The organism is Enterobacter sp. 301B (assembly GCF_003850715.1).
In the GTDB taxonomy this organism is placed as follows: domain Bacteria; phylum Pseudomonadota; class Gammaproteobacteria; order Enterobacterales; family Enterobacteriaceae; genus Enterobacter; species Enterobacter intestinihominis.
Map to the genome: position 1 here is coordinate 56,182 of NZ_PQTC01000009.1, position 115,343 is coordinate 171,524.

Annotated in this window: 103 protein-coding genes and 3 tRNA genes (2 of these 106 only partly in view); 68 read left to right on the forward strand and 38 right to left on the reverse strand. The window is 57.2% G+C overall.

What is annotated here, in order from left to right; translation table 11 throughout:
• The 9 genes from thyA to recD all read left to right on the forward strand — a co-directional run.
• On the forward strand, positions 1–723 hold the 3' portion of the coding sequence (thyA, locus tag C3451_RS11975) for a thymidylate synthase (RefSeq protein ID WP_006811817.1). Its footprint begins 72 nt before the window's first position; only the last 723 of its 795 coding nucleotides appear in the window; its start codon lies beyond the left edge, outside the window; its stop codon occupies positions 721–723.
• Positions 724–907: 184 nt separating this feature from the next.
• The gene (locus C3451_RS11980; protein ID WP_032626041.1) at positions 908–1,372 is read left to right on the forward strand and encodes a prepilin peptidase-dependent protein; all 465 of its coding nucleotides are present in this window, start codon (positions 908–910) and stop codon (positions 1,370–1,372) included.
• Positions 1,363–1,923 carry a prepilin peptidase-dependent protein gene (locus C3451_RS11985; protein ID WP_032626039.1) on the forward strand — a complete coding sequence of 187 codons (561 nt, stop codon included), beginning with the start codon at positions 1,363–1,365 and terminating at the stop codon, positions 1,921–1,923. Before C3451_RS11980 ends, C3451_RS11985 begins: the two co-directional genes overlap by 10 nt.
• Positions 1,920–2,318 carry a DUF2509 family protein gene (locus C3451_RS11990; protein WP_032626037.1) on the forward strand — a complete coding sequence of 133 codons (399 nt, stop codon included), beginning with the start codon at positions 1,920–1,922 and terminating at the stop codon, positions 2,316–2,318. Before C3451_RS11985 ends, C3451_RS11990 begins: the two co-directional genes overlap by 4 nt.
• A complete protein-coding gene (locus C3451_RS11995; protein WP_023298509.1) occupies positions 2,303–2,626 on the forward strand; it encodes a prepilin-type N-terminal cleavage/methylation domain-containing protein in 324 nt (107 codons plus the stop codon). Before C3451_RS11990 ends, C3451_RS11995 begins: the two co-directional genes overlap by 16 nt.
• A gap of 12 nt (positions 2,627–2,638) precedes the next feature.
• The gene (gene recC, locus C3451_RS12000) at positions 2,639–6,013 is read left to right on the forward strand and encodes an exodeoxyribonuclease V subunit gamma (RefSeq protein ID WP_032626033.1); all 3,375 of its coding nucleotides are present in this window, start codon (positions 2,639–2,641) and stop codon (positions 6,011–6,013) included.
• Positions 6,014–6,152: 139 nt separating this feature from the next.
• Positions 6,153–9,035: a pitrilysin gene (ptrA, locus tag C3451_RS12005; protein ID WP_032626031.1), complete on the forward strand. Its 2,883-nt coding sequence runs from the start codon at positions 6,153–6,155 to the stop codon at positions 9,033–9,035.
• Complete coding sequence (recB, locus tag C3451_RS12010; RefSeq protein ID WP_063139183.1) at positions 9,032–12,574, forward strand: exodeoxyribonuclease V subunit beta; 3,543 nt, start codon at positions 9,032–9,034, stop codon at positions 12,572–12,574. Before ptrA ends, recB begins: the two co-directional genes overlap by 4 nt.
• Entirely contained in the window at positions 12,571–14,391 is a 1,821-nt protein-coding gene (recD, locus tag C3451_RS12015) for an exodeoxyribonuclease V subunit alpha (protein ID WP_045620846.1), read from the forward strand. The genes recB and recD overlap by 4 nt, the downstream gene beginning before the upstream one ends.
• Before the next feature lie 33 nt (positions 14,392–14,424).
• On the opposite strand, the gene argA is transcribed toward recD, so the two are convergent.
• Entirely contained in the window at positions 14,425–15,756 is a 1,332-nt protein-coding gene (argA, locus tag C3451_RS12020) for an amino-acid N-acetyltransferase (RefSeq protein ID WP_063139182.1), read from the reverse strand.
• A gap of 227 nt (positions 15,757–15,983) precedes the next feature.
• Here argA and amiC point away from each other — a divergent pair, with 227 nt between their 5' ends.
• A complete protein-coding gene (gene amiC, locus C3451_RS12025; RefSeq protein ID WP_022649226.1) occupies positions 15,984–17,237 on the forward strand; it encodes an N-acetylmuramoyl-L-alanine amidase AmiC in 1,254 nt (417 codons plus the stop codon).
• 89 nt (positions 17,238–17,326) lie between these two features.
• Here the strand turns inward: amiC and C3451_RS12030 are convergent.
• The 3 genes from C3451_RS12030 to C3451_RS12040 form a co-directional block, all read right to left on the reverse strand.
• A tRNA-Met gene (locus tag C3451_RS12030) sits at positions 17,327–17,403 on the reverse strand.
• A 44-nt stretch (positions 17,404–17,447) separates the two neighbouring features.
• Positions 17,448–17,524 (reverse strand) — tRNA-Met (locus C3451_RS12035).
• 44 nt (positions 17,525–17,568) lie between these two features.
• Positions 17,569–17,645 (reverse strand) — tRNA-Met (locus tag C3451_RS12040).
• A gap of 208 nt (positions 17,646–17,853) precedes the next feature.
• Here C3451_RS12040 and mltA point away from each other — a divergent pair.
• A complete protein-coding gene (gene mltA / locus C3451_RS12045; RefSeq protein WP_045620848.1) occupies positions 17,854–18,951 on the forward strand; it encodes a murein transglycosylase A in 1,098 nt (365 codons plus the stop codon).
• Positions 18,952–19,026: 75 nt separating this feature from the next.
• The gene (tcdA, locus tag C3451_RS12050; protein WP_006811804.1) at positions 19,027–19,833 is read left to right on the forward strand and encodes a tRNA cyclic N6-threonylcarbamoyladenosine(37) synthase TcdA; all 807 of its coding nucleotides are present in this window, start codon (positions 19,027–19,029) and stop codon (positions 19,831–19,833) included.
• On the opposite strand, the gene csdE is transcribed toward tcdA, so the two are convergent.
• Both csdE and csdA read right to left on the reverse strand, forming a co-directional pair.
• On the reverse strand, positions 19,824–20,270 hold the full coding sequence (gene csdE, locus C3451_RS12055) for a cysteine desulfurase sulfur acceptor subunit CsdE (RefSeq protein WP_045620849.1): 447 nt from the start codon (positions 20,268–20,270) through the stop codon (positions 19,824–19,826). The two genes, tcdA and csdE, sit on opposite strands and share 10 nt — an antisense overlap.
• Entirely contained in the window at positions 20,270–21,475 is a 1,206-nt protein-coding gene (gene csdA / locus C3451_RS12060) for a cysteine desulfurase CsdA (RefSeq protein ID WP_045620850.1), read from the reverse strand. Before csdA ends, csdE begins: the two co-directional genes overlap by 1 nt.
• A gap of 192 nt (positions 21,476–21,667) precedes the next feature.
• On the opposite strand from csdA, the gene C3451_RS12065 reads away from it, so the two are divergent.
• The 4 genes from C3451_RS12065 (at position 21,668) to rlmM (ending at position 24,691) form a co-directional block, all read left to right on the forward strand.
• Positions 21,668–21,895 carry a YgdI/YgdR family lipoprotein gene (locus C3451_RS12065; RefSeq protein ID WP_015571738.1) on the forward strand — a complete coding sequence of 76 codons (228 nt, stop codon included), beginning with the start codon at positions 21,668–21,670 and terminating at the stop codon, positions 21,893–21,895.
• Positions 21,896–22,245: 350 nt separating this feature from the next.
• Positions 22,246–23,163 (forward strand): glycine cleavage system transcriptional regulator GcvA, encoded by a 918-nt coding sequence (gene gcvA, locus C3451_RS12070; protein ID WP_022649222.1) that lies wholly within the window; start codon positions 22,246–22,248, stop codon positions 23,161–23,163.
• A 39-nt stretch (positions 23,164–23,202) separates the two neighbouring features.
• Positions 23,203–23,598, forward strand: coding sequence for a DUF423 domain-containing protein (locus tag C3451_RS12075; protein WP_003862756.1), 396 nt, complete (start codon positions 23,203–23,205; stop codon positions 23,596–23,598).
• Positions 23,591–24,691: a 23S rRNA (cytidine(2498)-2'-O)-methyltransferase RlmM gene (rlmM, locus tag C3451_RS12080; RefSeq protein ID WP_022649221.1), complete on the forward strand. Its 1,101-nt coding sequence runs from the start codon at positions 23,591–23,593 to the stop codon at positions 24,689–24,691. The genes C3451_RS12075 and rlmM overlap by 8 nt, the downstream gene beginning before the upstream one ends.
• 57 nt (positions 24,692–24,748) lie before the next feature.
• Here rlmM and xni read toward each other — a convergent pair whose 3' ends face one another.
• From xni to queF, 5 genes are all read right to left on the reverse strand, one after another.
• Positions 24,749–25,504 carry a flap endonuclease Xni gene (xni, locus tag C3451_RS12085; RefSeq protein WP_032626021.1) on the reverse strand — a complete coding sequence of 252 codons (756 nt, stop codon included), beginning with the start codon at positions 25,502–25,504 and terminating at the stop codon, positions 24,749–24,751.
• Positions 25,505–25,616: 112 nt separating this feature from the next.
• Complete coding sequence (locus C3451_RS12090; RefSeq protein ID WP_022649219.1) at positions 25,617–26,984, reverse strand: L-serine ammonia-lyase; 1,368 nt, start codon at positions 26,982–26,984, stop codon at positions 25,617–25,619.
• Between the two features lie 62 nt (positions 26,985–27,046).
• Entirely contained in the window at positions 27,047–28,336 is a 1,290-nt protein-coding gene (locus tag C3451_RS12095) for an HAAAP family serine/threonine permease (protein ID WP_022649218.1), read from the reverse strand.
• Between the two features lie 504 nt (positions 28,337–28,840).
• Positions 28,841–30,205, reverse strand: coding sequence for a nucleotide 5'-monophosphate nucleosidase PpnN (gene ppnN, locus C3451_RS12100; RefSeq protein WP_023298502.1), 1,365 nt, complete (start codon positions 30,203–30,205; stop codon positions 28,841–28,843).
• A 116-nt stretch (positions 30,206–30,321) separates the two neighbouring features.
• Entirely contained in the window at positions 30,322–31,164 is an 843-nt protein-coding gene (gene queF, locus C3451_RS12105) for an NADPH-dependent 7-cyano-7-deazaguanine reductase QueF (protein ID WP_045620851.1), read from the reverse strand.
• Between the two features lie 69 nt (positions 31,165–31,233).
• Here queF and syd point away from each other — a divergent pair, with 69 nt between their 5' ends.
• From syd to C3451_RS12150, 8 genes are all read left to right on the forward strand, one after another.
• Positions 31,234–31,779: a SecY-interacting protein gene (syd, locus tag C3451_RS12110; RefSeq protein WP_124304316.1), complete on the forward strand. Its 546-nt coding sequence runs from the start codon at positions 31,234–31,236 to the stop codon at positions 31,777–31,779.
• A gap of 632 nt (positions 31,780–32,411) precedes the next feature.
• Positions 32,412–32,741 carry a YqcC family protein gene (locus C3451_RS12115; RefSeq protein ID WP_032626018.1) on the forward strand — a complete coding sequence of 110 codons (330 nt, stop codon included), beginning with the start codon at positions 32,412–32,414 and terminating at the stop codon, positions 32,739–32,741.
• Entirely contained in the window at positions 32,738–33,523 is a 786-nt protein-coding gene (gene truC, locus C3451_RS12120) for a tRNA pseudouridine(65) synthase TruC (protein ID WP_023298500.1), read from the forward strand. Before C3451_RS12115 ends, truC begins: the two co-directional genes overlap by 4 nt.
• 15 nt (positions 33,524–33,538) lie before the next feature.
• Positions 33,539–33,988: a flavodoxin gene (locus C3451_RS12125; protein WP_022649212.1), complete on the forward strand. Its 450-nt coding sequence runs from the start codon at positions 33,539–33,541 to the stop codon at positions 33,986–33,988.
• 308 nt (positions 33,989–34,296) lie between these two features.
• Positions 34,297–35,652 (forward strand): galactarate/glucarate/glycerate transporter GudP, encoded by a 1,356-nt coding sequence (gene gudP, locus C3451_RS12135; RefSeq protein WP_003862734.1) that lies wholly within the window; start codon positions 34,297–34,299, stop codon positions 35,650–35,652.
• Complete coding sequence (locus C3451_RS12140; RefSeq protein WP_023298498.1) at positions 35,652–36,992, forward strand: enolase C-terminal domain-like protein; 1,341 nt, start codon at positions 35,652–35,654, stop codon at positions 36,990–36,992. The genes gudP and C3451_RS12140 overlap by 1 nt, the downstream gene beginning before the upstream one ends.
• Positions 36,993–37,007: 15 nt before the next feature.
• Positions 37,008–38,345 carry a glucarate dehydratase gene (gudD, locus tag C3451_RS12145; protein ID WP_006811788.1) on the forward strand — a complete coding sequence of 446 codons (1,338 nt, stop codon included), beginning with the start codon at positions 37,008–37,010 and terminating at the stop codon, positions 38,343–38,345.
• Positions 38,346–38,422: 77 nt separating this feature from the next.
• A complete protein-coding gene (locus C3451_RS12150) occupies positions 38,423–39,568 on the forward strand; it encodes a glycerate kinase (RefSeq protein ID WP_124304317.1) in 1,146 nt (381 codons plus the stop codon).
• Between the two features lie 49 nt (positions 39,569–39,617).
• Here C3451_RS12150 and barA read toward each other — a convergent pair whose 3' ends face one another.
• Positions 39,618–42,377 (reverse strand): two-component sensor histidine kinase BarA, encoded by a 2,760-nt coding sequence (gene barA, locus C3451_RS12155; protein ID WP_022649206.1) that lies wholly within the window; start codon positions 42,375–42,377, stop codon positions 39,618–39,620.
• A 57-nt stretch (positions 42,378–42,434) separates the two neighbouring features.
• Here barA and rlmD point away from each other — a divergent pair, with 57 nt between their 5' ends.
• The 5 genes from rlmD (at position 42,435) to eno (ending at position 50,116) form a co-directional block, all read left to right on the forward strand.
• Positions 42,435–43,733, forward strand: a complete 1,299-nt coding sequence (gene rlmD / locus C3451_RS12160; RefSeq protein ID WP_022649205.1) for a 23S rRNA (uracil(1939)-C(5))-methyltransferase RlmD — start codon at positions 42,435–42,437, stop codon at positions 43,731–43,733.
• Between the two features lie 51 nt (positions 43,734–43,784).
• Positions 43,785–46,016: a GTP diphosphokinase gene (gene relA / locus C3451_RS12165; RefSeq protein ID WP_022649204.1), complete on the forward strand. Its 2,232-nt coding sequence runs from the start codon at positions 43,785–43,787 to the stop codon at positions 46,014–46,016.
• A gap of 66 nt (positions 46,017–46,082) precedes the next feature.
• Positions 46,083–46,874 (forward strand): nucleoside triphosphate pyrophosphohydrolase, encoded by a 792-nt coding sequence (gene mazG / locus C3451_RS12170; RefSeq protein ID WP_022649203.1) that lies wholly within the window; start codon positions 46,083–46,085, stop codon positions 46,872–46,874.
• A gap of 223 nt (positions 46,875–47,097) precedes the next feature.
• Positions 47,098–48,735 (forward strand): CTP synthase (glutamine hydrolyzing), encoded by a 1,638-nt coding sequence (gene pyrG, locus C3451_RS12175; protein WP_022649202.1) that lies wholly within the window; start codon positions 47,098–47,100, stop codon positions 48,733–48,735.
• 82 nt (positions 48,736–48,817) lie between these two features.
• Positions 48,818–50,116 (forward strand): phosphopyruvate hydratase, encoded by a 1,299-nt coding sequence (gene eno / locus C3451_RS12180; protein ID WP_022649201.1) that lies wholly within the window; start codon positions 48,818–48,820, stop codon positions 50,114–50,116.
• 52 nt (positions 50,117–50,168) lie between these two features.
• Here the strand turns inward: eno and C3451_RS12185 are convergent, their stop codons facing one another.
• On the reverse strand, positions 50,169–50,993 hold the full coding sequence (locus C3451_RS12185) for a MurR/RpiR family transcriptional regulator (protein WP_015571725.1): 825 nt from the start codon (positions 50,991–50,993) through the stop codon (positions 50,169–50,171).
• A gap of 166 nt (positions 50,994–51,159) precedes the next feature.
• Between C3451_RS12185 and C3451_RS12190 the strand changes: the two genes are divergently transcribed.
• Genes C3451_RS12190 through queE form a run of 3 tightly spaced genes read left to right on the forward strand, consistent with a single transcriptional unit; the run spans position 51,160 to position 54,152 of the window.
• Positions 51,160–52,719 carry a maltose/glucose-specific PTS transporter subunit IIC gene (locus C3451_RS12190; RefSeq protein WP_023306839.1) on the forward strand — a complete coding sequence of 520 codons (1,560 nt, stop codon included), beginning with the start codon at positions 51,160–51,162 and terminating at the stop codon, positions 52,717–52,719.
• The gene (locus C3451_RS12195) at positions 52,719–53,426 is read left to right on the forward strand and encodes an N-acetylmannosamine-6-phosphate 2-epimerase (RefSeq protein ID WP_023298492.1); all 708 of its coding nucleotides are present in this window, start codon (positions 52,719–52,721) and stop codon (positions 53,424–53,426) included. Before C3451_RS12190 ends, C3451_RS12195 begins: the two co-directional genes overlap by 1 nt.
• A 54-nt stretch (positions 53,427–53,480) precedes the next feature.
• Positions 53,481–54,152 carry a 7-carboxy-7-deazaguanine synthase QueE gene (queE, locus tag C3451_RS12200; RefSeq protein WP_006811780.1) on the forward strand — a complete coding sequence of 224 codons (672 nt, stop codon included), beginning with the start codon at positions 53,481–53,483 and terminating at the stop codon, positions 54,150–54,152.
• A gap of 17 nt (positions 54,153–54,169) precedes the next feature.
• Here queE and C3451_RS12205 read toward each other — a convergent pair whose 3' ends face one another.
• Complete coding sequence (locus tag C3451_RS12205; RefSeq protein WP_032626005.1) at positions 54,170–55,567, reverse strand: MFS transporter; 1,398 nt, start codon at positions 55,565–55,567, stop codon at positions 54,170–54,172.
• A 27-nt stretch (positions 55,568–55,594) separates the two neighbouring features.
• Positions 55,595–56,764 (reverse strand): M20 aminoacylase family protein, encoded by a 1,170-nt coding sequence (locus tag C3451_RS12210; protein ID WP_045620853.1) that lies wholly within the window; start codon positions 56,762–56,764, stop codon positions 55,595–55,597.
• A gap of 171 nt (positions 56,765–56,935) precedes the next feature.
• On the opposite strand from C3451_RS12210, the gene C3451_RS12215 reads away from it, so the two are divergent.
• Positions 56,936–59,290, forward strand: coding sequence for a helix-turn-helix domain-containing protein (locus tag C3451_RS12215; RefSeq protein ID WP_045620854.1), 2,355 nt, complete (start codon positions 56,936–56,938; stop codon positions 59,288–59,290).
• Here the strand turns inward: C3451_RS12215 and queD are convergent.
• Positions 59,275–59,640 carry a 6-carboxytetrahydropterin synthase QueD gene (gene queD / locus C3451_RS12220; RefSeq protein WP_006811776.1) on the reverse strand — a complete coding sequence of 122 codons (366 nt, stop codon included), beginning with the start codon at positions 59,638–59,640 and terminating at the stop codon, positions 59,275–59,277. The two genes, C3451_RS12215 and queD, sit on opposite strands and share 16 nt — an antisense overlap.
• A gap of 303 nt (positions 59,641–59,943) precedes the next feature.
• Between queD and cysJ the strand changes: the two genes are divergently transcribed.
• The 3 genes from cysJ (at position 59,944) to cysH (ending at position 64,295) form a co-directional block, all read left to right on the forward strand.
• Positions 59,944–61,749 (forward strand): NADPH-dependent assimilatory sulfite reductase flavoprotein subunit, encoded by a 1,806-nt coding sequence (gene cysJ / locus C3451_RS12225; protein WP_045620855.1) that lies wholly within the window; start codon positions 59,944–59,946, stop codon positions 61,747–61,749.
• On the forward strand, positions 61,749–63,461 hold the full coding sequence (cysI, locus tag C3451_RS12230) for an assimilatory sulfite reductase (NADPH) hemoprotein subunit (protein ID WP_023298486.1): 1,713 nt from the start codon (positions 61,749–61,751) through the stop codon (positions 63,459–63,461). The genes cysJ and cysI overlap by 1 nt, the downstream gene beginning before the upstream one ends.
• A 99-nt stretch (positions 63,462–63,560) precedes the next feature.
• Complete coding sequence (gene cysH, locus C3451_RS12240; protein ID WP_023298485.1) at positions 63,561–64,295, forward strand: phosphoadenosine phosphosulfate reductase; 735 nt, start codon at positions 63,561–63,563, stop codon at positions 64,293–64,295.
• A gap of 93 nt (positions 64,296–64,388) precedes the next feature.
• On the opposite strand, the gene C3451_RS12245 is transcribed toward cysH, so the two are convergent.
• Entirely contained in the window at positions 64,389–65,432 is a 1,044-nt protein-coding gene (locus C3451_RS12245; protein ID WP_023298484.1) for an aminopeptidase, read from the reverse strand.
• Between the two features lie 237 nt (positions 65,433–65,669).
• Between C3451_RS12245 and cysG the strand changes: the two genes are divergently transcribed.
• The 11 genes from cysG to C3451_RS12300 all read left to right on the forward strand — a co-directional run bounded on the left by cysG (position 65,670) and on the right by C3451_RS12300 (position 74,378).
• On the forward strand, positions 65,670–67,028 hold the full coding sequence (gene cysG / locus C3451_RS12250; protein ID WP_023306832.1) for a siroheme synthase CysG: 1,359 nt from the start codon (positions 65,670–65,672) through the stop codon (positions 67,026–67,028).
• 9 nt (positions 67,029–67,037) lie between these two features.
• On the forward strand, positions 67,038–67,946 hold the full coding sequence (gene cysD / locus C3451_RS12255) for a sulfate adenylyltransferase subunit CysD (RefSeq protein WP_006811770.1): 909 nt from the start codon (positions 67,038–67,040) through the stop codon (positions 67,944–67,946).
• A gap of 9 nt (positions 67,947–67,955) precedes the next feature.
• The gene (cysN, locus tag C3451_RS12260) at positions 67,956–69,380 is read left to right on the forward strand and encodes a sulfate adenylyltransferase subunit CysN (protein WP_045620856.1); all 1,425 of its coding nucleotides are present in this window, start codon (positions 67,956–67,958) and stop codon (positions 69,378–69,380) included.
• Positions 69,380–69,985, forward strand: a complete 606-nt coding sequence (gene cysC, locus C3451_RS12265; RefSeq protein WP_022649188.1) for an adenylyl-sulfate kinase — start codon at positions 69,380–69,382, stop codon at positions 69,983–69,985. The genes cysN and cysC overlap by 1 nt, the downstream gene beginning before the upstream one ends.
• Before the next feature lie 58 nt (positions 69,986–70,043).
• The gene (locus C3451_RS12270; RefSeq protein ID WP_006811767.1) at positions 70,044–70,370 is read left to right on the forward strand and encodes a DUF3561 family protein; all 327 of its coding nucleotides are present in this window, start codon (positions 70,044–70,046) and stop codon (positions 70,368–70,370) included.
• 79 nt (positions 70,371–70,449) lie between these two features.
• Positions 70,450–70,761 (forward strand): cell division protein FtsB, encoded by a 312-nt coding sequence (gene ftsB, locus C3451_RS12275; RefSeq protein ID WP_003862095.1) that lies wholly within the window; start codon positions 70,450–70,452, stop codon positions 70,759–70,761.
• Positions 70,762–70,780: 19 nt separating this feature from the next.
• Positions 70,781–71,491, forward strand: a complete 711-nt coding sequence (gene ispD, locus C3451_RS12280) for a 2-C-methyl-D-erythritol 4-phosphate cytidylyltransferase (RefSeq protein WP_023298482.1) — start codon at positions 70,781–70,783, stop codon at positions 71,489–71,491.
• Positions 71,491–71,970, forward strand: a complete 480-nt coding sequence (gene ispF / locus C3451_RS12285; RefSeq protein ID WP_045620857.1) for a 2-C-methyl-D-erythritol 2,4-cyclodiphosphate synthase — start codon at positions 71,491–71,493, stop codon at positions 71,968–71,970. The genes ispD and ispF overlap by 1 nt, the downstream gene beginning before the upstream one ends.
• On the forward strand, positions 71,967–73,016 hold the full coding sequence (truD, locus tag C3451_RS12290) for a tRNA pseudouridine(13) synthase TruD (protein WP_023298481.1): 1,050 nt from the start codon (positions 71,967–71,969) through the stop codon (positions 73,014–73,016). The genes ispF and truD overlap by 4 nt, the downstream gene beginning before the upstream one ends.
• On the forward strand, positions 72,997–73,758 hold the full coding sequence (gene surE / locus C3451_RS12295; RefSeq protein ID WP_017382816.1) for a 5'/3'-nucleotidase SurE: 762 nt from the start codon (positions 72,997–72,999) through the stop codon (positions 73,756–73,758). Before truD ends, surE begins: the two co-directional genes overlap by 20 nt.
• A complete protein-coding gene (locus C3451_RS12300) occupies positions 73,752–74,378 on the forward strand; it encodes a protein-L-isoaspartate(D-aspartate) O-methyltransferase (protein ID WP_022649184.1) in 627 nt (208 codons plus the stop codon). The genes surE and C3451_RS12300 overlap by 7 nt, the downstream gene beginning before the upstream one ends.
• A gap of 94 nt (positions 74,379–74,472) precedes the next feature.
• Here the strand turns inward: C3451_RS12300 and C3451_RS24755 are convergent, their stop codons facing one another.
• Positions 74,473–74,604: a peptidase gene (locus C3451_RS24755; protein ID WP_306173474.1), complete on the reverse strand. Its 132-nt coding sequence runs from the start codon at positions 74,602–74,604 to the stop codon at positions 74,473–74,475.
• Between C3451_RS24755 and nlpD the strand changes: the two genes are divergently transcribed.
• Entirely contained in the window at positions 74,546–75,619 is a 1,074-nt protein-coding gene (gene nlpD / locus C3451_RS12305; RefSeq protein WP_306307778.1) for a murein hydrolase activator NlpD, read from the forward strand. The genes C3451_RS24755 and nlpD overlap by 59 nt on opposite strands.
• 60 nt (positions 75,620–75,679) lie before the next feature.
• A complete protein-coding gene (gene rpoS / locus C3451_RS12310; protein WP_022649182.1) occupies positions 75,680–76,672 on the forward strand; it encodes an RNA polymerase sigma factor RpoS in 993 nt (330 codons plus the stop codon).
• A 50-nt stretch (positions 76,673–76,722) separates the two neighbouring features.
• Here rpoS and C3451_RS12315 read toward each other — a convergent pair whose 3' ends face one another.
• Together C3451_RS12315 and C3451_RS12320 are read right to left on the reverse strand one after the other, a co-directional pair.
• Complete coding sequence (locus C3451_RS12315; RefSeq protein WP_045620858.1) at positions 76,723–77,100, reverse strand: DUF4440 domain-containing protein; 378 nt, start codon at positions 77,098–77,100, stop codon at positions 76,723–76,725.
• Complete coding sequence (locus C3451_RS12320; RefSeq protein ID WP_045620859.1) at positions 77,097–78,299, reverse strand: MFS transporter; 1,203 nt, start codon at positions 78,297–78,299, stop codon at positions 77,097–77,099. Before C3451_RS12320 ends, C3451_RS12315 begins: the two co-directional genes overlap by 4 nt.
• Positions 78,300–78,408: 109 nt before the next feature.
• Here C3451_RS12320 and C3451_RS12325 point away from each other — a divergent pair, with 109 nt between their 5' ends.
• Positions 78,409–79,296, forward strand: a complete 888-nt coding sequence (locus tag C3451_RS12325) for a LysR family transcriptional regulator (RefSeq protein WP_023298477.1) — start codon at positions 78,409–78,411, stop codon at positions 79,294–79,296.
• On the opposite strand, the gene C3451_RS12330 is transcribed toward C3451_RS12325, so the two are convergent.
• Complete coding sequence (locus tag C3451_RS12330; RefSeq protein WP_022651767.1) at positions 79,293–79,700, reverse strand: MarR family transcriptional regulator; 408 nt, start codon at positions 79,698–79,700, stop codon at positions 79,293–79,295. The two genes, C3451_RS12325 and C3451_RS12330, sit on opposite strands and share 4 nt — an antisense overlap.
• Positions 79,701–79,872: 172 nt before the next feature.
• On the opposite strand from C3451_RS12330, the gene C3451_RS12335 reads away from it, so the two are divergent.
• The 3 genes from C3451_RS12335 to C3451_RS12345 are packed head-to-tail and all read left to right on the forward strand — an operon-like array spanning position 79,873 to position 82,124.
• Positions 79,873–80,475 (forward strand): non-oxidative hydroxyarylic acid decarboxylases subunit B, encoded by a 603-nt coding sequence (locus C3451_RS12335; protein WP_003862111.1) that lies wholly within the window; start codon positions 79,873–79,875, stop codon positions 80,473–80,475.
• Positions 80,465–81,892 carry a non-oxidative hydroxyarylic acid decarboxylases subunit C gene (locus tag C3451_RS12340; RefSeq protein WP_023298476.1) on the forward strand — a complete coding sequence of 476 codons (1,428 nt, stop codon included), beginning with the start codon at positions 80,465–80,467 and terminating at the stop codon, positions 81,890–81,892. The genes C3451_RS12335 and C3451_RS12340 overlap by 11 nt, the downstream gene beginning before the upstream one ends.
• 10 nt (positions 81,893–81,902) lie before the next feature.
• Positions 81,903–82,124 carry a non-oxidative hydroxyarylic acid decarboxylases subunit D gene (locus tag C3451_RS12345; RefSeq protein WP_003862116.1) on the forward strand — a complete coding sequence of 74 codons (222 nt, stop codon included), beginning with the start codon at positions 81,903–81,905 and terminating at the stop codon, positions 82,122–82,124.
• A gap of 140 nt (positions 82,125–82,264) precedes the next feature.
• On the opposite strand, the gene mutS is transcribed toward C3451_RS12345, so the two are convergent.
• Positions 82,265–84,826, reverse strand: coding sequence for a DNA mismatch repair protein MutS (gene mutS / locus C3451_RS12355; RefSeq protein ID WP_022649176.1), 2,562 nt, complete (start codon positions 84,824–84,826; stop codon positions 82,265–82,267).
• Positions 84,827–84,939: 113 nt separating this feature from the next.
• A complete protein-coding gene (locus tag C3451_RS12360; protein WP_022649175.1) occupies positions 84,940–85,170 on the reverse strand; it encodes a SymE family type I addiction module toxin in 231 nt (76 codons plus the stop codon).
• 165 nt (positions 85,171–85,335) lie between these two features.
• On the opposite strand from C3451_RS12360, the gene C3451_RS12365 reads away from it, so the two are divergent.
• A complete protein-coding gene (locus C3451_RS12365; RefSeq protein WP_022649174.1) occupies positions 85,336–85,680 on the forward strand; it encodes a nitrous oxide-stimulated promoter family protein in 345 nt (114 codons plus the stop codon).
• 134 nt (positions 85,681–85,814) lie between these two features.
• Here the strand turns inward: C3451_RS12365 and flhA are convergent, their stop codons facing one another.
• From flhA to hypA, 6 genes are all read right to left on the reverse strand, one after another.
• Positions 85,815–87,887 (reverse strand): formate hydrogenlyase transcriptional activator FlhA, encoded by a 2,073-nt coding sequence (gene flhA, locus C3451_RS12370; protein ID WP_023330179.1) that lies wholly within the window; start codon positions 87,885–87,887, stop codon positions 85,815–85,817.
• 63 nt (positions 87,888–87,950) lie between these two features.
• Entirely contained in the window at positions 87,951–88,961 is a 1,011-nt protein-coding gene (hypE, locus tag C3451_RS12375) for a hydrogenase expression/formation protein HypE (protein WP_023306824.1), read from the reverse strand.
• Positions 88,958–90,079 (reverse strand): hydrogenase formation protein HypD, encoded by a 1,122-nt coding sequence (gene hypD, locus C3451_RS12380; protein WP_045620860.1) that lies wholly within the window; start codon positions 90,077–90,079, stop codon positions 88,958–88,960. The genes hypE and hypD overlap by 4 nt, the downstream gene beginning before the upstream one ends.
• Before the next feature lie 3 nt (positions 90,080–90,082).
• Complete coding sequence (locus C3451_RS12385) at positions 90,083–90,355, reverse strand: HypC/HybG/HupF family hydrogenase formation chaperone (RefSeq protein ID WP_003862132.1); 273 nt, start codon at positions 90,353–90,355, stop codon at positions 90,083–90,085.
• Positions 90,346–91,209: a hydrogenase nickel incorporation protein HypB gene (hypB, locus tag C3451_RS12390; protein WP_023306822.1), complete on the reverse strand. Its 864-nt coding sequence runs from the start codon at positions 91,207–91,209 to the stop codon at positions 90,346–90,348. The genes C3451_RS12385 and hypB overlap by 10 nt, the downstream gene beginning before the upstream one ends.
• A gap of 3 nt (positions 91,210–91,212) precedes the next feature.
• Entirely contained in the window at positions 91,213–91,563 is a 351-nt protein-coding gene (gene hypA, locus C3451_RS12395; RefSeq protein ID WP_045620861.1) for a hydrogenase maturation nickel metallochaperone HypA, read from the reverse strand.
• A 210-nt stretch (positions 91,564–91,773) separates the two neighbouring features.
• On the opposite strand from hypA, the gene hycA reads away from it, so the two are divergent.
• The 9 genes from hycA (at position 91,774) to hycI (ending at position 99,584) form a co-directional block, all read left to right on the forward strand.
• A complete protein-coding gene (hycA, locus tag C3451_RS12405) occupies positions 91,774–92,238 on the forward strand; it encodes a formate hydrogenlyase regulator HycA (RefSeq protein WP_022649167.1) in 465 nt (154 codons plus the stop codon).
• A 72-nt stretch (positions 92,239–92,310) separates the two neighbouring features.
• Positions 92,311–92,919: a 4Fe-4S dicluster domain-containing protein gene (locus C3451_RS12410; protein ID WP_022649166.1), complete on the forward strand. Its 609-nt coding sequence runs from the start codon at positions 92,311–92,313 to the stop codon at positions 92,917–92,919.
• On the forward strand, positions 92,916–94,730 hold the full coding sequence (hycC, locus tag C3451_RS12415; RefSeq protein WP_045620862.1) for a formate hydrogenlyase subunit 3: 1,815 nt from the start codon (positions 92,916–92,918) through the stop codon (positions 94,728–94,730). Before C3451_RS12410 ends, hycC begins: the two co-directional genes overlap by 4 nt.
• A 1-nt stretch (position 94,731) precedes the next feature.
• Positions 94,732–95,655 (forward strand): respiratory chain complex I subunit 1 family protein, encoded by a 924-nt coding sequence (locus C3451_RS12420; protein ID WP_032625965.1) that lies wholly within the window; start codon positions 94,732–94,734, stop codon positions 95,653–95,655.
• Positions 95,656–95,670: 15 nt separating this feature from the next.
• Positions 95,671–97,380 carry a formate hydrogenlyase subunit HycE gene (gene hycE, locus C3451_RS12425; RefSeq protein WP_124304318.1) on the forward strand — a complete coding sequence of 570 codons (1,710 nt, stop codon included), beginning with the start codon at positions 95,671–95,673 and terminating at the stop codon, positions 97,378–97,380.
• A gap of 9 nt (positions 97,381–97,389) precedes the next feature.
• Complete coding sequence (locus C3451_RS12430) at positions 97,390–97,932, forward strand: formate hydrogenlyase complex iron-sulfur subunit (RefSeq protein WP_022649162.1); 543 nt, start codon at positions 97,390–97,392, stop codon at positions 97,930–97,932.
• A complete protein-coding gene (locus tag C3451_RS12435) occupies positions 97,932–98,699 on the forward strand; it encodes an NADH-quinone oxidoreductase subunit B family protein (RefSeq protein ID WP_022649161.1) in 768 nt (255 codons plus the stop codon). The genes C3451_RS12430 and C3451_RS12435 overlap by 1 nt, the downstream gene beginning before the upstream one ends.
• A complete protein-coding gene (locus C3451_RS12440) occupies positions 98,696–99,106 on the forward strand; it encodes a formate hydrogenlyase maturation HycH family protein (protein WP_045620863.1) in 411 nt (136 codons plus the stop codon). The genes C3451_RS12435 and C3451_RS12440 overlap by 4 nt, the downstream gene beginning before the upstream one ends.
• A complete protein-coding gene (gene hycI / locus C3451_RS12445) occupies positions 99,099–99,584 on the forward strand; it encodes a hydrogenase maturation peptidase HycI (protein ID WP_022649159.1) in 486 nt (161 codons plus the stop codon). Before C3451_RS12440 ends, hycI begins: the two co-directional genes overlap by 8 nt.
• A gap of 59 nt (positions 99,585–99,643) precedes the next feature.
• Here the strand turns inward: hycI and C3451_RS12450 are convergent, their stop codons facing one another.
• Complete coding sequence (locus C3451_RS12450) at positions 99,644–101,068, reverse strand: 6-phospho-beta-glucosidase (RefSeq protein ID WP_023298466.1); 1,425 nt, start codon at positions 101,066–101,068, stop codon at positions 99,644–99,646.
• Between the two features lie 18 nt (positions 101,069–101,086).
• Positions 101,087–102,538 (reverse strand): PTS cellobiose/arbutin/salicin transporter subunit IIBC, encoded by a 1,452-nt coding sequence (gene ascF, locus C3451_RS12455; RefSeq protein WP_022649157.1) that lies wholly within the window; start codon positions 102,536–102,538, stop codon positions 101,087–101,089.
• Positions 102,539–102,752: 214 nt separating this feature from the next.
• On the opposite strand from ascF, the gene C3451_RS12460 reads away from it, so the two are divergent.
• From C3451_RS12460 to C3451_RS12475, 4 genes are all read left to right on the forward strand, one after another.
• Positions 102,753–103,766, forward strand: a complete 1,014-nt coding sequence (locus C3451_RS12460; RefSeq protein ID WP_045621617.1) for a LacI family DNA-binding transcriptional regulator — start codon at positions 102,753–102,755, stop codon at positions 103,764–103,766.
• Between the two features lie 133 nt (positions 103,767–103,899).
• Positions 103,900–104,445, forward strand: coding sequence for an electron transport protein HydN (gene hydN, locus C3451_RS12465; RefSeq protein ID WP_017382793.1), 546 nt, complete (start codon positions 103,900–103,902; stop codon positions 104,443–104,445).
• 6 nt (positions 104,446–104,451) lie between these two features.
• Positions 104,452–106,668, forward strand: coding sequence for a carbamoyltransferase HypF (gene hypF / locus C3451_RS12470; RefSeq protein ID WP_045621620.1), 2,217 nt, complete (start codon positions 104,452–104,454; stop codon positions 106,666–106,668).
• 1 nt (position 106,669) lies between these two features.
• A complete protein-coding gene (locus C3451_RS12475) occupies positions 106,670–107,692 on the forward strand; it encodes a HoxN/HupN/NixA family nickel/cobalt transporter (RefSeq protein ID WP_045308758.1) in 1,023 nt (340 codons plus the stop codon).
• A 113-nt stretch (positions 107,693–107,805) separates the two neighbouring features.
• Here the strand turns inward: C3451_RS12475 and norW are convergent, their stop codons facing one another.
• Positions 107,806–108,939, reverse strand: coding sequence for an NADH:flavorubredoxin reductase NorW (norW, locus tag C3451_RS12480; protein WP_045621622.1), 1,134 nt, complete (start codon positions 108,937–108,939; stop codon positions 107,806–107,808).
• Positions 108,936–110,384: an anaerobic nitric oxide reductase flavorubredoxin gene (gene norV, locus C3451_RS12485; RefSeq protein WP_022649152.1), complete on the reverse strand. Its 1,449-nt coding sequence runs from the start codon at positions 110,382–110,384 to the stop codon at positions 108,936–108,938. The genes norW and norV overlap by 4 nt, the downstream gene beginning before the upstream one ends.
• Positions 110,385–110,571: 187 nt before the next feature.
• On the opposite strand from norV, the gene norR reads away from it, so the two are divergent.
• Positions 110,572–112,086: a nitric oxide reductase transcriptional regulator NorR gene (gene norR / locus C3451_RS12490; RefSeq protein WP_023298459.1), complete on the forward strand. Its 1,515-nt coding sequence runs from the start codon at positions 110,572–110,574 to the stop codon at positions 112,084–112,086.
• On the opposite strand, the gene gutQ is transcribed toward norR, so the two are convergent.
• The 5 genes from gutQ to srlB form a co-directional block, all read right to left on the reverse strand.
• Positions 112,083–113,048, reverse strand: coding sequence for an arabinose-5-phosphate isomerase GutQ (gene gutQ / locus C3451_RS12495; protein ID WP_023298458.1), 966 nt, complete (start codon positions 113,046–113,048; stop codon positions 112,083–112,085). The two genes, norR and gutQ, sit on opposite strands and share 4 nt — an antisense overlap.
• On the reverse strand, positions 113,041–113,814 hold the full coding sequence (locus tag C3451_RS12500) for a DNA-binding transcriptional repressor (RefSeq protein ID WP_015571676.1): 774 nt from the start codon (positions 113,812–113,814) through the stop codon (positions 113,041–113,043). The genes gutQ and C3451_RS12500 overlap by 8 nt, the downstream gene beginning before the upstream one ends.
• A gap of 63 nt (positions 113,815–113,877) precedes the next feature.
• Positions 113,878–114,237, reverse strand: coding sequence for a transcriptional regulator GutM (gutM, locus tag C3451_RS12505; protein WP_045308760.1), 360 nt, complete (start codon positions 114,235–114,237; stop codon positions 113,878–113,880).
• A gap of 91 nt (positions 114,238–114,328) precedes the next feature.
• On the reverse strand, positions 114,329–115,108 hold the full coding sequence (gene srlD / locus C3451_RS12510) for a sorbitol-6-phosphate dehydrogenase (protein ID WP_023306810.1): 780 nt from the start codon (positions 115,106–115,108) through the stop codon (positions 114,329–114,331).
• Between the two features lie 14 nt (positions 115,109–115,122).
• Positions 115,123–115,343, reverse strand: partial view of a PTS glucitol/sorbitol transporter subunit IIA gene (gene srlB, locus C3451_RS12515; RefSeq protein ID WP_022649147.1) — the 3' portion only. Its footprint extends 142 nt past the window's final position; 221 of the gene's 363 nt are visible here — the last part of the coding sequence; its start codon lies beyond the right edge, outside the window — the gene reads right to left on this strand; it ends in the stop codon at positions 115,123–115,125.

Sequence of the window (115,343 nt, forward strand, 5' to 3'; positions counted from 1 at the left end):
GGTACGCTCTCCATTTTTGGCCACCAGATGCGCTTCAATCTGCAAGAAGGCTTCCCTCTGGTGACGACGAAGCGCTGCCATCTGCGCTCGATCATTCATGAACTGCTCTGGTTCCTGCAAGGCGATACCAACGTTGCTTATCTGCATGAAAACAATGTCTCCATCTGGGACGAGTGGGCAGATGAGAACGGCGACCTGGGGCCGGTTTACGGCAAGCAATGGCGCGCGTGGCCTACCCCGGACGGCCGCCATATCGACCAGATCACGACCGTCATGAACCAGCTGAAAAATGACCCGGACTCGCGCCGTATCATTGTTTCTGCCTGGAACGTGGGTGAACTGGATAAAATGGCGCTGGCGCCTTGCCACGCGTTTTTCCAGTTCTACGTGGCGGACGGCAAACTCTCCTGCCAGCTGTATCAACGCTCCTGCGACGTGTTCCTCGGCCTGCCGTTTAACATCGCCAGCTACGCGCTGTTAGTGCACATGATGGCGCAGCAGTGCGATCTTGAAGTGGGCGATTTTGTCTGGACGGGCGGTGATACCCACCTCTACAGCAATCATATGGAACAGACGCATCTCCAGCTGACGCGCGAACCGCGTGCATTGCCGAAGCTTGTGATCAAACGCAAACCGGACTCGATCTTCGATTACCGTTTTGATGACTTCGAGATTGAAGGCTACGACCCGCATCCTGGCATCAAAGCCCCTGTCGCCATCTGATACGGCGAATCCTGACACAACCGGTGCTCTTTAGCGCCGGTTTTTTTTCGCGCTCGTTTTGTTCTTCGAGCCTGTTTCCAGAGACGATGTAACGCGTTGCAACGGGTGAAAATCTCCGGAAAGCGGCTCGTAATGTTCTGGTTTAACGCTCGCGCCTTTTCTGCCATTCCGCCACACTTCCGCCATGAAAAACGAACATGGCTTTACGCTTATCGAAACCCTTTTCGCCATCTCGCTGGTTGTGATCCTCAGCGCGACGGGTCTTTATGGCTGGGACAGCTGGCAACAGCGGCAGCGGCTCTGGCAGACAGCCTGTCAGGTGCGGGATTACCTGGCGTTCTTGCGAAACGACGCAAATCGTCACAACAGCGAGCACAGGATCGCGCTTCACGCTGACGGGAATCAGGCCTGCCTTGTCAGCGCTGTGGTCCCGGGCTGCGACAGCGGCGACCCGTTCGTGATGAAACCGTTATGGCCGGAGGTCACGCTGAGCGACGTAACGCCTGCGCTGGGATTTTACGGCTTAAGGGATACCGCATGGGCCGGACATATTCGCGTGCAGAGCCGCGCCGGTGCGTGGTGGGTTATTGTCTCAAATGGCGGACGTATCAGGCTGTGTAATGCCGCAGGAGAAAGTCTATGCCAGTAAAACAAAAAGGGTTTTCCCTGCTGGAGGTCCTGATTGCGATGACGATAAGCAGTATTCTGTTACTCAGCACGTCACGTTTTTTACCGGGGCTACAGCGGGGTGTTTTACTGCAATCCGGGCAACGGGAGCTGGAAGATGAGGTGTGGCAACGCCTGCTTGCGATGGGTAAACAGCTCCAGCGAGCAGGATACTGTGCAGGGCATTGTCAGGGGCAAGGGTTAATTATCGGCAGGCAAGGGCGATGTGCAATTGTGCAATGGGATGCAAACAGCAACGGCCAGTGGGATAGCACCGCGTCAGAAAATGACAGCACGGGATTCCGGCTTGAGTCCGGAACGCTCGAAACGCTGCGGGGCGCGACATCCTGTGAAGGTAAGGGATGGGATAAGCTCACTGACCCGGATCGGGTCCTGATAGAGCAGTTTATGGTCACTAAAACCGATCGTGCTGGCTTTGCGCCGGTCATCAGTATCGAGCTGCGTGCCCGCCGCAAAGGTGAACTGACTGCACCCTTTTCGGCTCGCCACACCGTAACGGGGTTTAATCTGTGAATCGTCAGCGGGGCATGTCATCGCTGGCGCTGGTCTTGCTATTGCTGGTGCTCGGCACGCTGATCCTCACCGGATTAAACCAGCAGTTGCAAACCTTTAGTACGTTGGTGAATGGCGAGAGTTTGTCTGTTCGCCAGCAGGCTGCCTTGCAATCTGCACTGGAGTGGGGACGCGTTCAGGACTGGGCTTTACAGCCAGAGGTTCAGTGCAAGCAGACACAAGGTCTGCGGGTCTGTGTAAGGCTGTTTGAGGAGCGTGTTTTGCTTATTGCCGGAAATGACGATCTGTTGCTATGGCGAGGCGGGGATATCGCGGAAGGACAAATACGCTTTTCTGCCCACGGCTGGAGCGACTTCTGCCCCCTTAAGGAAAGTGCGCTATGTCAGTTACCCTGAGCAGACAAAAAGGATTTAGCATGGTTGAGGTTTTGCTGGCAATGATGTTGCTGGTTGTAGTTGTGACGGCGTTATCCGGATATCATCGCGCGCTGGCAGCCCGGTATGCGGCGCTTAGCCAGTATCGCCAGCTATGGCATCATGCGTGGAATCAGTCGCAGATCTCAACATTAACGCTCCCGCCGGGCTGGCAGGTCAGTCGGGGGCAGACAACACAGTCCGGATGTGTCAGCATCACGGTCACACTTATTTCTCCTCTGGGGCGGCAGGGCGCGTTGACGCGTCTGCATTGCCCGGTTAGCCGCTAGTCGGGAGCGTTTATGCTAAGGGTTTACCACTCAAATCGTCTGGATGTGCTGGAAGCACTGATGGAGTATATCGTTGAGCAAGAGCGTCTTGACGATCCGTTTGAGCCAGAAATGGTGCTGGTGCAGAGCACCGGTATGGCGCAGTGGCTACAAATGTCCCTTTCGCAGAAGTTTGGCATTGCGGCGAATATCGATTTTCCGCTGCCCGCGAGCTTTATCTGGGAGATGTTTGTTCGCGTCCTGCCGGATATTCCTGAGCAGAGTGCCTTCAACAAACAAAGCATGGCCTGGAAACTGATGACGCTGCTGCCGGACATGCTGGCGCATGATGAGTTCGCCATGCTGCGCCACTATCTGAATGACGACACCGACAAGCGCAAACTTTTTCAGCTGGCCTCACGCACTGCTGACCTCTATGACCAGTATCTGGTTTACCGCGCAGAATGGCTGATTCGCTGGGAAGCGGGAGAATTAGTCGATGGGTTACCGGAAGCGCAAATCTGGCAGGCGCCGCTCTGGAAAGCGCTGGTCGAGCATACCGGGCAGCTCGGTCAGCCTAAATGGCACCGTGCTAACTTGTACGATCGCTTTATCTCAACACTTGAGAACACCGCAGAACGGCCAGCCCGTTTGCCGTCACGCGTGTTCATTTGCGGTATCTCCGCGCTGCCGCCTGTCTACCTGAACGCGCTAAAAGCGCTCGGTAAGCACATTGATATCCATATCCTCTTTACCAACCCATGTCGGCACTATTGGGGAGATATTCAGGATCCGCGCTGGCTTTCACGGCTGGTCACCCGCCAGCGTAAACGCCTCTTTGAGGAACGCGCCGTGCCGCTGTTTAAAGACAGTGAAAACGCGGCGCAGCTTTTCGATGAAGAGGGGATTCAGAACCTGCCGAACCCGCTACTTGCCTCGTGGGGCAAGCTGGGGCGCGACTATATTTATCTGCTTTCAGATATCACCTCCTCGGGAGAGGGGGACGTGGACGCGTTTGCGGATATTACGCCGGACAGCCTGCTGCACAATATTCAGCTTGATATTCTGGATTTAGAAAACCGTGCCGTGGCCGGGATCACTGCCGAGGAGTTTGCGCGAAGCGATAAGAAGCGAAAACTGGATCCTGACGATCGCAGTATCGCGATCCACGTTTGCCACAGCCCACAGCGTGAAGTTGAAATTCTTCATGACCGCCTGTTGGCCATGTTGCAGGACGACCCAACCCTGACACCCCGCGATATCGTGGTGATGGTGGCGGATATCGACAGCTACAGCCCGTTTATTCAGGCTGTATTTGGCAGCGCAACGGGCGACCGCTATCTTCCCTACGCGATCTCTGACCGCCGTGCTCGTCAGTCACACCCGGCGCTACAGGCCTTTATCAGCCTGCTTTCGCTGCCTGATAGCCGGTTTATCTCTGAGGATGTGCTGGCATTACTGGATGTGCCTGTTCTGGCCGCACGCTTCAGCATTAACGAAGAGGGCTTGCGCTACCTGCGCCAGTGGGTCAACGAATCCGGCGTCCGCTGGGGAATCGACGATGATAACGTCCAGGAGTTTGAGCTGCCCGCGACTGGCCAGCATACCTGGCAGTTTGGCCTGACGCGTATGCTGCTGGGGTATGCGATGGAGAGCATCCACGGCGAATGGAATGACGTGCTGCCGTACGATGAGTCCAGTGGGTTAATTGCGGAACTGGTTGGTCACTTAGCCTCGCTGCTGATGCAGCTCAACCGCTGGCGCCGTGCATTGATGCAGCCCCGTCCACTCGAAGAGTGGCTGCCGATTTGCCGCGAAATGCTAAATGACTTCTTCCTGCCGGACAGCGAAACGGAAGCCGCCATGGCGCTTATCGAGAAGCAGTGGCAGGCCATCGTTGATGAGGGGGTTAATTCGCACTATCACGAGGCGGTTCCCCTTTCGCTTCTGCGTGATGAGCTGACGCAACGTCTCGATCAGGAGCGCATCAGCCAGCGCTTCCTTGCTGGGCCGGTGAATATCTGCACCCTGATGCCGATGCGTTCAATCCCGTTCAAAGTAGTCTGTCTGCTTGGCATGAACGACGGTATTTATCCACGTGCGCTGCCACCCCTTGGCTTTGATCTCATGAGCGCACAGCCGAAGCGGGGCGACCGCAGCCGCCGCGATGATGACCGTTATCTCTTCCTTGAGGCGCTGATGTCTGCGCAAAGCAGGCTTTATATCAGCTATATCGGCCGTTCAATTCAGGACAACAGCGAGCGTTTCCCGTCCGTGCTGCTGCAGGAGCTGGTGGACTACATCGGGCAGAGTCACTATCTGCCGGGCGATGAGGCCTGTAACTGCGACGAAAGCGAACGTCGGGTGAAAGCGCATATTACCTGTCACCATAGCCGTATGCCGTTTGATCCTGTCAATTACGTTCCTGATGAACTGCAAAGCTACGCCCGCGAGTGGCTTCCCGCTGCGAAGAACGCGGGCACACCGCAAACCGATTTCATTCAGGCGCTCGAACCGCGCGCCATAGACACCCTTACGTTTGAGCAGCTGCAGCGCTTTTGGGCCCATCCGGTTCGGGCTTTTTTCCAGCAACGCTTGCAGGTGAACTTCCGCTCGGAAGAGAGCGAAATCCCTGATGCGGAACCGTTTATTCTTGATGGACTGGAGCGTTTTAAGCTTAATTCCCAGCTTTTGAATGCGCTGGTTGACGAAGAAGACGCCAGTAAACTGTTCCGACGTTACAGGGCGTCGGGATTACTGCCGTATGGTGCGTTCGGCGAAATCGTCTGGGATGCCCAGTGTGAGGAGATGCAAGCGCTTGCTGACCGGGTTATCGCGTGTCGGCAACCGGCGAGCAGCATTGAAATTGATCTCGATTGTAACGGTATGCACCTCAGCGGCTGGCTCACGCACGTGCAGTCTGACGGGCTGCTACGCTGGCGCCCATCTATGCTCAGCGTTTCACATGGCCTGCAACTCTGGCTCGAACATCTTGTCTACAGTGCGAGTGGTCACGAAGGCGAAAGCCGGTTGTTTGTACGTAAGGACGGCGAGTGGCGCTTCCCGCCGATGGAGCCTGAGCAGGCGTTGACGTATCTGTCGCTTTATATTGAAGGTTATCGTCAGGGCATGAACAAGCCTCTGCTTTTGCTGCCTGAAAGTGGGGGGGCATGGATAAAAGCCTGTTACGACGCGCAGAATGATGCCATGTTAACGGATGAGGCTTCGCTCCAGAAAGCGCGCAGCAAGTTTTTGCAGGCCTACGAAGGGAACATGATGGTACGTGGCGAGGGCGACGATGTCTGGTATCAACGTTTATGGCGAACGCTGGAGCCAGAATATTTCGACATTATCACGGAAGAGGCGCAACGCTACCTGTTACCGTTGTTCAAATTTAAGCAGTCCTGAGTGCTGTATAAAAATTGCACAGCACGGGGTGTTCATTTATGATGCACCTCTTATCACGGACTGATGTACCCAAAGAAAGAGATGCTGGCGTGTCCAGCACGCACGTTGTTAATGATGTAGCCGTGATAAAGAGGTCGTAATGCCAGGCAGCACCTTGTTCAAAGCGTTTGTTTTGTTTATCGCCCTTTGGGCTCCCGTCACTCAGGCCGATTCCGGTTGGCAACCTGTCCAGGAAACAATCCGTAAGAGCGATAAGGACACCCGTCAGTATCAGGCGATTCGTCTTGATAACGGGATGACCGTGCTGCTGGTTTCCGATCCTCAGGCGGTTAAATCGCTCTCCGCACTGGTTGTGCCGGTCGGATCGCTGGAAGATCCTGATGACCATCCGGGACTGGCGCACTACCTTGAGCACATGACGCTGATGGGGTCTAAAAAATACCCACAGCCTGACAGCCTGTCCGAATTTCTGAAAATGCATGGCGGCAGCCACAACGCCAGCACTGCGCCGTATCGTACCGCGTTTTACCTGGAAGTGGAAAATGATGCGCTTGACGGGGCGGTGGACCGTCTGGCGGATGCCATCGCCGCACCGCTGCTGGATAAAAAATATGCTGACCGGGAACGCAACGCCGTAAACGCCGAACTGACGATGGCGCGCACGCGAGACGGTATGCGCATGGCGCAGGTTAGCGCTGAAACCATCAATCCGGCGCATCCGGGTTCGCGCTTCTCAGGCGGCAACCTTGAAACGCTGAGCGACAAGCCGGGTAGCCCGGTGCTCGATGCGCTGCATGCGTTTCGTGAAAAATACTATTCCGCCAATCTGATGAAAGCGGTTATCTACAGCAATAAACCGTTGCCGACGCTGGCAAACATGGCTGCGCAGACCTATGGCAGGGTGCCAAATAAAAATATCGATCTGCCGCAGATTAACGTGCCGGTTGTCACGGACGCGCAAAAAGGCATTGTTATTCACTATGTGCCGGCCTTGCCGCGTAAGGTGTTACGCGTAGAATTCCGTATTGATAACAACACGGCTCAGTTCCGCAGCAAAACTGACGAGCTGGTGACCTATCTTATCGGCAACCGCAGCCCGGGTACGCTCTCCGACTGGCTGCAAAAGCAGGGGCTGGTGGAAGGTATTCGCGCTGACTCCGATCCCGTCGTAAACGGGAATAGCGGCGTGCTGGCCATCTCCGCGACGCTGACCGATAAAGGGCTGGCTCACCGTGACGACGTCGTTGCGGCCATTTTCAGTTACCTCTCTCTGCTGCGCGACAAAGGCGTCGATAAACGCTACTTCGACGAGCTGGCGCACGTGCTGGATCTCGATTTCCGCTATCCCTCTATTACGCGTGATATGGACTACGTCGAGTGGCTGGCAGATACCATGATCCGCGTGCCGGTGGAACATACGCTGGATGCGGTAAATATTGCCGATCAGTATGACGCCGGGGCGCTCAAAGCGCGTCTGGCGATGATGACTCCGCAGAATGCCCGCGTCTGGTATATCAGCCCGAACGAACCGCATAACAAAATGGCCTACTTCGTTGATGCCCCGTATCAGGTTGAAAAAATCAGCGAACAGACCTTCGCGGGCTGGCAGAAAAAGGCGGGGGAAATTGCGCTGAAGTTACCGGAGCTTAACCCCTACATCCCGGACGATTTCTCGCTGATCAAACCTGCAAAGGCCTATCCGCATCCGGAGCTGATTGTTGATGAGCCGACGCTGCGCGTGGTCTACACCCCAAGCCGCTATTTCGGCGACGAGCCAAAAGCGGATGTCAGCGTAGTGCTGCGTAATCCTAAAGCAATGGACAGCGCCAGAAACCAGGTGCTGTTTGCGCTTAACGATTATCTGGCCGGTATTGCCCTCGATCAGCTCAGCAACCAGGCTGCCGTTGGCGGTATCAGTTTCTCCACCAATGCCAATAACGGCCTGATGGTGAATGCCAACGGCTATACCCAGCGTTTGCCGCAGCTGTTCCAGGCGCTGCTGGACGGTTATTTCAGCTATACGCCTACGGAAGAACAGCTCGAGCAGGCTAAGTCCTGGTATGCCCAGATGATGGATTCTGCCGAGAAGGGTAAAGCCTACGATCAGGCGATTATGCCAGCACAGATGTTGTCCCAAATTCCTTATTTCCAGCGCGAAGATCGCCGCGCGTTATTGCCCTCAGTCACCTTAAAAGAGGTGCTGGCTTACCGTGATTCGCTGAAAACCAATACTCGTCCGGAGTTCCTGGTTGTAGGGAACATGAGCGAAGATCAGGCTAAAACGCTGGCACAAAACGTGCGTGCGCAACTGGGTTCAAAAGGCGATGAGTGGTGCCGTAACCAGGATGTGCTGGTAGAGAAAAAGCAGAATGCGATCTTCGAAAAAGCGGGAAGCAGCACGGATTCCGCGCTGGCCGCGGTGTTTGTCCCTGTCGGATATGACGAATTTACCAGCTCTGCCCAGAGTGCGGTGCTCGGTCAAATTATTCAGCCGTGGTTTTACAACCAGCTGCGCACCGAAGAGCAGCTGGGTTATGCGGTATTCGCTTTCTCGATGAATGTGGGCCGTCAGTGGGGGTTGGGCTTCCTTCTGCAAAGCAGCGACAAGCAACCCGCTTACCTGTGGCAACGTTATCAGGCATTCTTCCCGCAGGCGGAAGCAAAACTGCGCGCCATGAAGCCGGAAGAGTTTGCCCAGATCCAGCAGGCGGTTATCGCCCAGGTGATGCAACCGCCGCAGACGCTGGGTGAAGAGGCCTCGCAGCTGAGCAAAGATTTTGATCGCGGTAATATGAAATTTGATTCGCGTGATAAAATAGTGGCCGAAATAAAACAGCTGACGCCACAAAAAGTTGCCGATTTCTTCCATCAGGCGGTAGTAAAACCGCAGGGTATGGCCATCCTGTCTCAGGTTTCTGGCAGCCAGAACGGGAAAACGGACTACGTAAAATCAAAAGAGTGGACCGTCTGGAAGAGCGTCAGCGCGCTGCAACAAACTATGCCCTGGAGTAAGAAAGAATGACCCATACCGCTGAGCCGCTTGATCCCCTAAGTTTACCTCTACAGGGTGAGCGACTGATTGAAGCCTCAGCGGGAACGGGAAAAACCTATACCATCGCCGCGCTCTATCTGCGTCTGCTGTTGGGGCTCGGCGGCAACGCCGCTTTTTCGCGCCCGTTAAGCGTGGAAGAGCTGCTGGTGGTAACTTTCACCGAAGCGGCCACTGCCGAGCTGCGTGGCCGTATTCGCAGCAACATTCATGAGCTGCGCATCGCCTGTCTGCGTCAGACGACGGATAACCCCCTCTACGCGAGCCTGCTGGACGAGATTGCGGATAAGCAACAGGCTGCGCAATGGCTGCTGCTGGCCGAACGGCAAATGGATGAAGCGTCCGTCTTCACCATTCACGGTTTTTGTCAGCGCATGCTGAGCCTGAATGCGTTTGAATCCGGCATGCTCTTTGAGCAGCAGCTTATTGAAGATGAATCCGAGCTTCGCTATCAGGCCTGTGCGGATTTCTGGCGTCGTCACTGTTATCCGTTGCAGCGCGACATTGCTGAAGCGGTTCACGCCCTGTGGAAAGGTCCGGAAGAGCTTCTTCGCGCCATCGACCGTTACCTGCAAGGCGAAGCGCCGGTCATTAAATCTCCTCCGCCTGCCGATGAAACGCTGGCCTCGCGCCATGAAAAGATCGTCGCCAAAATTACCGCGCTTAAGCAGAAGTGGAATGAGTCGGTTGGTGAAATTGATGCAATCATCGAAAACTCAGGCATCGACAGACGCAAGTTCAACCGTGGGAACCAGGGGAAGTGGATCGAAAAGATCAGCGCCTGGGCCCAGGAGGAGACGCGGGGTTACCAGCTTCCGGACGCACTGGAAAAATTTTCGCAGCGCTTTTTGACCGAGCGAACCAAAGCCGACGGTATTGTGCCTGAGCATCCCCTGTTTGTGGCGATTGAAGCGCTGCTTGCGGAGCCATTAACGCTCAATGACCTGATGATCACCCGCGCCATGACGGAGATCCGCCAGGCCGTCGCGCGCGAAAAACGTCGCCGGGGCGAGCTGGGGTTTGATGACATGCTGAGCCGCCTGGACGAAGCCCTGTCCAGCGAGAATGGTGAAGCGCTCGCCAGCGCGATCCGTACCCGTTTTCCGGTGGCGATGATTGACGAATTTCAGGACACCGACCCCCAGCAGTACCGCATTTTTCGCCGCATCTGGCGACAGCAGCCCGACACTGCCCTGCTGCTGATAGGCGACCCTAAACAGGCCATTTACGCCTTCCGTGGGGCAGATATCTTCACCTATATGAAAGCCCGTAGTGAGGTGGTCGCGCATTACACGTTAGATACCAACTGGCGCTCCGCTCCGGGGATGGTTGAGAGCGTCAATGCGCTGTTCAGCCGTATGGAGACGGCGTTTATGTTCAATGAAATCCCTTTCCTGCCGGTGAAATCCGCCCCAAAAAACGCATCCCTGCGCTACGAAGTCAGCGGTGCGGTACAACCCGCCATGACCTTCTGGCTGCTTGAGGGGGAAGGCTATGGCGTTGCCGATTATCAGGCGGCGATGGCCCAGCACTGCGCCGCGCAAATCCGTGACTGGCTAAGCGCAGGCGCGCGCGGCGAGGCACTACTGTGGAAGGGGGAACAGGCATATCCTGTAAAGGCCTCTGATATTACCGTGCTGGTGCGCAGTCGTCAGGAAGCGGCGTTAATCCGCGATGCGCTAACGTTGCTGGATATTCCGTCAGTGTATCTCTCTAACCGCGACAGCGTGTTCGACACGCTGGAAGCCCAGGAAATGCTCTGGTTGCTTCAGGCGGTGCTGGCGCCGGAGCGCGAAAATACGCTTCGAAGCGCGCTGGCCAGTTCTATGCTGGGGTTGAACGCACGGGATATTGATGAACTCAACCATGACGAAAACGCATGGGATGCGGTGGTAGAAGAGTTTGTCCATTACCGTGAACGCTGGCAAAAGCGCGGCGTCATGGCGATGCTGCGCGAGCTGATGACACGGCGTCAGATTGCCGAAAATATGCTGGCGACATCCGGCGGTGAAAGGCGTCTGACCGATATTTTACACATCAGCGAACTGTTACAGGAAGCGGGTACCCAGCTTGAAAGTGAACATGCCCTTGTGCGCTGGCTGGCGCAGCAAATCGCGGATCCAAACAGTAACTCTTCAAGCCAGCAGATGCGTCTTGAGAGCGATAAGCATCTGGTGCAAATCGTCACCATTCACAAATCCAAAGGTCTCGAATATCCGCTGGTCTGGCTGCCTTTCATCGCGAACTACCGGGTTCAGGATCAGGCCTTTTACCATGACCGCGAGACTTTCGATGCGGTGCTCGATCTCAGCAAGGCGGAGACCAGCGTTGAACTGGCAGAAGCGGAGCGTCTGGCGGAGGATTTGCGCCTGCTTTACGTGGCGCTGACCCGTTCTGTCTGGCATTGCAGCCTGGGCGTCGCCCCGGTTTTCCGCCGTCGCGGGGAGAAAACAGGGGAAAGCGATTTCCATTTAAGCGCGTTAGGGCGGCTTATTCAGCGTGGCGAGCCGAAAGATGCGGCGGGGTTGCGCCTCTGCATTGAGTCGCTCTGCGGTGACGATATCGCACTGCATATCCCGTCTCTGCCAGACAATAGCCGCTGGCAAATGGCGCAAGAGCCCGCGACCGACCTTAATGCGCGCCAGATCACGCGGGTGCTTGCCGACGACTGGCGCGTCACCAGCTATTCTGGCCTGCAACAGCACGGGCAAAGTATTGCGCTGGATCTCATGCCGAAGCTGGACGTGGATGCCGCAGGGGTGGGTGATATTCCGGTTGAACCGACGTTAACTCCGCATCAGTTCCCACGCGGCGCGTCGCCGGGCACCTTTTTGCACAGCCTCTTTGAAGAGCTTGATTTTACTCAGCCTGTCAGTGAGGAGTGGGTGCTGAAGATGTTACAGAGCGGGGGCTATGACGCGCACTGGCAGCCCGTTCTCACTGACTGGATCAACGCCATTTTACAGGCACCGCTGACTGAGCAGGGCTTCGCTCTTCGTCAGCTAACGGCCAGAAATAAACAGGTTGAGATGGAGTTTTATCTGCCTGTCGCAGGCCCGCTTAAGGCCGACGCGCTCGATGCGCTTATCCGTCAGTACGATCCGCTCTCAGCCGGTTGCCCGCCGCTGAACTTCCGTCAGGTGCAGGGCATGCTGAAAGGTTTTATCGACCTGGTCTTCCGTCACGAAGGACGGTACTACCTGCTGGATTACAAATCGAACTGGCTGGGCGAGAACAGCGAAGCCTATACCCAGCAGGCGATGGCGGCAGCCATGCAAATGCATCGCTACGATCTGCAATATCAGCTCTACACGCTAGCGCTGCACCGCTATTTGCGCCACCGTATTGCGGATTACCGCTACGACGATCATTTTGGTGGCGTCATCTACCTCTTCTTGCGCGGGGTCGACGCTGCCGATCCGCGCTCCGGGATCTTCAGCACCCGTCCGGATGCGGAATTGATTAATAAAATGGATAACCTGTTTGCAGCAAACACGGAGGAGATGGCATGACGATGCAGGATTTATTGCTGGAAGCGGTAGAGCAACGCGTGCTGCGTCAGCTGGATGTGCAGTTTGCCATGATGATTGCCGCTGACCAGCCCGCCGTGATGCTTGCCGCTGCCCTATTGAGTAAAGACGCCGGAGAGGGGCATGTGTGTCTGCCGCTCTCGCGTCTGGTTGTTGACGAGAAAATGCCGCCTGTCCTCCAGTCCTGCTTTGCGCTGCTGGGGGAGAGGGTGGACTGGCAGAAAATTTTGCGCGAATCGTCGGCCGTCGGGCCGGGAGAAAACCAGGCGCCGCTGATCCTGACGGGGGAGCGCTTATATCTGAACCGTCTGTGGCGAAACGAACTGACGGTAGCGCGTTTCTTTAGTGAGACCAACGCGCCGCTTCCCTGCGACGAAGCGCAGCTTCGCCAGACACTGGACAGGCTGTTTGACTCCGGTGAGCCTACAGACTGGCAGAAAGTGGCGGCGGCCGTCGCCCTGACGCGGCGGATTTCGGTGATTTCAGGTGGCCCGGGGACCGGGAAAACCACGACCGTCGCAAAGCTGCTGGCAGCCCTGATCCAGCTATCAGGCGAGCAGCGATGCCGTATTCGTCTGGCGGCACCCACCGGGAAAGCAGCGGCGCGACTGACCGAATCACTGGGCGGTGCGATGCAACAGCTGCCGCTCACTCAGGAGCAGCTTGCGCTTTTCCCGGGTGAAGCGAGTACCCTGCACCGTCTGCTCGGCGCGCAGCCGGGTAGTCAGCGGCTGCGCTACCATGCGGGTAATCCGCTGCATCTGGACGTGCTGGTGGTGGATGAAGCCTCCATGATTGACCTGACCATGATGTCGCGCCTGATCGATGCTCTGCCGCCGCATGCGCGCGTGGTTTTCCTGGGCGATCGCGACCAGCTCGCCTCCGTGGAAGCCGGGGCGGTACTGGGGGATATCTGTACCTACGCCAGCTACGGTTATACCGCCGCGCGGGCGCAGGAGCTTGCCCGCCTGACCGGCTGCTCGCTTGAACCCGATCACTCGCCGGTCGCAGGCGCACTGCGTGACAGCCTGTGCCTGCTGCAAAAAAGCTACCGTTTCGGTAGCGACTCCGGCATCGGCCAGCTGGCTGCGGCGGTCAACCGTGGCGATCGGCATGCCACGCGCACGGTGTTTGACGGCTCTTTCACTGACATTGAAAAGAAATCGCTGCAAAGCGGGGAAGAGTATCAGGCTATGCTTGAGGAGGCTCTCCATGGATACCAGCGTTTTCTGAGCTGCGTGCAGCAGCGCAGTCAGCCCGGGCAGGTCATTGCCGCATTTGGCGAATACCAGCTTCTGTGCGCATTGCGGGAAGGGCCGTTCGGCGTTGCGGGGCTGAATGACAGGCTGGAGCAGCTGCTGGTGCAGAAACGCAAAATTAACCGTCAGCAGCATTCGCGATGGTATGAAGGCCGGCCAGTGATGATCTCCCGCAACGACAGTGCGCTGGGGCTGTTCAACGGGGATATCGGTATTGCGCTCGATCGCGGTAACGGTTTGCGCGTCTGGTTCCAGCTACCGGACGGCAGCGTGAAGTCCGTCCAGCCCAGCCGTCTGCCAGAGCATGAAACGGCATGGGCGATGACGGTACACAAGTCTCAGGGCTCAGAGTTCAACCATGCGGCGCTGATCCTGCCGACACAGCTTTCGCCGGTCGTAACCCGTGAGTTGGTCTACACCGCCGTTACCCGTGCGCGCCAGCGTCTGTCGCTGTATGCGGATGAGCGCGTGCTGGGTCAGGCGATTGCCACTCGCACCGAGCGCAGAAGCGGATTAAGCGCGATTTTTGAATCTGTCTGAGTAATCACCCTCTCCGACAGGAGAGGGTGATTGTTATCCCAGGTCCGCCATTAACACCTTCGAGCGGCGCTGGTAGTTGTACATCTCTTTCTTACTTTCCGGCAGAGAATCAATATCCACTGGCGTGAAGCCGCGCTCCTGGAACCAGTGAATGCTGCGCGTGGTGAGCACGAACAGCTTGCTCAGACCCATCTGGCGCGCCTGTGCCGCCACGCGTTCAAGCAGCAGTTCCCCCCGCGAGGAGCTACGGTAATCCGGGTGCACGGCAACGCACGCCATTTCGCCAATTTGTTCTTCCGGGAACGGATAAAGCGCCGCACAGGCAATGGTCAGGTTATCTCGCTGGATGATGGTGAACTTGTCGATCTCCATCTCCAGCTGCTCGCGGGAGCGGCGAACCAGAATGCCCTGTTGTTCCAGCGGACGGATCAGCTCCAGAATACCGCCGATATCGTTGATGGTGGCACGGCGGATCTGCTCGGCGCTCTCCATTACGATCTGCGTACCGATCCCGTCCCGGGAGAACAGTTCCTGCAACAGCGCGCCGTCTTCCTGATAGCTGATCAGGTGGCTGCGGCGTACCCCGCTGCGGCACGCTTTGACGGCGCCGCGCAGAAAACGCACGGTACCGGAATAGTAATCGCCTTGTGCTTCCAGCGCTTCGACGCGCGCCTGGGCTTCATTCGGAAAAAGTTCTGGCACAATCACGCCCTCATCGTTCACGACACCCTGTGAGGAGCAAAAGCCGATCATTTTTTCCGCTTTAAGCTTGATGGCCAGCTGGGTGGCAATCTCTTCTGAGGTCAGATTAAAACTTTCACCCGTTACGGAAACGGCAACGGGTCCCATCAGGACGATCGCGCCATTGTCTAACTGGCGGTGAATGGCTTCTTCATCAATGCGCCGGATGCGGCCGCTGTGGCAGTAATCCACGCCATCGTCCACGCCGAGCGGCTGAGCGATGATAAAGTTGCCGCTCACCACGTTGATGTGCGCGCCCTGCAGCGGCGTATTACTCAGGCTCATCGACAGGCGGGCGGTGATATCGAGCTGCAACAGACCCGCCGCCTGTTTGACCAGTTCGAGGGTTTTCGCATCCGTCACGCGGGTATGTTTGTGGTAGATCGGCTCATGGTGATGGGCGGCCAGGTTGGCTTCGATTTGCGGACGTGCGCCATACACCACCACCAGACGGATGCCGAGGCTGTGCAGCAGGCCGATATCATTGACGATACTGGAAAAGTTATCATGCTCAATGGCTTCACCGCCAAGCATGATGACAAAGGTTTTGCCCCGATGGGTGTTGATATAGGGAACAGAATGGCGGAATCCCTGGACCAGTTCGGTTCTGCGTTCCTTAACCATGACACAACCCTTAATGAATGTTTATTCGTTATTTATGTATTTTTATTCGATTGTGGCCGCGTGTGCAAGCCAAAATTTTCTGCGACCCACAGAAAATAATAAGTAATCCGTGCGTTAACGTATGATTGTTTACCCTTTTATAGATGACAGTTTATGCGTCATTCGTTAAAGTTTTCGGTCAATTTGGGCGTTTTGTTCATCAATCAGATTTCTTGCTCGGGAGAAGCATGTCGGGATCCAATTCAGCAATAAGCCGCCGCCGCCTGTTAAAAGGGGCCGGGGCGATGTGGTTGCTTAGCGTCAGCCAGGTGGGTCTTGCCGCCACAAGCCAGGTAGTCGCGGTGCGCGTCTGGCCGTCGTCGACCTATACGCGCGTGACGGTCGAGTCTAACCGCGTGCTGAAATACAAACAATTTGCCCTCAGCAATCCTGAACGTGTGGTGGTTGATCTCGAAGGTGTGAATCTCAACTCCGTGCTTAAAGGCATGGCGGCGCAGATCCGTGGCGACGATCCTTTTATCAAATCGGCGCGCGTCGGGCAGTTCGATCCGCAAACCGTGCGCATGGTGTTTGAGCTGAAGCAGAACGTGAAACCGCAGCTCTTTGCCCTTGCGCCTGTTGCTGCCTTTAAGGAGCGCCTGGTAATGGATCTCTATCCGGCGAATGCAACGGATATTCAGGATCCGCTCCTGGCGTTACTTGAAGATTACAACAAAGGCGATCTCCAGCGGCAGGTCCCACCTGCGCAAAGTGGTCCTAAGCCTGGCAGGGCGGGGCGCGATCGTCCGATTGTGATCATGCTCGATCCTGGCCACGGCGGAGAAGATTCCGGCGCCGTTGGGAAATATCACACCCGCGAAAAAGATGTGGTGCTGCAAATTGCCCGTCGTCTGAAGGCGTTAATCGACAAAGAGGGCAATATGCGCGCCTACATGACGCGCAACGAAGATGTCTTTATCCCGCTGAAGGTCCGCGTGGCGAAAGCGCAGAAGCAGCGCGCGGATCTGTTTGTCTCTATTCATGCGGATGCCTTCACCAGCCGCCAGCCGAGCGGATCGTCGGTGTTTGCCCTGTCAACGAAAGGGGCGACCAGTACCGCCGCGAGATACCTGGCGGACACGCAGAACGCCTCGGATTTAATCGGTGGCGTGAGTAAAAGCGGGGATCGTTACGTCGACCATACGCTGTTTGATATGGTGCAGTCGCTGACCATTACCGACAGTCTGAAGTTTGGTAAAGCGGTGCTGGGCAAACTGGGCCGGGTCAACAAGCTGCACAAAAACAGCGTCGAGCAGGCCGGATTTGCAGTACTAAAAGCGCCAGATATTCCGTCCATTCTGGTCGAAACCGCGTTTATCAGTAACGTGCAAGAGGAACGCAAGCTCAAGACGGCTAAATTCCAGCAGGAAGTGGCGGAGTCGATTCTGGCGGGTATTCGGGCCTATTTCTCAGACGGGGAAACGCTGGCGCGGCGGGGATAGGGTATTACGCCGGGTATCTCGCCCGGCACTTTCACAAACGGCAGATACAAAAAAACACCCTTAAGGGTGTTTATTGTTTTAAGAAGTGTTGGTTGCGGGGGCCGGATTTGAACCGACGACCTTCGGGTTATGAGCCCGACGAGCTACCAGGCTGCTCCACCCCGCGTCCGTCTTTCTACACTTGTAGAAACTTACTTCTTCAAATTTGATTGGTTGCGGGGGCCGGATTTGAACCGACGACCTTCGGGTTATGAGCCCGACGAGCTACCAGGCTGCTCCACCCCGCGTCCGTCTTTCTACAGTCGTAGAAGATACTTCATCAAATTTTAATTGGTTGCGGGGGCCGGATTTGAACCGACGACCTTCGGGTTATGAGCCCGACGAGCTACCAGGCTGCTCCACCCCGCGTCCGTGGAAGCGCACTATACTCGGATAGGTTTGTGATGCAACCCCTTTTTCGCATAATTCATTATTTTGTATGCAAAATGAACGGGAATAGCCACTTTGGACTATTTTTTGTCCAGAATTTGCCAAAGGGAAGGCGATCGCATTTCATTACCACGGTGGGTTTGTTATCTTCATCACGCGGAATTGGGCAACTAAAAGACGAGATATAATGAAAGGACGTTGGGTGAAGTATCTGATGACAGGCGCAATGGTAGCGATTCTTGCGGCCTGCTCTTCCAAACCGACCGATCGCGGTCAACAGTATAAAGACGGGAAGTTATCCCAGCCTTTCTCTTTAGTTAACCAGCCAGATGCCGTGGGTGCTCCAATCAATGCCGGGGATTTCTCCGAGCAGGTGTACCAGATCCGCAAAGCGTCGCCGCGCCTGTATGGCTCACAGAACAACGTTTATAGTGCAGTGCAGGACTGGCTGCGTGCTGGCGGTGATACGCGCAATATGCGCCAGTTTGGTATTGACGCGTGGCAGATGGAAGGGGCGGATAACTACGGTAACGTTCAGTTTACCGGCTACTACACCCCGGTTGTCCAGGCACGACACACGCGTCAGGGCGAATTCCGGTATCCGATTTACCGCATGCCGCCAAAACGCGGTCGTCTCCCGTCCCGCGCTGAAATCTATGCCGGTGCGCTTAGCGAAAATTACGTGCTGGCCTACAGCAACTCGCTGATGGATAACTTCATCATGGACGTGCAGGGCAGCGGCTATATTGATTTTGGCGACGGCTCGCCGCTGAACTTCTTTAGCTATGCCGGGAAAAACGGCCATGCCTATCGCAGCATCGGTAAGGTGCTCATCGACCGTGGTGAAGTGAAACGAGAAGATATGTCGATGCAGGCGATCCGCGAGTGGGGCGAAAAACACAGCGAAGCGGAAGTGCGTGAGCTGCTTGAGCAGAATCCATCGTTTGTCTTCTTCAAACCGCAGAACTTTGCGCCGGTGAAAGGGGCGAGCGCCGTCCCGCTGATTGGCCGCGCTTCTGTGGCATCGGATCGTTCGATTATCCCGGCGGGTACCACGCTGCTGGCGGAAGTCCCTCTCCTCGACAATAACGGCAAATTCAACGGCAAGTATGAATTACGCCTGATGGTGGCGCTGGACGTGGGCGGGGCGATTAAAGGTCAGCACTTCGATATTTACCAGGGCATCGGCCCGGATGCAGGGCACCGTGCAGGCTGGTATAACCACTACGGGCGCGTGTGGGTGCTGAAGACAGCGCCGGGTACCGGGAACGTATTTAGCGGCTGAGTGTGGTATTCTGAGCGCAAGACGGATTACGGTTCAGGGTGAGGAATACCTCACCCTTTTTACATCTGAGGTTTTATGTCTGTGGTAATCAGCGATGCCTGGCGCCAGCGTTTCGGCGGCACGGCACGGTTATACGGTGAAAAAGCCCTGCAACTGTTCGCGGATGCGCATGTCTGCGTGGTGGGCATTGGTGGCGTGGGTTCGTGGGCGGCAGAAGCGCTGGCGAGAACCGGCATTGGCGCAATTACGTTGATTGATATGGATGACGTCTGCGTCACTAACACTAACCGTCAGATCCACGCCCTGCGTGATAACGTCGGTCTGGCGAAGTCCGAGGTGATGGCGGAGCGTATTCGTCTCATCAACCCGGAGTGCCGCGTAACGGTGATTGACGACTTTGTGACGGCAGATAACGTCGCGGAGTACATGAGCAAAGGCTACAGCTATGTGATTGACGCCATCGACAGCGTGCGGCCAAAAGCGGCGCTGATCGCTTACTGTCGTCGTTACAAGGTGCCGCTGGTGACAACGGGCGGCGCGGGTGGACAAATTGATCCGACGCAGATCCAGGTGGCAGATCTGGCGAAAACCATTCAGGATCCACTGGCTGCTAAGCTGCGCGAGCGCTTAAAAAGCGACTTCAACGTGGTGAAGAACAGTAAAGGCAAGCTGGGCGTGGACTGTGTGTTCTCGACAGAAGCGCTGGTTTATCCGCAGGCGGATGGTTCGGTCTGTGCAATGAAAAGCACAGCGGAAGGGCCAAAGCGGATGGATTGTGCCTCAGGGTTTGGAGCGGCCACCATGGTGACCGCCTCCTTCGGCTTTGTGGCGGTCTCTCACGCCCTGAAGAAGATGATGGCGAAGGCGGAACGTCAGGCCTGAGCCTGACGGGCGGCATCCAGCACCGCGTCGTTTAGCGCAATCAGTCCCTGACCGCGCGAGGCGCTAAGCTGCGTGCGAAGTCCCAGCTCATCAAACAGCGCCAGCGGAGAATGCGCCAGCAGCTCTGCGGCGCTTTTCCCTTCGATTGCGGTCAACAGCACCGCCAGCAGACCGCGAACAATGCGTCCCTCGCTGTCGCCGAAGAAATGCAGTTTCTCACCGGATATGCTAAACCCAAGCCAGACGCGGTTCTCGCAGCCAGCTATCTCCTTCGCCTGTGATTTCAGTTCGTCTGACAGCGTGGGCAACTGTTTGCCCAGCTGGATCAGCTGACGATATTTATCTTCCCACTGCGTGAGCGGGACGAAGGTCTGTTTTAACGTCTCTTCAGTGATAACGGTGCCGAACGGATGCCCGGCTAAGGCTGAACTTGTCATTAATCCACCAGTAATTCCAGGGCGCGGTCGACGGCGGAAACCAGCGCGTCGACGTCACTTTTTGTGTTGTACGGTGCAAACGAGGCGCGCAGGGTACCGCTCACCCCCATGGCCGCCAGCAGCGGCTGGGCGCAGTGCTGTCCTGCGCGCAGGGCAATGCCGTATCCGGCAAGCAGCGTCACCATGTCGCTATGGTGTACGCCCGCAAAATCAAAGGCGAGCAGGCTGGAGTCCTGGACGCGGAACGAGCGAAACCCGGGGCGTTTCTTAAGCTCTTCTTCTGCCAGCGTCGCCAGGCCCCGGCTCCAGCTTTCAGCCTGAGCCACGTCCGTATCTGCGAGAAATTCGAGCGCTGCGCTCAGACCGATAACCCCTGCCACGTTCGGCGTACCGGCTTCCAGGCGGTAAGGTACATCCTGCGTTTTGAAACCGTCGAAGGTGACTTCGGTAATCATCTTGCCGCCGCCGAGCCACGGCGTCATCCGGGCCAGCAGTTCAGGTTTGCCGTACAGCGCGCCGATACCGGTTGGCGCGTACAATTTATGCCCTGAGAAGGCATAGAAGTCGATATCCAGCGCCTGAACGTTAGCCGGAAAATGCACCACACCCTGCGCACCGTCGACCATTACTACCACGCCGCTGGCATGGGCAATCTCAATGGCGCGCGCCAGATCCGGACAGCCGCCGGTGACGTTGGACATCTGCCCCAGCGCCAGAATACGGCTGCGCGGCGTAATCAGCTCAGGCAGACGCGCCACGTCAGGCAGGAAGTCTGTACCCAACGGGAGTTTTACAACCCGTGCCCCGGTTTGTTCGGCCACCATCAGCCAGGGCACCAGGTTGGCGTGGTGTTCCGCCTCGCTGACGATGATCTCATCCCCGGGCTGCAACAGCGGACGCGCGTAACATTGCGCCACCATGTTAATGGCCTCGGTAGTGCCCCGAGTCCAGACAATGTTCTTACCGCTGTCAGCATTGATCAGGCGCGCGACCTGATCCCGTGCGGCTTCGTATTGCGCCGTTAAGCGCTGCGCGTCGGCATACTGGCTGCGATGCACGTTCCCGGCGCTCAGGCTGTAAAACTGGCGGGTTGCCTCAATCACCGCCTGCGGCTTAAGGGCCGTGGCGGCGCTATCAAGATAAATGCCGGCATCGGCCAGCGCAGGAAACTGTGCGCGAAACTGCGCAGGACTGAAAGCGTTCATGGAATTCCTCATATCGATTCTACGATCGTCGCGCAAATTCATCGGCAGGGCAAGGAAGTTGATATCTATCAGATTTGTCTGCTTATCCTGGCGAGTCTGAAAAAGCAGGTTATGCTAAATAGTGTTAGGCGGATGTTTTAGCCTGTTATAAATCGAGGTTTGAATAGCATTAATTGCTAAAGGAGAATAATCATGAAAAAGACAGCTGCAATCATTTCTGCCTGTGCGTTGACCTTTGCCCTGAGCGCATGTTCTGGTAATAACTACGTAATGCATACCAACGATGGTCGATCTATCGTCTCTGAAGGGAAACCGACAACCGATAATGATACCGGGATGATTTCATATAAAGATGCTAACGGGAACAAACAGCAGATCAATCGCAGTGACGTGAAAGAGATGAAGGAAATCGAGCATTAACAGTTAGATAAGCGAAAAAAAAGCACCGCAAGTTGGCGGTGCTACATTAATCACTATGGACAGACAGGGTAAATGTACAGGAAGTGAAAAATTGGTAGCGTTGCTACCGTGGTCTGAATCGCAGACCAATTGCAAACACAACAACACAACATCACAACCGTAAGCCAAAAGCCCTTCAGAACACGCATTCCAAAAAAAGCTTTTCGTTCCGGCTCAGGAAGTGCCGCCACTATAGGTATTTGCTGGTAGTTCCTCAACGGACAAATTATAATGGCTCAGATAAAAAAAACTAATAGGTTAAACGTTGTTTCCTATATGTTAAATCTCGTTAACATCTAAGCCAGATAACCATGTCCAAGCGATTGCCACCCCTAAATGCATTACGTGTTTTTGATGCAGCAGCACGCCACCTCAGCTTCACCCGCGCAGCCGATGAGCTTTTTGTGACACAGGCCGCAGTAAGTCATCAAATCAAGTCTCTGGAGGATTTTCTGGGGCTTAAGCTGTTCCGTCGCCGCAACCGTTCGTTGCTGTTGACCGAAGAAGGGCAGAGCTATTTTCAGGATATTAAAGAGATTTTCTCCCAGCTGACGGAAGCCACCCGTAAGCTTCAGGCACGGAGCGCAAAAGGCGCCCTGACTGTGAGTTTATTGCCCAGTTTTGCCATTCAGTGGCTGGTGCCGCGACTCTCAAGCTTTAACTCAACTTATCCGGGAATCGATGTCCGAATCCAGGCGGTGGACCGTCAGGAAGACAAGCTTGCAGACGATGTGGATGTGGCGATTTTTTACGGTCGCGGTAACTGGCCGGGCTTGCGTGTTGAAAAATTATACGCAGAATATCTGCTGCCGGTCTGTTCACCACTGCTGCTGACGGGGGAGAAAGCGCTCAAAACGCCCGCCGATCTGGCGCAACACACGCTTTTGCACGATGCGTCGCGTCGCGACTGGCAAACTTATACCCGCCAGTTAGGTCTTAATCATATAAACGTGCAGCAGGGGCCCATTTTTAGCCACAGCGCGATGGTGTTACAGGCTGCCATTCACGGGCAGGGCGTGGCATTAGCGAATAACGTCATGGCGCAGTCCGAAATTGAGGCAGGCCGTCTGGTTTGCCCATTTAACGATGTACTGGTCAGCAAGAATGCATTTTATCTGGTTTGTCATGACAGTCAGGCAGAACTGGGTAAAATAGCCGCTTTCCGGCAGTGGATACTGGCGAAAGCGGCAAGCGAGCAAGAAAAATTCCGCTTCAGGTATGAACAATAACGTTTGTGTGCCGGGCACGCATTAATTCAGGACTTAAACATGACCAGCCGATTCATGCTGATTTTCGCCGCGGTGAGTGGCTTTATTTTTGTAGCTCTGGGCGCGTTTGGCGCGCATGTCTTAAGCAAGTCTTTGGGCGTTGTGGAGATGGGCTGGATCCAGACCGGCCTTGAATATCAGGCGTTCCACACGCTGGCAATTTTTGGGCTGGCGGTGGCGATGCAGCGCCGTATCAGCATTTGGTTTTACTGGAGCAGCGTCTTTCTGGCGCTGGGTACCGTACTGTTCAGCGGCAGTCTCTACTGTCTGGCGCTGTCGCATTTACGCCTGTGGGCGTTTGTTACACCTGTCGGCGGCGTCAGCTTCCTGGCGGGTTGGGTGTTAATGTTTATCGGAGCTATCCGTCTGAAACGCAAGGGCGTTGTTCATGAATAAGGTTGTTTTATATTGTCGCCCGGGGTTTGAGAAAGAGTGCGCCGCGGAAATCACCGATAAAGCGGCGAAGCGTGAAGTCTTCGGATTCGCTCGCGTCAAAGAGAACGCGGGTTATGTGGTATTTGAATGCTATCAGCCTGATGATGCCGACAAGCTGGCGCGCGAACTGCCGTTCAGCTCGCTGATTTTCGCCCGTCAGATGTTTGTCGCGGGCGAACTGCTGAAAGATCTTCCGCCGGAAGATCGCATCACGCCGATTGTTGGCCTGTTGCAGGGCGTGGTGGAGAAGGGCGGCGATTTGCGCGTGGAAGTGGCTGACACCAATGAAAGCAAAGAGCTGATGAAGTTCTGCCGTAAGTTTACCGTGCCGCTCCGCGCGGCACTGCGTGATGCGGGAGTGCTGACAAACTACGAAACGCCAAAGCGTCCAGTCGTGCATATCTTCTTTATTGCGCCAGGATGTTGCTACACCGGCTACTCGTATACCACCAATAACTCGCCGTTCTTTATGGGGATCCCGCGTCTGCGCTTCCCGTCAGACGCGCCGAGCCGTTCAACCCTGAAGCTGGAAGAGGCGTTCCACGTCTTTATCCCGGCGGACGAGTGGGACGAACGTCTGGCAAACGGCATGTATGCCGTCGATCTTGGCGCGTGCCCGGGCGGCTGGACCTATCAGCTGGTGAAACGCAACATGTGGGTTTCGTCTGTGGATAACGGCCCGATGGCGCAAAGCCTGATGGACACCGGGCAGGTCACCTGGCTGCGTGAAGATGGTTTCCGCTACCGTCCTACCCGTAACAACATCTCCTGGATGGTGTGCGACATGGTAGAAAAACCGGCAAAAGTCGCGGCGCTGATGGCCTCCTGGCTGGTGAACGGCTGGTGTCGTGAGACGATTTTCAACCTCAAGCTGCCGATGAAAAAGCGTTACGAAGAGGTGTCGCAGAACCTGGCTTATATTCAGCAGCAACTGGACGAACACGGGATTAATGCGGAAATCCAGGCGCGTCAGCTGTATCACGACCGTGAAGAAGTGACGGTGCATATCCGTCGCTGGTGGGCGGCCGTGGGTGGGCGTCGCGACGAGCGATAACGTTTGTAACGCCCGGTGGCGCTGTGCTTACCGGGCCTACAAAATCGTGTAGTTGTTTTAACGTTCTAACCTTAACTGCTGTAAATTCCCGTCCAGCTGTAAATCCGTCTGTAGCGTTGCGATTTCCCGGCAGATAAACGCCATCTCTTTATTCGCCTCCAGCTTCTTGCGCCATTTTTCCGGCACTTCCTCAAGCCTTGCGTAAATCCCTTCCAGATTCTGAAACTCCGTCAGCAGCTGTGCGGCACTTTTGGGTCCAATACCGGCGACACCCGGCACTCTGGAGCTGCTGATCCCCGCCAGCCCCCAGTAATCCGGCAATTGCTCAGGCGATACGCCAAACTCGCTGGCAATAAATGGCGCGTCCAGCCAGCGTTTCTGGAAGTAGTCGCGGATGCGGACCGTTGGAGAGAGCAGCTGGCAGTAGCCTTTGTCGGTTGAAACGATAGTCGCCTGATGCCCGGCGCTTGCCACTTTAACCGCCAGCGTTGCGGCTAAATCATCAGCCTCATTACCGTGTGCGCCCCAACACGGAACGCCGCGCTGTTCAAAGGCCGCGCGTATAACGGGCATTTCGGCGTGCAGATCGTCCGGCATCGGCGCACGCCCGGCTTTGTAGTCCGGCAGGCGCTGGTGCCGCCAGCCGGTATTGCGTGCTTCATCGTCGAATACGGCAACAGCGTGGGTGGGTTCGCTATGGCGAATGAGCTGCTCCAGCGCGTGTAAACAGGTGTCCTTGCAGGGGGTGCCCTGTACCGCGTGAATACGGCGAATCAGGTTAAGTGCATCGACGATAAGCAAATGAACGGCCACAGATAATCTCCCTTCTGTCTAATGGGGGAAGGGTAACACTGAGCGCAGCATGAAACTATGAATGGTGGGGAAAACAGGAAGAAGCCTCGCAAAACGAGGCTTCCTGAGAGGCTTAATCGCAGGTAACGATCTTCATCGCCAGGCCACCGCGGGAGGTTTCGCGGTATTTGGCGTTCATATCTTTACCGGTTTCGTACATGGTTTCGATAACCTTGTCGAGACACACGCGCGGTTCGCTGGTGCGGCGCAGCGCCATACGGGCCGCGTTCACCGCTTTCACAGAGGCGATGGCGTTACGCTCGATGCATGGCACCTGGACCTGACCGCCGACCGGATCGCAGGTCAGCCCCAGGTTATGTTCCATGCCGATTTCCGCCGCAATACAAACCTGCGCAGGACTTGCGCCCAGCAATTCGGCCAGACCCGCCGCCGCCATAGAGCAGGCTACGCCCACTTCACCCTGACAGCCCACTTCTGCGCCGGAAATCGAGGCGTTCATCTTGTACAGTGAGCCAATCGCACTGGCGACCAGCATATACCGCGCGAGTGAGTTTGCATTTACTTCACGGATAAACTTGTCGTAATACGCCAGGACCGCCGGAACAATGCCGCACGCCCCGTTGGTTGGCGCGGTGACGACGCGGCCACCCGCGGCGTTCTCTTCGTTCACCGCCAGCGCGAACATGTTGATCCAGTCGACAACGGCCATCGGGTCGGTGGTGGTTTTGTCGGTGCTGACCAGCATGCGACGCAGCGCAGCCGCACGACGCGGAACACGCAGTTTCCCCGGCAGCACGCCTTCGGTGGTGATCCCGCGCTCAATGCCGCTGCGCATCACTTCCCAGACGTTTGCGAAGTGCTGTTCCAGCTCCTCTTTGCTGTGCAGGGCCAGCTCGTTTTTCATCATCAGGCCGGAGAGAGAAAGGCCTGTCTCCTGGCAGTGACGCTGTAAATCGGCCGCGTTTTTGTACGGGTACGGCACCTCAACGGCGGAGCCGTTGGTTTGACCAAAATGGTCTTCGTCGACGATAAACCCGCCGCCGATGGAGTAATACGTCTGGCTGTAAACCGCTTTATCGCCGACCAGCGCGGTAATGCGCATGCCGTTTTCGTGCAGCGACAGGTTATCCGCATGGAAATTCATGCAGTGGTCAACCGGAAATTCAACTTCGTGCTCGCCGTTGGCCAGCAGCAAACGACCATGGGTGTTCACGTCCTGGATAAAGCCAGGAATGGAGTCAATATCAACGGTATCCGGCAGGTTACCCGCCAGCCCCATGATAATGGCAATATCGGTATGGTGGCCTTTACCGGTCAGGGAAAGGGAACCGTATACATCGACAACCACGCGGGTGATGTCGTGCAAAATGCCGCGTGCAATCAAGTCATCCGTGAATTGTTTACCGGCTTTCATTGGTCCGACGGTGTGAGAGCTGGAAGGACCAATACCGATTTTGAAGATATCGAATACGCTAATCATGATGCGTCCATTGCTTCAGTCAGAGGGGAGGAGTGCGCCATCCGAAGACGGCGCAGGAGGTATTAGCTGAACAGCGAGTAGAAAATAGCGGAGATGGCAATCAGACCCATCACAACAACGAACACGTTGCTGATATGGCCGCTGTATTTACGCATCGCTGGCACTTTCTGAATCGCGTACATCGGCATCAGGAACAGAATCATCGCGATAATCGGGCCGCCCAGGGTTTCAATCATGCCCAGAATGCTTGGGTTCAGGGTGGCTACCGCCCAGGTGGTCACCAGCATGAACAGCGCGGTGATTTTGTTCAGACGGTTGATTTCAATGCTCTTGCCTTTACCGCGCAGAGATTTAATCACCATACCGTTGAAGCCTTCACGTGCGCCCAGGTAGTGGCCCAGGAAGGATTTGGTGATGGCGATAATCGCGATGATCGGTGCCATCCACGCAATCAGCGGTGCGTTAAAGTGGTTTGCCAGGTAGGACAGAATAGAGATGTTCTGCTCTTTCGCCGCCGCCAGATCCGCCGGGGAAAGGCTCAGCACGCAGCTGAACACGAAGAACATAACTGTCAGTACCATCATGATGTGTGCGCGAGCCAGGATGCTGGAGCACTTCTTCTCTGCACCATTGCCGTACTCTTCACGCTTCGCCACCGCGAAGGAGGAGATGATTGGCGAGTGGTTGAAGGAGAACACCATTACCGGGATCGCCAGCCATAGGGTCAGTAGCAGGCCGTTACCGGTTGCGGATGCGCTGCTCAGAGACAGAGTTTCCAGCGCAGCGCCGTTCCACTGTGGGATCAGGTACAGCGCCAGCACCATCAGGGCTGCAACAAACGGGAATACCAGCACGCTCATCGCTTTGACAATCATCTGCTCGCCAAAGCGTACGATGGTCATCATACCGACGATCAGGATCAGGGACAGGATCGCACGCGGCGGCGGGGTCATCTGCAGCTGGTGCATCATGAAGCTTTCAACGGTGTTGGTGATAGCAACGCTATACACCAGCAGAATCGGGTAAATCGCGAAGAAGTAGAGCAGGGTAATCAGCTTACCTGCGCCGACGCCGAAGTGTTCTTCAACGACTTCAGTAATGTCTTCGCCCGGGTTTTTACCGGACAGCACGAAGCGGGTCAGGCCGCGGTGTGCAAAGAAGGTCATCGGAAAGGCGATGATGGCCATGATGATCAGCGGGATCAGACCGCCGACACCTGCGTTGATAGGAAGGAACAGTACACCAGCGCCGATTGCCGTGCCGTACAGGCCAAGCATCCACATGGTATCCGTTTTGCGCCAACCGCTTCGGGATTCAATCGAAGCAACGGTGCTGGTTTGAGTGGTTTCCATCTGTATCTCCTGGAGGAAGCAAATTGTCAGGTTTTTAGTCAAATCCGATGAAAAAGTGCCTGACGGTAATATGAAATTCGTTCAGTGACGGTTTTTTAATAATTTTTGCCCGTAACTATTGGCGGGCGGAAAGATACATTCTCGTTATGAATCTATCAGTGATCGCGATCCCAAATGCAATAATCCACTTATGATGTGGGCATATTTAGACCATTTATCTGTTAAAAAAACATCAAAGAGGATTTACGGGCGCGAAGGCTACCATTAACGACATGTTTTCGAAAAGGCTGACCCGCGAGATAGGTGTCTTTCGCTGTAAAGAAATAGGATTTTAGGATTTTCTGGCAGGTAATTTCGATTAAGGCTGATTATTTACGGTTTCAAAAACGAGGTAATCGTTTGCGCGGGCACCAGATTTGTTAATAACATTGAAGATCGCTATGAATTACATCACTAATAAAAAAGCCGGATGACAATCCGGCTTGAGAGGAGGGAAAGGACGCTTTATTTGATGATTTCGTAACAGGGAATATAGGCAGAACCCGGAAGTTTCATGCGGTGCTGAGCCACAAAGCCCTGCAGCATGTCATCCATGCGGCGCATCATCTCCGGGTCACCGTGGATTTTATACGGCCCGAACTCCTCAATCGCGCGGATCCCCACCTCCTTCACGTTCCCCGCCACGATGCCAGAGAAGGCGCGACGCAGGTCAGCTGCCAGTACTTCCACCGGCTGATCCGGATAGAGTTTGAGGTTCGCCATGTTCTCATGCGACGGCTCGAAGGGGATCTGGAGATCCGGTGCGATACGGATGGACCAGTTAAAGCTGTAGGCATCCCCGGTATCACGACGGTTCTCTTTCACCAGCGGCATCGCTTTTTTCATCTGACGGGCCACTTCTGCGGCATCGTCAATAATAATGCGGTAGTGACGGCGCGCGTCTTCCCCCAGCGTATGCACGATAAACTCGTCCAGCACGCGGAAATAGTCGGCGCTCTCTTTCGGGCCGGTCAGGATCAGCGGCAGAACCTGATTTTTGTTGGCCGGGTTCATCAGGATCCCGAGCAGATAAAGCAGTTCTTCCGCCGTACCTACGCCGCCCGGGAAGATGATAATGCCGTGCGCGATACGGACAAACGCCTCAAGACGTTTTTCGATATCCGGCATAATAATCAGTTCGTTAACCAGCGGGTTAGGCGGCTCAGCGGCGATGATCGACGGCTCGGTCATGCCGATAAAACGGCCTTCTTTATAGCGTTGCTGCGCGTGTCCTACTGCCGCGCCTTTCATCGGCGCTTCCATCGCGCCAGGACCGCAGCCGGTACAGATGTTCAGCTCGCGCAGGCCGAGCTGATTACCCACGCGGCGGGCGTACAGGTATTCGGTTTCGTTAATGGAGTGACCACCCCAGCAGACGACCATGTTCGGCGCTTCGCCAACGTGCAGGGCGCGGGCGTTACGCAGAATGGAGAAAACTAGGTTGGTGATATGAACGGAGCTTTCCAGATCGAGATGCTGGAAACGACCGGCGTTGCTGATCTGTCCGTTAACAAACAGGATGTCGCGCAGCACGGCAAAAAGGTTGGCCTGAAGTGAGCGAATAATACGCCCATCGACAAACGCCTCTTCCGGCGGGTTGATCACTTCCAGCTTCACCCCGCGCTCGCGGCGCAGCACATTGATATCAAAACTTTCGAAGCGGGACAGCAGCTCTTTACTGTTGTCGGTCAGGCTTCCGGAGTTCAGTACAGCAAGTGAACAGTTACGAAACAGTTGATACAGGTCGCTACTGGCGGTGCGTTTAAGCATGTCCACTTCCAGTTGCGACAACATATCCATAGAGCCAAGCGGGCTAATATGTGTAATCAAGTGAGCTCCTTATGGGACGATTATCGTCTTTCCCTGTTGATTACAATAGCCCTGGCTTATGACGTTTCACAACACTTCGGGCGGAATACCGCCCGCATATTGTGAAAATATTTATCTTACTGGCGCACCAGCCGTCCGGTGGCAGGCACAAAATCGGTATTGGTGCGCCATGGGTTAATGTCCAGGCCGCCGCGACGGGTATAGCGGGCATAAACGCTCAGCTTTTCGGGCTGGCAGAAACGCTGTATGTCATTGAAGATGCGTTCCACGCACTGCTCGTGGAATTCGTTGTGATGACGGAATGACACCAGGTAACGAAGCAGCTTTTCCCGGTCAATCTGCGAGCCGCGATACTGGATCTGTACCGAGCCCCAGTCCGGCTGATGGGTGATAAGGCAGTTGGATTTCAGCAGATGGCTGACCAGCGTTTCGTCGACCACTTTTCCGCCCGCCGCGTTTTCCAGATAGTCGGTGCTAAATTCGTAGCTCTCCACATCAATGTCCTGATCGTCGATGCAGGTGCCGTGGAAATGGGCGATGGGCTGACCTTCCAGCTCATGCAGACGGTATAACGAGACGGTTACGTTCCCCTGCGCGCACGCGCTTAAATCACGTTCAAGCGTCTGTTGTACCTCGTCCCAGCTGTTAAATTTGGTCTGGTTAAAGCTGTTGAGATAGAGCTTAAAGCTCTTGGATTCGACCAGGTTTACGCTGGCGTAATCCAGCTCGACATGGCCCACGGCTACCTGCGGCAGACCGCGCGCATTCAGCCAGGAGAGTTCGTACAGCGTCCAGATGTCGCCGCCGACGAACGGCAGCGCGTCGGCATGAAGGCCAAGCGGATCGCGGTTCAGGCTGCGCGGCACACCCTGAAGCAGGCTTGCGTCGTAGGTGTCGCGGTAATCGGTCGATTTACCCAGCGTTAAGCCCGTTAACGCCTGATGATTTTCGTAAGACATGTTTCATAGCCACTTTACAGGTACACTTAGGGGCTGAGTTTATCCTGTCTTACAAGAAGAGAGAAATCGGTGGATATCGAAACTGCAAATGCCCTGACGTCCTTCACGACCCGCTATTGCGATGCCTGGCATGAAAAGCGGGGGACGTGGCCGCAAAGTACTGACTTATATGGCGTGCCGTCACCGTGCATTATCGCTTCGCAGGATGATTACGTTATCTGGCAACCGAAACCGTTCACGGGCGAGCAGAATGTAAATGCGGTTGAACGCGCAATGGACATTGTGATACAACCTGCGCTTCATGCAATTTATACCACGCAGTTTGCCGGGGATATGACTGCATGTTTTGCAGGACAGCCGCTGACGCTGCTGCAAACCTGGAGCGAAGAAGATCTTCAACGCGTTCAGGAAAACCTCATTGGTCACCTGGTCACGCAAAAACGCCTTAAGCTCTCCCCGACTCTCTTTATTGCGACGCTCGACAGTGAACTGGACGTCATTTCTGTCTGCAACCTGTCTGGCGAGGTCATTAAAGAGACGCTCGGCACCCGCAATCGCGACGTTCTCGCGCCTTCTCTTGCGGATTTTCTTACCCGACTTGAGCCGCTTCTGTAATCCATGATGCTACTGGACGTGTGAGAGATCTCTTACACGCACTGTGAGACATCGCCGAAACAATTAGCTTTGTCTTAGAGATTTCAGATTAATATTAGTTTCCCTTTCAACAGGTTAGCGATTTCCTGAAACGATTATCCCCGTTTCGCCAGGCTTACCTTGCTCACAGGGTGGGTTGTAAGACGAGGCAGAATAGCGGATTCTATCTGTGTCGACAGGATGCCGACGCGAGAAACGAACATCAGGATGATGGCGTTTCTCACCAGGAACACGTCAGGACGACGCCGCAGGAAGGCTTCAGGATGAAGCAAAGTGGATCACGCAGGATGCGTAAGGGACACCTCCAGGAAGGAGAACGTGAGCCGGTCAGGATGGTCGGTGGGTCAGGATGGCCAGGACGTTTCAGGACGAAACCTACACGTCAGGATGATGTGAGCAGGAAGCAAAAGGTAAAGGGATGACCAGGCCTTCGGACATCAGGAAAAGTTGTCACGGATGAGCAGGGAGCACGTATTGTAGCTGGAATGCTGCGAAACGAACCGGGAGCACTGTTTTTACAGTGCTCCCTTTTTTTATTTCTGTCTTCCGCAATGCTATGCTTCGCGCCATTCCGTTTTTCAGTTGAGGTTACTATGACGCATCACGATAGCGTTCGTGCGCAGTTGCACGCCATCGAAGCCCTTATGCGCCAGCATCAGCTGTGGCAGGAAAGTGCGCCGCAGCCAGACGCGTTCGCCAGCACCCAGCCGTTTTGTCTGGATACGCTGTCTCCATTCGAATGGCTCCAGTGGGTATTAATTCCGCGCATGCACGCGCTGCTGGAAGGGGGACACGCGTTGCCCCAGGCGTTTGCCGTCTCTCCCTATTACGAAATGGCGCTGGAGGCGACCCACCCGGCGCGCGACGTTATGCTGGTTGAGCTGGAAAAGCTGGATGGGCTTTTCGCCGGTGACGATGCATGACGCTTGAGATCCTGTATCAGGATGAGTGGCTGGTGGCGGTGAATAAACCGTCCGGCTGGCTGGTACACCGAAGCTGGCTCGATCGCGATGAGAAAGTGGTTGTTATGCAAACCGTGCGCGACCAAATCGGTCAGCACGTCTTTACTGCCCACCGTCTGGATCGGCCAACCTCTGGCGTTCTGCTGATGGGGCTTTCCAGTGAGGCCGGGCGCCTGCTGTCGCAGCAGTTTGAACAGCACCAGATCCAGAAGCGCTACCACGCCATTGTGCGCGGCTGGCTGACGGATTCCGCCACGCTGGATTATCCGCTAGTGGAGGAACTGGATAAAATCGCCGATAAATTTGCCCGCGAAGATAAAGGTCCGCAGCCTGCGGTGACCGACTATCGCGGTATGGCGACCACAGAACTGCCGGTGGCGACCAGCAAATTTCCCACTACGCGATACAGTCTGGTTGAGCTTTTGCCCAAAACGGGGCGCAAGCACCAGCTTCGCCGCCACCTTGCACATCTGCGCCACCCAATTATCGGCGACAGCAAGCACGGCGATCTGCGGCAGAACCGCAGCGCGGCAGAGCACTTTGGCTGTAACCGACTGATGCTGCACGCCAGCGAGCTAAGCCTGACGCACCCGTTTACCGGCGAACCGCTGACTATTCGCGCGGGGCTGGACGAGGTCTGGATGCAGGCGCTGTCACAGTTTGGCTGGCTGGGACAACTCCCCGAAAATGAAAGGGTTGAGTTTGCCGCAGGCAACGTTCAGGATGAACAGCAAGCGCAATAATTACGGGAGCAAAGCATGGCTGAAGTAGGTATTTTTGTCGGCACGATGTACGGCAACTCGCTGCTGGTTGCGGAGGAAGCAGAAGCAATCCTCGTCAATCAGGGCCATAAAGCAACGGTCTATGAAGACCCGGAGCTGGCGGACTGGGAAAAGTATAAAGATAAATACATTCTGGTGGTGACCTCCACCACCGGGCAGGGCGATCTCCCGGACAGCATCGTCCCGCTTTTCCAGGGCATTAAAGACCAGCTTGGCTATCAGCCAGATGTTCACTATGGCATCATCGCCCTCGGCGATAGCTCTTACGCCAATTTCTGCGGCGGCGGTAAGCAGTTCGACGCGCTGTTGCAGGAACAGCACGCTCAGCGGGTCGGCGAGATGTTACTGATTGATGCTGGCGAGCACCCCGAACCGGAAAGCGAGTCAAATCCCTGGGTTGAACATTGGGCCACGCTCCTGAACTAACCCTGTACTATACGAGCTGTAGGCCGGGTAGGGCGTAGCCGCCACCCGGCAACGAAGCTGCACCATATCCTCAATTCCGTGAAGTATCTTCCACCACTTTGGGCTTATGCCCCAAACCACGTTCCCCACGCCCGTCAATGTTGTGTTCCTGCACGGTGAGAGAACCGGTCACTCCTTCATATACTTTTCCCGTCACTATAAAACGGCTTCGGGCCGTACCAAAACCAAACACAAATCTCTCATTCTGATTACCCTACAGGTGCTGTACAGAATGTACCAGGCGAAAGCTATGTTTCAGGAGTGCAACAATGAGTACATTAAGCCACGCGGCGAGCAGCGCTGAGAAGCGCACCAACGCCCGATACTGGATAGTGGTGATGCTGTTTATCGTCACCTCTTTCAACTACGGCGACCGTGCCACGTTATCCATTGCCGGCTCTGAGATGGCAAAGGACATCGGACTTGATCCGGTGGGTATGGGTTATGTTTTCTCCGCATTTTCATGGGCCTACGTAATCGGCCAAATCCCTGGCGGCTGGCTGCTGGACCGCTTTGGCTCAAAACGGGTCTATTTCTGGTCCATTTTCATCTGGTCGATGTTTACCCTGTTACAGGGCTTCGTGGATATCTTCAGCGGCTTCGGCATTATCATTGCGCTCTTTACCCTCCGCTTCCTGGTGGGTTTAGCGGAAGCGCCATCTTTCCCGGGCAACAGCCGCATTGTGGCCGCCTGGTTCCCGGCGCAGGAGAGGGGAACGGCGGTAGCAATCTTTAACTCGGCGCAATACTTTGCGACGGTTATTTTCGCGCCAATTATGGGCTGGCTGACGCACGAAGTGGGCTGGTCGCACGTCTTCTTCTTCATGGGCGGGCTGGGGATCGTCATCAGCTTTATCTGGCTGAAAGTGATCCACGAACCAAACCAGCACCCGGGCGTGAACAAGAAAGAGCTGGACTACATTGCTGAAGGCGGGGCGCTGATCAACATGGATCAGAAAACCCAGAAAGCAAAAGTCCCGTTCAGCCAGAAATGGGGGCAGATCAAACAGCTCGTCGGCTCACGGATGATGATCGGTATCTATCTCGGCCAGTACTGCATTAACGCCTTAACCTACTTCTTCATCACCTGGTTCCCGGTTTACCTGGTGCAGGCGCGCGGGATGTCGATTCTGAAGGCGGGTTTTGTCGCCTCTGTGCCAGCCATCTGCGGCTTCGTGGGCGGGGTGCTCGGCGGGGTCATCTCCGACTGGCTGATGCGTCGCACCGGTTCGCTGAATATTGCGCGTAAAACGCCAATCGTGCTCGGCATGCTGCTCTCCATGACCATGGTGTTCTGTAACTACGTCAGCGCGGAGTGGATGATTATCGGCTTTATGGCGATGGCCTTCTTCGGTAAAGGCATCGGCGCGCTGGGCTGGGCGGTGATGGCAGATACCGCGCCGAAAGAGATCAGCGGCCTGAGCGGCGGTCTGTTCAACATGTTTGGCAACATTTCCGGCATTGTCACCCCAATCGCTATCGGTTACATCGTCGGCACCACCGGCTCCTTCAATGGTGCGCTGATTTATGTAGGCGTCCATGCGCTGGTGGCGGTACTCAGTTACCTGGTGCTGGTGGGGGACATCAAACGAATCGAACTGAAACCTGTTGGGGAGCGCGGATGATGACAACGCAATCAAGCCCGATTGTGACGGAGATGAAAGTCATCCCGGTGGCGGGTCAGGACAGCATGCTGCTCAACATTGGCGGCGCGCATAACGCCTGGTTCACCCGCAACATCGTGGTGCTGACCGACAGCGCAGGGAATACCGGCGTCGGGGAAGCGCCTGGCGGAGAGGTGATTTACCAGACGCTGGTCGACGCCATCCCGCAGGTGGTTGGGCAGGAGGTCGCCCGCCTGAACAAGGTGGTTCAGCGGGTGCATAAGGGCAACCAGTCGGCTGATTTTGATACCTTCGGCAAAGGCGCCTGGACGTTTGAACTGCGCGTTAACGCGGTGGCGGCGCTGGAGGCGGCTCTCCTTGATTTACTGGGCAAGGCGCTGAACGTGCCGGTCTGCGAACTGCTGGGGCCAGGCAAACAGCGTGATGCGGTAACGGTGCTGGGCTATCTGTTCTACGTTGGCGACCGGACGAAAACCGATCTGCCGTATCTGGAACGCTCGCCGGGCAGCCACGCGTGGTATCACCTGCGTCATCAGGAAGCGCTCTCTGGCGAGGCGGTGGTACGCCTGGCAGAGGCGGCGCAGGATCGCTACGGCTTTAAAGACTTCAAGCTGAAAGGCGGCGTTCTGCCGGGCGAACAGGAGATTGACAGCGTGCGCGCGTTGAAAAAACGCTTCCCGGAGGCACGCATCACCGTCGATCCGAACGGCGCCTGGCGGCTGGATGAAGCTATCGCGCTGTGCAAAGGACTGGGCGACGTGCTGACCTACGCGGAAGATCCGTGCGGCGCCGAGCAGGGCTTTTCTGGCCGCGAGGTGATGGCCGAATTCCGCCGCGCTACCGGGCTGCCGGTTGCGACCAACATGATCGCCACTAACTGGCGCGAAATGGGCCACGCGGTGATGCTGAATGCGGTGGACATACCGCTGGCTGATCCGCACTTCTGGACCCTTTCCGGCGCGGTGCGCGTGGCGCAGCTGTGCGATGACTGGGGGCTCACCTGGGGCTGCCACTCCAATAACCATTTCGACATTTCGCTGGCGATGTTTACCCACGTTGGCGCGGCGGCGCCGGGTAACCCGACCGCCATCGATACGCACTGGATCTGGCAGGAAGGCGAAGCGCGCCTGACCAAAAATCCACTTGAAATCAAAAACGGCACCATTGCCGTACCGGATGCGCCGGGGCTGGGCGTGGAGCTTGACTGGGATCAGATCCACAAGGCGCATGAAGCGTATAAAAAACTGCCGGGCGGCGCGCGCAACGACGCAGGCCCGATGCAGTACCTTATCCCCGGCTGGACATTTGACCGTAAGCGCCCTGTATTTGGACGTCACTGATAAAAGGATCGAACGATGAGCACATTTTCTACCCCTGTAGTCACCTCCATGCAGATCATTCCTGTCGCGGGACATGACAGCATGCTGATGAACCTGAGCGGCGCCCATGCGCCGTTCTTCACCCGTAATATTGTGGTGATCAAGGACAACTCAGGGCATACCGGTGTCGGTGAAATCCCGGGCGGGGAGAAGATCCGTAAAACGCTGGAGGACGCCATTCCGCTGGTGGTGGGTAAAACGCTGGGCGAGTACAAAAATGTACTGACCAGCGTGCGTACGACCTTTGCCGATCGTGATGCGGGTGGCCGTGGTCTGCAAACGTTTGATCTGCGTACCACTATCCATGTGGTCACGGGCATTGAAGCCGCGATGCTGGATCTGTTAGGCCAGCATCTGGGCGTCAATGTCGCCTCCCTGCTGGGCGACGGCCAGCAGCGCAGCGAAGTGGAAATGCTCGGCTACCTGTTCTTTATCGGCAACCGCAAACTCACCCCGCTGCCGTACCAGAGCCAGCCGGACGAAAAATGCGACTGGTATCGTGTGCGTCACGATGAAGCGATGACCCCGGATGCGGTGGTGCGCCTGGCTGAAGCCGCGTATGAAAAATATGGCTTTAATGACTTCAAGCTGAAAGGCGGCGTACTGGCGGGTGAAGAAGAAGCTGAGGCGATTGCCGCGCTGGCGAAGCGCTTCCCGCAGGCGCGCGTCACGCTGGATCCGAACGGTGCCTGGTCCCTTGATGAGGCGATCAAAATCGGTAAGCAGCTCAAAGGCGTGCTGGCCTACGCGGAAGATCCGTGCGGCGCAGAGCAGGGGTTCTCTGGACGTGAAGTGATGGCGGAGTTCCGTCGCGCCACCGGGCTGCCAACCGCCACCAACATGATCGCGACCGACTGGCGCCAGATGGGGCACACGCTCTCGCTACAATCGGTGGACATTCCGCTGGCAGACCCGCACTTCTGGACGATGCAGGGCTCGGTTCGCGTGGCGCAGATGTGCCATGAGTTCGGCCTGACCTGGGGCTCGCACTCCAACAACCACTTCGACATCTCGCTGGCGATGTTCACCCACGTAGCGGCTGCTGCGCCGGGCAACATTACCGCTATCGACACCCACTGGATCTGGCAGGAGGGCAATCAGCGCCTGACCAAACAGCCGTTTGAGATCAAGGGGGGGATGGTGCAGGTTCCAGCTACGCCGGGGCTGGGCGTTGAACTGGATATGGATCAGGTCATGAAAGCGCACGAGCTTTACCAGAAACACGGGCTGGGCGCACGTGATGATGCGCTGGCGATGCAGTACCTGATCCCAGAGTGGACATTCGACAATAAACGTCCGTGCATGGTACGATAAGTCAACTGGGACCGCTCCCATTAGTGGTCCCTTACGTGGTGTATGCTTAACGTAACTAACATGCGTAAGGATGGCTTATGAAAATTGTTATCGCTCCGGACTCGTATAAGGAAAGCTTGAGCGCGCTGGAGGTGGCGACAGCGATAGAGGTCGGTTTTCGCGAAATTTTCCCCTCAGCGGAGTACGTCAAATTACCGGTTGCCGATGGTGGCGAAGGGACGGTGGATGCGATGGTGGCAGCCACCCATGGGCGTCTTGTCCATGTTCCCGTTACCGGGCCTTTGGGAGAACGCGTGGAAGGGTTTTTCGGGTTATCCGGAGACGGGAAAAGCGCGTTTATCGAGATGGCGGCCGCGAGTGGTCTGGAGCTTGTTGCTCCTGCAAAGCGTAACCCGTTAATCACCACCTCGTGGGGAACCGGGGAACTGATCCGTCATGCGCTGGATGCGGGCGTTAAGCATATCATTATTGGCATTGGAGGCAGCGCGACCAATGACGGTGGCGCAGGCATGGTGCAGGCGCTGGGCGTAAAACTGCTGGATGCGAAAGCACAGCCCGTTGGGTCGGGCGGCGGCGAACTGGCAAGCCTTGCGAATATCGATCTTAGTGGGCTGGATGAGCGGCTGGCAGACTGTCGAATTGAAGTGGCCTGCGATGTGACCAACCCCCTGATTGGCGAGACTGGCGCTTCTGCGGTATTCGGTCCGCAGAAAGGGGCGACGCCGGAGATGGTCAGGACGCTGGACAACGCGCTTGCGCATTACGCAAACATTATCGCCAGGGACCTGGACATTGACGTCTTAAACCTGGCGGGGGGCGGAGCAGCTGGCGGAATGGGGGCGGCGCTGTATGCATTTTGCGGGGCACAGCTTCGTCGGGGGATTGAGATTGTCACCGATGCCCTGCATCTCGATGAACAGGTCGCGGACGCCGATCTGGTGATCACGGGCGAAGGGCGTATCGACAGCCAGACGATCCACGGCAAAGTGCCCGTTGGCGTGGCGAGAGTCGCGAAACGCTATAACAAACCGGTTATCGGCATTGCCGGCAGCCTGACGGCGGATGTTGGCGTGGTGCACGAGCACGGACTGGATGCGGTATTCAGCGTGATTTACACCATCTGCTCGCTGGAGGATGCGCTGGAAAATGCGCAACAGAATGTACAGATGGCCGCAAGGAATATTGCGGCGGCCATAAAGGTGGGGCAGGGGATGTCGCGTTAACGTTCGTGCTCCTGTAGGCCCGGTAAGCGAAGCGCCACCGGGCTTTTTCTTAGCTTCCCAACACCTTCATCGCTTCCCGCGTCACGTTGTCCATCTCGTCCAGCAGCTCCAGAAACTCCGGCTCAAGATCGGATTCTGGCGTACCCGCGCGGAGCTGCTGTTCAAGCAACTGGCAGAGATTTTTCAACCGCGGCACGCCGCTGTAGCCGCAGCTACCGTGCAGTTTATGGATGGCCTCCAGCAGCCCTTCAGGGTTTTCGCCCACCAGCTGTTCTTCAACCTTGTTACGGATCTCAGGCAGGAAGTCCACCAGCATTTGCAGCATATCGCGGGCCAGATCGGCTTTGCCTGCTGCCTGGCGCAGCGCCAGTTGCCAGTCAAACGTGGCATTCTGGTTAACGCTGATTTCCGGCGATTCAGCTGAAATGGTGTACGTCCCGCCAATGTGCCCCGGTTTGTAGCGCAGCAGCAGGCTGTGCAGCTTCTCTTCATCAATCGGTTTCGCCAGATAATCGTTCATGCCCGCACCCAGCAGTTTCTCTTTTTGTCCCGCCATCGCGTGCGCCGTCACGGCAATCACCGGCGTCTGCTGCTGGTGCGGAAGCTGACGAATTAATTCGCAGGCGCGGATGCCATCCATGCCCGGCATCTGAATATCCATCAGGATCAGGTCAAACTGCATCTGTTTGGCTTGTTCTACGGCTTCGGCGCCGCTGGTACACAGTTCAACGTGCTGAACCTGATCCTCAAGCAGCACGCCAATCAGCTTAAGGTTTGCCGGGTTATCATCCACGGCCATCACCGTCATCGGCAGCTTATGTTCGTCGTTTTCCAGCGGCAGGGACTGATGCGTCAGACGGCAATATTCGGTCAACGCAGGTAACAGCCGTGTGGCGGTGAGGGGTTTCAGCAGACATGCCGCCGCCCCGTCGTTTTTAAGCTCTTCGGCGTTGATTTGGGCGTGGCACGGCAGAGCCAGCAGCAGGTAGTCCGTCATTGAGGCAGCCTTTGCCAGCCGTTCCTGCTGCATGGTCAGTTCTCCGGTAAATGTCACCGGAATCCCCAGCAAAAGAATATCGTAATGATCGTTCGCCAGCGCGGAGAAGGTCGGGCTGTAGACCACCTCCAGCGGCGTGCTGCTTAATACATCCAGCGTACACTGCGCCGCGGCGGCGTTCGGTTCCACATAGGCCAGACGCATCCCTTTCAGGCAGTCGGTGACCGGACCGTCGGTTTGCACGTTCGGATTAAGATCAAGATTGATATGGAACCAGAAGGTCGAGCCCCGGTTAGGCTGGCTGTGGAAGGAGATATCGCCTCCCATCTCTTTCACCAGCTTTTGGGTGATCACCAGACCCAGGCCCGTTCCGCCGTGACGACGGGAAATGCTCGCATCAGCCTGGCGGAACGCCTGGAACAGACGCGACTGATCGCGCTCCGGAATGCCGATGCCGGTATCCCGGATCTGAACTTCAATCTGGACCTTATTATTACTGAGCGCCCTTTTTTCGACCAGAATGTCGATGTTGCCGCTCTCGGTGAACTTAATCGCGTTGCCCACCAGATTGGTGATGACCTGTTGCAGGCGCAGCGGGTCGCCAATGACGTTATCCGGTACGTCATTTTTGATATTGAGCGTCAGTTCCAGCCCCTTATCATGCGAGGAGTGGGCGAGAAGCGTGACCACGTCATCCAGTGTGCTGCGCAGCGGGAAGGGGATACTCTCCAGAATCAACTTGCCCGCTTCCAGCTTCGAGAAGTCCAGTACGTCGTTAATAATGGTCAGCAGGTTGTTGGCTGAGCGTTCAATGGTATGCAGGTGGTCACGCTGGGTCGGGTTGAGCTCGCTTTTAAGCGTCAGACGGGTGAAGCCAATCACCCCGTTCAGCGGCGTGCGCAGCTCATGCGACATGTTTGCCAGGAACTCAGACTTAATACGGGCCGCCTCCTGAGCGCGTTTTTTCGCCAGATCCAGCTCCACGTTCTGGATCTCCATCTGCTCCAGCGTTTCGCGCAGGTCAGAGGTGGCCTGGTCAACGTTGTGCTGCATCTCTTCGTGATAAGCCGCCAGCGACATCGCCATTGAGTTGATGCCGTTTTTCAGCATATCCAGCTCGCCGAGCATGAAGCCTTCCACGCGGCTGTCCAGCTGACCCCGGCGGATCCGGTCAACGGTATTCACCATGTTACGGATAGGCCCCGTGACGTCGCGCATCAGCCGCCAGCCGAAGATCAACGCGATGCCGATACAGAACAGCATCATCACGCCGGAGATGAATATTTCTTTGTACTGCTGGAGCCGCACCGACTTGAGATCCAGCTCCAGCGCCACATATCCCAGCATATTATTGCTGGACTTCGCATCGGACTGGGCGGATTCGTCGGGTGAATAGCTTTCTGAGATAATCGGCGTGCGCAGGATCATGATATCGCCGCGCCGCAGGACCGTGAGATGACGCGGGAAAGGGGTACCTTCCGGGATTTTCAGCGACGTGGGATCCAGATGGAAATTCGAGGTGACGAAAAGACGGTTATGCTCATCGTAAACGGAAATGGCGCGCACAATCTCTGAATGACGGCGGTGCAGCACGCTGATTAACTGACCAATGGATTCACGGTTTTGCAGGTTCATACCGTACTCGCTGGAGACGGCCAGCGGTTCGATAATGCTGGCCCCGGCATCTTCAAGCTGTCTCTGCAAATCGTTATAGCGATGCACCACAAAGAAAATGCTCAGCAGCAAACCGATGAGAACGGTAGGAGCGAGGATCAAAATCATCATGCGCGCGCGCAGGCTGTAGTTGGTCATGGAGTTCCGTTATGGGACAATCAGGCTAATTATGTTTATTTGAGAACAATCTCGGCGATGGCGCAATTCTACTCTGCAAAACGACGCGTGACGACGCGTCAGATCATAACTGTTGAAGCCTCTGACCTCGATCCTTTTGGACAGGGGGTAGCGCGTCACAAGGGTAAGACACTGTTTATCACAGGTTTGCTGCCAGGAGAACGCGCAGATATTACGCTGACGGAAGACAAACGCCAGTATGCGCGCGGCCAGGTCAAGCGCCGTCTTAATGATAGCCCGGAGCGCGTGACGCCTCGCTGCCCCCATTTTGGCGTTTGCGGAGGCTGTCAGCAACAGCATGCCAGCACAGAATTACAGCAAAAAAGTAAAAGCAACGCGCTGGCCCGCCTGCTAAAACATGACGTCAGTGACATTGTTGCTGACCAGCCGTGGGGCTACCGTCGCCGCGCTCGCCTGAGTCTAAGCTACCAGCCAAAAACTGAAAGGCTGGAGATGGGTTTTCGCAAAGCCAGCTCCAGCGATATCGTCTCCATCACGCAATGCCCTGTTTTGGTGCCCCAACTTGAGGCACTGCTCCCGGCCGTGCACCACTGTCTTGCATCGCTGGATGGTGTGCGTTCGCTGGGCCATGTCGAACTGGTGCTGGCCAACGGCGGCCCGCTGATGGTGCTGCGCCACACCGCACCGCTGTCCAGGGCAGATCGCGAAAAACTGGAACGCTTTTCGCATTCTCATGAGCTTGCGCTTTTCCTCGCGCCGCAAAGCGAGATACTTGAGCAGGTTAGCGGAGACGCGCCCTGGTATGCGTCAGACGGGCTACGCTTAACGTTCAGCCCGCGGGATTTTATCCAGGTCAATGACGGCGTGAACCAGCAGATGGTGGCGAACGCGCTGGCGTGGCTTGACGTCCAGCCCACCGATCGGGTGCTCGATCTGTTCTGCGGTATGGGTAACTTTACCCTGCCGCTGGCCCGCAAAGCAGCAAGCGTGGTCGGGGTGGAAGGCGTTGAGGCGCTGGTGGCGAAAGGCCAGGAGAACGCCCAACAGAACGGCTTGCAAAATGTGACATTCTTTCATCAAAATCTTGAGGATGATGTTACTCAGCAACCGTGGGCTAAGCAGGGCTTTGATAAGATCCTGCTCGATCCGGCGCGCGCAGGTGCGCCGGGCGTGATGCAGCATATAATTAAACTCGCGCCTGAACGCGTGGTCTATGTTTCCTGTAACCCGGCGACGCTGGCCCGTGACAGCGAAGCATTATTGAGCGGGGGTTACCAGATTCGGCGTCTGGCAATGCTGGACATGTTCCCGCACACTGGACATCTGGAATCAATGGTGTTGTTCGAGCACATCTAATGAGTTTGGCTTGTCGACTTCGACAGGCCCTTGTCCCTAAAGGAGAGGACGATGGTTGCGGTAAGAAGTGCACATTTAAATAAAGCTGGTGAGTTTGACCCTCAAAAATGGATCGCAAGTCTGGGGATTTCCAGCCAGCAGTCGTGTGAACGCTTAACCGAAACCTGGGCCTATTGTTTACGCACAACGCAGGGGCATCCGGACGCTGAACTGCTGTTGTGGCGCGGCGTGGAGATGGTTGAAATTCTCTCCATGCTTAACATGGATATCGAAACGCTACAGGCCGCACTGCTGTTCCCACTGGCAGATGCTAACGTGGTGACGGAAGACGTGCTGCGTGAAAGCGTCGGCCAGTCCGTCGTGGCGCTCATCCACGGCGTGCGTGATATGGCCGCCATCCGTCAACTGAAAGCCGCGCAAACGGATTCTGTCTCTTCCGAGCAGGTGGATAACGTCCGCCGCATGCTGCTGGCGATGGTGGATGATTTTCGCTGCGTGGTGATCAAGCTGGCCGAACGGGTTGCCCATCTGCGCGAAGTGAAGGATGCGCCGGAAGACGAGCGCGTCCTGGCCGCCAAAGAGTGTACGAATATCTATGCGCCGCTGGCGAACCGTCTGGGTATCGGGCAACTGAAGTGGGAGCTGGAAGATTACTGCTTCCGCTATCTGCATCCGGCGGAATACAAACGCATTGCAAAATTGCTGCACGAACGCCGCATCGACCGCGAGCACTATATCGAGGAATTTGTCAGCGGGCTGCGCCAGTCGATGAAAGAGGAGAATGTGCGCGCCGAGGTCTACGGGCGTCCGAAGCACATCTACAGCATCTGGCGCAAAATGCAGAAGAAACATCTCGCCTTTGACGAGCTGTTTGACGTGCGCGCCGTGCGTATCGTGGCGGAGCGTCTCCAGGATTGCTACGCCGCGCTGGGGATAGTACATACTCACTTCCGCCATCTGCCGGATGAGTTCGATGACTACGTCGCGAACCCCAAACCGAATGGCTATCAGTCCATCCACACCGTGGTGCTTGGCCCCGGCGGCAAAACTGTGGAAATTCAGATCCGTACTAAACAGATGCACGAAGACGCCGAACTGGGCGTCGCCGCGCACTGGAAGTACAAAGAAGGCACTTCCGGCGGCGCGCGCTCCGGACACGAGGACCGTATCGCCTGGCTGCGTAAGCTGATTGCGTGGCAGGAGGAGATGGCCGACTCCGGCGAAATGCTCGACGAAGTGCGCAGTCAGGTCTTCGACGATCGCGTCTACGTCTTTACCCCGAAAGGGGATGTGGTTGATCTGCCGGCAGGATCTACGCCGCTCGATTTCGCCTACCACATTCACAGCGACGTGGGGCACCGTTGCATCGGGGCGAAGATCGGCGGACGTATCGTACCGTTTACCTACCAGCTACAGATGGGCGACCAGATTGAAATCATCACCCAGAAGCAGCCAAACCCAAGCCGCGACTGGCTGAATCCAAACCTCGGTTACGTGACCACCAGCCGCGGGCGCTCTAAAATTCACGCCTGGTTCCGCAAGCAGGATCGTGACAAGAATATCCTTGCCGGTCGTCAGATCCTTGACGACGAGCTGGAGCATATCGGGATAAACCTGAAAGAGGCGGAGAAGTTCCTGCTGCCGCGCTACAACTTCAACGAGCTCGACGAACTGTTAGCGGCGATTGGCGGCGGCGATATCCGCCTGAACCAGATGGTGAACTTCCTGCAAGCGCAGTTCAACAAGCCAAGCGCGGCAGAGCAGGATGCGGCAGCGCTGAAACAGCTCCAGCAGAAAACCTACGCTCCGCAGCAGCGCAGCAAGGACAATGGCCGCGTGGTGGTTGAAGGGGTGGGTAACCTCATGCACCATATTGCCCGCTGCTGCCAGCCGATACCGGGTGACGATATTGTCGGCTTTATCACCCAGGGGCGCGGGATCTCAATTCACCGCTCCGACTGTGATCAGCTTGCTGAGCTGCAATCGCATGCGCCGGAACGTATCGTGGAAGCCGTCTGGGGTGAAAGCTACTCCGCTGGCTACTCGCTGGTGGTGCGCGTCACTGCCAACGACCGCAGTGGCCTGCTGCGCGACATCACCACCATTCTCGCCAACGAGAAGGTCAACGTGCTGGGCGTTGCCAGCCGCAGCGATACCCGCGAGCAGCTTGCCACCATCGATATGACCATCGAAATCTATAACCTGCAGGTGCTGGGCCGGGTGCTCGGTAAACTGAACCAGGTGCCGGATGTGATTGACGCGCGTCGTCTGCACGGCGGCTGAACATCCTCTTCTGTAGGCCGGGTAAGGCAACGCCGCCACTCGGCATTTTGACATCAGGACAGAACTATGACTCAAATCGACCGCCTGCTTGGCATCATGAAACGCCTGCGCGACCCGGAAAACGGCTGCCCGTGGGATAAAGAGCAGACTTTCGCCACCATTGCGCCTTACACGCTGGAAGAAACCTACGAAGTGCTGGACGCGATTTCGCGCGAAGATTTCGACGACCTGCGCGGTGAGCTGGGCGACCTGCTGTTCCAGGTGGTGTTCTACGCACAGATGGCGCAGGAAGAGGGGCGCTTTAACTTTGACGACATCTGCGCCGCTATCAGCGACAAGCTGGAGCGCCGTCATCCGCATATCTTTGGCGATGCCTCCGCAGGCAACAGTGCGGAAGTGCTGGCGCGCTGGGAGCAGATCAAAAGCGCCGAACGCGCTGAAAAATCCCAGCACTCGGCGCTGGACGACATTCCCCTGAACCTTCCTGCGCTGATGCGCGCGCACAAAATTCAAAAGCGCTGCTCGGCGGTAGGGTTTGACTGGACCTCTCTCGGCCCAGTGCTGGAAAAAGTGCACGAAGAGATCGACGAAGTGATGCATGAAGCGCAGCAGGCCGTTGTGGATGAAGCAAAGCTGGAAGAGGAGATGGGCGATCTGCTGTTCGCGACCGTCAACCTTTCTCGCCACCTCGGTGTAAAAGCGGAAACCGCCCTGCAAAAAGCGAACATTAAATTCGAACGTCGCTTCCGCGAAGTTGAGCGGATTGTGGCCTCGCGCGGCCTGGAAATGAGCGGCATTGACCTCGAGGCCATGGAAGAAGTCTGGCAGGAAGTAAAACGCCAGGAACATGATCTCTAACGAAATTTTGCGATCAAGCGCAATTTGTGTGATTTTTTAAATGACAAGCGCTTGATTTGCGTCAAAAACATTTACCCAAAAGGGGCTATTTTCTCACTCCTTATGTTTGTCATGGCCTGGGAAGGAGACGGAGAATGAAAGTTTGTGGCGCTCGTCGTGTTCGGGTATACTACTTTCCCGTCCTGGTTATTCCATCGTTTCACCCTAACTTCTCAGGTTCAGCATGACAACGAACTATATTTTTGTGACCGGCGGGGTCGTATCCTCTCTGGGTAAAGGCATTGCCGCAGCCTCCCTCGCAGCCATTCTTGAAGCCCGTGGCCTCAATGTGACCATGATGAAACTGGATCCGTACATCAACGTCGATCCAGGCACCATGAGCCCAACCCAACACGGGGAAGTGTTCGTTACTGAAGACGGCGCTGAAACCGATCTGGATCTTGGCCACTACGAGCGTTTCATCCGTACCAAAATGACCCGTCGTAACAACTTTACGACTGGCCGTATCTACTCTGACGTTCTGCGTAAAGAGCGCCGTGGTGACTACCTGGGCGCGACCGTGCAGGTCATCCCACACATCACTAACGCCATTAAAGAGCGTGTCCTTGCCGGTGGCGAAGGGCATGACGTTGTGCTGGTTGAAATCGGCGGTACCGTAGGGGATATCGAATCCCTGCCGTTCCTCGAAGCGATTCGTCAGCTGGCGGTAGATATTGGTCGTGAGAACGCGCTGTTCATGCACCTGACGCTGGTGCCTTACATGGCAGCAGCAGGTGAAGTGAAAACCAAACCGACTCAGCACTCTGTTAAAGAGCTGCTCTCCATCGGTATTCAGCCTGATATCCTGGTTTGCCGTTCCGATCGCGCGATTCCAGCGAACGAACGCGCGAAAATTGCATTGTTCTGTAACGTGCCTGAAAAAGCCGTTATTTCAATGAAAGACGTCGATTCCATTTATAAAATCCCGGGCCTGTTGAAATCACAGGGTCTGGACGATTATATTTGTAAACGATTCAGCTTGAACTGTCCGGAAGCTAACCTGTCTGAATGGGAGCAGGTTATTTACGAAGAAGCCAATCCGGGCGGCGAAGTGACTATCGGTATGGTCGGCAAGTATATTGAACTGCCGGATGCCTATAAGTCAGTTATCGAGGCGCTGAAGCACGGTGGTCTGAAGAATCGCGTCTCCGTCAACATCAAGCTGATTGATTCGCAGGATGTTGAAACGCGCGGCGTTGAAATTCTCAAAGATCTGGATGCGATTCTCATCCCTGGCGGCTTCGGCTACCGTGGTGTTGAAGGCAAGATCGCCACTGCACGCTATGCGCGTGAAAACAATATTCCATACCTCGGCATCTGCCTGGGTATGCAGGTTGCGCTGATTGAATTTGCGCGCAACGTAGCGGGAATGGAAAACGCGAACTCTACGGAATTTGTGCCAGACTGTAAGTACCCTGTCGTGGCGCTGATTACGGAATGGCGCGACGAAGACGGTAACGTCGAAGTCCGTACCGAGAAGAGCGATCTGGGTGGCACCATGCGTCTTGGCGCACAGGCCTGCCAGCTGTCAGACGATAGCGTGGTTCGCAAGCTGTACGGCGAGCCGGTGATTACCGAGCGCCATCGTCACCGCTATGAAGTCAACAACATGTTGTTGAAACAAATTGAAGCTGCAGGTCTGCGTGTTGCAGGCCGTTCCGGGGATGATCAGTTAGTCGAGATCATCGAAGTGCCTAACCATCCGTGGTTCGTGGCCTGCCAATTCCACCCGGAATTTACTTCAACGCCGCGTGACGGGCATCCGCTGTTTGCAGGCTTCGTGAAAGCCGCCAGCGAGTACCAGAAGCGTCAGGCGAAGTAAAAAAAGTTAGAACGGCAACGCGTACCCCTGGTACGCGTTGTTTGTCTGGAGTTTTAGTTTAACTTGTACTGAGGAAAATCTAATGTCCAAAATCGTTAAAGTCATCGGTCGTGAAATCATCGACTCCCGTGGTAACCCGACCGTTGAAGCCGAAGTTCATCTGGAAGGTGGTTTCGTCGGTATGGCTGCTGCTCCATCAGGCGCATCTACAGGTTCCCGCGAAGCGCTGGAACTGCGTGATGGCGACAAATCCCGTTTCATGGGCAAAGGCGTACTGAAAGCGGTTGGCGCTGTTAACGGTCCTATTGCTCAGGCTATCGTTGGCAAAGATGCCAAAGATCAGGCTGGCATCGACAAGATCATGATCGATCTGGACGGTACTGAAAACAAATCTAACTTCGGTGCGAACGCAATCCTGGCAGTTTCCCTGGCGAACGCCAAAGCAGCCGCTGCTGCTAAAGGTATGCCACTGTTCGAGCACATCGCTGAACTGAACGGCACCCCAGGCAAATACTCCATGCCTGTACCAATGATGAACATCATCAACGGTGGTGAGCACGCAGACAACAACGTTGATATTCAGGAATTCATGATTCAGCCTGTTGGCGCGAAATCCCTGAAAGAAGCGGTGCGTATGGGTTCTGAAGTGTTCCACAACCTGGCTAAAGTTCTGAAAGCTAAAGGTATGAACACTGCTGTTGGTGACGAAGGTGGCTACGCGCCAAACCTGGGTTCTAACGCAGAAGCGCTGGCTGTTATCGCTGAAGCGGTTAAAGCAGCAGGCTACGAGCTGGGCAAAGACATCACCCTGGCGATGGACTGTGCAGCATCTGAATTCTACAAAGACGGTAAATACGTTCTGGCTGGCGAAGGCAACAAAGCATTCACCTCCGAAGAGTTCACCCACTTCCTGGAAGACCTGACCAAACAGTACCCAATCGTTTCTATCGAAGACGGTCTGGACGAGTCTGACTGGGATGGTTTCGCATACCAGACCAAAGTACTGGGCGACAAAATCCAGCTGGTTGGTGACGATCTGTTCGTAACCAACACCAAGATCCTGAAAGAAGGCATCGAGAAAGGCATCGTTAACTCCATCCTGATCAAATTCAACCAGATCGGTTCTCTGACCGAAACGCTGGCTGCGATCAAAATGGCGAAAGACGCTGGCTACACCGCTGTTATCTCTCACCGTTCTGGCGAAACTGAAGACGCTACCATCGCTGACCTGGCTGTGGGTACCGCTGCTGGCCAGATCAAAACCGGTTCTATGAGCCGTTCTGACCGTGTTGCTAAATACAACCAGCTGATTCGTATCGAAGAAGCGCTGGGCGAAAAAGCACCTTACAACGGTCGTAAAGAGATCAAAGGCCAGGCATAAGCCTGAACTTTCGTTCTTATGAAAAAACCCGCTTCGGCGGGTTTTTTGTTTTCTATAGCAGAAGCGGCAGCGTGGCGCTGGCCGTTTGCTGGCTTACGTCACCGTAATGGCTGTCTACTGCAATAAGGGAAGTGGTAAGCAGTTCAACCAGCAGCATCACGCCAACCTTGGCATTGAGCGCACCCGCGCTCAGCGGTCCCTCGGGCTTGGCTGCAACCAGCTGTAAATCGCTCAGGGAGGCCAGCGGGCTGCGGGGTGTATTGCTGAGCGCCAGTACCTTAACGCCACGCTTGCGGGCGAGTTTCACCACGTGAAGCAGATCCCGTGTAGAGCCAGAACTTGAGATGGCCACCACCAGCGTCTCTTTTGAGAGCGTCGTCGCATTCATGGCGGCGCGATGCATATCGCTAAACAGCTGTGCAGGTTTGCCGAGTCGCAGCAGCTTGTAATGCAAATACTCTCCCAGAATCGCGCTGGCCGCCACCCCGTAAATTTGCACTGATTGCGCCTGATGCAGGGCCAGTGTCGCCTGTTCAAGCTGGGCCCGGTCGAGGAGTTTTGCGGTATCTTGCAGCGCCTGGACAGACTCATCCACCACGTTATCTATCGCATCTCCTGCCTGACGCTCTGGCAAACCCTGCTGAATATCCAGCGCAAGCGCCATTTTAAATTCGTTATATCCCTTACAGCCCAGCGTGCGGCAAAGGCGTGTGACGCTGGCCTCGCTGGTGCCGCTTTCACGCGCCAGCTCGGTGATCGTCAGGTAGAGCACCCTGGCAGGATCGTTGAGAACAAACTCCCCCAGTTTTTGTTGCGTTGGGCTGTACCCGGAAGCCTCCTGGCGTAGCTTCAGCAGCAGGTTTTCATGGTCCGACATGCTAGATCCTTAATGCGTTTCTCTGCCAACTAGTGTGGCGGAAAGCGGGGGAGAGATGCCAGTCATTTCGAAAAAGTATGATCGGCGTCCTGGTTTTTGGTGGTAATTTTCACAATTAAAATTATATATGGTAAAAATTTTCATCAACAACCAGGGGGATAAAAATATGATGCAAATGTTCAGCGGAGCGTCTTCCGGCGGATGGTTTGAAAAAGCGCAGCGCTTTGGCAAATCCTTTATGTTACCTATCGCCATACTGCCCGCAGCAGGTCTGTTGTTAGGGATCGGCGGGGCGCTATCGAATCCGAATACGCTTACCGCGTATCCATTTTTAGACGTTGGCTGGCTACAGGCCATCTTTACCATCATGAGCAGTGCAGGCTCGATTGTGTTCGCAAACCTGTCGGTACTGTTTGCTGTTGGGGTCGCCGTTGGGCTGGCAAAAAATGATAAAGGTACGGCAGGGCTGGCGGCATTACTCGCTTATCTGGTGATGAATGCCACTATCAATGCGCTGCTGATCCTGACCGGAAAACTGGCGCATGAGAACCCGGGCGCCGTAGGGCAGGGCATGACGCTGGGTATTCAGACGCTTGAAACGGGCGTGTTTGGTGGGGTCGTTATTGGGCTTGTGACCTGCGCACTGCATCATCGGTTTAATAAAATCGCGCTTCCGCAATTCCTTGGCTTTTTTGGCGGCTCACGCTTCGTACCCATTATCAGCTCACTGGCGGCGATACTCGTCGGCGCGCTGATGACCGTGGTCTGGCCGCATTTTCAGAAGCTGATCTTTGGCCTTGGCGGTCTGGTGGATGCCACCGGCTATCTGGGAACATTGCTGTACGGCTTCATCCTGCGCATGCTTGGCCCGTTTGGCCTGCACCACATCTTTTATCTGCCGTTCTGGACCACCGCGCTTGGCGGCAGTGAAATTGTTAACGGTCACCTGGTTGAGGGCACGCAGCGGATCTTCTTTGCTCAGCTCGCGGACCCGAACACCCAGCACTTCTATGAGGGCACGTCGCGCTTCATGTCCGGGCGCTTTATTACGATGATGTTTGGCCTGCTGGGCGCCTGCCTGGCGATGTACCACACGGCTAAACCCGAGAACAAGAAGCGCGTAGCCGGGCTGCTGCTGTCAGCGGCGTTAACCTCTTTCCTGACGGGCATTACCGAGCCCATCGAGTTCTCATTCCTGTTTATTGCGCCGGTGCTGTACGTCATTCATGCACTGTTTGACGGGCTGGCGTTTATGCTCGCGCACATGCTGCATATCACCATCGGGCAAACTTTCTCCGGCGGGTTTATTGATTTCGTGCTGTTCGGCATTTTGCAGGGTGAAGCGAAAACTAACTGGATGTTCGTCCCGCTGGTAGGCGTACCGTGGTTCTTCCTTTACTACTGTACTTTCCGCTATCTGATTAAACGTTTTGATTTTGCCACGCCGGGCCGTGAAAAGGAGGCGTTGGCTGACGAGGCTACCCTGCCGCAAAGCGAGCGCGCCGCAGCGGTGATCGCCGGGCTGGGAGGAAAAGACAATCTGGATGACGTTGACTGCTGCGCCACGCGCCTTCGCGTCACGGTGAAAGACGGTAGCAAAGTCAATGAAGCAGCACTGAAAGCGACCGGCGCGCGCGGCGTTATCGTCCGCGGCAACGGTGTCCAGGTCATCTATGGCCCGCACGTCACCCTTATCAAAAACGAAGTGGAAGAGATCTTATCGTAATGAAAACTGTACTGGATAATCTGAAAGGAAAACTGGTCGTCTCCTGCCAGGCGCTGGAAAATGAACCGCTGCACAGCCCGTTTATTATGTCGCGAATGGCGCTGGCAGCAGCCCAGGGCGGTGCCGCTGCGATCCGCGCCAATAGCGTGGTGGATATCAAGGCTATCAAAGGGCTGGTCTCACTGCCGGTCATCGGCATCATCAAACGGGACTATCCGGATAGCGAGGTGTTTATCACCGCGACGCTCAAAGAAGTGGATGAGCTGATGGCGGTCGCCCCGGACATCGTTGCGCTGGATGCGACCGCCCGGAAACGGCCCGGTGGCGTATCGCTGGACATGCTGATCGCGCAGATCCGCACCCGTTACCCTTCGCTGCTGCTGATGGCGGATATTGCCACCGTGCAGGAGGCCGTGACCGCGCAGGCGCTGGGGTTTGATTGTGTCGGAACCACCCTTTACGGTTATACGGCAGAGACCGCGGGCCATTCGCTACCGGAAAATGACTGCGCGTTTTTGAAAGAGGTGCTGTCTGCCGTCACGATCCCCGTGATTGCCGAAGGTAACGTGGATACCCCCGATCGCGCGGCCAGGTGTCTGGAGTTGGGGGCGCATACGGTTGTCGTCGGCGGGGCGATCACCCGACCGCAGCAAATTACGGAACGGTTTATGGCGGCAATTGGCGCGCAAAGCACCGATGGAGCATGATCATCTGACGGGGATCTGCGATACTTATCGTTTATTCCCTTAACAGAGTTGACTATGCAGTACCCGATTAACGAGATGTTCCAGACCCTGCAAGGCGAGGGTTACTTTACCGGCGTTCCCGCTATCTTTATTCGTTTACAGGGATGCCCGGTTGGCTGCGCCTGGTGTGATACCAAACATACGTGGGATAAGCTCGCAGATCGGGAAGTGTCGCTGTTCAGCATTCTGGCGAAAACCAAAGAGAGCGATAAATGGGGCGCGGGCAGCGCGGAAGATCTGCTTGCCATTATTGGTCGTCAGGGCTGGACGGCGCGGCATGTGGTGATCACCGGCGGGGAACCCTGCATTCACGATTTGATGCCCCTCACCGAACTGCTCGAGAAGAACGGCTATAGCTGTCAGATCGAAACCAGCGGTACCCATGAAGTGCGCTGCTCCCATTCAACGTGGGTAACGGTTTCACCGAAAGTGAATATGCGTGGCGGTTATGACGTGTTGTCGCAGGCGCTTGAGCGTGCGGATGAGATCAAACATCCGGTGGGGCGCGTGCGTGACATCGAAGCGCTGGACGAACTGCTGGCGACGCTGACGGACGAAAAGCAGCGCGTGATCGCGCTACAGCCTATCAGCCAGAAAGACGATGCAACCCGTCTGTGCATTGAAACCTGTATCGCCCGCAACTGGCGCCTGTCGATGCAGACGCACAAATATCTGAACATTGCCTGATACTTGTGTGGCCCCGCTTAACGCGGGGCTTTTGTTGTTGGCAGTAAAGCCCAGGTCACGACTGCCGACCCAAGGCAAATCGCACTGTTGAACAGCAAGGCATACTGCGCGGCACTGGCCGTTCCCATCGGCAGCCATAGGGCGTATAGCGATGCGGTGACCGCGATCCCCATTGCGCCGCCCAGGGAACTGCCCATCTTATAGATCCCTGAAGCCACCCCCACTTTGTTTTCAGGGGCATTCATTACCGCCGTGTCCGTTGAGGGCGTGGCGTAACATCCGAGCCCCAGCCCGAATAAAATATTGCTCAGAAAGACGGTGACAATGTAGACCTCTTTGCTTAAGAAGGTGCATGAAATCAGCGTAATACCTGTTGCGGTCAGCAGCGGGCCGGTCATCATCGGCAGCCTGGCGCCATAGCGCTGAAGCAGTTTTTCACCCACCCGGATCATCGCCAGTACGGTAACCAGATACCCCAGCGTCATCATACCGGTCTGTAGCGGTGACAGATGATGGCCTTGCTGCAACCAGATGCTGGCGATCATCATGGTGCCAATGCAGCCGTTGAGCAGGAAATTTGAGAATACCGAGGCGCTATAGGCACGGTTTTTAAACAGGGCGAAATCGATCAACGCCGCATCGCCCTTCCGCCGCCCGGTAACGACAAAGCACATCAGTGCAATCACGGCTCCACACAGTACAAGAAGCGATAAACTGCTGCTCCAGCCCCAGCTGTGTCCTTTGCTGATAAACAGATTGAACAGCACCAGCATAAGGACAAAACTCACCAGGCCGCTGATATCCAGCTTGTGTCGACACGCATCAGGGCTGCGGCTTTCCGGCGTGGCGCGGATAAGCAATAGCGCGACCAGAGCCACCACTATCGACAAAATAAAAATCCAGCGCCAGCCCAGCGTGGTGGCGATGGCGCCTCCCACAAACGAGCTCAGGCCACTCCCGCCCCATGAACCAATAACCCAGAAGCTGATTGCGCGCTGGCGTGCTTTCCCTTCATACCAGGTCTTAATCAGCGCCAGCGTGGCGGGCATGATGCAGGCCGCGGATAGCCCCTGTATCGCTCTTCCCAACAGAAACAGGACGGGCTCCCATGAAATGAACAGCAGACCGCTTCCGATCATGCTCAAAATCAGGCCTGTCATGGTCAGGCGCATGCGCCCAAACTTATCGGCAAACCCACCGCAGGCTACGACAAAACAGCCGCTAAACAACGCGCTCAGGCTGACGGCCAGCGTAAGGGTTTCGAGGGCAATGTCGAGGCTATTCTGCATGGCCGGAACCACGTTGATAACCGACTGGGCAAACAGCCAGAAGGTCAGAACGCTCATGACGATACCCGCCAGCAGCCGATCGTTACCGGCGTAGGCGGATGCGTCTGTCAGGGAAACGGTACTCATAATGCAGCCCTCCCGGGAAGGTGCGAATCAGCGCAGATAGTGTTCGGTCAGTGCGGCCCACAGCGCCGCGCCGGTGAGGAGAATAGTGTCGTTAAAGTCGTAGCCCGGGTTATGCACCATGCAGCGGTCAGGCTCATCGCCAGCGCCAAGGGTGAAATAACAGCCATTGGGATTTTTCTCGAGCATGAACGCAAAGTCCTCGCTGCCCATAAACGCATTCACCTCCGCGACGGAATCCTGACCGAACAGATCGGTGGCGATGCTGCGCACCATCTCATTGGCTTGCGGATTGTTTTTCAGTACCGGGCTGCCATTAATGTGTCGAATGGTAGCCGTGGCATTGAAACTTTCCGCCTGCGCAACGGCGATATCATGGATGCGCTGTAGCACGGTTTGCCGCACGCTTTCATCCAGCGTGCGCACGGTAAGTTTCATCAATACTTTGTCGTTGATGATGTTGGGGGCATGTCCAGCCTGAATGCTGCCTACGGTAACGACGGCAGGCTGAAAAGGGGTGATATTGCGCGAAACAATGGACTGCAAAGCGATAGTGATATGACAGGCAACCAGGGTGGCATCTACGGTATGTTCTGGCACCGCGCCGTGCCCCCCCACGCCGTTAACCTCAATATGAAGGGTGTCCGAAGAGGCCATCATGGCGCCATCGCGCAGACCAATTTTTCCGACGGGCTGTGACGGCATATTGTGCAGACCAAAAATGTGGTCGCAGGGGAACAGGTCAAACAAACCGTCCTCTACCATAACGCGTCCGCCATACAGAAGTTCTTCCGCAGGCTGAAAAATAAGGTGCAGCGTGCCGTTAAAATTGCGGGTGCGTGCCAGGTACTCCGCTGCATACAGGAGCGTTGTGGTGTGGCCGTCATGACCGCAGCCGTGGAATTTACCCTCAACGGTACTGCTCCAGGCCTTGCCGCTGTTTTCCTGCATAGGCAGCGCATCCATGTCGGCGCGCAGACCCAGGCGTTTAGGCCTGTTACCCACCTTCAGCGTGCCGACCACACCGGTTTTCGCCAGGCCGCGATGAACCTCATATCCCCATTCCTCAAGCAACGCCGCAACGCGATCGCTCGTATTGTGCTCCTCAAAACCAATTTCAGGATGCTGATGAAAATAGCGACGTAATTCAGTGAACTGGGCCTCTTTGCCGCGCAGAGCTTCGATAATTGGATGTGTCATTTTTGTTATCCTTTTTATGCCAAACGGTGATAATTTCGAGTCTATGACGATCGCACTGCCAGAAAATGCATTTTTTTGTTGTAAAGCGACGGTTTTGTTTTGATTGTTTTTCATACAATTCCGTTATGACAAAAAAGAGCCGGTCATTATTTGTCTTTGATGAGGGGAAAGATGAATCAGCGGGGAGATGAATTTTGGGTGGAGATCCAGGACATTCGCCACTGCGTGGAGGATGAAGGCGATACGCTAACGTTGCTCTGGGTGCTGGAAGGGCGGGCTGAGCTGAATACCGATGTGGGACGTGACATCCTGGAGGCCAATACCCTTGCCATCATCAACCGTCATCGGCGCTGGCAGTTCACGAGCGAAACGGCAAATATCACCCTGCGCGTGTCCCTTTCCGGGCGCTGGGTGGTCCAGCTCTGCAATGATTTTTTTGTCCATGATTACGCTATACCGGCAGAAGCCGGAGGCGTCTGGCCCCAATGCGATGCGCTTCGCGATCTGCTGCGCCAGCTTCTTGTGGTCACCCTCATCAACGACCCACACCGCTACCGGCTGGAGGCGTACCGCTGGCTGAGCGAGATATTGCTGTTGCTGACCAGCCGCTTTCAGCAGCCCGCCCGGTTTTTGTCCCGTGAACTTTCCCCAGCGCACAGCAAACGCATTGCCCGGGTGATAGAGCGGATCAATGCCAGTTATTCTCGCCGTATTACGCTTGCGGAAATCGCCGCGAGTGAATATGTCTCTGAAGCCTGGCTCTCTCGTCTCTTTAGAAAGGAGGTGGGGATCAGTTTCATGCAGTACATCACTACCCTGCGGCTGGAAAAGGCGGCTGACGCGCTCCGTCTGACGAACCGACCGCTGCATCAGATTGCGCTTGAGCAGGGTTTCGCCAGCACGCGTATGATGACCGATCGGTTTCGGCGTGTTCACAATATGTCCCCGGGTGAGTTTCGTAAGTCCCGACGCCAGCACCCGGAGGCCACACGTGTTCGTACGGACAGGTGTGAGCAGCGCTATCCGGTGGCCATGGATAAACTGTTTAGCCTGCTCAATGAACCGGTGGCGCGCGGCTGGGGAGCCTCCCCGCTTATCGATCGCCCGCAGCAGGAGCAGACACTGGATCTTGAGCAGCTTAATCCTCTCTCCACCTCGCTGCGCCGTATGCGGGTGGTCATTACCCTGCGTGAGCTCGACGATTTACTGCGTGAGGACGTTCGTCAGAATCTTGAAGCGATAAATGAGGCCATTCCCATAGAGGGAATTGATATCGCCGAACCTTTTCTCAGCAGCCGTCTGTTTGCCACCGGGTGGGATGACCCCCAGATGGCGGGCTACGCCTGCTGGTACAATCTGCATCAGCTCTTCACCTGGCTGGCAAAAAAGCAATGGACGGTGCTGCTGCACACCGGCGTAACGACCCGTCGCGATCTACTTGCCCGTTTTTTACAACGGTCGGTCAATCATTTTTCGCCCGAGATCACCGCGGGCTGGCACTTTGTCATGCACTGGTCAACACAGGCGAGTGAGGAGACCCGGGAGCAGGTCTGGCTGGCGCAACAAAACGTCATACGCAACTATCTGCCACAGGCAAAGTTTGGTTTATGGCATCGATTTTCACCCGACAGCGCGGGCGTGAGCGACAATACCCTGTTCAGCTCAGCCATCCTGATGCAGGCCGATTTTCTTGCCTGTTCAGCCGATGCCAATGAACTTCTCGATCCTGCGCAGCGGGAGCCAGCCCAACTCTCTTCTACAGAAAATTATCCGGTACAGAAGATCCGCCAGATTATCGCCGCCCTTCGTCTGCGCAAATGTTCGCTTCCCGTCTGGCTTCTCTCCTGGAATACCCTCACCGGGAACACGCGGGCGACAAACGGCTGGTTTTTTCGTGGGGCGCTGCTGATGCAGAGCCTGCTCGGGCTATCGGAACAGGTCTGGCTAGGGGGATTCTGGCTCAATTCGGGCCTTCAGGGTGAAGCTCGTGCGAACAATACCATCGATACGTCAAGCCTTGCGCTACAGTACAACCATGGTCTTCCACGGCCGGTTTATTGGGTACTCTGGCTCTGGCAACGCCTGCGGGGCGAGGTGCTGGTAAACGACGGGCGTGTTCTGCTCACGCGCCATCACAATGGTTACCAGTTGCTGCTGCGTAATGTGGTGGTTTTTAATCCGCTCCTTTCCAGTGAAGAAGCATTCATCCAGCGTTTTCGCCAGCAGTATCATTTACATCTGAAGGGCATGCGCGGTATTTGGCGAATTAAACGCCATCTTTTCGATCAGCATAACGGCGCGCTCTATCCGTTGCTTGAAGGGGTAAGCAGCGAAAGCGGCCCTGACGAAGAGATGTGGCGCTGGATAGCGCACAAAGCGCGTCCAACGCTTTCCCTGTACGATGAACGCATTGATGACGGCTGGCAACTGACAGAATCACTGGAGAGTAATGCGCTGGTGCTCTATGAGTTTACGCCGCTCGTGCCTCTTGAGGCCGAAACGGAGGAGATTCACTCCCCGCGGTAGACGCAGCCTGCCGTGCAGGTCTCTTTGATCATGACCGCGCTCAGCAGCGGCACAAGCGGTTTCATCTGATCCCAAATCCATTTCGCCAGCACTTCGCTGGTCGGGTTTTCAAGGCCCGGAATATCATTCAGATAGTAGTGATCGAGACGATCGTAGGTCGGCTTAAACGCGGCCTTCAGTTCGGCAAAGTCCATGATCCAGCCCGTATGGGGATCGACTTCACCGGTGATTTCAAGACGCACCATAAACGAGTGTCCATGCAGGCGGCCACATTTGTGCCCGGCAGGAACGTGTGGAAGGTGGTGTGCGGCTTCGAAGGTGAAATCTTTAAACAGTGTGGTGGACATCATAGCTCTCAGGAATGCGGAGAAAACCGCCGCATAGTACCGGAAAGCACAATTTTTATCATTAACTAAAACGGCTCTGAACGGTCACCGCCTCGTATTCATGGTGTTTATCGACTTTTGTTGTTTTATTTCATATGGTTATTTAATCGCTTTTATCGTTAAGAACGATAACTAAAACAGGTTAGTCCATTTGGTTATTAATTATTTCCATCCCTTCTTTAATTGTTATTATCCCCGCCGTTAACCTTATCTTCAGTTTGGATTTATTCGCTTAAAGTCCGCTTTGCTACTGGAACATAACGACGCATGACAACACAGGCCCCACCTTCAAATTTGCTTCCCCTTAACCCGGAGCAACTGGCGCGCCTCCAGGCCGCGACTTCCGATTTTTCACCCACCCAGCTTGCCTGGGTCTCCGGCTATTTCTGGGGAATGCTGAACCAGCAGCCGGGTGCTGTGGCAGGCGTACCGCCAACGGCCGTTGAAATTCCTGCCATCACGCTTATCTCCGCTTCGCAAACGGGTAATGCCCGGCGTGTGGCCGAAGCGCTGCGTGATGACCTGCTCGCCGCGAAGCTGAACGTTAACCTGGTCAACGCCGGGGATTATAAATTCAAACAGATCGCGTCAGAAAAACTGCTGGTGGTGGTGGCGTCAACGCAGGGGGAAGGTGAGCCTGCTGAAGAAGCCGTCGCGCTGCATAAGTTCCTGTTCTCGAAAAAAGCGCCAAAGCTCGAGGGCACCGCCTTTGCCGTCTTCGGCCTCGGTGATACGTCCTATGAATTTTTCTGCCAGTCCGGTAAAGATTTCGACAGCAAGCTGGCGGAGCTGGGCGCAGAGCGCCTGCTGGATCGCGTAGACGCTGACGTGGAATACCAGGCTGCCGCCGCCGAATGGCGGGCGCGCATCGTTGAGGTGCTGAAGGCCCGCGTCCCGAAAGAGACGCCAGCGCAGGCCGCCGTTACCGCAGCCGGCACCGTTAACGAAATCCACACCAGCCCTTACACGAAAGAGGCGCCACTGACGGCGAGCCTGTCGGTAAACCAGAAAATCACGGGCCGTGATTCAGAAAAAGACGTGCGCCATATCGAAATCGATCTCGGTGACTCTGGCCTGCGTTATCAGCCTGGCGATGCGCTGGGCGTCTGGTATCAGAACGATCCGGCGCTGGTGAAAGAGCTGGTCGAGCTGCTGTGGTTGAAAGGCGATGAACTGGTTACCGTGGATGGCAAAACGCTCTCGATCTCCGAGGCGCTCCAGTGGCATTTCGAACTGACGGTGAACACCGCCAACATCGTTGAAAACTACGCCACCTTAACCCGCAGCGAATCGCTCCTTCCGCTGGTCGGGGATAAGGCGAAGTTACAGCAATACGCGGCGACAACGCCGATTGTCGATATGGTGCGTTTCTCTCCGGCACAGCTGGATGCTGACGCGCTGGTCGGCCTGCTGCGTCCGCTGACCCCGCGCCTGTACTCCATCGCCTCCTCGCAGGCGGAAGTGGAAAACGAAGTCCACATCACCGTTGGCGTGGTGCGTTACGACATCGAAGGCCGCGCGCGGGCGGGCGGGGCGTCAGGCTTCCTGGCAGACCGCGTGGAAGAAGAGGGCGAAGTTCGCGTCTTTATCGAGCACAACGACAACTTCCGCCTGCCGGCGAACCCCGAAACGCCGGTGATTATGATTGGCCCGGGCACCGGTATTGCGCCATTCCGCGCTTTTATGCAGCAGCGTGCGGCAGACGACGCGCCGGGTAAAAACTGGCTGTTCTTCGGCAACCCGCACTTTACTGAAGATTTCCTCTACCAGTTTGAGTGGCAGCGCTACGTCAAAGAGGGCGTGCTGACCCGCATCGATCTGGCCTGGTCCCGCGATCAGAAAGAAAAAGTATACGTACAAGACAAACTGCGCGAACAGGGCGCAGAGCTGTGGCGCTGGATCAATGACGGCGCCCACATTTATGTCTGCGGCGACGCCAATCGCATGGCGAAAGACGTTGAGCAGGCACTGCTGGAAGTGATTGCCGAATTCGGCGGTATGGATGCCGAAACGGCGGATGAATTTTTAAGTGAGCTGCGCGTAGAGCGCCGTTATCAGCGAGATGTCTACTAATGAGCGAAAAACATCCTGGCCCACTGGTGGTCGAAGGCAAACTGACTGATGCCGAGCGCATGAAGGTAGAAAGCAACTACCTGCGCGGTACCATTGCCGAAGATTTAAATGACGGCCTGACCGGCGGTTTCAAAGGCGACAACTTCCTGCTGATCCGTTTCCACGGTATGTACCAACAGGACGACCGCGATATCCGCGCCGAGCGTGCCGAACAGAAGCTGGAGCCGCGTCACGCGATGCTGCTGCGCTGTCGTCTGCCGGGCGGGGTAATCACTACGAAACAGTGGCAGGCGATCGACAAGTTTGCCGGTGAAAACACAATCTACGGCAGCATTCGTCTGACCAACCGTCAGACCTTCCAGTTCCACGGCATTCTGAAGAAGAACGTCAAGCCGGTGCACCAGATGCTGCACTCCGTGGGTCTGGACGCGCTGGCGACTGCCAACGACATGAACCGTAACGTGCTCTGCACCTCGAACCCGTACGAATCTGAGCTGCACGCCGAAGCGTACGAGTGGGCGAAAAAAATCTCCGAACATCTGCTGCCACGTACCCGCGCCTATGCGGAGATCTGGCTCGATCAGGAGAAAGTCGCCACCACCGATGAAGAGCCGATCCTCGGTCAGACCTACCTGCCGCGTAAGTTTAAAACCACGGTGGTGATCCCGCCGCAGAACGATATCGACCTGCACGCCAACGACATGAACTTCGTGGCGATTGCCGAAAACGGCAAGCTGGTCGGCTTTAACCTGCTGGTGGGCGGCGGTTTGTCCATTGAGCACGGTAACAAGAAAACTTACGCCCGCACCGCGAGCGAGTTCGGCTTCCTGCCGCTGGAGCACACGCTGGCCGTGGCAGAGGCGGTGGTTACGACCCAGCGCGACTGGGGTAACCGTACCGATCGTAAAAACGCGAAAACCAAATATACCCTTGAGCGCGTAGGCGTCGAGACGTTCAAAGAAGAAGTGGAGCGTCGCGCGGGCATCAAGTTTGAGCCGATCCGCCCTTACGAATTCACCGGTCGCGGCGATCGCATCGGCTGGGTGAAAGGCATCGACAATAACTGGCACCTGACGCTGTTTATCGAAAACGGCCGTATTCTTGATTATCCGGGCCGTCCGCTGAAAACCGGCCTGCTGGAAATCGCAAAGATCCACAAAGGCGAGTTCCGTATTACCGCCAACCAGAATCTGATCGTCGCCAGCGTGCCGGAAAGCGATAAGGCGAGAATTGAAGAGCTGGCCCGCGAGCACGGGTTGATGAATGCGGTGAGTGCGCAGCGTGAAAACTCAATGGCCTGCGTGTCGTTCCCGACCTGTCCGCTGGCGATGGCCGAAGCCGAGCGATTCCTGCCGTCCTTCACTGATAAAGTGGAGGCGATTCTGGAAAAACACGGTATTCCGGACGAGCATATTGTTATGCGCGTGACGGGCTGTCCGAACGGCTGCGGCCGCGCGATGCTGGCCGAAATCGGTCTGGTAGGGAAAGCGCCGGGTCGCTATAACCTGCACCTGGGCGGTAACCGTATCGGGACACGTATTCCGCGTATGTTCCGCGAGAACATCACCGAGCCGGAAATTCTCGATTCCCTCGACGTGCTTATCGGACGCTGGGCGAAAGAGCGCGAAGCGGGTGAAGGCTTCGGCGACTTTACGGTACGTGCGGGTATCATTCGCCCGGTGCTCGATCCCGCAAGGGATTTCTGGGAATAATCCATCCTTTGCCCGGTGGCGCTTCGCTTACCGGGCCTACGGGTTTTGTAGGCCGGGCAAACGCAGTGCCGCCCGGCGAAACAGGCAAACGAGGTTCTTATGTCCGTACTCGATCTAAACGCCCTTAATGACCTGCCAAAAGTTGAACGCATTCTGGCCCTGGCAGAAACTAACGCCCAACTGGAAAAGCTCGACGCCGAAGGGCGCGTGGCGTGGGCGCTGGAAAACCTGCCGGGAGACTATGTGCTTTCGTCGAGCTTTGGCATTCAGGCGGCGGTCAGTCTGCATCTGGTGAATCAGATCCGTCCGGACATTCCGGTGATCCTCACCGATACCGGCTATCTGTTCCCGGAGACCTATCAGTTTATCGACGAGCTGACGGACAAGCTCAAGCTGAACCTGAAGGTTTATCGCGCAACCGAAAGCGCGGCCTGGCAGGAGGCGCGTTACGGCAAGCTGTGGGAGCAGGGCGTTGAGGGCATCGAGAAATACAATGAGATCAACAAGGTCGAGCCGATGAACCGCGCGCTGAAAGATCTTCATGCGCAGACGTGGTTTGCTGGGCTCCGCCGCGAGCAGTCCGGGAGCCGGGCAACGCTGCCGGTGCTGGCGGTGCAGCGTGGCGTGTTCAAAGTGCTGCCGATCATTGACTGGGATAACCGCACGGTGTACCAGTATCTGCAAAAGCACGGGCTGAAGTACCATCCGCTGTGGGATCAGGGCTACCTGTCGGTAGGCGACACCCATACCACGCGTAAATGGGAACCGGGAATGGCGGAAGAAGAGACGCGATTCTTTGGGCTGAAGCGCGAGTGCGGGCTGCACGAAGGGTAATGTTTTTTCGCCCGGCGGCGGCTACGCCTTACCGGGCCTACGTTTCGTGCCGTTGTAGGCCCGGTAAGCGCAGCGCAACCGGGCTTAATTGCATCAGGCTTTCCCCGCTTTCGCCAGCTCCTTCACCAGCGGCAGCATCACTTTCACGACATCCCGGCTGCGGTGCTCAATCCGCTGCGGCAGCGTTTTATCAATGTGCTGCTGATTATCCAGCCGCACGTCATGCCAGCTGGTCCCGTTTGGGAACGCCTTCGATTTAGCGCGCTGCTGATAGCCATCTTTTTTGCCCAGCGCCCAGTTAGTTGCCTCGACGTACAGCACCGGAATGCCCGCCTTATCAAACACTTCACCGTCATTACAGCAGCCCGTGCCTTTGGGATAATCGGGGTTACCGCCCGGATTTGTCGCGGCATAGACGCCATGCGTGCGGGCAAGCGCCAGCGCGCGGTCGCGGGTGAGTTTACGTACGCTGCTCGGCGTGCTCTGTCCGCTATTAAAATAGAGCTTATCTCCCACGATCAGATTATCGAGGTTAATCACCAGCAACGTATTTTTCTTCTCCTCAGCGGTCATGCGCTTAAGGAGATTCTCAGCGCCGAGTTTTCCTTCTTCTTCACCGCTGGTCGCAACAAAGCGAATGCTGTATTTCGTCGGAATATTCTTCAGGCGTTCGGCCAGCTCAAGCATGACGCCCAGCCCCGCCGCATTGTCATCCAGTCCCTGAAGCGTCAGCCCGCCGAGGTTATTATCGACATCAGCGTCGCTCATCGGCGTGTAGGTATCAAGGTGCGCCATAATAATAATCTGCTCAGCCGCCTTTCCTTCGTGCGCCGCAATGACCGTGCTGCCGGTTACGTTATGCCAGTTCTGCGTTTTATTGCGTGAGGTATAGATGTAGCGGCTGTGGAAAGCGCGAATGTCGCTCTCATAGCCCATATCCGCAAACTGCTGACGAATATAGTCTGCCGAGAGCATTTCGGCTGGGGTTCCGGTCATGCGGCCCGGAAAGACCGTCGCAATATGCCGCGCCTGCATACTGGCTATTTCACCGTAAGATTGATTTTTTGCCTGAGCCGGAAGGATAAAGCAAACGCCGAGCGCCAGGGCAACGAATCGGTGGCGCATTGCGGAAAACATAGTGAGTCCTTAAAAACAGAGCAAAATTTTAACCCGCATAGTATGAAACTGTGATCGGGTAGACACAATTTGAATTGCGCTTAAATGCCCGAAATTTCGCGTGTTAAGCACTTTTTGATATTTGCTTTTCCACGGCGTTATTCCATTGAGTAACTACTCATTCCAATTCGTAATTTCATTCGATCTAAGCCGCCCCCTATAGTCCCTTTATTCCTGGTTGTTAGTGAGTTGTTGCCTGTGGACTATCTCCCCCTTTTTGCCGCCTTGAAAGACCGACCGGTACTGGTTGTCGGGACGGGTGAAATTGCCGATCGCAAAATCGCGTTCCTGCAACGCGCCGGGGCGCAGGTGCAGGTCGTTGCAGAGGCGGATTTTGAAGAGTCTCAGATCGACAGCGTGGTGCTGGTGATTGCGGCAACCGAAGATCGGGCGCTCAACCGCCGAATCTCCGACGCAGCTCAGGACCGTCACCGTCTGGTGAACGTGGTAGACGACCAGCCGCTGTGCTCGTTTATCTTCCCGTCGATTGTTGACCGCTCGCCGCTGCTGGTGGCGATCTCCTCCGGCGGCACCGCGCCAGTGCTGGCGCGCGTACTGCGGGAAAAAATCGAAGCGCTGCTGCCGACCAGCCTCGGGCGCATGGCGGAGAAGGCCAGCTACTGGCGCAACCACCTTAAAACGCGTCTGACCAGCGTGACGGAACGCCGTCGCTTCTGGGAGCGTGTGTTTCGCGGCCGCTTTGCCAGCCTGATGCATGCCGGTAACGAGACGGCGGCGCAACAAATACTCGAAGACGAACTGGATAACCCCGGCAGTACGGGCGGGGAGATCATTCTGGTGGGCGCCGGGCCGGGCGATGCCGGGCTGCTCACGCTGCGTGGCCTCCAGGTTCTTCAGGATGCGGATGTCGTGTTCTACGACCACCTGGTCACCGACGGTATTCGCGAGCTGATCCGCCGTGACGCGGAGCAAATCTGCGTTGGTAAACGTGCCGGCGAGCACTCCGTACCGCAGCACGACACCAATCAAATGCTGATTGCCGCCGCGAAAGCGGGCAAGACCGTGGTGCGCCTGAAAGGGGGCGACCCGTTTATCTTCGGCCGTGGTGGCGAGGAGTTGCAGGCGGCAGCCGAAGCGGGCGTCCCGTTCCAGGTGGTCCCCGGCATTACGGCGGCGTCTGCCGTCACGGCCTACGCCGGTATTCCGCTGACCCATCGCGATTACGCCCAGAGCGTGACCTTTGTGACCGGGCATTATAAAGCCGACAGCACGCCGTTTGACTGGTCGCATCTCGCCCAGAGCCGACAAACGCTGGCGATTTATATGGGCACGATGAAAGCGGCAGACATCAGCGAACAGCTTATTCAGCACGGTCGCGATGCGACGACGCCGGTAGCAGTGATCTCCCGCGGGACACGCGTCGATCAGCATGTCGCCATCGGCACTTTACAAGACCTTGCAACCCTGGCGAAAGACGCCCCGATGCCCGCCCTGATCGTGGTGGGAGAAGTGGTGCAGTTGCACAGCTCGCTCGCCTGGTTCCAACACACAACCGACACAGAAGGCTTCGGCGCTTCTGTTGTAAATTTGGCTTAAGGAACGGTTATGGACCAAAAACGACTTACTCACCTGCGGCAGCTCGAAGCGGAAAGTATCCACATTATCCGCGAAGTGGCCGCCGAGTTCTCTAACCCGGTGATGATGTACTCCATCGGTAAAGATTCCAGCGTCATGCTGCACCTGGCGCGTAAAGCGTTTTATCCGGGGACGCTGCCGTTCCCGCTGCTGCATGTGGATACCGGCTGGAAATTCCGCGAGATGTACGAGTTTCGTGACCGTACCGCCAAAGCCTACGGCTGCGAGCTGCTGGTGCACAAAAACCCGGAAGGGGTGGCGATGGGCATCAACCCGTTCGTGCACGGCAGCGCCAAGCATACCGATATCATGAAAACCGAAGGGCTGAAGCAGGCGCTGAATAAATACGGTTTTGATGCGGCCTTCGGCGGCGCGCGCCGTGACGAAGAGAAATCCCGCGCCAAAGAGCGTATCTACTCTTTCCGCGACCGCTTCCACCGCTGGGACCCGAAAAACCAGCGTCCGGAGCTGTGGCACAACTACAACGGCCAGATCAACAAGGGCGAAAGCATTCGCGTCTTCCCGCTCTCCAACTGGACCGAGCTGGATATCTGGCAGTACATCTATCTGGAAAATATTGAGATCGTTCCGCTGTATCTGGCAGCAGAGCGCCCGGTCCTGGAGCGCGACGGCATGCTGATGATGATCGACGACGATCGCATTGATTTACAGCCGGGTGAAGTGATCAAAAAACAGATGGTCCGTTTCCGTACTCTCGGCTGCTGGCCGTTGACCGGCGCGGTGGAATCCAGTGCGCAGACGCTGCCGGAGATCATCGAGGAGATGCTGGTGTCGACCACCAGTGAGCGACAGGGCCGCGTGATTGACCGCGACCAGGCAGGCTCCATGGAGCTGAAGAAACGTCAGGGTTATTTCTAAGGAGCCGCCATGAATACGACTATTGCCCAACAAATTGCCGATGAAGGCGGCGTAGAAGCTTATCTGCACGCCCAACAGTACAAAAGTCTGTTGCGTTTCCTGACCTGCGGCAGCGTTGATGACGGGAAAAGTACCCTGATTGGTCGTCTGCTGCACGACACGCGACAAATTTACGAAGATCAGCTCTCTTCCCTGCACAATGACAGTAAACGCCACGGCACCCAGGGCGAAAAACTCGACCTGGCGCTGCTGGTGGACGGCTTGCAGGCGGAGCGCGAGCAGGGCATTACCATTGATGTCGCCTATCGCTACTTCTCTACCGAAAAGCGCAAATTTATTATCGCCGACACCCCGGGGCATGAGCAGTACACCCGTAACATGGCGACCGGCGCGTCCACCTGTGACCTGGCGATCCTGCTGATGGACGCCCGTAAAGGCGTGCTGGATCAGACGCGTCGTCACAGCTTTATCTCTACGCTGCTGGGGATCAAACACCTGGTGGTGGCGGTGAACAAAATGGATCTGGTGGACTACAGCGAAGCGCGATTCGACGAGATCCGCCAGAGCTACCTGACCTTTGCTGAACAGCTGCCGGGCAACCTCGATATTCGCTTTGTGCCGCTGTCGGCGCTGGAAGGGGATAACGTCGCCTCTCAGAGCGCGAACATGCCGTGGTACAGCGGCCCGACGCTGCTGGAGGTGCTGGAAACCGTTGAAATTCAGCGCGTGGTTGAGACCCAGCCGATGCGCTTCCCGGTGCAGTACGTAAACCGTCCGAACCTCGATTTCCGCGGCTTCTCCGGCACCCTTGCGTCCGGCTCGGTCAACGTGGGCCAGCGCGTGAAGGTGCTGCCGTCCGGCGTGGAATCGACCATTGCCCGTATCGTCACCTTTGATGGCGATCTGGACGAAGCAGGGGCAGGTGAAGCAGTAACCCTGGTGTTAAAAGACGAGATTGACATCAGCCGCGGCGATCTGCTGGTCGACGCGCAGGAAACGCTGGCGGCGGTGCAGGGCGCATCCGTGGACGTGGTGTGGATGGCGGAACAGCCCCTGACCGCAGGCCAGAGCTATGACATTAAAATTGCCGGCAAGAAAATCCGCGCCCGCGTGGACGGCATTCAGTTCCAGGTGGACATCAACAACCTGACCCACCGTGACGTGAGCGAGCTACCGCTGAACGGTATCGGTTTGGTGGATCTGACCTTCGACGAGCCGCTGGTGCTGGATCCGTATCAGCAGAATCCGGTGACGGGCGGGCTGATCTTTATCGACCGCCTGACCAACGTCACCGTCGGCGCCGGGATGGTCCGTGAGCCAAACGCGCAGGCTACCGTGGCCTCTGAGTTCAGCGCGTTTGAACTTGAGCTGAATGCGCTGGTGCGTAAACACTTCCCGCACTGGGGCGCACGCGATTTGCTGGGAGGCAAGTAATGGCTGCCCATGATGAGAACGTCGTCTGGCATCCTCATCCGGTCACCGTCGCCCAGCGCGAACAGCTCCACGGTCACCGTGGGGTTGTGCTGTGGTTTACCGGGCTGTCTGGCTCCGGTAAATCCACGGTGGCAGGCGCGCTGGAAGAGGCGCTGCATCAGCAGGGAGTGAGCACCTACCTGCTGGACGGCGACAACGTGCGTCACGGCCTGTGTAGCGATTTAGGGTTCAGCGATGAAGACCGTAAAGAGAACATTCGCCGGGTGGGAGAAGTCGCCAGCCTGATGGCGGATGCCGGGCTGGTGGTGCTGACGGCGTTTATCTCACCGCACCGCGCCGAACGTCAGATGGTGCGTGAGCGCGTGGGCCGGAATCGCTTCATTGAAGTGTTTGTGGATACGCCGCTGGCAATCTGCGAAGCGCGCGATCCGAAAGGGCTGTATAAAAAAGCCCGCGCGGGAGAGCTGCGAAACTTCACCGGTATTGACTCGGTTTACGAAGCGCCTGAATCCCCTGAGATTCATCTGGAAGGTCAACAATTGGTAACAAATTTAGTAAGCCAATTATTAGACCTGCTCAGACGGGACGATATTATCAGATCCTGAGACGGTATCGTTCGGGAGCTGTCTTCCCGAGCGATGAGTCACGGTCACAGGATTAGCTATGCGCAACAGTGAAAACTACATGATTACCACCGGGTCGGAACCGTTAACGACCGACGACGAGACGACCTGGTCCTTCCCTGGGGCGATTGTCGGCTTTGTGTCGTGGCTACTGGCGCTGGGTATCCCGTTTTTGATCTACGGTGGAAACACCCTCTTTTTCTTCCTCTATACCTGGCCTTTCTTCCTGGCGCTGATGCCCGTTGCGGTTGTGGTGGGCGTGGCGCTGCACTCCCTTTTCAACGGCAAGCTCCTGTATAGTACGCTCATCACTATCGCCACCGTTGTGGTCATCTTTGGCCTGCTGTTTTTATGGCTGATGGGCTAACTTACGGCATAATTAAAACCCCGCAGTAGAGTCCAGCGGAAAGTTATGGGATGATGATGCCGTTTTTTCAGGGGGCAGGATGGGTAAACTAACGCTGCTGTTGCTGGCTTTGCTGGTCTGGCTGCAATATTCGCTGTGGTTCGGCAAAAACGGACTGCACGACTACAGCCGGGTGAGCGATGACGTCGCGGCACAGCAGGCGACAAACGCCAAACTTAAAGCGCGTAACGATCAACTTTTTGCTGAAATTGATGACCTCAATGGCGGCCAGGAGGCGATTGAGGAGCGCGCACGCAATGAACTTAGTATGACTAAGCCGGGCGAAACGTTTTATCGCCTGGTTCCGGATGCGTCTAAACGCAATCAGGGCTCCGCACAAAACAATCGATAATCAGGCCCAGGATTACGACATGGCAGCAACTTTTTCGGACGTCTGTGCCGTGGTGCCGGCCGCAGGTTTTGGCCGGCGTATGCAGACAGAATGTCCTAAGCAGTATCTCTCAATTGGCGATAAAACGATCCTCGAGCACGCCGTGGCGGCGCTGCTGGCGCATGCCCGGGTGAAACGCGTTGTTATTGCCATCAGCCCCGGCGATGCACGTTTTGCGCAGCTCCCGCTGGCGAATCATCCTCAGATTACCGTCGTTGACGGCGGCGCAGAGCGGGCTGACTCCGTTCTGGCGGGCATTCAGGCTGCCGGGAACGCGCAGTGGGTGCTGGTGCACGATGCCGCGCGTCCCTGTCTGCATCACGACGATCTGTCGCGTCTGCTGGCCCTGAGTGAAACCAGTACAGTGGGCGGCATTCTGGCCGCCCCGGTGCGTGACACCATGAAGCGTGCCGAACCGGGTAAACCAGCGATTGCCCACACCGTCGAGCGCGTCGATCTATGGCACGCGCTGACGCCACAATTTTTTCCCCGCGAATTACTCCACGACTGCTTAACGCGAGCGCTTAAAGAAGGTGCGACCATTACGGACGAAGCCTCGGCGCTGGAGTATTGCGGTTTCCACCCCACGCTTGTTGAAGGGCGCGCTGATAATATAAAAGTGACGCGCCCGGAAGACTTACAGCTCGCGGAATTTTATCTTACCCGTACGACCCCTCAGGAGAAGGCATAATGCGTATTGGACACGGTTTTGATGTACACGCCTTTGGTGGCGTTGGCCCAATTATCATTGGCGGCGTGCGCATTCCTTACGAAAAAGGTCTGCTGGCGCATTCTGATGGAGACGTGGCGCTGCATGCGCTGACCGACGCGCTGCTGGGTGCCGCCGCGCTGGGCGACATTGGCAAACTGTTCCCGGACACCGATCCTGCTTTTAAAGGCGCAGACAGCCGCGAACTGCTGCGCGAAGCCTGGCGTCGTATTCAGGCCAAAGGCTACACCCTCGGCAACGTTGATGTGACGATCATTGCTCAGGCACCAAAGATGCTGCCGCACATCCCTCAGATGCGCGTGTTTATCGCTGAAGATCTGGGCTGCCATATGGACGTCGTCAACGTCAAAGCGACCACCACGGAGAAGCTGGGCTTTACCGGTCGTGGCGAAGGCATTGCCTGTGAAGCCGTGGCGCTGCTGGTGAAGGCGGCCAAATGACGGATTTCGACAATCTGACGTATCTGCACGGTAAACCGCAGGGCAAGGGTCTGCTGAAAGCCAACCCTGAAGATTTCGTGGTAGTGGAAGATCTGGGTTTTGAGCCGGACGGCGAAGGCGAGCACATCCTGGTGCGCATTCTGAAAAACGGCTGCAATACCCGCTTCGTGGCGGACGCGCTGGCAAAATTCCTCAATATTCACGCCCGCGAAGTGAGCTTTGCCGGTCAAAAAGATAAACATGCCGTGACCGAACAGTGGCTTTGCGCCCGCGTGCCCGGCAATGCCATGCCCGATTTAAGCAAATTTGAGCTTGAGGGCTGTAAGGTACTGGAGTACGCCCGCCATAAACGCAAATTGCGTCTGGGCGCACTGAAAGGTAATGCCTTTACCCTGGTGTTGCGCGAAGTGACCGAACGCGAGGACGTTGAAAAACGCCTGAAGGCCATTAACGAACGCGGCGTACCAAACTATTTCGGCGCTCAGCGCTTTGGTATCGGTGGCAGCAACCTGCTGGGCGCGCTGCGCTGGGCGCAAAGCGGTGCACCGGTGCGCGATCGTAATAAACGCAGTTTTTGGTTGTCGGCGGCCCGCAGTGCGTTGTTTAATCAGATTGTGAGCGAACGGCTGAAAAAACCGGACGCGAATCAAGTTGTTGTCGGCGATGCGCTACAATTAGCGGGACGCGGAAGCTGGTTTGTGGCAACGGCCGAAGAGATGGCCGATGTCCAGTCGCGCGTGGACGCTAAAACGCTGATGATTACCGCCGCCTTGCCGGGTTCAGGCGACTGGGGAACCCAGGGCGAGGCGCTGGCCGCTGAGCAGTCAGCGGTGGCGGATGCGCCAGAATTACAATCGTTGCTGGTGCGGGAAAAGGTCGAGGCGGCACGTCGTGCGATGCTCCTCTACCCGCAACAGCTGAGCTGGAACTGGTGGGATGACGTAACCGTCGAGTTACGCTTCTGGCTGCCGGCAGGTAGCTTTGCCACCAGTGTTGTCAGGGAACTTATCAACACGTCGGGTGATTATGCGAATATTGCTGAGTAACGATGACGGGATCCATGCGCCAGGTATTCAGACGCTGGCGAAACACCTCCGCGAATTTGCGGATGTGCAGGTCGTGGCTCCCGATCGTAACCGCAGTGGCGCGTCTAACTCATTGACGCTGGAGTCTTCACTTCGCACCTTTACCTTTGAGAATGGCGATATTGCCGTCCAGATGGGGACGCCGACCGACTGCGTGTTTCTGGGCGTGAACGCGCTGATGCGCCCGCGGCCGGATGTTGTGGTCTCCGGCATCAATGCCGGGCCAAATCTTGGCGATGATGTGATTTACTCCGGCACCGTGGCTGCGGCGATGGAAGGGCGTCACCTGGGGTTTCCGGCGCTGGCGGTCTCGTTAAACGGTCACACCCACTATGACACAGCCGCCGCGGTGACCTGCTCCATTCTCCGTGCGCTTGGCCGCGAGCCGCTGCGTACCGGACGTATCCTCAATATTAACGTGCCGGACCTCCCGCTGGACGAGATCAAAGGGATCCGCGTGACGCGCTGTGGCAGTCGCCATCCTGCCGATCAGGTTATTCCCCAGCAGGATCCGCGCGGCAATACCCTGTACTGGATCGGCCCGCCGGGAGATAAATGCGATGCCGGGCCAGACACCGACTTCGCTGCGGTGGATGAAGGGTACGTTTCCGTTACGCCGTTGCACGTAGATTTAACCGCTTATAGCGCGCATGATGTGGTGTCGGACTGGTTAGATCGGGTCGGAGTGAACGCGCAATGGTAAGTAAACGTGTACAAACTCTTCTGGAACAATTACGCGCACAGGGGATCGCCAACGAGCAGGTGCTGAACGCGCTTGCCCAGGTTCCCCGTGAGAAGTTTGTAGATGAGGCGTTTGAACACAAAGCGTGGGAAAACGTGGCGCTGCCCATTGGGCAAGGCCAGACGATTTCGCAGCCCTACATGGTGGCGCGTATGACGGAGCTTCTGGAGCTAACGCCAGAGTCCCGGGTGCTGGAAATTGGCACCGGTTCAGGGTATCAAACCGCGATCCTGGCTCACCTTGTGCACCATGTCTGTTCGGTGGAACGGATTAAAGGGTTGCAGTGGCAGGCGCGCCGTCGCCTGAAACAGCTTGATTTACATAATGTATCGACACGCCACGGCGATGGATGGCAGGGTTGGCAGGCTCGCGCCCCGTTTGACGCCATCATTGTCACGGCAGCGCCACCTGAAATCCCCACTGCGCTTCTTTCGCAGCTGGACGAGGGTGGCATTCTTGTATTGCCCGTCGGCGATGAGCAGCAGCTTTTGAAGCGCGTTCGTCGACGCGGCGGCGAGTTTATTATCGATACCGTGGAAGCCGTGCGCTTTGTGCCCCTGGTTAAGGGCGAACTGGCCTGAGACTCGGATTTTTCCAGGGTTATTAAGGCAAATTCAGCGTATGGTGTGGCGCGATAGATTCGTGCCATCACGGTTATTTTTAAGTCACTGGTAGTTAACACATTCCTGGGGGATAAATGAGCGCGGGAAGCCCAAAATTCACCATCAGCCGTGTTGCGGCATTATCACTGGTTTCGCTCTGGCTGGCAGGCTGTACAAGTTCAAATAACGCGCCTGCGCCCGTCAGTTCCGTTAATGGAACCAGCGGCTCGGGTAACACGTCCAGCGGAATGTTGATCACCCCTCCGCCTAAAATGGGCACCTCAACGGCGCAGCAAACTCCGCAGATCCAGCCGGTTCAACGTCCAGTTACGCAGCCTACGCAGATTCAGGCAGTGGAACAGCCTGTTCAGACTGAAAATGGCCGCATAGTGTATAACCGTAAGTATGGGAACATTCCGAAAGGTAGCTATACCGGCGGCAGCACCTATACCGTGAAGCGCGGCGATACGCTGTTCTATATTGCCTGGATCACCGGGAACGATTTCCGCGATCTTGCACAGCGAAACAACGTCCAGGCCCCGTATGCTCTGGAAGTCGGGCAAACGCTTCAGGTTGGCAACGCGACGGGGACACCGCTTACGCCAGGCAACACCGTTTCAGCGGCCGACGTAACTGCGCAAAATAACAGCGTTACTCCTGCACAAAAAACCACCACGGTGGTTGCTTCACAACCTGTAATTACGTATTCTGAGGATTCAGGTGATCAGAGTGCTAACAAAATGTTGCCGAATAATAAAGGTACTGCGACTGTTGTCACAGCACCGACTACGGCACCTGTGGTTAGCTCTACTGTACCGACTGCAAGCAGTCAGAATGCCAGCTCGTCAATCACCACCTGGCGCTGGCCAACTGACGGCAAGATTATCGAGAACTTCGCTACCTCTGAGGGGGGCAACAAAGGGATCGATATCGCAGGCAGTAAAGGACAGGCAATCATCGCGACCGCAGACGGACGCGTTGTCTATGCCGGTAACGCACTGCGCGGTTACGGTAATCTTATTATCATCAAACATAACGATGATTACCTGAGTGCCTACGCCCATAACGACACTATGCTGGTCCGGGAACAACAAGAAGTTAAGGCGGGGCAAAAAATCGCTACCATGGGTAGCACCGGAACCAGTTCTACACGCTTGCATTTTGAAATTCGTTACAAGGGGAAATCCGTAAACCCGCTGCAATATTTACCGCAGCGATAAATTGACGGGGCATGCCAGCCAGGGTGTCTCGTCCAGGGATCACGGGTAGGAGCCACCTTTATGAGTCAGAATACGCTGAAAGTTCATGATTTAAATGAAGACGCGGAATTTGATGAGAACGGATCAGAGGCTTTTGACGAAAAAGCCTTAGTAGAAGAGGAACCCAGTGATAACGATTTGGCTGAAGAAGAGCTGTTATCGCAGGGTGCCACACAGCGTGTGCTGGACGCGACTCAGCTTTACCTTGGGGAGATTGGTTACTCCCCACTGCTAACGGCCGAAGAAGAAGTCTATTTCGCACGTCGTGCTTTGCGTGGTGATGTTGCCTCGCGTCGTCGCATGATCGAAAGTAACCTGCGACTGGTCGTGAAAATTGCCCGCCGTTACGGCAATCGTGGTCTGGCTCTGCTGGATCTGATTGAAGAGGGCAACTTAGGTCTCATCCGCGCAGTTGAGAAGTTTGACCCAGAACGCGGGTTCCGTTTCTCAACCTACGCGACCTGGTGGATTCGTCAGACCATCGAACGGGCTATTATGAACCAGACCCGTACGATTCGACTGCCGATCCACATCGTCAAAGAGTTGAATGTTTATCTGCGTACCGCGCGCGAGTTGTCCCATAAACTGGACCACGAGCCAAGTGCGGAAGAGATTGCAGAGCAACTCGACAAACCGGTTGATGACGTAAGCCGTATGCTGCGTCTCAATGAGCGCATTACCTCGGTTGACACCCCGCTGGGTGGTGACTCCGAAAAAGCGCTGCTGGACATCCTGGCCGATGAAAAAGACAACGGCCCGGAAGACACCACGCAGGACGATGACATGAAACAGAGCATCGTCAAATGGCTGTTCGAACTGAACGCCAAACAGCGTGAAGTGCTGGCACGTCGTTTCGGTTTACTGGGGTATGAAGCTGCGACACTGGAAGATGTCGGCCGTGAGATTGGCCTGACCCGTGAACGTGTTCGTCAGATTCAGGTTGAAGGGCTACGCCGCCTGCGTGAAATCCTGCAAGGGCAAGGTCTGAATATCGAAGCGCTGTTCCGCGAGTAAGCAACCATTCGTCAGAAAAGGCCCGTCGTGAGACGGGCCTTTTTTATGCCTTACGATTGCGCCGTTTCGTGCAGCAAACGCCAGGTGATGTTATCCCCTTCCTGATTAAGCACCGCGGTTGACCAGCGCACGTTGACGGGCTGGCCAGGCCGGGTTTGCGTCTCCCGGTAATGGAGCACCGCGCCGTTGTCCCATGTCTGAAGCGTCGTTAGCGCATCAATGCCGATCCTGAGCCCGGGTCGGGTTCCCCGCTGCGCATATAAAAATTGGGCCAGAGCGTGATGATCTAAATGGGCGCCACTCGGTGGAACCATCAGAAAATCCGGACGGAAATGGGCGAGCAGGGCGTCCCGATCGCCTTCGCCTGCACCTAACCAGTTTTCAAGGGCGACGTGGATGTCGAGGATCTCTTGTTCGAAATGGGTCATGGTTGCTCCTGTTGCAGTTGCGCAAGTAACTGCGTGTTATTAAGACGGTAGACGTACAGTACGGGCAGCAGAGTGATAACTGCGGCAAAAATAAACATCCCGTGCCAGGCGGCCAGCGGCGTAAGATAAGCTTGCATGAAGCTCAGCGCCTGCGCCAGCAGCAGGGTACCCGCAATAAAGCTCAACTGACGATTCAGATTCCACAGCGCACTGGCATCAGGCATATCTTCCCGCCGCGTTGTCAAAAACGCGCTGCTCTGAGCCGTACTGCTGCAAAGGCTTCCCCCCGCACCCATTAACGCAAACGCAACGGCAGGTAACAGCATAGCCGGGCCGACGTTAATTAAAAGCAGAATGCCCGTTGCCTGCAAAAGGCAACCGATGACCACCAGCGGCCGCGGGCCGATACGGTTGAAATAGCGTCCTGTCGCGGTGATAGCCAAAAACGATGCCACAGACCACGGCAGCATAAGCATGCCCGTTGCGGTGGGCGTCATATTGGCCTCGCTCTGAAGGTAATACATGCCCGTTACGTTCACGCCAATAAAGATGCCGGGTACGCATACATAGATAAGCATGGATAAGCGCAACAGCGGATCCGTCAGCAAAGACAGGTTTACTATTCTGGTGGTGTTTATCGGTGACGGTTCTGTTTTAAGCCACGCGCAGGCCAAAACAAAGGTGACAATGGCGACGGGCAGGGTGGCAAAAAATATCCAGCGCCAGGTGAATGTCTGAACCAGCATGCCGCCCACAGCCGGTGAGCAGGCGGGGGCAAGCAGCGCGACCAGCATCACCGCCGAGGTGAGTCTGGCCCGCTCATGAGGCTTAAACTGTTGCCAGGTCAGCGCCTGACCAACCGGGATCAGTAAACCCCCTCCGGCGCCCTGCACGACGCGCCAGGCAATCAAACTTTCCAGCGAAGATGAGAAACCCGCCGCAACGGAGGCCGCGCTAAAGAGAAGCAGTGAGAGCAGAATAACGCGCTTCGGCCCGACGCGGCGCGTCAGAATACTGCTGAATGGGATGACTAACGTCAGCCCGGCAATGTATCCGTTACTTACCCAGGCAAGCGCGGAAGGTGTGGTATTGAATGCGTGAGCCATCGCCGGAAAGGCGACGCTGGCAATAAACATGTTTATCAAATCAAGGAAAAAGCCGAGCAGAAAGACGACGGCGATTTTGCTGCGATACGTCATGGAAGTTCCTCCGGTGAGGTGGCGTATCGTATCGGCCCGCGCGTTACGGATAAACGCGACAAAGGACGATATACTGTCAACATTATTTTGACAGTTAACCAGGCAAGCGATGCTTAATTTACAGCGTACGGCGATGTTTATCGCCGTAGCGGACACCGGCAGTTTCACCGCCGCGGCGGAGGCGATGGGGCTGACAAAAGCGGTGGTCAGCTTTCATATTCGTCAGCTTGAAGAGGAGCTGGGCGTCACCCTGTTGCTGCGAACCACCCGACGCCTGACGCTGACCGAAGCGGGGAAGCTCTTTCATCAACGAAGCGTGATGCTGTTACGGGATGCAGAGCGATTGCAGGATGATGTTCGCGCCAACCACGCCGGGCTGACGGGAGAACTGCGGATCACCACCACGCCCGAGTATGGCTCGCAGGTGGTGGTGCCTTTGCTGGCTGAGTTTAGCCAGCTGCACCCTGATCTCCGCGTGCGGCATGTCTCGTCCTCTTTGCATGCCGATCTTATCGCCGAGCGCTTCGATGTCGCTATCCGGCTCGGCACGCTTGCAGATTCGCGCTACCACGCCGCGTTGATGACCTCCTTCACCATCCTGCCCGTGGCGACGCCATGCTGGCTGGCAAACCATCCGGTTGACTCGCTGGAGCAGCTGGCGGAAGCGGACTGGATCATTCACGAGCGTTTAACGTCGCCGCTGCGCTGGCAGGTGAGAGGCGTTGATCGGCATCCTGTTTCCTTTGAGATCAGAAAAGCGCCGCGCCTGTATGCAGACAGTGCCCAGGCGTTGATGGCTTTTGCCCTCGCGGGATGTGGCGTGGCGCTGTTGCCGGAGTGGCTGGTGCGTAACGCACTGGATGCAGGGAAGCTGGTCTCGCTGTTACCGGAGTACACGTTTGCTCAGCAGGGCATCTATGCTGTTTATCCCGATGCCCGGCATGTGCCCGCGAAAGTGCGAACATTTATTGATTTTATGCGCGTCAGGGTTACTTAACCCTGCATCATCTTTTTAATGAGCGCTGAAAATTGCTCTCGTTCCGCGCCGTTAAGGCGCCCTAAAAACGCCTCATCCACCTCATTTCCAATCGGTTTACTGCTCTCAAGCAGGGCCTCACCTTCGGCCGTCAGAAAGACAAACCGGCGGCGTTTGTCCGCCGGATCGTGCTCGCGCCTGACCAGGCCGCGTGCTTCCATGCGGCTCAGCATTTCTGCCAGCGTCGCTTTGGTGCTCACCGCGACTTCAGTCAGGGCAACCTGCTCAATGCCAGGATTTTCAGCAATTGACCGCATCACCGCATATTGTGGTTTGGTCAGTTCGGGCAATGCGTGTTGCCACTGGGCGGTATGCTGTTGAAAAAGCTGACGTAGCAGGTGAAACGCTTCTTGTCTTAACTCCATGGACACTCCGACGGAAAAATACTCCCTCTATGATAGCCGCTCTCGGGCTGAATTTTAACGCGAGAGTTTTTAGCGAATAGTGTGATCGTATGCGAACGATCTTGTCAGCAGCAGGATCGAGGCGTAGTTTAGTTAATATGTTCGTATACGAACAAAATAATTGAGGTGCTGAATGAGATTGATTGTGGGAATGACTGGCGCGACGGGTGCGCCATTAGGCGTGGCGTTGTTGCAGGCGCTGCGGGAAATGCCGGAGGTGGAAACGCATCTGGTGATGTCGAAGTGGGCAAAAACCACGATTGAGCTGGAAACGCCCTTCACTGCGCATGACGTTGCTGCACTGGCGGATGTCGTCCATAGCCCGGCCGATCAGGCTGCCACCATCTCCTCCGGCTCGTTTCGCACCGACGGCATGATCGTCATTCCGTGCAGCATGAAAACGCTGGCGGGTATCCGCGCGGGCTACGCCGAAGGGCTGGTAGGGCGTGCGGCAGACGTGGTGCTGAAAGAGGGACGCAAGCTGGTGCTGGTTCCGCGTGAGACGCCGCTCAGCACCATCCATCTTGAGAACATGCTTGCCCTTTCCCGCATGGGCGTGGCGATGGTGCCGCCTATGCCTGCGTACTACAACCACCCGCAAACCGCTGATGACATAACCCAGCATATCGTGACCCGCGTTCTCGACCAGTTTGGTCTGGAGCATAAAAAAGCCCGACGCTGGGAAGGTTTGCAGGCAGCGAAACATTTTTCACAGGAGAATAAAGATGGCATTTGATGATTTGAGAAGCTTCTTGCAGGCGCTCGATGAGCAAGGGCAGCTGCTGAAAATTGAGGAAGAGGTAAACGCTGAGCCGGATTTAGCCGCCGCCGCCAACGCTACCGGACGCATTGGCGATGGTGCGCCTGCGCTGTGGTTCGATAATATTCGCGGCTTCACCGATGCCCGTGTGGTGATGAACACTATCGGCTCGTGGCAAAACCACGCTATTTCGATGGGGCTGCCAGCAAATACCCCGGTGAAAAAACAGATCGACGAGTTTATTCGTCGCTGGGACAAATTCCCCGTCTCGCCAGAGCGTCGTGCAAATCCGGCCTGGGCGCAGAACACGGTGGACGGGGAAGACATCAACCTGTTCGACATTCTGCCGCTGTTCCGCCTGAACGACGGTGACGGGGGCTTTTATCTCGATAAAGCGTGCGTTGTCTCCCGCGATCCGCTCGACCCCGATCACTTCGGCAAGCAGAACGTCGGGATTTACCGTATGGAAGTGAAGGGCAAGCGTAAGCTCGGCCTGCAACCGGTGCCGATGCATGATATCGCGCTGCATCTGCATAAGGCAGAAGAGCGCGGCGAAGATCTGCCCATTGCTATTACGTTGGGTAACGATCCGATCATTACCCTGATGGGCGCCACGCCGCTGAAATACGATCAATCCGAGTATGAGATGGCCGGTGCGCTACGCGAAAGTCCGTATCCGATTGCGACGGCTCCGCTGACCGGTTTTGATGTGCCGTGGGGGTCGGAAGTGATCCTGGAAGGGGTGATTGAAGGCCGAAAACGTGAGATTGAAGGGCCATTCGGTGAGTTTACCGGACACTACTCCGGCGGGCGCAACATGACGGTCGTGCGCATTGATAAAGTCTCTTACCGCACAAAACCCATTTTCGAATCTCTCTACCTGGGGATGCCGTGGACCGAGATTGATTATCTGATGGGGCCCGCTACCTGCGTGCCGCTCTATCAGCAGCTGAAGGCGGAATTCCCGGAAGTGCAGGCGGTAAACGCCATGTACACCCACGGCCTGCTGGCGATTATCTCCACCAAAAAACGATACGGCGGTTTTGCCCGTGCGGTCGGGCTCCGCGCCATGACCACGCCACACGGTCTGGGTTACGTGAAAATGGTGATTATGGTGGATGAGGACGTCGATCCGTTTAACCTGCCGCAGGTGATGTGGGCGCTGTCATCGAAGGTCAATCCGGCTGGCGATCTGGTGCAGCTACCGAATATGTCTGTGCTGGAGCTTGACCCCGGCTCCAGCCCGGCGGGGATCACTGACAAGCTGATCATTGATGCCACCACCCCTGTCGCTCCGGACAACCGTGGTCACTACAGCCAGCCGGTACAGGATCTCCCTGAAACCAAAGCCTGGGCCGAAAAACTGACCGCGATGCTGGCGGCACGTCAATAAGGAGGAAAAAATGATTTGTCCACGTTGTGCCGATGAACATATTGAGGTGATGGCAACATCACCGGTGAAAGGTGTCTGGACGGTATACCAGTGTCAGCACTGTCTGTATACCTGGCGCGATACCGAACCGCTGCGCCGTACCAGCCGCGAGCATTACCCGGAAGCGTTCCGCATGACGCAGAAGGATATTGATGAAGCACCGCAGGTGCCGACGATCCCGCCGCTGCTGTAATAAAAAGCCCGGAGGCGCTGCGCTTACCGGGCGATAATATTGTGCGGTCTTTTGCCCGGTGGCGCTACGCTTACCGAGCCTACGGGTTTTGTAGGCCGGGTAAGGCGAAGCCGCCACCCGGCAAAAAAGACCGCAGAGAACTAAACCAGACTCTTCAACCGATAAATCCACTCCAGCGCCTGACGCGGCGTCAGCGAATCCGGATCGAGATTTTCCAGCGCTTCCACAGCCGGAGAGGTCTCTTCCGGCACCGCCAGCAGTGACATCTGCGTACCATCTATCTGCGTAGCTGCCGCATTCGGTGACAAACTTTCCAGCTCACGCAATTTCTGACGCGCGCGCTTAATCACCTCTTTCGGCACACCCGCCAGCGCGGCGACGGCCAGGCCATAGCTCTTGCTTGCCGCGCCGTCCTGCACCGTGTGCATAAAGGCGATGGTGTCGCCGTGCTCAAGCGCATCAAGGTGGACGTTAGCCACGCCTTCCATTTTCTCTGGCAGCTGTGTCAGTTCGAAATAGTGCGTCGCGAACAGCGTCAGCGCCTTGATTTTATTCGCCAGACTTTCCGCGCACGCCCAGGCCAGGGACAGGCCGTCATAGGTGGAGGTACCGCGTCCTACTTCGTCCATCAACACCAGACTGTTCTCTGTCGCGTTATGCAGAATGTTGGCGGTTTCGGTCATCTCGACCATAAAGGTAGAGCGACCGCTCGCCAGATCGTCCGCCGCACCCACACGGGTGAAGATACGGTCGACAGGTCCAATCTCAACCTTCTGCGCCGGAACGTAGCTGCCGATGTAGGCGAGCAGCGCGATAAGGGCTGTCTGGCGCATATAGGTACTTTTACCGCCCATATTGGGGCCGGTAATGATCAGCATTCTTCGCTGCGGTGACAGGTTCAACGGGTTGGCAATAAACGGCTCGTTCAGCACCTGCTCAACCACCGGATGGCGACCTTCGGTAATGCGAATGCCGGGCTTGTCAGTAAAGGTTGGACAGGTGTAGTTCAGCGTTTCGGCGCGCTCGGCCAGGTTTACCAGCACATCCAGCTCGGCCAGCGCAGCGGCGCTCATTTGAAGGTCAGCCAGATGCGGCATCAGGATGTCGAACAGCTCGTCATACAGCTGTTTCTCCAGCGCCAGCGCTTTACCTTTCGACGTGAGCACTTTGTCTTCGTACTCTTTCAGCTCGGGAATAATGTAGCGCTCGGCATTTTTCAGCGTCTGGCGGCGAACGTAGTGAATCGGTGCCAGGTGGCTCTGCCCACGACTGATCTGGATATAGTAACCGTGTACGGCGTTGTAGCCGACTTTCAGGGTGTCGAGCCCCAGACGTTCACGCTCGCGGATTTCCAGCTTATCCAGATAATCCGTCGCGCCATCGGCCAGCGCACGCCATTCGTCCAGCTCTTCGTTATAACCCGGAGCAATAACCCCGCCATCCCGCACCAGAACAGGCGGCGCATCAATGATGGCGCGTTCCAGCAGTTCGCGAAGCTCGGTAAATTCGCCCATGGTTTCGCGCAGCTTTTGCACTGGCGCGCTGTCGATCTCTCCCAGCTGAGCGCGCAGTTCCGGCAACTGCTGGAAAGCGTGACGCATACGGGCGAGATCGCGTGGACGCGCGGTACGCAATGCCAGGCGCGCCAGGATACGCTCAAGATCACCCACCTGACGCAGCACCGGCTGCAATTCGGTGTAACGATCCTGCAATGCGGCAATGGTTTGCTGACGGCCAATCAGCGTTTCGGTGTTGCGGATCGGCATATGCAGCCAGCGTTTGAGCATACGGCTGCCCATGGGGGTAACCGTGCTGTCAAGAACCGACGCCAGCGTATTTTCCATGCCGCCAGCGAGGTTCTGCGTGATCTCCAGGTTGCGGCGCGTGGCGGCATCCATGATGATGCTGTCCTGCTGACGCTCCATGGTAATTGAACGGATATGGGGCAGGGCGGTACGCTGCGTATCCTTCACGTACTGCAACAGGCAGCCTGCGGCACATAGCCCGCGCGGGGCATTTTCCACACCAAAGCCAATCAAATCGCGCGTGCCAAATTGCAGGTTCAGCTGCTGGCGCGCGGTATCAATTTCGAACTCCCACAGTGGACGACGACGCAGGCCGCGGCGACCTTCAATCAGCGCCATCTCGGCGAAATCCTCTGCATAAAGCAGTTCTGCCGGATTGGTGCGCTGTAGTTCAGCCGCCATGGTTTCACGGTCAGCCGGTTCACTCAGGCGAAAACGACCGGAGCTGATATCCAGCGTGGCGTAGCCAAACCCTTTACCGTCCTGCCAGATCGCCGCCAGCAGGTTATCCTGGCGCTCCTGAAGCAGGGCTTCATCGCTGATGGTTCCCGGCGTCACGATGCGTACGACCTTGCGCTCAACGGGGCCTTTCGACGTGGCCGGGTCGCCAATTTGTTCGCAGATAGCGACAGATTCGCCCTGGTTCACCAGCTTCGCCAGATAGTTTTCAACCGCGTGATGCGGGATACCCGCCATCGGGATGGGTTCGCCTGCCGACGCGCCACGTTTCGTCAGAGAAATGTCGAGCAGCTGAGACGCACGTTTCGCATCGTCATAAAAAAGCTCGTAAAAATCGCCCATACGGTAAAACAGCAGAATTTCCGGATGCTGTGCCTTCAGCTTCAGGTACTGCTGCATCATCGGCGTATGCGCGTCGAAATTGTCGATTGTGCTCATGGAGTTATGATATCCATTTCTTTGAAAATATTACGCTTTGAGCGGCTCAATGGCCGATTGTTCCTTCTATTGTCGCATGAAAAAAAGGTGCGGCGCAGAAAAAAGTCACGACTTTACGAGGCATCTTCCGCTATTAATTCAATGATGATTTTTCCGTGCTCGACGCCCACCCGAACCTGCGAGTTGGTGGTAAATCCCGCTTGTTCAAGCCAGTCGCCTTTCAGGCTCAGCGCTGCGTGTACGCTGTAGCGTTTTGGAATTTTCGTTTTACGGTCTTCATGACGTTTTCTGAAGTAACCCACTTTTAAGTGCCGATAGGGTTTGGCGATCGCGATCTGTTGCATAAGCTCTCCGGTGAATACGGTTATTTACACCTGTATAAAATACCAGTAAAACGCAGCGAGGGGAGGGGTAATTCTGGAAGGACGCTTCAGAAAACGGAATGCAATAACTGAAAATGTGCGGATAAAAAGGTATTATAAATGCACTTTATTGTTGAGGACGACGTTATGTCCGGTAAACGTATTTCACGAGAAAAAAAGACGATCGCCAGAATGATCGCCCTGTACGAAAACAGGTGTCCGCACGCCATAAAAGAAGAGGGGCACTATTCGGCGCTTAAGGCTTATGCCGATAAGCGGCTGGATAAATGCGTGTTTGGTGAGGAAAAACCTGCCTGCAAACAGTGCCCGGTGCACTGTTATCAGCCCGCCCGACGGGAAGAGATGAAGCAGGTGATGCGCTGGGCAGGGCCACGTATGTTATGGCGTCATCCGATTCTGACCATCCGACATCTGATCGACGATCGTCGTCCGGTTCCGGAATTACCGGAAAAGTATCGGCCCAAAAAATAACCGGCTCAGCGCCGCAGTGGAAGACAAATCACGCTCAGGGCGACGGTGCGGCGCAGGCAGGCAGACAGAAAAAGAGCACCAAATATCCCTGCGCCAGCGCGGGAGCGATATGTACCCGCTGACGGAATGACGGGTTATTTCAGGCTCTCTTTATCGATTCCCAGACGCTTCATACGCGAGAGCAGGGTGGTACGCTTCAGCCCCAGCCGTTGCGCCGCACCTTTCGGTCCGGCTACCACGCCGTTGGTCTCCTTCAGCACTCGCATAATGAGCTGATATTCATCTTCTCCCTCTTTCGCAAGCTCGCTTGCGGCCACGGTCGTTTCAGAGAGAGTAACCTCTGGCAGGGAGAGCTGGAGCACGTTCCCGCGCGTCAGCAGGACCGCGCGCTCAATGACGTTTTCCAGCTCGCGCACGTTCCCCGGCCACTCCATCGCCGAAAGGGTGCGTAGCGTTTCGGCAGGAATACTGTCGATATTTCGCCCCATCCGGCGGGCAATCTTCGCGGTAAAGGCTTTCACCAGCAGCGGAATATCTTCCGGGCGTTCGCGCAGCGGCGGCAGGCAGATCGGGAAGACGTTCAGACGATAGTAAAGATCGCTGCGAAACTCGCGGTCGGCGACCATTTTTTTCAGATCGCGGTTGGTGGCGGCAATCAGACGCACGTCGGTCTGGATCAGCTTGTTGCTGCCGAGACGCTCGAACTCCTGCTCCTGCAAAACGCGCAGCAGCTTAGGCTGAAGCTCCAGCGGCATATCGCCCACTTCGTCGAGGAACAACGAGCTTTTATCCGCCAGTTCAAAACGGCCCAGCCGCTGGCTGCTGGCGCCGGTAAACGCGCCGCGCTCGTGGCCGAACAGGTCGCTTTCCAGTAAGCCCGCAGGCATCGCCGCGCAGTTCATCTTCACCATCCGGCGGCTGTTGCGGTTGCTCAGGTTGTGGATCGCCCGGGCAATCAGCTCTTTCCCTGTGCCGGTTTCACCGAGGATCAGCACCGTGCTGTCGCTCTGCGCCACCATCTCCACCTGCTTGAGGATGTTGTACATGGCATCGCTGCGTCCGATGATTTCGCCAAACTCGCTGTCCACATTGTTGAGCTGCTCGGTCAGCGCCAGGTTTTCGTCCACCAGCCGTTCTTTCAGACGGTGGATCTCCTGATAGGCGAGGGCGTTATCCAGCGCAATGGAGATACGTTCGGCGATCTGGCGCAGCAGCTTCAGGTTGGCGGTGGTAAATACGGCTTCATCGCACTGCGCCAGTTTAAGCACGCCGAGCATGGTGTTGCCGGACATCAGCGGCAGCAGGCACAGGGTCTGGATCTTGTTGCCCCAGGTGTTAAACAGCATCCGCTCGTAGGGCGCTACCGGATCCTGCTCGCTGAGGTTTAACAGCAGGATCTCTTTGCTTTTAAATACCCGTTCAGACAGGGTTCCCGCTTCGTCCACTTCGCTTTGCTCGTGCGCCGGGTTAGCTTCGTCGAGGTAGTGGGTGGAGTAGATGTTCAGCTTGCCCTTACGGTTGCCGCGCAGCGCAATGCTGATAGCATCGATCCTGAAATAGTGATGGATCTCTTTGGCGACTTCGCTCACCAGTTCGTCCATATCGAGACGCGACAGCACGGCATTGGTGATGGCGACCAGAATGCGGAAATTATCGCGCTCGCGGCTCAACAGGTCGTAATCCACGTTATTGGTGACGCGGCTTTGGATCTGCTCTGCCACGACGGCCACAATCTGCGTGAAGGTATGCAACCGCTCGTACTCCGCCTCGGTCCAGGGCTGGTCGTTATTACGGATAAACTCGCAGCCGCCAAAAATTTGCCCTTCCACCGCCAGCGGCAGCATGCTGTAGTGGCCGAACGGGTGGTAAAGGTTGCTCTCTGCCAGCTTCGGCCAGGCCTGGCGAAACTGGTCAAAATTGCAGTGCAGCGCTTCCGGGCGGGAGAGAATACGTCGCACCGGACCGTGGGCCAGAAACGTTTCATCTTCATATTCGAAGATTTTGCCATTATCACGCGTTGAGAAATAGCTCGCGCGGTGGGTTGCGCTATGCCAGAGCACAATGGCGGCGCTGTCCGCCAGCGCTGATTGCCTGACCAGCCGCGTCAGGGCATCGCTCAGCGCGCCGAGGTCGGGCTGTTGTAAAAGTGTGCGCGTGATGTCAAACAGGCCCTGCTGTCCAAGATCGCTCATCGGTGTATACGGCATTATTGCTTTCCAATAGAAACTGGCAAAAAAGAGACATTCAGCGCTGACCGCTTTTGGCGCGGTCTAGCAAATTCGGGGTAACGGTTCAGCGTGCGGCAGATCCAGCGTGCGCTTCACGCCGTAAAGCCCGGTCAGGCGCACCCCTTTGCGCTCAACCACGTCGCCGATGATGGCCGCGTCTTTCCCTAAGGGATGTGCGCGCAGTTGTTCAAGTACGGCTTCCGCCACCGTACGTTCCACGCCGATCACCAGCTTGCCTTCGTTGGCAAAGTTAAGCGGGTCTAGCCCTAATAGCTCGCACAGCCCGCGTACAGCAGGCTTAACGGGCAGGCCGCGCTCGGTCAGTTCAATTCCACAGCCGCTGCTTGCGGCAAATTCGTGTACGACGGCGTTCACGCCGCCTCGCGTGGCGTCGCGCAGGGCTTTTACACCCGGCATGTCGCGCAGCGTCTGGATCAGCGGCGTGAGTACCGCGCAGTCACTGTGCAGCTCGCCATCCAGCCCTAAGCCTTCGCGCAGGTTGAGGATGGTTGCCCCGTGGCAGCCCAGCGTGCCGCTGACAATCAGCACGTCGCCTGCACAAAGCTGCTGCGCGCCCCAGTGAATGTTGGCGGGGATCGCCCCCATTCCGGCGGTGTTAATGAAGAGCTTATCTGCCGCGCCGCGCTGCACCACCTTGGTATCCCCGGTCACGATGGCGATCCCCGCCTCGCGGGCGGTGTGCGCCATGCTGTTGACCACCGCCGTGAGCGTCTCCATGGGTAACCCTTCTTCGAGGATAAACCCGCAGGAGAGGTAGCGGGGGATCGCGCCGCTGACGGCCACGTCGTTTGCCGTGCCGCAGACGGCGAGCTTGCCGATATCGCCGCCCGGGAAGAACAGCGGGTCAATCACGTAGCTGTCGGTAGAGAACGCCAGCCTGTCGCCGTGGGCGGTCAGGGCCGCGAGGTCAATACGCGCCTGATCTTCCTGCTCGGCGAGCCAGGGGTTGTTAAAGGCTTCCATGAACAGCCTGTTAATCAACTGCTGCATCGCCTGTCCACCGCTTCCGTGCGCCATTTCCACCGTGTTCATGCTTCACACTCCTGGTTGCGATAGTGATACCACGCGGCGCATGCCCCTTCGGAAGAGACCATCAGCGCGCCAAACGCGGTTTGCGGGTTACAGGCGTTGCCAAATAACGGGCAGTGATGAGGTTTGCATTTGCCGGTGAGTACGTCGCCACAGCGGGCGCGGGGATCGTCGCACACCTTCTGCGGCTGCGGGCGGAAATGCGCTTCGGCGTCGAAGGCGCGATACGCGGGCGTCAGGTGTACGCCGGATTCGGCAATCAGCCCCAGTCCGCGCCACTCGCTGTCGCCTTCGACGCTAAACACGTCGGCTATCGCCTGCTGTGCCCGTCTGTTACCTGCATCGGGCACCACGCGGCGATACTGATTTTCCACCACACTCAGGGCCGCTATTTTCTGCTCAACCAGCATGGTCACGCCTTGCAGTAGATCAAGTGGCTCGAAACCAGCCACCACTAACGGACGATTGTACTGTTCAGCGATAAAACCGTAGGCTTCTGTGCCGATCACCATGCTGACGTGTCCTGGTGCCAGGAAGGCGTCGATGCCGTTGTCCGGCGCTTCAAGCAGGCTACGCAGCGTGGGAATAAGCGTGATGTGCTGGCAGAAAAAGTAAAAGTTAGTGACGTTGCGGGCTTTCGCCTGCTGGAGAGTGATAGCGGTGGCGGGCATGGTGGTTTCAAAACCCAGCCCGAAAAAGACCACCTTACGCTCAGGATTAGCCATCGCCAGCGTCAGGGCATCCATCGGTGAGTAGACGATTCGCACGTCCGCGCCGCGCGCCTTCGCCTGGAGCAGCGAGCCATTTTTTCCCGGTACGCGCATGGCGTCGCCAAAGGTGCAAAAAATCACACCGGGGCGGCTGGCGATGTCGAGACAGCTGTCGATGCGCCCCATCGGCAGCACGCACACCGGGCAGCCGGGGCCGTGGATAAATTCGATGTTCTCCGGCAGCAGCTGGTCGAGGCCAAATTTGAAGATGGCGTGGGTGTGTCCGCCGCACACCTCCATGATCCGCAGCGGTTTTTCTTTCGTGTAGTCCAGCAGGGACGCGCGGGTTTTCAGGCGATCGATAAGCTGCAACACCTGCTCAGGCGCGCGATATTCATCAACGTAACGCATGTGTTATCGTTCCTCACCATACAGCAGGGCACCCACGTCCGGCTCAACGTCGAACATATTCTGTAGCGCGTCCAGCGTGTCGCGTGCTTCTTCCTCATTAATCACGCTCATGGCAAACCCCACGTGGACCAGCACCCACTGGCCGAGACGCGATGCGCCGGTCTCATCGTGGCTGCCAACCAGCGTCAGATCGACATCGCGCAGGATGCCGCAGACCTCCACTTTGGCCTGATTGCCGTCGATCGAATGAATTTGTCCGGGGACGCCTATGCACATCGTTCGCTCTCCAGCCAGTTCAGCCAGGCATCCATCCCGTCGCCGTGCGTGGCGGAAACCAGCAGGATCTCAATGTCCGGGTTCACTTCCCGGGCGTAAGCCAGGCACTTATCCACGTCGAAATTCAGGTACGGCAGCAGGTCGACTTTGTTCAGCAGCATGAGGGAGGCGGCGGCAAACATATGTGGATACTTCAGCGGCTTGTCTTCCCCTTCGGTCACGGAGAGCACCGCCACTTTATGCCGCTCGCCGAGGTCGAAGCTTGCCGGGCAGACCAGGTTGCCGACGTTTTCAATAAACAGGATGCCGTTATCCGCCAGCGGCAGGCGCGGGGCGGCGTCGGCAATCATCTGCGCATCCAGGTGGCAGCCCTTGCCGGTGTTGACCTGAATCGCGGGCGTACCGGTTTCGCGGATGCGCGCCGCGTCGTTTACCGTTTGCTGATCGCCTTCGATAACGGCGCAGGAGACACGTTTATTCAGTCGTTTGAGGGTTTCGGTCAGCAGGGTGGTTTTACCGGAGCCGGGGCTGGAGACCAGGTTCAGTACCAGCTGTTGACGGGCGGCAAAGCGGGCGCGATTGCGGGCGGCGAGCTGGTTATTTTTGTCCAGCACATTGATCTCCACCTCCAGCATCTCGCGCTGGCTGATGCCCGGCGCGTGGGTGCCCGCTTCGCCGTGGCCGTAATGCAGGTCGCCCGCGTCTGAACGTTGTGGCGCAAAGGTGATGCCGGTCAATGCCGCCGCGGGACGCGGGGCAGGAGAAAAGGGCGCGGAGCGAAACGCGGAGTGGGGGCGGTGTTCATCCCCTTCTATATACAGGTTGCCTTCAGCGCAACCGCAGGTACTACACATACATTACTCCTTCTCGATTTCGAGGCGTTGGATCTGCATACCGTCATCCGCCACGATGCGCAGCCCGCTGCTCTGGCACTGCGGACAGCGCTGTACCTTCGATGACAGCAGCGTGACGTACTGCTGACACTGCTCGCACCAGCACTCCGCCTGCTGCTCCTCGATATGCAGTGCGCAACCCTCCGCCAGCGTGCCGCGGCACACCAGCTCAAAACAGAAGGTGAGGGCGCCGGTCTCGACGCAGGAAAACGCCCCGACCTTCAGCCAGACGCCGGTCACGCGCTTCGCATGGTTCTGCACAGCCTGCTGTTCGATAAGTTCCAGTGCCCGCTGGCAGAGGGTGATTTCGTGCATGACGCCTCCTTAATGAATTGCCCCTTTAATGCAATAACAGTGCCAGCTTGATTTGCGTTACGGCGTGACGATGTCAACGCTGTCGAAATGACACGTCGACACCGCGGCGGTGACAGTGCGCATCTCTTTAAAATCCATTTAAATCAATAAATTAAAAACTGGCACGAAATCTGCTTAACAGCCGCTAACTCCATTAACCGGATACCTTTTATGACTATTTGGGAAATTAGCGAAAAAGCGGATTACATCGCGCAACGTCATCAGCAGCTTCAGGATCAGTGGCACCTCTACTGCAACTCTCTGATTCAGGGGATCACCCTGTCAAAAGCCCGTCTGCACCATGCCATGAGCTGCGCGGCGCAGGGGGATATGCGCTTTGTGTTGTTTGGACACTTCACGATTTTTGTCACCCTGGCGGAGAGCTTCAACAGCCACACCATTGAGTATTACGTTGAGACAAAAGAAGGTGAAAAACAGTGTATTGCGAAAGCTCAACTGATGGCCGACGGCATGGTGGACGGTCACGTCAGCACCCGCGATCGCCAGCAGGTGCTGGAGCACTATCTGGAGAAAATCGCGCCGGTTTATAACGGCCTCTACGCTGCCGTTGAGCACGATCAGCCGATCAATCTGAAACAGCTGATCGACGGAAAATCCTCCGCGAACGTGGCCTGAAGAGCGAGTGTCGAGAAGTGTCGATAAGACAGTTTTTTTCGTCAAAAATGACCATCACCAGAGGATGACCCGGTGAACCGTTTTGTAATTGCTGACTCGACGGTCTGTATTGGCTGTCGAACCTGTGAGGCGGCGTGCTCGGAAACACACCGCCTGCACGGGCTACAGTCCATGCCGCGCCTGCGCGTCATGCGTAATGAGAAAGAGTCTGCCCCGCAGCTCTGTCACCACTGTGAAGACGCGCCATGCGCGGGCGTCTGTCCCGTCAATGCCATCACCCGCGTTGACGGCGCGGTACAGCTGAACGAAAGCCTGTGCGTGAGCTGCAAGCTGTGCGGCATCGCCTGTCCGTTTGGTGCCATTGAGTTTTCCGGCAGCCGTCCGCTGCATATTCCGGCGAATGCCAACACCCCGAAAGCGCCGCCTGCGCCGCCGGCACCGGCACGCGTGAGCACGCTGCTGGACTGGGTGCCGGGCATTCGCGCCGTCGCGGTGAAGTGCGACCTGTGCAGCTTCGATGAACAAGGTCCGGCCTGCGTGCGCACCTGTCCGACCAAAGCGTTAATTCTGGTTAATATTCGCGACATCGCCCGCACCAGCAAACGCAAGCGCGAGCTGACCATCAATACTGACGTCGGCGATCTTTCGCTGCTGCGGGCGCTTAACGAGGGGGCGAAATGAACGCGATAGTTATGATGACCAGCGGCGTGGCCTGGTTTGCCGCCGCCGCTGTCCTGGCGCTGCTCCTCTCCTTCCATAAAACGCTGAGCGGCTGGATCGCCGGTATCGGCGGAGCGGTCGGCAGCCTGATGACGCTGGCGGCGGGCGGCGTTGTCCTGATCGACGGCCAATCCGTCGACACCCTCATCCCGCTGATCCACCACGCCGTTGAGCTTACGCCGCTAAATGCCATCTGGCTGGTCACCTTTGGTCTGTGTGGGCTGTTTATCAGCCTGTTTAATATCGACTGGCACCGCCATCAGCACACCAACGCCAACGGCCTGCTGGTTAACCTGTTGATGGCCGCCGCGGTCTGCACTGTTGTCGCCAGCAACCTCGGCGCGCTGGTGGTGATGGCTGAAATCATGGCCCTGTGCGGCGTGTTCCTGACCGGATGCAGCGCCTCCGGCAAGCTGTGGTTTGCGCTCGGACGACTCGGCACGCTGCTGCTGGCGCTGGCCTGCTGGCTGGTGTGGCAGCGTTTCGGCACGCTGGACTTTGCCGTGCTTAACGGCCAGCCGCTGGGGAATGACGTCTGGCTGTTGGGCGTAGTCGGTTTTGGCCTGCTGGCCGGGATTATCCCGCTGCACGGCTGGGTGCCGCAGGCGCATGCCAATGCCTCGGCCCCGGCTGCCGCGCTGTTCTCCACCGTGGTGATGAAGGTCGGTCTGTTCGGCATCCTGACGATAACCCTGACGGGCGGCCAGCCGCCGCTGTGGTGGGGCGTGGCGCTGCTGATTGCGGGGATGATCACCGCATTTGTCGGCGGGCTGTACGCCCTGATGGAGCATAACATCCAGCGCCTGCTGGCGTACCACACCCTGGAGAATATCGGCATCATCCTGCTCGGCATGGGCGCGGGCGTCAGCGGGCTGGCGCTCAACCAGCCGGCGCTGATTGCCGCCGGGTTTATTGGCGGTCTGTATCACCTTATCAACCACAGCCTGTTTAAAAGCACCCTGTTCCTCGGGGCGGGCAGCGTCTGGTTCCGCACCGGGCACCGCGATATTGAAAAGCTCGGCGGGATTGGCAAAAAAATGCCCGTCATTTCGCTGGCGATGCTGGTCGGGCTGATGGCGATGGCCGCGCTTCCGCCGCTGAACGGCTTTGCCGGGGAGTGGGTGATCTATCAATCCTTCTTCGCGCTCGGCCAGAGCGACGCGTTTATCGCGCGGCTGCTCGGCCCGCTGCTGGCGGTTGGGCTGGCGATTACCGGGGCGCTGGCGGTGATGTGTATGGCGAAGGTTTACGGCGTCACCTTCCTGGGCGCGCCGCGCACCCGCGAAGCGGAAAACGCCTGTTGCGCCCCGGTGCTGATGGCCACCAGCGTGGTCGCGCTGGCGCTGTGCTGTATCGCAGGTGGGGTTGCCGCGCCGTGGCTGCTGCCGCTTCTGGGCCACGCCATTCCGCTGCCGCTGGCTACGGCGCATACCGTCGTGTCCCAGCCGATGATGGCGCTGCTGCTGATTGCCGCGCCGCTCCTGCCGTTCGTGCTGATGCTGTTCTTCAGACGCGACCGTCTCGCCTCCCGCTCGCGCGACGCGGCGTGGGCCTGCGGCTACGAACACGAGCAGTCGATGGTCATCACCGCCCACGGTTTCGCCATGCCGGTGAAGGAGAACTTCGCCGCCGTGCTGAAGCTGCGCCACTGGCTGAACCCGGTGGGCTGGGTGCCGGGCTGGCAGAGTGCCGCCGTGCCCGTGCTGTTCCGCCGCCTGGCGCTGATCGAGCTGGCGGTGCTGGTGGTGATTGTCATTTCACGAGGAGCCTGACATGAGTTTGTTACTGGCAATTCTTCAGGCGCTGGTGCTGTTTGCCGCCGCGCCGCTGCTGTCGGGCATCACGCGCGTGGCGCGCGCCCGGCTACACAACCGTCGCGGGCCTGGCGTGCTCCAGGAGTACCGCGATCTCTTCAAGCTGCTCTCCCGTCAGAGCGTCGCGCCGGATGCCGCAGGTTGGGTGTTCCGCCTGACGCCGTTCGTGATGGTCGGCGTGATGCTGACCATCGCCACCGCGCTGCCGGTAGTGACGGTGGGCTCGCCGCTGCCCGTGCTTGGCGATCTGATTACGCTGATCTACCTCTTCGCCATCGCGCGTTTCTTCTTTGCGATTGCGGGCCTGGACACCGGCAGCCCGTTTACGGGTATCGGCGCCAGTCGTGAGGCGATGCTCGGCGTGCTGGTTGAGCCAATTCTGCTGCTGGGGCTGTGGGTCGCCGCGCAGGTTGCTGGCTCGACCCACATCAGTTTCATCACCGACACCGTTTACCACTGGCCGGTTTCACGTTCGCTCCCGCTGGTGCTGGCGCTCTGCGCCTGCGCGTTCGCCACCTTTATCGAGATGGGCAAGCTGCCGTTCGATCTCGCGGAAGCGGAGCAGGAATTGCAGGAGGGGCCACTCACCGAGTACAGCGGCTACGGCTTTGCGGTGCTGAAGTGGGGCATCAGCCTCAAGCAGCTGGTGGTGTTGCAGATGTTCGTCGGCGTTTTCTTCCCGTGGGGGCAGATGACGCACTTCTCTGCGGGCGGCCTGCTGCTGGCCGTTGTGGTGGCTGCGCTCAAGCTGCTTATCGGCGTGCTGGTGATTGCCCTATTTGAAAACAGCATGGCGCGCCTGCGTTTTGTCGAAACGTCACGCATTACCTGGGCTGGTTTTGGTTTTGCATTTTTAGCGTTCGTCTCATTGCTGGTGGCGTGATTAAAGAGAGTGTTTATGTCTGAAGAAAAGAAAGGTCAGCAGTATCTCGCCGCGTTGCATCAGGCTTTCCCGGGCGTGGTGCTGGAGGAGTCCTGGCAAACCAAAGACCAGGTAACCGTCACCATTAAGGTGAACTATCTGCCGGAAGTGGTGGAGTTTCTCTACTACCAGCAGGGCGGCTGGCTGTCGGTGCTGTTCGGCAACGACGAGCGTCAGCTGTGCGGCAACTATGCGGTGTACTACGTGATGTCGATGGAGCAGGGCGAGAAGTGCTGGCTCACCGTGCGCGTCGAAGTTGACCCGAACAAGCCGGAGTACCCGTCCGTCACGCCGCGCGTACCCGCCGCCGTCTGGGGCGAGCGCGAAGTGCGCGACATGTACGGCCTGGTGCCGGTTGGTCTGCCTGACGAGCGTCGTCTGGTGCTGCCGGACGACTGGCCGGATGAACTCTATCCGCTGCGCAAGGACAGCATGGACTACCGCCAGCGTCCGGCCCCGACAACCGACAGCGAAACCTACGAGTTCATCAACGAGCTGGGCAGCAAGAAGAATAATGTGGTGCCGATCGGCCCGCTGCACGTCACCTCCGACGAACCGGGCCACTTCCGCCTGTTCGTCGACGGCGAAAACATTATCGACGCCGACTACCGCCTGTTCTACGTCCACCGCGGCATGGAGAAGCTGGCGGAGACCCGCATGGGCTACAACGAAGTCACGTTTCTTTCTGACCGCGTGTGCGGCATCTGCGGCTTTGCCCACAGCACCGCCTACACCACCTCGGTGGAGAACGGCATGGGGATCGTGGTGCCGGAACGCGCGCAGATGATCCGCGCCATTCTGCTGGAGGTGGAACGCCTGCACTCACACCTGCTGAACCTCGGCCTGGCCTGCCACTTCGTCGGCTTTGACTCCGGGTTTATGCAGTTCTTCCGCGTGCGTGAGGCATCAATGAAGATGGCGGAGATCCTCACCGGGGCGCGTAAAACCTACGGCCTGAACCTGATCGGCGGGATCCGCCGCAACCTGCTGAAAGACGACATGATCCAGACCCGCCAGCTGGCGCAGCAGATGCGCCGCGACGTGCAGGAGCTGGTGGACATGCTGCTCAGCACGCCAAACATCGAGCAGCGCACCGTCGGGATTGGTCGTCTTGACCCTGAAATCGCCCGCGACTTCAGCAACGTCGGCCCGATGGTGCGCGCCAGCGGCCACGCCCGCGACACCCGCGCCGATCACCCGTTCGTCGGCTACGGCCTGCTGCCGATGACCGTGCACAGCGAGCAGGGCTGCGACGTCATCTCCCGCCTGAAGGTGCGCATCAACGAGGTGTTTACCGCGCTGAACATGATCGACTACGGCCTTGATAACCTGCCGGGCGGCCCGCTGATGGTGGAAGGCTTCACCTACATTCCAAACCGCTTTGCCCTCGGATTCGCCGAAGCGCCGCGCGGGGATGACATTCACTGGAGCATGACCGGCGACAACCAGAAGCTCTACCGCTGGCGCTGCCGTGCGGCGACCTACGCCAACTGGCCAACCCTGCGCTACATGCTGCGCGGTAACACCGTCTCTGACGCGCCGCTGATCATCGGCAGCCTCGATCCGTGCTACTCCTGCACCGACCGCATGACCGTCGTGGACGTGCGCAAGAAGAAAAGCCAGGTGGTGCCCTACAAAGAGCTTGAGCGCTACAGCATCGAGCGTAAGAACTCGCCGCTGAAATAAGGACTCGTCATGTTTACCTTTATCAAAAAAGTGATCAAAACCGGCGCGCAGACCAGCAGTTATCCGCTGGAGCCGATGCCAGTGGATAAAAACTTTCGCGGCAAGCCGGAGCACAACCCGCAGCAGTGCATCGGCTGCGCGGCCTGCGTCAACGCCTGCCCGTCGAATGCCTTAACGGTGGAAACGGACCTGAAAACCGGCGAGCTGGCCTGGCAATTTAACCTCGGGCGCTGCATCTTCTGCGGCCGCTGCGAGGAGGTCTGCCCGACGGTAGCCATTCGCCTGTCTCAGGAGTACGAGCTGGCGGTGTGGAAAAAAGAGGATTTCCTCCAGCAGTCGCGCTTTGCGCTGTGCAACTGCCGCGTCTGCAAGCGTCCGTTCGCCGTGCAAAAAGAGATCGACTACGCCATCGCGCTGCTGAAGCACAACGGCGACGTGCGTGCGGAGCATCACCGTGAAAGCTTCGAAACCTGCCCGGAGTGCAAACGTCAGAAATGCCTGCTGCCGTCTGACCGCATCGATTTAACCCGTCATATGAGAGAGGCCAGCTGATGGAAAACTTACTCGGCCCGCGCGACGCTAACGGCATTCCGGTACCGCTGACGGTGGAGGAGTCCATCGCCAGCATGAAGGCGTCGCTGCTGAAAAAAATCAAACGCTCGGCCTACGTCTATCGCGTGGACTGCGGCGGCTGCAACGGCTGTGAGATCGAAATCTTCGCCACCCTGTCGCCGCTGTTTGACGCCGAACGCTTCGGCATCAAAGTGGTGCCGTCCCCGCGCCACGCGGATATCCTGCTGTTCACCGGCGCGGTCACCCGCGCGATGCGCTCGCCTGCGCTGCGCGCCTGGCAGTCTGCGCCGGATCCGAAAATCTGCATCTCCTACGGCGCCTGCGGCAACAGCGGCGGCATCTTCCACGATCTTTACTGCGTCTGGGGCGGCACCGACAAAATCGTGCCGGTGGACGTCTACATTCCGGGCTGCCCGCCGACGCCCGCCGCCACGCTGTACGGTTTTGCCATGGCGCTCGGCCTGCTGGAGCAGAAGATCCACGCCCGCGAGCCGGGCGAGCTGGACAACCAGCCAGCCACTCTCCTGCACCCGGATATGGTGCAGCCGCTGCGGGTGAAGATCGACCGCACGGCGCGCAGGCTGGCGGGGTACCGCTATGGCCGTCAGATTGCCGACGATTATCTGCGCCTGCTGAGCCAGGGCGACCATCAGGTGGCGCGCTGGCTGGAGGCCGAGAACGATCCGCGTCTCAATGAGATCGTGGCAAACCTGAACAGTATTGTGGATGAGGCGCGTATCCGATGAGTGAAACGGTGGTGTTCAGCCAGCTGAGCCGTAAGTTTATTGATGAGAACGATGCCACGCCGGATGCGGCGCAGCAGGTGGTCTATTACAGCCTGGCGATTGGGCACCACCTCGGGGTGATCGACTGCCTGGAGGCGGCGCTAAGCTGCCCGTGGCCCGAGTACCTGGCGTGGATCGCCACGCTGGAGGAGGGCAGCGTGGCGCGGCGCAAAATGGAGGGCGTGCCGAAGTACGGCGAGATCGTTATAGACGCCAACCATATCACGATGCTCGCCAACGCCTTTGACGCGGCGCTGAGCGTACAAACCCCGGCGCAGCAGGCGTGGAGCAAAACGCTGCTCTGCATGCTGCACGATATTCATCAGGAGAGCGCCATCTACCTGATGGTGAGGAGATTACGTGACTGACGTTTTACTGTGTGTCGGCAACAGCATGATGGGCGACGACGGCGCGGGCCCGCTGCTGGCGGAGATGTGCGCCGCGAACCCGCCGGGCAACTGGGTGGTGATTGACGGCGGCAGCGCGCCGGAAAACGACGTGGTGGCCATTCGCGAGCTGCGCCCGGACAGGTTGTTAATCGTCGATGCCACCGATATGGGGCTCAACCCCGGCGAGATCCGCCTGATTGACCCGGACGACATCGCCGAGATGTTTATGATGACCACCCACAACATGCCGCTGAACTACCTGGTGGATCAGATTAAAGACGACGTGGGTGAGGTGCTGTTTCTGGGCATTCAGCCGGACATCGTCGGGTTTTATTATCCGATGACGCCGCCGGTGAAAGAGGCGGTGGACGTGGTGTATTCACGGCTTGCCGGGTGGGTTGGGGACGGGGGTTTTCAGCCCCTCACCCCGGCCCTCTCCCCAGAGGGGAGAGGGTGAAAACCGCATCGAGCAGTTTGTAGGCCGGGTAAGGCAACGCCGCCACCCGGCAAAACAGGCTACGCCAGATCCGCCCCGTTACTCGCAATCACCTTCTTATACCACCAGAACGATTTCTTGCGCTTGCGGTCCAGCGTGCCGTTCCCGGCGTCGTCGCGGTCGACGTAGACAAACCCGTAGCGCTTACTCATCTCCCCGGTTGAGGCCGAGACCAGGTCAATGCAGCCCCAGGTGGTGTAGCCCATCAGCGGGACGCCGTCCTCAATCGCGTCACCCATCGCACGGATATGCTCGCGCAGGTAGCTGATGCGGTAGTCGTCGTTGATCTCGCCGTTTTCATCAATGACGTCCTTCGCCCCGAGGCCGTTTTCCACCAGGAACAGCGGCTTCTGGTAGCGGTCATACATCATGTTCATGGTGATGCGCAGCCCGAGCGGGTCGATGCCCCAGCCCCACTCGCTCACCTGAATATGCGGGTTGCGCAGGGACTTCACGATGTTCGCCGCGCTGGTGTTGCCCGCGTTCATATCCGCCGACGCGCAGCGCGAGGCGTAATAACTGAACGAGACAAAGTCGACGGTGTTTTTCAGCAGGTCGTCGTCGCCGGGGTCTTTCACAATCACCACCCCTTTCTCGCGGAACACGCGGGCGGAGTAGGCCGGATAGCTGCCGCGCGCCTGCACGTCGATAAAGAACAGGTTCTCGCGATCTTTCTCCAGTGCCATCCACACGTCTTCCGGCTTGCAGGAGTAGGGGTAGAAGTTACCGCCCGCCAGCATGCAGCCGACCTGGTTTTCCGGGTTCACCTCGTGGGCGATTTTGGTCGCCAGCGCGCTCGCCACCAGCTCGTGGTGCGCGGCCTGGTATTTCACCTGGTCTTCGTTTTCCCCTTCCTCAAACACCAGCCCCGCGCCGGAGAACGGGCTGTGCAGCATAATGTTGATTTCGTTGAAGGTCAGCCAGTATTTCACCAGCCCGTTAAACGCCTCGAAGCAGGTGCGGGCGTAGCGGGCGAAGAAATCCACCATCTTACGGTTGCGCCAGGAGCCGTACTCCGTCACCAGGTGCATCGGCACGTCGAAATGGCAGAGCGTCACCAGCGGCTCGATGTTGTACTTTTTGCACTCCTCGAACACCGCGCGGTAGAAGGCAATGCCCTCCTGATTTGGCAACGGTTCGTCGCCATTCGGGTAGAGGCGGCTCCAGGCAATCGAGGTGCGGAACACCGTAAAGCCCATCTCCGCCATCAGGGCAATGTCTTCTTTGTAACGATGGTAAAAATCAATCGCCTCGTGGCTCGGGTAAAATTCGTCGTCACGCAACGAAAACCGTTTTTCCTTGCCGACTTTTACCGCCAGACGGTTTGCGCCGTGGGGGATCATATCGACCGTCGTCAGTCCTTTGCCGCCTTCACGGTAAGCACCTTCACTCTGGTTGGCGGCAAGCGCGCCGCCCCATAAAAATCCTTGTGGAAAAACAGACATTCTTACCTCGCTTTCAGTTTATGCTTCTGCTGCTTTGTTCTGTACCGGTGCGGTTTGCAGGGCGCGTGCTTTTTCGGCTTCGTCTTCTACCGGGATATCTTCAAACCCTAACAGCAGGGTCAGCACGAACGACAGCACCACCGCCAGACCCATCACGCCAAACACCCAGACGATGGTCATCGGGTTGGCCGGGTCGAAGAACTGCACGCTGGTGAACAGCCCCGGCGCCGCCATGGAGTGGCTGGCAAGACCGGCCATGCCCGCTACCGCGCCGCAGATAAAGCCGCTGATCAGGCTCGCAATCAGCGGACGCTTCAGGCGTACCGCCACGCCGTACAGCGCCGGTTCAGAGATCCCCGCCATGATGGCGGAGGCCGCAGCCGCCAGCGCCGTCTGGCGCAGCTCCGGGTTTTTGGTTTTCCACGCCACTGCCAGCGATGAACCGCCGAGCGACAGGTTGGCGCCGATTTCCGACGGCATCACCATCCCTTCTTTGCCCGTTTCGGCAATGGTCTGGATGATGGTCGGCGTAAACACGCGGTGCATCCCGGTCATCACCAGCAGCGGCCACAGCGCGCCCATAATGGCAACGGAGAGCCAGCCCAGATAGCCGTGAATGGTGTAGACCAGCGCGGAGATGGCGCTACCGATCCAGATCCCGAGCGGGCCAATCAGCACGATGGCGAGCGGGGCGGCAATCAACACGATCAGCATCGGCTTGAGGAAGTTTTTGGTCACCGCCGGGGTGATGCGATCCACCCAGCGTTCGATATACGACAGGCACCAGGTCATCACCAGGGCCGGGATAACGGTATAGGTGTATTTCACCGCCGTCACCGGAATTAAGGCAAATTCTACATGCTCGCCCTGCGCCGCTTTCGCCATCAGCTCGATAAAGCTCGGGTGAACCAGTACGCCCGCAATGGCTATCGCCAGGGACATGTTGGTTTTGAACTTCACCGCTGCGGAAGCCGCCACCATCAGCGGCAGGAAGAAGAACGCGCCGTCGCCGATAACGGTCAGGATCGTCAGCGTCGGGTCACCTTTGCCCAGCACGCCGGTCATCTCAAGGATCATCGCCAGCAGCTTGACCATCGACCCGCCGATGATCGCCGGGATCAGCGGAGACATGGTGCCGATCAGCGCGTCGAGGATCCCGGCGCCAATCCGGCGCAGCGTAAGCTTCTGTGGACCTTCCGCTACGGCAGGTTGCAGGTTGGCGGGCAGCAGGCTCACCACTTCACGGTATGCCTGGGATACGGTGTTGCCGATGATCACCTGGCACTGGTTGTCGTTGCGCACCACGCCGAGCACGCCGCTGATGCTTTTCAGACGCGCGGCGTCGGTAAGGCTTTCGTCTTTCAGAACGAAGCGCAGGCGCGTCATGCAGTGGGTGACGGCGACGATGTTCTCTTTACCGCCCAGCGCGCTAACCACGTCATTTGCCAGCGCAGCGTAATTTTTTGCCATCGGATGTGATCCTGTTATCGTTGTGAGAAGTGTAGGAAACCGGTTTCACATAATCATCATGAGTTTCTTTTAATGAAACAAGACCACTTTTTATGCATTTTTTCGTTTCGTGATGACGATCACTCGTGGCCGTAAAAAGCGTGATAACGCCGCTGCGACAATTTTTCTGCGGTGAAGTACACTGCGGCTCATCGGTTTTGAATGGAATAACACTATGACCACGATGCTGGAAGTGGCGAAGCGGGCAGGCGTGTCGAAAGCGACGGTCTCCCGGGTGCTGTCGGGGAACGGTTACGTCAGCCAGGAGACGAAAGACCGCGTGTTTCAGGCCATCGAAGAGAGCGGGTATCGCCCCAATCTGCTGGCGCGAAACCTGGCGACCAAACGCACCCAGACCCTGGGGCTGGTGGTGACAAACACCCTGTACCATGGGGTCTACTTTAGCGAGCTGCTGTTTAACGCCGCGCGGATGACGGAAGAGAAGGGGCGTCAGCTGATCCTGGCGGACGGCAAGCACAGCGCCGAAGAGGAGCGCGAGGCGATCCAGTACCTGCTCGACATGCGCTGCGACGCGGTGATCATCTACCCGCGTTTTCTGAGCGTGGAAGCGCTGGACGAAATTATTGAGAAATGCGAGCAGCCGGTTATGGTGCTCAACCGCCGTTTGCGGAAAAACAGCAGCCACAGCGTCTGGTCCGATCATAAAGCGTCGTGTCAGGACGCAGTATCGCAGTTGATCGCGAAAGGCCACCGGGAGATTGCGTTTATCACCGGTTCGCTGGATTCCCCCACCGGGGTGGAGCGTCTTTCCGGCTACAAGGACGCGCTGGCGCAACACGGCATTGCCCTGCGTGACGCGCTGATCGCCGAAGGGAAGTGGAGCCCGGCCAGCGGCGCGGCGGCGGTCTCTCAGCTGCTCACCCGCGGCGAAACGTTTACCGCGCTGGTGGCGAGTAACGACGATATGGCGATTGGTGCCATCAGGCAGTTGCACGAGAGCGGCGTCGCCACGCCGGGCGCGGTGTCCGTCATCGGCTTTGACGACGTGGCAATCGCGCCCTATATCGTGCCGTCCCTCTCCAGCGTGCGTATTCCGGTAACGGAGATGATCCAGGAGACCATCAGCCGCCTGATCTTCATGCTCGACGGCGGTGAGTTTAAGCCTCAGCAAACTTTTTCCGGCGAGCTTATCCTGCGCGGCTCCGTCATTGACGGCCCGCATCGCTGACGTCGACATCTGTCATCGTCACAAATGACGATGACAGATCCTCTTCTTTTTTATTTATCTTCAAAATCAATGCATTAAATATTGGCACGGTTTATGAATAGCTTCGCGCATAACAGTTATGCCGGAGAAGCAGATGAACCGTTTTATTATGGCCGATGCCAGCAAATGCATTGGTTGCCGTACCTGTGAAGTGGCGTGCGTGGTTTCCCATCAGGCGGAGCAGGATTGCGCCTCCCTGACCCCCGATACCTTCCTGCCGCGCATCCACGTCATTAAAGGCGTGAATATTTCCACTGCCGCTATCTGTCGCCAGTGCGAAGACGCGCCGTGCGCCAACGTCTGTCCGAACGGGGCGATTAAGCGCGAGAAAGGCTTCGTGCATGTGATGCAGGAGCGCTGCATCGGGTGCAAAACCTGTGTGGTGGCGTGTCCGTATGGCGCGATGGAGGTGGTCGTTCGCCCGGTGGTGCGCAACAGCGGTATCGGGCTCAGCGTGCGCGCGGAGAAAGCCGAAGCCAATAAATGTGACCTCTGCTACCACCGCGACGCCGGTCCGGCGTGTATGGAAGCCTGTCCGACGCATGCGCTGGTCTGCGTCGATCGCGATAAGCTCGAACAGATGAGTGCCGAAAAACGCCGCCGTGCGGCGTTCGACACCTCGTCATCGCTGCTGTTTTAAGCTGCAATGCGCGTTAACGGCGTACAGCTTCGGGTGCGCGGCAAGGTGCAGGGGGTAGGATTTCGTCCCTTCGTCTGGCAGCTTGCACACCAGCTGGGGCTGGCGGGCGACGTGTGCAACGACGGAGAGGGTGTCCTGGTGCGTCTCGCGGGTAGTGGGGGTGACTTTACCGCGAGACTGCGCCAGGACTGCCCACCGCTGGCGCGCATCGATCGCGTTGAAACGCAGCCGTACAGCTGGAATACGCTGCCGGATGAGTTTGTCATCCGCCACAGCGAGAGCGGGGCGATGGATACGCAAATCGTCCCGGATGCCGCCACCTGTCCCGCGTGCCTGGCGGAGATGCGCGATCCGCGCGAGCGCCGTTATCGCTACCCGTTTATCAACTGCACCCACTGCGGGCCGCGGTTTACCATTATCCGCGCCATGCCCTATGACCGCCCGGCCACGTCAATGGCGCCATTCCCGCTCTGTGTGCCCTGTGAAACGGAGTACCGCAACCCGGCTGACCGGCGTTTTCACGCCCAGCCGGTGGCCTGCCCGGACTGCGGGCCGCAGCTGGAGTGGCAAGCCGGGGATGCTGCCACCACCCGCGAATCGGCGTTAAGCGCGGCGGTGGAGAGATTGAAAAACGGCGGGATTGTGGCGGTCAAAGGGCTGGGCGGATTTCACCTGGTCTGCGACGCGCTTAACCCACAGGCGATTCGGAAATTGCGGGCACGCAAGCAGCGCCCGACCAAGCCGCTGGCGGTGATGATCCCGCATGCGAACGATCTGCCGGAGGCCATCCAGACGCTGTTAGGTTCACCCGCTGCGCCGATTGTGCTGACGCCAAAAGCCTGCCTTCCTGCGTTTCCTGAGGAGATTGCGCCGGGGCTGAATACAATTGGCGTGATGTTGCCTGCGAACCCGCTCCAGCATTTGCTGATGTTGGACTGCCAGCGCCCGCTGGTGATGACCTCCGGCAACCTCAGCGGCCATCCACCCGCCATAAGCAACCAGCAGGCGCTGGAAGAACTCAGTGACATCGCTGACGGCTTCCTGCTGCACAACCGCGACATCCTGCAACGGATGGATGATTCAGTAATGGATCGGGACGGTGCGATGCTGCGTCGCGCACGCGGTTTTGTGCCGGATGCCATCACATTGCCCGCCGGATTCCGCGACATCTCGCCCATGTTATGCACCGGCGCGGAGATGAAAAATACCTTCTGCCTGGTACGTGGCAACCAGGCGGTGCCGAGCCAGCATTTTGGCGATCTGAGCGACGAGGGCGTAGAGGCGCAGTGGCGCAGTGCGCTCTCGACGATGCAGGACATCTACGCCTTCCAGCCAGAGCGCGTGGTGTGCGATGCCCATCCGGGATATCACGCCCGACAGTGGGCCCGGGCGCAGGCGCTGCCCGTTGAGACCGTGCTGCATCATCATGCGCATGCAGCAGCGTGTCTGGCGGAGAATGGCTGGCCGCTCGACGGCGGGGATGTTATTGCCCTGACGCTGGATGGGATCGGTATGGGTGAGAATGGCGCGCTGTGGGGCGGCGAGTGCCTGCGGGTGAACTATCGCGACTGCGAACCGCTGGGCGGTCTGCCAGCCGTTGCGCTGCCGGGGGGCGATCTGGCGGCAAAACAGCCGTGGCGCAATTTGCTCGCCCACTGTCTGGCGTTCGTACCTGACTGGCAGCAGTACCCGGAAACAGAGGCGGTACAGCGTCAAAACTGGCCGCTGCTGGCAACGGCAGTGTCGCGCGGGATCAATGCGCCGCGGGCCTCCTCCTGTGGTCGTCTGTTCGACGCCGTGGCCTGTGCGCTGGGCATTGAAACGCAACGCTATGAGGGCGAAGCCGCGTGCCGGCTGGAGGCGCTGGCCGAACGCTGTGCAGGGGTTGATCATCCGGTGACGCTCAAGACGGATAACCTTGCGCTGTTCTGGCAGCAGTGGCTGGCCTGGCGGGCGGAGCCCGGCGAGCGCGCCTGGGCCTTTCACGATGCGCTGGCAAAAGGGCTGAGCGAACTGGCGGCAACGCATGCGCGCCGACGGTCGCTCTCTACGGTGTGCTTCAGCGGAGGTGTCCTTCACAACCGCCTGCTACGCGCGCGCTTTCGTCATTACCTTTCTGATTTCACGCTTCTTTTTCCTTCGCGCCTGCCCGCAGGCGACGGAGCGATCTCCTTCGGGCAGGCGGTGGTTGCTGCCGCCCGATCATGTTCACAAAGGATTTAAAATGTTACGACTTTTACGCAATGAACCTCGTGCAGCGTGCCTGCTGCTGGCTCTGGTGATGGCTAACCTGCTGGCTTGGGGGCTGGCGTGGCACACCTTTAGCGGCAGTACGGCGCTGATGGCGGCCAGCCTGCTGGCCTGGTGTTACGGACTGCGGCATGCGGTGGATGCCGACCATATCGCCGCGATTGATACCGTGACGCGTAAGATGATGCAGCAGGGCAAGCGCCCATCCGGCGTGGGGGCATGGTTTTCCCTCGGACACTCCACCATCGTGGTGCTGGCCTCCATTGCCATCGCCGCCACCGCCACGGCGTTTCAGAAAAATATGGAATGGTTCCACGAAACCGGCAGCCTGATTGGCACCGCCGTCTCCGCCACCTTCCTGCTGGCGATGGCGCTGGTGAATATGGTGATCCTGCGCGGCGTCTGGCGCAGTTTTCAGGCACTGAAACACGGCAGGCCCGTGCAGGGCGACATCACGCTGCCTGCCCAGGGTGGCGTCATGAACTGGCTGTTCGGCAAAACCTTCCGCCTCGTCAATAAAAGCTGGCAGATGTATCTGGTGGGCTTCCTGTTTGGCCTCGGCTTTGACACTGCCACCGAAATCGGCGTGCTGGGGATCTCCGCCGCCAGCGCCTCCAGCGGGATGTCGGTGTGGTCGATCATGATCTTCCCGGCGCTCTTCGCCAGCGGCATGGCGCTGGTGGATACGCTCGATAACCTGCTGATGGTGGGCGCCTATGGCTGGGCGTTTAACAAGCCACAGCGCAAGCTCTACTACAACATGACCATCACCGGCACTTCGGTGGTGGTGGCGCTGTTTATCGGCGGGCTGGAAGCGCTGGGTCTGCTGATGGACAAGTTCGCCCTCAGCGGCGGCGTGTGGGATCTGATTGGCGCGGTGAACGATAACCTGGGCGACGCCGGGTTTGTGGTGGTCGGGCTGTTTGTCGCCTGCTGGCTGATCTCAATGGCGAACTACCGCTGGCGCGGTTATGACGCGCTGGTGGTGCGGTCCTGAACCACGCAGCCCTGTTTTTGCCCGGCGGCGCTACGCTTGCGCGGGCCTACAAGGTTTGCCGTTATGGTGTTAAGTAGGCCGGGTAAGCGGAGCGCCACCCGGCATGACGAGGGTTAAGCAGGTAACGATTTCAGCAGCGCGAAGGCCTCCTTCATTCTGTCTTCGCTGACCACAAAGGCGCGCATCTGACCGACAGTATCGGTGCCGCGAGCTACCATGCCCTGAGCCGAAAGGGCAATCTCCCAGTTCAGATCCTGACGCTGCGTTTCACCTGCGAGATGCAGCGGTAGTTCCGGCGTTTTTACCTTCACCAGCATGGCGGGTAATTTCACCGGGGCGTTGCCGCCGAGCAGGTTTTTCGCCAGGAACATGGCGCTCAACTGAATCGGTTGCAGGAACGGCAGCACCTGGCCGTTAATTTCCGCGCAGTCGCCCAGGGCATAAATGTCCGGCTGGGTGGTTTGCAGGTAGCTGTCTACCTTCACGCCGCGATTGATCTCTGCGCCTGCGCGGTGCGCCAGCGCGGTTTCCGGGCGCAGCCCCGTCGCCGCAATAACCACATCCACTTCCACCCTGCGGGTGCGGTCGAGCGTCGCACAAATGCCGGTTTCGGTTTTACTCAGGCTCTGCAACTGCGATTTCAGCAGCAGATGCACGCCCATGTCGGTCAGACGATGCTGTAAGCGACTGCTTACTTCTGCCGGCATCAGCGCTGACAGAATGCTGGCCGCGTGGTCAACCAGGGTGACGGATTTTCCCGCCCGGCAGAAGTCCATCGCCAGCTCGGTGCCAATCAGCCCGCCGCCGACAATCATCACCCGTGTGGCGTCGCGTAACAGGGTCTCGCTGGCCTGATACTCCTGCTGACTGTTGAGCGTGACCATCAGCTCGCGGCCCTCAACCGGCGGCACAAACGCGGATGCCCCCGTCGCCAGCACCAGCTTGTCGTACTGCCAGGTTTTATCTTTCGCGTTCACCACGTGGGCGTCGGCGTCGATATCGGTGACCCAGGTGTACGGAAACAGACGCAGATTAAATTGTTCTGCAAACTCCCCCGCCGTCTGGCGGGTGAGATCGTCGGCGCGCTGATTTTGGCTAATGACGTGGCTTAAATCAGGCTTGTTGTACTCATCCATGCTGTCGGCGGCGATCACCGTCAACGGCACGTTAGCATCCTGTTTGCGGATATTTTTCACCAGCTGGCGGGCGGCAAAGCCCGAGCCGATAATGACGATGCCGTGGCTCATTTTGCCTCCGTTGCCAGTTCATCAAAGACGTCTTTTCCGAGGGAACATTCCGGGCAGAGGAAGTTGTCCGGCACCTCGCTCCACGGTGTACCCGGCGCGACATCCTGCAACGGCTCGCCCAGCTCAGGATCGTAAATCCACTGGCAGACGCTGCACTGCATGCAGGGGCCGAGGTCGGCAGCGGCAGGAGCGGCTTCTGCTACGGCTTCCGGCGCAGCAGCCGCGGCGGGTGCGGTTTCCGGCAGCGGCGCAAGCGCCCACTGGCGGGCAATGTCGCGACCGTGCTGGCGACAGATTTCCAGCGCGTCGAGATCCGGACGCCATTTCGCCTTCAGGCTCAGGGACATCTCAAAACCGGCATCCTGTAAACGGGTGGAGAGACGGTCTACCGCGCCGCCGCTCCAGCCGTGTGAACCAAAGGCGCTGGCGCGTTTGTTACGGAAGCGCAGGCCGGTCATCTCTTCCACCAGTCCGGCAATTTTCGGCATCATCACGTTATTCATGGTGGAGGTACCCACCAGCACGCCTTTGGAGCGGAAGACGTTGGTCAATACCTCATTCTTATCGCTGCGCGCCACGTTGAAGATTTTCACTGCCACGTTCGGGTCCACTTCGTTGATGCCCTGGGCAATGGCGTCCGCCATCATGCGGGTGTTGTTGGACATGGTGTCGTAGAAGATGGTGATGCGGTCTTCCTGATAGTCCGCCGCCCACTTCAGGTACAGCTCGACGATCTGGGTTGGATTTTCACGCCATACCACGCCGTGGGAGGTGGCAATCATATCCACCGGCAGGTTGAAGCCGAGGATCTCGGTGATTTTTGGCGTGACCAGACGGCTGAACGGCGTCAGGATGTTGGCGTAGTAGCGCTGGCACTGTTCGAACAGCTCGGTCTGATCCACTTCGTCGTTGAACAGACGTTCGTCGCAGTAGTGCTGGCCGAAGGCGTCGTTGCTGAACAGCACCGCGTCACCGGTCATGTAGGTCATCATGCTGTCCGGCCAGTGCAGCATTGGGGTTTCCACGAAGATCAGCTGTTTGCCGTTGCCGATATCCAGCGTGTCGCCGGTTTTTACAGTGTGGAAGTTCCACTCTGGATGGTGGTGGTGGCCGTTGATGGAGTCAATGGCGTTGGTGGTGCAGTAGATCGGGGTATCCGGAATGTGGGACATCAGCTCGGTCAGCGCCCCGGCGTGATCCTCTTCCGCGTGGTTGATGATGATGTAGTCGATGTCATTCAAATCGATTTCGCTGCGCAGGTTCTGCACGAACTCGCGGCTGAATTTGTGATCGACGGTATCGATCAGGACGTTTTTACCTTCGCGAATGAGGTAGCTGTTGTAGCTGCTGCCGCGCAGCGTTTTGTATTCCGTCCCGTGAAAATCACGTACTTCCCAGTCACGTTGACCCACCCAATGAATGTTATTTTTAACCAGAATAGACATAGCAACCTCAACTTAATACGGCGTTTTCAAATAAGATGACTGTCATATATCAAGTTGCGTGCCAGTTTTTTAACTTATTGAAAATAATGTATTTGTGTTTTGATTCTCCCTAATGGGTAGTCATTTTGACTATCTTAAAAATTGTCAATATGACACTATGTGTTGTCAAAATGACAGTGAGGCAGAGATGAGCTTTTCCGTAGATGTGCTGGCGAAGATCGCCATAGAACTGCAAACCGGTATTGGTCATCAGGACCGCTTTCAACGGCTGATCTCCACGTTGCGCCACGTGCTGGATTGCGATGCCTCGGCGCTGCTGCGTTACGAAGGGCGGCAGTTTATTCCGCTGGCTATCGACGGTCTGGCGAAGGACGTACTCGGGCGGCGCTTTACCCTGGAGGGCCACCCGCGTCTGGAAACCATCGCCCGTGCGGGTGATGTGGTGCGTTTCCCGGCAGACAGCGATCTGCCCGATCCGTACGACGGCCTGATCCCCGGCCAGGAAAGCCTGAAGGTTCACGCCTGTATCGGCCTGCCGCTGTTTGCCGGGCAGAACCTGATTGGCGCGTTAACCCTCGACGGCATGTCGCCGGATCAGTTCGATACCTTCAGCGACGAAGAGCTACGGCTGATTGCCGCGCTGGCGGCCGGGGCGCTGAACAACGCCCTGCTGATAGAACAGCTGGAGAGCCAGAATATTCTTCCGGGTAGCCCGACGGCGTTTGAGCAGGTGGCGCACACCGAAATGATTGGCCTTTCGCCGGGCATGGCGCAGCTTAAAAAAGAGATTGAGATTGTCGCCGCGTCTGATTTGAACGTGCTGATCTTCGGGGAGACCGGCACCGGTAAAGAGCTGGTGGCAAAAGCAATCCACGAAGCCTCGCCCCGTGCGGTGAACCCGCTGGTGTATCTCAACTGCGCGGCGCTGCCGGAAAGCGTGGCGGAAAGCGAGCTGTTCGGACACGTCAAAGGGGCCTTTACCGGGGCGATCAGCAACCGCAGCGGCAAGTTCGAAATGGCTGATAACGGCACGCTGTTCCTCGATGAAATTGGCGAACTCTCCCTTTCGCTCCAGGCCAAACTGCTGCGGGTGTTGCAGTATGGCGATATTCAACGCGTGGGTGACGATCGCAGCTTACGCGTGGATGTGCGCGTGCTGGCGGCGACGAACCGCGATCTGCGCGAAGAGGTGCTGGCGGGCAATTTCCGCGCCGATCTGTTCCACCGTCTGAGCGTGTTCCCGCTCACGGTGCCGCCGCTGCGCGAGCGGGGCGATGATGTGGTGCTGCTGGCGGGCTTTTTCTGCGAACAGTGTCGGCTCAAAATGGGGCTTTCCCGCGTGGTGCTAAGCCCCGGCGCGAGGACGCACCTGCTGAGCTACGGCTGGCCGGGTAACGTGCGTGAACTGGAACATGCGATTCACCGCGCGGTGGTGCTGGCGCGGGCTACGCGTTCGGGGGATGAAGTGGTTATCCATGCGCGCCATTTCGCGCTGCATGAGGAAACGACGCCGTCCGTGAAGCCAGTGATACCTGAGAGCGTGAACGAAAACCTGCGCGAGGCGACGGATGCGTTCCAGCGTCAGATGATCACCCGCGCCCTGGAGCAGAATAACCGCAGCTGGGCGGCATGCGCGCGGGCGCTGGAGATGGACGTCGCCAACCTTCACAGGCTGGCGAAACGTCTGGGGCTTAAGGGTTAAATAATCCCCGCCTGGTAGAAGTCTTGCAGGTTGATCGCGCCGCACAGCCTGCCGTGCTCGTCCACCACCGGCGCGGCGGTGATTTTGCGCTTCATCAGCACCTCTTTGGCTTCAATGGCGCGGCTGTCGGCATTCAGCGTCAGCCCGCCCCGGGTCATTGCTTCGGATACCCGCGCCTCCAGCTTGCCGCCGCCCACCAGCCAGCGGCGCAGGTCGCCGTCGGTGAAGACGCCCTTCACCTGGCGGTCGTTGTCGCATACCGCAACCAGCCCCAGCCCGGTGCGGCTCAGCTCCAGCATGGCGTCCATCACGCTGGTGTCGAGTTTGACCTGAGGAATGGCATCGTCCGTGCGCATCAGATGGTGAACCTTGTTGAGCAGACGTGCCCCAAGCGCGCCAGCAGGATGGGAACGGGCGAAATCCTCTTCGTTAAAGCCGCGGGCCTGCATAACCGCCATCGCCAGCGCGTCGCCCATCATCAGCGTGTTGACGGTGCTGGAGGTCGGTGCCAGGTGCATCGGGCAGGCTTCGCGCTCAACGGAAATATCCAGCGTTGCTTTCGCGGCCAGCGCCAGCGGCGAACGGGATTTGCCGGTCATCGCTAACAGGGCCACCGATTTTTCTTGCAGGCGAGGGATGATGAGATCCAGCTCTTTGGCTGAACCGGAGTAGGAGATGAACAGCATCACGTCGCGGCTTTCGATCATCCCCAGATCGCCATGCAGCGCTTCGGCAGGATGCACGAAGAACGCCGGTGTGCCGGTGCTGGCAAGCGTCGCGGCAATCTTCTTGCCGATATGACCGGATTTACCGATACCCGCCACGATCACTTTGCCCTCGCAGTGGATAATGGTGTTGGCTGCACGAACAAAATCCTCACCCAGACGCTCCGGCAGGCGGCTGGCTTCCTGTAGCTCCAGCAGCAGAGTCTGGCGGCCTGCGTTTAACAGAAAATCACTCATTTTTCTCTCCGGTTACGATCACGTCGATGCCCTTCGCTTCCAGCGCTTTTTTAAATGCCGGATCGATACCTGCGTCGGTAATCAGCTTATCGACGCTTTCAAGGCTACAGACAATGTTGGGGCTTTTACGGCCAAACTTCGACGAGTCCGCCATCAAAATCACTTCCCGCGCGGCGTTGCACATCGCTTTGCTGACGCTGAACACCTCGTTGAAGGTGGTCACGCCCGCGTTGAGGTCGATGCCGTCCGTGCCCATAAACAGCTTATCGAAGCTGAAGTGGTCGAAGGCATTCTCCGCCAGCTGCCCGTGAAACGACGCGGATTTTTTACGGAAGGTGCCACCGGGCATCAGGATGGTCTGCTCGCTGTCGAACTCTGACAGGGCATTGACGATGTGCAGGCTGTTGGTCATCACGGTGATGTTATTAAAGCGGCTGAGCAGCGGGATCATCTGTAGGACGGTACTGCCAGCGTCGAGGATGATGGAATCGCCGTCCTGGATAAATTTGACCGCGGCTTCGGCAATCAGCGCTTTCTGGTGCGTATTAATCAGCGTCTTGTGATCGATAGGCGGGTCGGCTTCGTCTTTATTGAGCACCACGCCGCCGTAGGTACGAATGACGGCGCCGGAGTTTTCGAGCAACACCAGGTCCTTGCGTATTGTCGTGCCGGTGGTGTCAAAGTAGTGGGCCAGATCTTCTACCGAGCACTTTCCCTGCTTTTGCAGATGCTCAAGTATGGCCGCCTGCCGCTGACGTGGTTTCATAGGCGCTTCGTTCCTTACGTTGCGAAATGATAATTCCGCAAGTTTATAACTTTCACAACGAAATTATCCATGTTTCAGATTAAGCGCTAATGATAGTGCATTCTGACAGAGTGAATCATGGGGGAAGATCACATCAGGTTGTAATTCATGCAGCAAAATGCCGTTGATCGCCTGGATTTTCACCGGGCGGGCAAAGACGGTCATGCCGCGCATGATGAGGGAATCGCAGACCTTATTGTTTTCATCCAGCGCAACAGCGACGACAACCCGCGGTTTGAAGCGTCCGCCGGAACGCCCGACGCCCACACGGCCTTTCTGGCACAGGGCGTCAAAGGCGCGGTTAAACTGATGGATTTGCCAGCCGCCAAACGCCATCTGGCACAGCCAGGCGAGGGCGGCGAAGGTGATTAATGCGGTTACCATATCGGCTCCTTAATTGCCGGGTGGCGGCTGCGCCTTACCCGGCCTACGGGGGTTGTAGCCCCGGTAAGTGCAGCGCCACCGGGGATTAAACTCAGAACATCACCTGCCCACCGGTGACGTTAATCGACTGCCCGGTGCAGTACGAGGCTTTCGGGCTGGCGTAAAACAGCAGCATGTTCAGCACGTCCTGATAATCACACCCGCGCTTGAGCGGCACTTTGTCGATGTAGTACTGCTCCACTTCTTCAGCTTTGATGCCGAGCTTGGAGGCGTACTGCGGCAGCAGGGACTGGAACATCGGCGATTTCAACAGGTTACCCAGCATCAGCGAGTGAACGGTGATGCCGTATTCGGCCAGATCCAGCGCCAGAGACTGCGTCAGCCCCACGCCGCCAAACTTCGCCGCGCTGTAGCCGGAGTTGTGCTTGCTGCCCACTTTCCCGGATTTCGAGTTGATCTGAATGATGCGCCCCTGAATACCATCGCGGATCATCAGCCGGGAAAACTCACGGGCGCAGAGGAAATAGCCCACCAGATTCACCTGCAACGAGCGGTCAAAATCCCCCAGTTCGAAATCGCTGATAAAGGCCGCTTTCGCGATCCCCGCGCTGTAGACCAGCAGGTCGATACGCCCAAATATCTCATCTACGCCGCGGGCCAGCGCCACCACGCTCTGCTCGCTGGTGGCGTCGGCACCAAATCCGTACGCCATCCCTTCGCCAAACTCGGTGTTGATGGCGTCCGCCACGCGGGCGGCTTTTTCACTCTGAATGTCCACAACCGCCACGCGGTAACCCTCTGCGGCAAGCCCACGGCAGAGGAACTCGCCTAAGGTTTGTCCCCCACCAATGACAACGGCAACCTGACTCATGTGTTTCTCCTTAATTACGCAACAAATTTTAACGTACAGCCTGGTGTGACAGCCTGCGGAACCGGCCCCTCAACGTGAACCGTGCCGGGATACTCCGCCTGCGGCTGCCCGTCAAAACGCAGGGTGATGTGCCCCAGCTCGCGCAGGTTTTGTTCTGCGACGTCGCCGACGGCGGTCACGGCATAGCGCGCCTCGCCCAGCTCAAGCTGGCTCCCGGCCTTCAGCTCGCCGTTTA

What these genes read in the sequence shown, in the direction of transcription:
- surE (WP_017382816.1), top strand. Translation starts at nt 72,997, where the DNA reads ATGCGAATATTGCTGAGTAACGATGACGGGATCCATGCGCCAGGTATT.
- csdA (WP_045620850.1), bottom strand. Translation starts at nt 21,475, where the DNA reads ATGAACGCTTTCAGTCCTGCGCAGTTTCGCGCACAGTTTCCTGCGCTG.
- hypD (WP_045620860.1), bottom strand. Translation starts at nt 90,079, where the DNA reads ATGCGTTACGTTGATGAATATCGCGCGCCTGAGCAGGTGTTGCAGCTT.
- queF (WP_045620851.1), bottom strand. Translation starts at nt 31,164, where the DNA reads ATGTCTTACGAAAATCATCAGGCGTTAACGGGCTTAACGCTGGGTAAA.
- rlmM (WP_022649221.1), top strand. Translation starts at nt 23,591, where the DNA reads ATGAATAAGGTTGTTTTATATTGTCGCCCGGGGTTTGAGAAAGAGTGC.
- C3451_RS12335 (WP_003862111.1), top strand. Translation starts at nt 79,873, where the DNA reads ATGAGATTGATTGTGGGAATGACTGGCGCGACGGGTGCGCCATTAGGC.
- hypA (WP_045620861.1), bottom strand. Translation starts at nt 91,563, where the DNA reads ATGCACGAAATCACCCTCTGCCAGCGGGCACTGGAACTTATCGAACAG.
- norR (WP_023298459.1), top strand. Translation starts at nt 110,572, where the DNA reads ATGAGCTTTTCCGTAGATGTGCTGGCGAAGATCGCCATAGAACTGCAA.
- gutQ (WP_023298458.1), bottom strand. Translation starts at nt 113,048, where the DNA reads ATGAGTGATTTTCTGTTAAACGCAGGCCGCCAGACTCTGCTGCTGGAG.
- C3451_RS12075 (WP_003862756.1), top strand. Translation starts at nt 23,203, where the DNA reads ATGACCAGCCGATTCATGCTGATTTTCGCCGCGGTGAGTGGCTTTATT.
- cysI (WP_023298486.1), top strand. Translation starts at nt 61,749, where the DNA reads ATGAGCGAAAAACATCCTGGCCCACTGGTGGTCGAAGGCAAACTGACT.
- mltA (WP_045620848.1), top strand. Translation starts at nt 17,854, where the DNA reads ATGAAAGGACGTTGGGTGAAGTATCTGATGACAGGCGCAATGGTAGCG.
- hypE (WP_023306824.1), bottom strand. Translation starts at nt 88,961, where the DNA reads ATGAACACGGTGGAAATGGCGCACGGAAGCGGTGGACAGGCGATGCAG.
- ascF (WP_022649157.1), bottom strand. Translation starts at nt 102,538, where the DNA reads ATGGCAAAAAATTACGCTGCGCTGGCAAATGACGTGGTTAGCGCGCTG.
- C3451_RS12190 (WP_023306839.1), top strand. Translation starts at nt 51,160, where the DNA reads ATGATGCAAATGTTCAGCGGAGCGTCTTCCGGCGGATGGTTTGAAAAA.
- srlD (WP_023306810.1), bottom strand. Translation starts at nt 115,108, where the DNA reads ATGAGTCAGGTTGCCGTTGTCATTGGTGGGGGACAAACCTTAGGCGAG.
- C3451_RS12300 (WP_022649184.1), top strand. Translation starts at nt 73,752, where the DNA reads ATGGTAAGTAAACGTGTACAAACTCTTCTGGAACAATTACGCGCACAG.
- C3451_RS12330 (WP_022651767.1), bottom strand. Translation starts at nt 79,700, where the DNA reads ATGGAGTTAAGACAAGAAGCGTTTCACCTGCTACGTCAGCTTTTTCAA.
- C3451_RS12500 (WP_015571676.1), bottom strand. Translation starts at nt 113,814, where the DNA reads ATGAAACCACGTCAGCGGCAGGCGGCCATACTTGAGCATCTGCAAAAG.
- recB (WP_063139183.1), top strand. Translation starts at nt 9,032, where the DNA reads ATGACCCATACCGCTGAGCCGCTTGATCCCCTAAGTTTACCTCTACAG.
- rlmD (WP_022649205.1), top strand. Translation starts at nt 42,435, where the DNA reads ATGGCGCAATTCTACTCTGCAAAACGACGCGTGACGACGCGTCAGATC.
- gudP (WP_003862734.1), top strand. Translation starts at nt 34,297, where the DNA reads ATGAGTACATTAAGCCACGCGGCGAGCAGCGCTGAGAAGCGCACCAAC.
- hypF (WP_045621620.1), top strand. Translation starts at nt 104,452, where the DNA reads ATGCGCGTTAACGGCGTACAGCTTCGGGTGCGCGGCAAGGTGCAGGGG.
- C3451_RS12385 (WP_003862132.1), bottom strand. Translation starts at nt 90,355, where the DNA reads ATGTGCATAGGCGTCCCCGGACAAATTCATTCGATCGACGGCAATCAG.
- norW (WP_045621622.1), bottom strand. Translation starts at nt 108,939, where the DNA reads ATGAGCCACGGCATCGTCATTATCGGCTCGGGCTTTGCCGCCCGCCAG.
- recD (WP_045620846.1), top strand. Translation starts at nt 12,571, where the DNA reads ATGACGATGCAGGATTTATTGCTGGAAGCGGTAGAGCAACGCGTGCTG.
- C3451_RS11985 (WP_032626039.1), top strand. Translation starts at nt 1,363, where the DNA reads ATGCCAGTAAAACAAAAAGGGTTTTCCCTGCTGGAGGTCCTGATTGCG.
- rpoS (WP_022649182.1), top strand. Translation starts at nt 75,680, where the DNA reads ATGAGTCAGAATACGCTGAAAGTTCATGATTTAAATGAAGACGCGGAA.
- tcdA (WP_006811804.1), top strand. Translation starts at nt 19,027, where the DNA reads ATGTCTGTGGTAATCAGCGATGCCTGGCGCCAGCGTTTCGGCGGCACG.
- norV (WP_022649152.1), bottom strand. Translation starts at nt 110,384, where the DNA reads ATGTCTATTCTGGTTAAAAATAACATTCATTGGGTGGGTCAACGTGAC.
- C3451_RS11980 (WP_032626041.1), top strand. Translation starts at nt 908, where the DNA reads ATGAAAAACGAACATGGCTTTACGCTTATCGAAACCCTTTTCGCCATC.
- amiC (WP_022649226.1), top strand. Translation starts at nt 15,984, where the DNA reads ATGTCGGGATCCAATTCAGCAATAAGCCGCCGCCGCCTGTTAAAAGGG.
- C3451_RS12320 (WP_045620859.1), bottom strand. Translation starts at nt 78,299, where the DNA reads ATGACGTATCGCAGCAAAATCGCCGTCGTCTTTCTGCTCGGCTTTTTC.
- cysN (WP_045620856.1), top strand. Translation starts at nt 67,956, where the DNA reads ATGAATACGACTATTGCCCAACAAATTGCCGATGAAGGCGGCGTAGAA.
- C3451_RS12450 (WP_023298466.1), bottom strand. Translation starts at nt 101,068, where the DNA reads ATGTCTGTTTTTCCACAAGGATTTTTATGGGGCGGCGCGCTTGCCGCC.
- C3451_RS12215 (WP_045620854.1), top strand. Translation starts at nt 56,936, where the DNA reads ATGAATCAGCGGGGAGATGAATTTTGGGTGGAGATCCAGGACATTCGC.
- C3451_RS12150 (WP_124304317.1), top strand. Translation starts at nt 38,423, where the DNA reads ATGAAAATTGTTATCGCTCCGGACTCGTATAAGGAAAGCTTGAGCGCG.
- hydN (WP_017382793.1), top strand. Translation starts at nt 103,900, where the DNA reads ATGAACCGTTTTATTATGGCCGATGCCAGCAAATGCATTGGTTGCCGT.
- argA (WP_063139182.1), bottom strand. Translation starts at nt 15,756, where the DNA reads ATGGTTAAGGAACGCAGAACCGAACTGGTCCAGGGATTCCGCCATTCT.
- truC (WP_023298500.1), top strand. Translation starts at nt 32,738, where the DNA reads ATGACGCTTGAGATCCTGTATCAGGATGAGTGGCTGGTGGCGGTGAAT.
- C3451_RS12115 (WP_032626018.1), top strand. Translation starts at nt 32,412, where the DNA reads ATGACGCATCACGATAGCGTTCGTGCGCAGTTGCACGCCATCGAAGCC.
- C3451_RS12360 (WP_022649175.1), bottom strand. Translation starts at nt 85,170, where the DNA reads ATGCAACAGATCGCGATCGCCAAACCCTATCGGCACTTAAAAGTGGGT.
- C3451_RS12140 (WP_023298498.1), top strand. Translation starts at nt 35,652, where the DNA reads ATGACAACGCAATCAAGCCCGATTGTGACGGAGATGAAAGTCATCCCG.
- relA (WP_022649204.1), top strand. Translation starts at nt 43,785, where the DNA reads ATGGTTGCGGTAAGAAGTGCACATTTAAATAAAGCTGGTGAGTTTGAC.
- truD (WP_023298481.1), top strand. Translation starts at nt 71,967, where the DNA reads ATGACGGATTTCGACAATCTGACGTATCTGCACGGTAAACCGCAGGGC.
- pyrG (WP_022649202.1), top strand. Translation starts at nt 47,098, where the DNA reads ATGACAACGAACTATATTTTTGTGACCGGCGGGGTCGTATCCTCTCTG.
- C3451_RS12210 (WP_045620853.1), bottom strand. Translation starts at nt 56,764, where the DNA reads ATGACACATCCAATTATCGAAGCTCTGCGCGGCAAAGAGGCCCAGTTC.
- C3451_RS12430 (WP_022649162.1), top strand. Translation starts at nt 97,390, where the DNA reads ATGTTTACCTTTATCAAAAAAGTGATCAAAACCGGCGCGCAGACCAGC.
- hycA (WP_022649167.1), top strand. Translation starts at nt 91,774, where the DNA reads ATGACTATTTGGGAAATTAGCGAAAAAGCGGATTACATCGCGCAACGT.
- C3451_RS12475 (WP_045308758.1), top strand. Translation starts at nt 106,670, where the DNA reads ATGTTACGACTTTTACGCAATGAACCTCGTGCAGCGTGCCTGCTGCTG.
- gcvA (WP_022649222.1), top strand. Translation starts at nt 22,246, where the DNA reads ATGTCCAAGCGATTGCCACCCCTAAATGCATTACGTGTTTTTGATGCA.
- C3451_RS12340 (WP_023298476.1), top strand. Translation starts at nt 80,465, where the DNA reads ATGGCATTTGATGATTTGAGAAGCTTCTTGCAGGCGCTCGATGAGCAA.
- cysJ (WP_045620855.1), top strand. Translation starts at nt 59,944, where the DNA reads ATGACAACACAGGCCCCACCTTCAAATTTGCTTCCCCTTAACCCGGAG.
- flhA (WP_023330179.1), bottom strand. Translation starts at nt 87,887, where the DNA reads ATGCCGTATACACCGATGAGCGATCTTGGACAGCAGGGCCTGTTTGAC.
- C3451_RS12440 (WP_045620863.1), top strand. Translation starts at nt 98,696, where the DNA reads ATGAGTGAAACGGTGGTGTTCAGCCAGCTGAGCCGTAAGTTTATTGAT.
- ptrA (WP_032626031.1), top strand. Translation starts at nt 6,153, where the DNA reads ATGCCAGGCAGCACCTTGTTCAAAGCGTTTGTTTTGTTTATCGCCCTT.
- mazG (WP_022649203.1), top strand. Translation starts at nt 46,083, where the DNA reads ATGACTCAAATCGACCGCCTGCTTGGCATCATGAAACGCCTGCGCGAC.
- ispF (WP_045620857.1), top strand. Translation starts at nt 71,491, where the DNA reads ATGCGTATTGGACACGGTTTTGATGTACACGCCTTTGGTGGCGTTGGC.
- C3451_RS12185 (WP_015571725.1), bottom strand. Translation starts at nt 50,993, where the DNA reads ATGTCGGACCATGAAAACCTGCTGCTGAAGCTACGCCAGGAGGCTTCC.
- C3451_RS12125 (WP_022649212.1), top strand. Translation starts at nt 33,539, where the DNA reads ATGGCTGAAGTAGGTATTTTTGTCGGCACGATGTACGGCAACTCGCTG.
- queD (WP_006811776.1), bottom strand. Translation starts at nt 59,640, where the DNA reads ATGATGTCCACCACACTGTTTAAAGATTTCACCTTCGAAGCCGCACAC.
- C3451_RS12315 (WP_045620858.1), bottom strand. Translation starts at nt 77,100, where the DNA reads ATGACCCATTTCGAACAAGAGATCCTCGACATCCACGTCGCCCTTGAA.
- C3451_RS12345 (WP_003862116.1), top strand. Translation starts at nt 81,903, where the DNA reads ATGATTTGTCCACGTTGTGCCGATGAACATATTGAGGTGATGGCAACA.
- ftsB (WP_003862095.1), top strand. Translation starts at nt 70,450, where the DNA reads ATGGGTAAACTAACGCTGCTGTTGCTGGCTTTGCTGGTCTGGCTGCAA.
- C3451_RS12460 (WP_045621617.1), top strand. Translation starts at nt 102,753, where the DNA reads ATGACCACGATGCTGGAAGTGGCGAAGCGGGCAGGCGTGTCGAAAGCG.
- queE (WP_006811780.1), top strand. Translation starts at nt 53,481, where the DNA reads ATGCAGTACCCGATTAACGAGATGTTCCAGACCCTGCAAGGCGAGGGT.
- cysH (WP_023298485.1), top strand. Translation starts at nt 63,561, where the DNA reads ATGTCCGTACTCGATCTAAACGCCCTTAATGACCTGCCAAAAGTTGAA.
- hycC (WP_045620862.1), top strand. Translation starts at nt 92,916, where the DNA reads ATGAACGCGATAGTTATGATGACCAGCGGCGTGGCCTGGTTTGCCGCC.
- C3451_RS11995 (WP_023298509.1), top strand. Translation starts at nt 2,303, where the DNA reads ATGTCAGTTACCCTGAGCAGACAAAAAGGATTTAGCATGGTTGAGGTT.
- C3451_RS12270 (WP_006811767.1), top strand. Translation starts at nt 70,044, where the DNA reads ATGCGCAACAGTGAAAACTACATGATTACCACCGGGTCGGAACCGTTA.
- C3451_RS12065 (WP_015571738.1), top strand. Translation starts at nt 21,668, where the DNA reads ATGAAAAAGACAGCTGCAATCATTTCTGCCTGTGCGTTGACCTTTGCC.
- recC (WP_032626033.1), top strand. Translation starts at nt 2,639, where the DNA reads ATGCTAAGGGTTTACCACTCAAATCGTCTGGATGTGCTGGAAGCACTG.
- C3451_RS12090 (WP_022649219.1), bottom strand. Translation starts at nt 26,984, where the DNA reads ATGATTAGCGTATTCGATATCTTCAAAATCGGTATTGGTCCTTCCAGC.
- C3451_RS12205 (WP_032626005.1), bottom strand. Translation starts at nt 55,567, where the DNA reads ATGAGTACCGTTTCCCTGACAGACGCATCCGCCTACGCCGGTAACGAT.
- C3451_RS12095 (WP_022649218.1), bottom strand. Translation starts at nt 28,336, where the DNA reads ATGGAAACCACTCAAACCAGCACCGTTGCTTCGATTGAATCCCGAAGC.
- C3451_RS12420 (WP_032625965.1), top strand. Translation starts at nt 94,732, where the DNA reads ATGAGTTTGTTACTGGCAATTCTTCAGGCGCTGGTGCTGTTTGCCGCC.
- csdE (WP_045620849.1), bottom strand. Translation starts at nt 20,270, where the DNA reads ATGACAAGTTCAGCCTTAGCCGGGCATCCGTTCGGCACCGTTATCACT.
- C3451_RS12325 (WP_023298477.1), top strand. Translation starts at nt 78,409, where the DNA reads ATGCTTAATTTACAGCGTACGGCGATGTTTATCGCCGTAGCGGACACC.
- C3451_RS12195 (WP_023298492.1), top strand. Translation starts at nt 52,719, where the DNA reads ATGAAAACTGTACTGGATAATCTGAAAGGAAAACTGGTCGTCTCCTGC.
- C3451_RS12435 (WP_022649161.1), top strand. Translation starts at nt 97,932, where the DNA reads ATGGAAAACTTACTCGGCCCGCGCGACGCTAACGGCATTCCGGTACCG.
- eno (WP_022649201.1), top strand. Translation starts at nt 48,818, where the DNA reads ATGTCCAAAATCGTTAAAGTCATCGGTCGTGAAATCATCGACTCCCGT.
- cysC (WP_022649188.1), top strand. Translation starts at nt 69,380, where the DNA reads ATGGCTGCCCATGATGAGAACGTCGTCTGGCATCCTCATCCGGTCACC.
- mutS (WP_022649176.1), bottom strand. Translation starts at nt 84,826, where the DNA reads ATGAGCACAATCGACAATTTCGACGCGCATACGCCGATGATGCAGCAG.
- gutM (WP_045308760.1), bottom strand. Translation starts at nt 114,237, where the DNA reads ATGGTAACCGCATTAATCACCTTCGCCGCCCTCGCCTGGCTGTGCCAG.
- cysD (WP_006811770.1), top strand. Translation starts at nt 67,038, where the DNA reads ATGGACCAAAAACGACTTACTCACCTGCGGCAGCTCGAAGCGGAAAGT.
- ispD (WP_023298482.1), top strand. Translation starts at nt 70,781, where the DNA reads ATGGCAGCAACTTTTTCGGACGTCTGTGCCGTGGTGCCGGCCGCAGGT.
- hycE (WP_124304318.1), top strand. Translation starts at nt 95,671, where the DNA reads ATGTCTGAAGAAAAGAAAGGTCAGCAGTATCTCGCCGCGTTGCATCAG.
- C3451_RS12245 (WP_023298484.1), bottom strand. Translation starts at nt 65,432, where the DNA reads ATGTTTTCCGCAATGCGCCACCGATTCGTTGCCCTGGCGCTCGGCGTT.
- hypB (WP_023306822.1), bottom strand. Translation starts at nt 91,209, where the DNA reads ATGTGTAGTACCTGCGGTTGCGCTGAAGGCAACCTGTATATAGAAGGG.
- gudD (WP_006811788.1), top strand. Translation starts at nt 37,008, where the DNA reads ATGAGCACATTTTCTACCCCTGTAGTCACCTCCATGCAGATCATTCCT.
- barA (WP_022649206.1), bottom strand. Translation starts at nt 42,377, where the DNA reads ATGACCAACTACAGCCTGCGCGCGCGCATGATGATTTTGATCCTCGCT.
- C3451_RS12365 (WP_022649174.1), top strand. Translation starts at nt 85,336, where the DNA reads ATGTCCGGTAAACGTATTTCACGAGAAAAAAAGACGATCGCCAGAATG.